General features: G+C 71.3%; 76 protein-coding genes and 6 pseudogenes (1 of these 82 running past the window's edge). 22 read left to right on the top strand and 60 right to left on the bottom strand.

The genetic code is table 11. The features are described from left to right. Nucleotides 1-200: 200 nt before the first annotated feature. The 3 genes from LMU33_RS26610 to thyX form a co-directional block, all read right to left on the bottom strand. Nucleotides 201-1,886, bottom strand: a complete 1,686-nt coding sequence (locus LMU33_RS26610) for a ribonuclease J (RefSeq protein ID WP_228623125.1) — start codon at nt 1,884-1,886, stop codon at nt 201-203. Nucleotides 1,887-2,052: 166 nt separating this feature from the next. Next, nucleotides 2,053-2,952, bottom strand: a complete 900-nt coding sequence (dapA, locus tag LMU33_RS26605; protein WP_228623124.1) for a 4-hydroxy-tetrahydrodipicolinate synthase — start codon at nt 2,950-2,952, stop codon at nt 2,053-2,055. A gap of 238 nt (nt 2,953-3,190) precedes the next feature. Further along, nucleotides 3,191-3,940, bottom strand: coding sequence for an FAD-dependent thymidylate synthase (thyX, locus tag LMU33_RS26600; RefSeq protein ID WP_228623123.1), 750 nt, complete (start codon nt 3,938-3,940; stop codon nt 3,191-3,193). A 166-nt stretch (nt 3,941-4,106) separates the two neighbouring features. Here thyX and LMU33_RS26595 point away from each other — a divergent pair, with 166 nt between their 5' ends. Both LMU33_RS26595 and LMU33_RS26590 read left to right on the top strand, forming a co-directional pair. Continuing rightward, entirely contained in the window at nt 4,107-4,343 is a 237-nt protein-coding gene (locus tag LMU33_RS26595; protein WP_228623122.1) for a hypothetical protein, read from the top strand. Between the two features lie 90 nt (nt 4,344-4,433). Beyond that, on the top strand, nt 4,434-4,994 hold the full coding sequence (locus tag LMU33_RS26590; RefSeq protein WP_228623121.1) for an SCO5741 family PH domain-containing membrane protein: 561 nt from the start codon (nt 4,434-4,436) through the stop codon (nt 4,992-4,994). Nucleotides 4,995-5,135: 141 nt separating this feature from the next. Here LMU33_RS26590 and LMU33_RS26585 read toward each other — a convergent pair whose 3' ends face one another. The 6 genes from LMU33_RS26585 to LMU33_RS26560 form a co-directional block, all read right to left on the bottom strand. Further along, nucleotides 5,136-5,588, bottom strand: a complete 453-nt coding sequence (locus tag LMU33_RS26585) for a tetratricopeptide repeat protein (RefSeq protein ID WP_228623120.1) — start codon at nt 5,586-5,588, stop codon at nt 5,136-5,138. Nucleotides 5,589-5,601: 13 nt separating this feature from the next. Then, the gene (dapB, locus tag LMU33_RS26580) at nt 5,602-6,354 is read right to left on the bottom strand and encodes a 4-hydroxy-tetrahydrodipicolinate reductase (RefSeq protein ID WP_228623119.1); all 753 of its coding nucleotides are present in this window, start codon (nt 6,352-6,354) and stop codon (nt 5,602-5,604) included. Nucleotides 6,355-6,387: 33 nt separating this feature from the next. Continuing rightward, nucleotides 6,388-7,767: a M16 family metallopeptidase gene (locus LMU33_RS26575; RefSeq protein ID WP_228623118.1), complete on the bottom strand. Its 1,380-nt coding sequence runs from the start codon at nt 7,765-7,767 to the stop codon at nt 6,388-6,390. Beyond that, on the bottom strand, nt 7,764-9,983 hold the full coding sequence (locus LMU33_RS26570) for a polyribonucleotide nucleotidyltransferase (protein WP_228623117.1): 2,220 nt from the start codon (nt 9,981-9,983) through the stop codon (nt 7,764-7,766). Before LMU33_RS26570 ends, LMU33_RS26575 begins: the two co-directional genes overlap by 4 nt. Nucleotides 9,984-10,318: 335 nt before the next feature. Further along, nucleotides 10,319-10,606, bottom strand: a complete 288-nt coding sequence (rpsO, locus tag LMU33_RS26565) for a 30S ribosomal protein S15 (RefSeq protein ID WP_228623116.1) — start codon at nt 10,604-10,606, stop codon at nt 10,319-10,321. Nucleotides 10,607-10,787: 181 nt separating this feature from the next. Continuing rightward, nucleotides 10,788-11,015: a hypothetical protein gene (locus LMU33_RS26560; RefSeq protein ID WP_228623115.1), complete on the bottom strand. Its 228-nt coding sequence runs from the start codon at nt 11,013-11,015 to the stop codon at nt 10,788-10,790. A 221-nt stretch (nt 11,016-11,236) separates the two neighbouring features. Between LMU33_RS26560 and LMU33_RS26555 the strand changes: the two genes are divergently transcribed. Further along, nucleotides 11,237-11,566, top strand: coding sequence for a DUF397 domain-containing protein (locus LMU33_RS26555; RefSeq protein ID WP_228623114.1), 330 nt, complete (start codon nt 11,237-11,239; stop codon nt 11,564-11,566). Between the two features lie 46 nt (nt 11,567-11,612). Here LMU33_RS26555 and LMU33_RS26550 read toward each other — a convergent pair whose 3' ends face one another. Both LMU33_RS26550 and eccD read right to left on the bottom strand, forming a co-directional pair. After that, nucleotides 11,613-13,109, bottom strand: a complete 1,497-nt coding sequence (locus tag LMU33_RS26550; protein WP_228623113.1) for an outer membrane protein assembly factor BamB family protein — start codon at nt 13,107-13,109, stop codon at nt 11,613-11,615. Nucleotides 13,110-13,173: 64 nt separating this feature from the next. Next, nucleotides 13,174-14,667: a type VII secretion integral membrane protein EccD gene (gene eccD / locus LMU33_RS26545; protein WP_228623112.1), complete on the bottom strand. Its 1,494-nt coding sequence runs from the start codon at nt 14,665-14,667 to the stop codon at nt 13,174-13,176. A gap of 305 nt (nt 14,668-14,972) precedes the next feature. On the opposite strand from eccD, the gene eccCa reads away from it, so the two are divergent. Beyond that, a complete protein-coding gene (gene eccCa, locus LMU33_RS26540) occupies nt 14,973-18,938 on the top strand; it encodes a type VII secretion protein EccCa (RefSeq protein WP_228623111.1) in 3,966 nt (1,321 codons plus the stop codon). 582 nt (nt 18,939-19,520) lie between these two features. Here eccCa and LMU33_RS26535 read toward each other — a convergent pair. From LMU33_RS26535 to eccB, 7 genes are all read right to left on the bottom strand, one after another. Beyond that, nucleotides 19,521-19,826, bottom strand: coding sequence for a WXG100 family type VII secretion target (locus LMU33_RS26535; RefSeq protein WP_228623110.1), 306 nt, complete (start codon nt 19,824-19,826; stop codon nt 19,521-19,523). Between the two features lie 24 nt (nt 19,827-19,850). Further along, nucleotides 19,851-20,189, bottom strand: a complete 339-nt coding sequence (locus LMU33_RS26530; RefSeq protein ID WP_228623109.1) for a WXG100 family type VII secretion target — start codon at nt 20,187-20,189, stop codon at nt 19,851-19,853. A 78-nt stretch (nt 20,190-20,267) separates the two neighbouring features. After that, nucleotides 20,268-21,479, bottom strand: a complete 1,212-nt coding sequence (locus tag LMU33_RS26525) for a S8 family serine peptidase (RefSeq protein ID WP_372478055.1) — start codon at nt 21,477-21,479, stop codon at nt 20,268-20,270. 30 nt (nt 21,480-21,509) lie between these two features. Further along, a complete protein-coding gene (locus LMU33_RS26520) occupies nt 21,510-23,183 on the bottom strand; it encodes a relaxase family protein (RefSeq protein ID WP_228623108.1) in 1,674 nt (557 codons plus the stop codon). Then, nucleotides 23,183-23,623, bottom strand: coding sequence for a DUF2563 family protein (locus tag LMU33_RS26515; RefSeq protein ID WP_228623107.1), 441 nt, complete (start codon nt 23,621-23,623; stop codon nt 23,183-23,185). The genes LMU33_RS26520 and LMU33_RS26515 overlap by 1 nt, the downstream gene beginning before the upstream one ends. 141 nt (nt 23,624-23,764) lie before the next feature. Then, nucleotides 23,765-25,036, bottom strand: a complete 1,272-nt coding sequence (mycP, locus tag LMU33_RS26510; RefSeq protein ID WP_372478054.1) for a type VII secretion-associated serine protease mycosin — start codon at nt 25,034-25,036, stop codon at nt 23,765-23,767. A gap of 9 nt (nt 25,037-25,045) precedes the next feature. Further along, a complete protein-coding gene (gene eccB, locus LMU33_RS26505) occupies nt 25,046-26,578 on the bottom strand; it encodes a type VII secretion protein EccB (protein ID WP_228623106.1) in 1,533 nt (510 codons plus the stop codon). Between the two features lie 340 nt (nt 26,579-26,918). On the opposite strand from eccB, the gene eccE reads away from it, so the two are divergent. From eccE to LMU33_RS26490, 3 genes are all read left to right on the top strand, one after another. Then, a complete protein-coding gene (gene eccE / locus LMU33_RS26500; RefSeq protein WP_228623105.1) occupies nt 26,919-28,112 on the top strand; it encodes a type VII secretion protein EccE in 1,194 nt (397 codons plus the stop codon). A gap of 14 nt (nt 28,113-28,126) precedes the next feature. Further along, on the top strand, nt 28,127-28,888 hold the full coding sequence (locus tag LMU33_RS26495; RefSeq protein WP_372478058.1) for a hypothetical protein: 762 nt from the start codon (nt 28,127-28,129) through the stop codon (nt 28,886-28,888). Between the two features lie 345 nt (nt 28,889-29,233). Further along, complete coding sequence (locus LMU33_RS26490; RefSeq protein ID WP_228623104.1) at nt 29,234-32,536, top strand: SCO5717 family growth-regulating ATPase; 3,303 nt, start codon at nt 29,234-29,236, stop codon at nt 32,534-32,536. 63 nt (nt 32,537-32,599) lie between these two features. Here the strand turns inward: LMU33_RS26490 and LMU33_RS26485 are convergent, their stop codons facing one another. From LMU33_RS26485 to rimP, 9 genes are all read right to left on the bottom strand, one after another. After that, nucleotides 32,600-33,547 (bottom strand): bifunctional riboflavin kinase/FAD synthetase, encoded by a 948-nt coding sequence (locus LMU33_RS26485; RefSeq protein WP_228623103.1) that lies wholly within the window; start codon nt 33,545-33,547, stop codon nt 32,600-32,602. Between the two features lie 177 nt (nt 33,548-33,724). Next, nucleotides 33,725-37,894, bottom strand: a complete 4,170-nt coding sequence (locus LMU33_RS26480; protein WP_228623102.1) for a S1 family serine peptidase — start codon at nt 37,892-37,894, stop codon at nt 33,725-33,727. A gap of 315 nt (nt 37,895-38,209) precedes the next feature. After that, the gene (truB, locus tag LMU33_RS26475; protein WP_228623101.1) at nt 38,210-39,115 is read right to left on the bottom strand and encodes a tRNA pseudouridine(55) synthase TruB; all 906 of its coding nucleotides are present in this window, start codon (nt 39,113-39,115) and stop codon (nt 38,210-38,212) included. Beyond that, on the bottom strand, nt 39,112-39,573 hold the full coding sequence (gene rbfA, locus LMU33_RS26470; protein ID WP_228623100.1) for a 30S ribosome-binding factor RbfA: 462 nt from the start codon (nt 39,571-39,573) through the stop codon (nt 39,112-39,114). Before rbfA ends, truB begins: the two co-directional genes overlap by 4 nt. Before the next feature lie 51 nt (nt 39,574-39,624). After that, entirely contained in the window at nt 39,625-39,918 is a 294-nt protein-coding gene (locus LMU33_RS26465) for a DUF503 domain-containing protein (RefSeq protein WP_228623099.1), read from the bottom strand. A gap of 197 nt (nt 39,919-40,115) precedes the next feature. Beyond that, nucleotides 40,116-43,187 (bottom strand): translation initiation factor IF-2, encoded by a 3,072-nt coding sequence (infB, locus tag LMU33_RS41745; protein WP_228623098.1) that lies wholly within the window; start codon nt 43,185-43,187, stop codon nt 40,116-40,118. Nucleotides 43,188-43,331: 144 nt separating this feature from the next. Then, nucleotides 43,332-43,628 carry a YlxR family protein gene (locus LMU33_RS26455; RefSeq protein WP_228623097.1) on the bottom strand — a complete coding sequence of 99 codons (297 nt, stop codon included), beginning with the start codon at nt 43,626-43,628 and terminating at the stop codon, nt 43,332-43,334. A 141-nt stretch (nt 43,629-43,769) separates the two neighbouring features. Then, the gene (gene nusA, locus LMU33_RS26450; RefSeq protein ID WP_228623096.1) at nt 43,770-44,756 is read right to left on the bottom strand and encodes a transcription termination factor NusA; all 987 of its coding nucleotides are present in this window, start codon (nt 44,754-44,756) and stop codon (nt 43,770-43,772) included. A gap of 2 nt (nt 44,757-44,758) precedes the next feature. Beyond that, entirely contained in the window at nt 44,759-45,277 is a 519-nt protein-coding gene (gene rimP, locus LMU33_RS26445) for a ribosome maturation factor RimP (RefSeq protein ID WP_228623095.1), read from the bottom strand. A 322-nt stretch (nt 45,278-45,599) separates the two neighbouring features. On the opposite strand from rimP, the gene LMU33_RS26440 reads away from it, so the two are divergent. From LMU33_RS26440 to LMU33_RS26425, 4 genes are all read left to right on the top strand, one after another. Next, nucleotides 45,600-46,109, top strand: coding sequence for a hypothetical protein (locus LMU33_RS26440; protein WP_228623094.1), 510 nt, complete (start codon nt 45,600-45,602; stop codon nt 46,107-46,109). Then, nucleotides 46,106-46,606: a ferritin-like domain-containing protein gene (locus tag LMU33_RS26435; protein ID WP_228623093.1), complete on the top strand. Its 501-nt coding sequence runs from the start codon at nt 46,106-46,108 to the stop codon at nt 46,604-46,606. The genes LMU33_RS26440 and LMU33_RS26435 overlap by 4 nt, the downstream gene beginning before the upstream one ends. A 53-nt stretch (nt 46,607-46,659) precedes the next feature. After that, a complete protein-coding gene (locus LMU33_RS26430) occupies nt 46,660-47,559 on the top strand; it encodes an aminoglycoside phosphotransferase family protein (RefSeq protein ID WP_228623092.1) in 900 nt (299 codons plus the stop codon). 87 nt (nt 47,560-47,646) lie between these two features. Then, on the top strand, nt 47,647-48,360 hold the full coding sequence (locus tag LMU33_RS26425) for a hypothetical protein (protein WP_228623091.1): 714 nt from the start codon (nt 47,647-47,649) through the stop codon (nt 48,358-48,360). A gap of 27 nt (nt 48,361-48,387) precedes the next feature. Here the strand turns inward: LMU33_RS26425 and LMU33_RS26420 are convergent, their stop codons facing one another. The 5 genes and pseudogenes from LMU33_RS26420 to LMU33_RS42320 all read right to left on the bottom strand — a co-directional run bounded on the left by LMU33_RS26420 (nt 48,388) and on the right by LMU33_RS42320 (nt 52,430). Next, the gene (locus LMU33_RS26420; protein WP_228623090.1) at nt 48,388-50,091 is read right to left on the bottom strand and encodes a proline--tRNA ligase; all 1,704 of its coding nucleotides are present in this window, start codon (nt 50,089-50,091) and stop codon (nt 48,388-48,390) included. A gap of 74 nt (nt 50,092-50,165) precedes the next feature. After that, nucleotides 50,166-50,696 (bottom strand): GNAT family N-acetyltransferase, encoded by a 531-nt coding sequence (locus LMU33_RS26415; protein WP_228623089.1) that lies wholly within the window; start codon nt 50,694-50,696, stop codon nt 50,166-50,168. Nucleotides 50,697-50,717: 21 nt separating this feature from the next. Continuing rightward, a complete protein-coding gene (locus tag LMU33_RS26410; protein WP_228623128.1) occupies nt 50,718-51,566 on the bottom strand; it encodes a GNAT family N-acetyltransferase in 849 nt (282 codons plus the stop codon). A 231-nt stretch (nt 51,567-51,797) separates the two neighbouring features. Continuing rightward, nucleotides 51,798-51,959 (bottom strand): annotated as a pseudogene (locus LMU33_RS41245) (barstar family protein); the annotation flags it as partial. A 210-nt stretch (nt 51,960-52,169) separates the two neighbouring features. Further along, a complete protein-coding gene (locus tag LMU33_RS42320) occupies nt 52,170-52,430 on the bottom strand; it encodes a DUF8616 domain-containing protein (protein ID WP_504967699.1) in 261 nt (86 codons plus the stop codon). Here LMU33_RS42320 and LMU33_RS26400 point away from each other — a divergent pair. Then, nucleotides 52,419-52,715, top strand: a complete 297-nt coding sequence (locus LMU33_RS26400; protein ID WP_228623088.1) for an ATP-binding protein — start codon at nt 52,419-52,421, stop codon at nt 52,713-52,715. The two genes, LMU33_RS42320 and LMU33_RS26400, sit on opposite strands and share 12 nt — an antisense overlap. A gap of 24 nt (nt 52,716-52,739) precedes the next feature. Here LMU33_RS26400 and ispG read toward each other — a convergent pair whose 3' ends face one another. From ispG to dxr, 3 genes are all read right to left on the bottom strand, one after another. After that, nucleotides 52,740-53,897: a flavodoxin-dependent (E)-4-hydroxy-3-methylbut-2-enyl-diphosphate synthase gene (gene ispG, locus LMU33_RS26395; RefSeq protein WP_228623087.1), complete on the bottom strand. Its 1,158-nt coding sequence runs from the start codon at nt 53,895-53,897 to the stop codon at nt 52,740-52,742. Between the two features lie 170 nt (nt 53,898-54,067). Further along, entirely contained in the window at nt 54,068-55,372 is a 1,305-nt protein-coding gene (locus LMU33_RS26390) for a M50 family metallopeptidase (RefSeq protein WP_228623086.1), read from the bottom strand. After that, on the bottom strand, nt 55,369-56,640 hold the full coding sequence (dxr, locus tag LMU33_RS26385) for a 1-deoxy-D-xylulose-5-phosphate reductoisomerase (protein ID WP_228623085.1): 1,272 nt from the start codon (nt 56,638-56,640) through the stop codon (nt 55,369-55,371). The genes LMU33_RS26390 and dxr overlap by 4 nt, the downstream gene beginning before the upstream one ends. A gap of 235 nt (nt 56,641-56,875) precedes the next feature. On the opposite strand from dxr, the gene LMU33_RS26380 reads away from it, so the two are divergent. After that, entirely contained in the window at nt 56,876-57,340 is a 465-nt protein-coding gene (locus tag LMU33_RS26380; protein WP_228623084.1) for a hypothetical protein, read from the top strand. Nucleotides 57,341-57,378: 38 nt separating this feature from the next. Here LMU33_RS26380 and LMU33_RS26375 read toward each other — a convergent pair whose 3' ends face one another. Further along, complete coding sequence (locus tag LMU33_RS26375; RefSeq protein ID WP_228623083.1) at nt 57,379-59,316, bottom strand: acyl-CoA dehydrogenase family protein; 1,938 nt, start codon at nt 59,314-59,316, stop codon at nt 57,379-57,381. Between the two features lie 322 nt (nt 59,317-59,638). Here LMU33_RS26375 and LMU33_RS26370 point away from each other — a divergent pair, with 322 nt between their 5' ends. Continuing rightward, the gene (locus LMU33_RS26370; RefSeq protein ID WP_228623082.1) at nt 59,639-60,616 is read left to right on the top strand and encodes a LacI family DNA-binding transcriptional regulator; all 978 of its coding nucleotides are present in this window, start codon (nt 59,639-59,641) and stop codon (nt 60,614-60,616) included. Between the two features lie 81 nt (nt 60,617-60,697). Further along, nucleotides 60,698-61,554: pseudogene (locus LMU33_RS26365) on the top strand (TIM-barrel domain-containing protein); the annotation flags it as partial. Here the strand turns inward: LMU33_RS26365 and LMU33_RS26360 are convergent. Next, nucleotides 61,547-61,807: pseudogene (locus tag LMU33_RS26360) on the bottom strand (GH12 family glycosyl hydrolase domain-containing protein); the annotation flags it as partial. The pseudogenes LMU33_RS26365 and LMU33_RS26360 overlap by 8 nt on opposite strands. 2 nt (nt 61,808-61,809) lie before the next feature. On the opposite strand from LMU33_RS26360, the pseudogene LMU33_RS26355 reads away from it, so the two are divergent. Next, a pseudogene (locus LMU33_RS26355) lies at nt 61,810-62,151 on the top strand (carbohydrate-binding protein); the annotation flags it as partial. A gap of 121 nt (nt 62,152-62,272) precedes the next feature. Here LMU33_RS26355 and LMU33_RS26350 read toward each other — a convergent pair. The 4 genes from LMU33_RS26350 to LMU33_RS26335 all read right to left on the bottom strand — a co-directional run bounded on the left by LMU33_RS26350 (nt 62,273) and on the right by LMU33_RS26335 (nt 69,395). After that, nucleotides 62,273-63,640: a S53 family peptidase gene (locus tag LMU33_RS26350; protein ID WP_228623081.1), complete on the bottom strand. Its 1,368-nt coding sequence runs from the start codon at nt 63,638-63,640 to the stop codon at nt 62,273-62,275. A gap of 201 nt (nt 63,641-63,841) precedes the next feature. Next, nucleotides 63,842-65,287: an aldehyde dehydrogenase family protein gene (locus LMU33_RS26345; protein WP_228623080.1), complete on the bottom strand. Its 1,446-nt coding sequence runs from the start codon at nt 65,285-65,287 to the stop codon at nt 63,842-63,844. Nucleotides 65,288-65,446: 159 nt separating this feature from the next. Continuing rightward, entirely contained in the window at nt 65,447-67,111 is a 1,665-nt protein-coding gene (locus LMU33_RS26340; RefSeq protein ID WP_228623079.1) for a PucR family transcriptional regulator, read from the bottom strand. A gap of 157 nt (nt 67,112-67,268) precedes the next feature. Next, nucleotides 67,269-69,395, bottom strand: coding sequence for a type IV secretory system conjugative DNA transfer family protein (locus LMU33_RS26335; RefSeq protein ID WP_228623078.1), 2,127 nt, complete (start codon nt 69,393-69,395; stop codon nt 67,269-67,271). A gap of 300 nt (nt 69,396-69,695) precedes the next feature. Here LMU33_RS26335 and gabT point away from each other — a divergent pair, with 300 nt between their 5' ends. Beyond that, nucleotides 69,696-71,030 carry a 4-aminobutyrate--2-oxoglutarate transaminase gene (gene gabT, locus LMU33_RS26330; RefSeq protein ID WP_228623077.1) on the top strand — a complete coding sequence of 445 codons (1,335 nt, stop codon included), beginning with the start codon at nt 69,696-69,698 and terminating at the stop codon, nt 71,028-71,030. A gap of 415 nt (nt 71,031-71,445) precedes the next feature. Then, nucleotides 71,446-72,195 carry a phosphatase PAP2 family protein gene (locus LMU33_RS26325; protein ID WP_372478057.1) on the top strand — a complete coding sequence of 250 codons (750 nt, stop codon included), beginning with the start codon at nt 71,446-71,448 and terminating at the stop codon, nt 72,193-72,195. Nucleotides 72,196-72,208: 13 nt separating this feature from the next. Here LMU33_RS26325 and LMU33_RS26320 read toward each other — a convergent pair whose 3' ends face one another. From LMU33_RS26320 to LMU33_RS26285, 8 genes are all read right to left on the bottom strand, one after another. Then, nucleotides 72,209-72,667, bottom strand: coding sequence for a hypothetical protein (locus LMU33_RS26320; protein WP_228623075.1), 459 nt, complete (start codon nt 72,665-72,667; stop codon nt 72,209-72,211). Nucleotides 72,668-72,814: 147 nt separating this feature from the next. Beyond that, entirely contained in the window at nt 72,815-73,090 is a 276-nt protein-coding gene (locus tag LMU33_RS26315) for a hypothetical protein (RefSeq protein ID WP_228623074.1), read from the bottom strand. A gap of 157 nt (nt 73,091-73,247) precedes the next feature. Continuing rightward, nucleotides 73,248-74,678: an NAD(P)/FAD-dependent oxidoreductase gene (locus LMU33_RS26310; protein WP_228623073.1), complete on the bottom strand. Its 1,431-nt coding sequence runs from the start codon at nt 74,676-74,678 to the stop codon at nt 73,248-73,250. A 51-nt stretch (nt 74,679-74,729) separates the two neighbouring features. Continuing rightward, nucleotides 74,730-75,530 (bottom strand): ABC transporter permease, encoded by an 801-nt coding sequence (locus LMU33_RS26305; RefSeq protein ID WP_228623072.1) that lies wholly within the window; start codon nt 75,528-75,530, stop codon nt 74,730-74,732. Beyond that, nucleotides 75,531-76,466, bottom strand: coding sequence for an ABC transporter permease (locus LMU33_RS26300; protein WP_228623071.1), 936 nt, complete (start codon nt 76,464-76,466; stop codon nt 75,531-75,533). Continuing rightward, nucleotides 76,466-77,617 carry an ABC transporter ATP-binding protein gene (locus LMU33_RS26295; RefSeq protein WP_249814259.1) on the bottom strand — a complete coding sequence of 384 codons (1,152 nt, stop codon included), beginning with the start codon at nt 77,615-77,617 and terminating at the stop codon, nt 76,466-76,468. The genes LMU33_RS26300 and LMU33_RS26295 overlap by 1 nt, the downstream gene beginning before the upstream one ends. A 5-nt stretch (nt 77,618-77,622) precedes the next feature. Further along, nucleotides 77,623-78,870, bottom strand: a complete 1,248-nt coding sequence (locus tag LMU33_RS26290) for an ABC transporter substrate-binding protein (protein ID WP_228623069.1) — start codon at nt 78,868-78,870, stop codon at nt 77,623-77,625. An 87-nt stretch (nt 78,871-78,957) separates the two neighbouring features. After that, a complete protein-coding gene (locus LMU33_RS26285; protein ID WP_228623068.1) occupies nt 78,958-80,493 on the bottom strand; it encodes a gamma-aminobutyraldehyde dehydrogenase in 1,536 nt (511 codons plus the stop codon). A 209-nt stretch (nt 80,494-80,702) separates the two neighbouring features. On the opposite strand from LMU33_RS26285, the gene ybiA reads away from it, so the two are divergent. Next, nucleotides 80,703-81,266 (top strand): riboflavin biosynthesis intermediates N-glycosidase, encoded by a 564-nt coding sequence (gene ybiA / locus LMU33_RS26280; protein ID WP_228623067.1) that lies wholly within the window; start codon nt 80,703-80,705, stop codon nt 81,264-81,266. Nucleotides 81,267-81,420: 154 nt separating this feature from the next. On the opposite strand, the gene LMU33_RS26275 is transcribed toward ybiA, so the two are convergent. Then, entirely contained in the window at nt 81,421-81,870 is a 450-nt protein-coding gene (locus tag LMU33_RS26275; RefSeq protein WP_228623066.1) for a DUF4190 domain-containing protein, read from the bottom strand. 109 nt (nt 81,871-81,979) lie between these two features. Further along, a complete protein-coding gene (locus LMU33_RS26270; protein WP_228623065.1) occupies nt 81,980-82,729 on the bottom strand; it encodes a DUF4190 domain-containing protein in 750 nt (249 codons plus the stop codon). Nucleotides 82,730-83,075: 346 nt separating this feature from the next. Here LMU33_RS26270 and LMU33_RS26265 point away from each other — a divergent pair, with 346 nt between their 5' ends. Both LMU33_RS26265 and LMU33_RS26260 read left to right on the top strand, forming a co-directional pair. Continuing rightward, nucleotides 83,076-84,143, top strand: coding sequence for an adenosine deaminase (locus LMU33_RS26265; RefSeq protein ID WP_228623064.1), 1,068 nt, complete (start codon nt 83,076-83,078; stop codon nt 84,141-84,143). A 35-nt stretch (nt 84,144-84,178) separates the two neighbouring features. Further along, a complete protein-coding gene (locus LMU33_RS26260) occupies nt 84,179-84,880 on the top strand; it encodes a glycerophosphodiester phosphodiesterase (protein WP_228623063.1) in 702 nt (233 codons plus the stop codon). On the opposite strand, the pseudogene LMU33_RS26255 reads toward LMU33_RS26260, so the two are convergent. The 4 genes and pseudogenes from LMU33_RS26255 to LMU33_RS26240 form a co-directional block, all read right to left on the bottom strand. Continuing rightward, a pseudogene (locus LMU33_RS26255) lies at nt 84,877-85,491 on the bottom strand (sigma-70 family RNA polymerase sigma factor); the annotation flags it as partial. The gene LMU33_RS26260 and the pseudogene LMU33_RS26255 sit on opposite strands and share 4 nt — an antisense overlap. A 1-nt stretch (nt 85,492) precedes the next feature. Then, a pseudogene (locus LMU33_RS26250) lies at nt 85,493-85,846 on the bottom strand (alginate lyase family protein); the annotation flags it as partial. A gap of 83 nt (nt 85,847-85,929) precedes the next feature. Then, entirely contained in the window at nt 85,930-86,442 is a 513-nt protein-coding gene (locus tag LMU33_RS26245; RefSeq protein ID WP_228623062.1) for a hypothetical protein, read from the bottom strand. A gap of 64 nt (nt 86,443-86,506) precedes the next feature. Further along, a complete protein-coding gene (locus LMU33_RS26240; RefSeq protein WP_228623061.1) occupies nt 86,507-92,338 on the bottom strand; it encodes a WD40 domain-containing protein in 5,832 nt (1,943 codons plus the stop codon). Between the two features lie 101 nt (nt 92,339-92,439). On the opposite strand from LMU33_RS26240, the gene LMU33_RS26235 reads away from it, so the two are divergent. Next, complete coding sequence (locus LMU33_RS26235) at nt 92,440-93,723, top strand: ArsB/NhaD family transporter (protein WP_228623060.1); 1,284 nt, start codon at nt 92,440-92,442, stop codon at nt 93,721-93,723. On the opposite strand, the gene LMU33_RS26230 is transcribed toward LMU33_RS26235, so the two are convergent. From LMU33_RS26230 to LMU33_RS26210, 5 genes are all read right to left on the bottom strand, one after another. Beyond that, the gene (locus tag LMU33_RS26230) at nt 93,720-93,941 is read right to left on the bottom strand and encodes a DUF397 domain-containing protein (protein WP_228623059.1); all 222 of its coding nucleotides are present in this window, start codon (nt 93,939-93,941) and stop codon (nt 93,720-93,722) included. The two genes, LMU33_RS26235 and LMU33_RS26230, sit on opposite strands and share 4 nt — an antisense overlap. After that, on the bottom strand, nt 93,913-94,752 hold the full coding sequence (locus LMU33_RS26225; RefSeq protein WP_228623058.1) for a helix-turn-helix domain-containing protein: 840 nt from the start codon (nt 94,750-94,752) through the stop codon (nt 93,913-93,915). Before LMU33_RS26225 ends, LMU33_RS26230 begins: the two co-directional genes overlap by 29 nt. A gap of 150 nt (nt 94,753-94,902) precedes the next feature. Next, a complete protein-coding gene (locus tag LMU33_RS26220) occupies nt 94,903-95,859 on the bottom strand; it encodes an inositol monophosphatase family protein (RefSeq protein WP_228623057.1) in 957 nt (318 codons plus the stop codon). Next, nucleotides 95,843-96,499: a hypothetical protein gene (locus tag LMU33_RS26215; protein ID WP_228623056.1), complete on the bottom strand. Its 657-nt coding sequence runs from the start codon at nt 96,497-96,499 to the stop codon at nt 95,843-95,845. The genes LMU33_RS26220 and LMU33_RS26215 overlap by 17 nt, the downstream gene beginning before the upstream one ends. Nucleotides 96,500-96,570: 71 nt before the next feature. Then, a protein-coding gene (locus tag LMU33_RS26210; RefSeq protein WP_228623055.1) for a hypothetical protein crosses the window boundary here: on the bottom strand, nt 96,571-96,996 show its 3' end. The gene runs 531 nt beyond the window's last position; only the last 426 of its 957 coding nucleotides appear in the window; its start codon lies off the right edge, out of view — the gene reads right to left on this strand; it ends in the stop codon at nt 96,571-96,573.

Genomic DNA, 96,996 nt, shown 5'->3' with positions numbered 1-96,996 from the left:
TCCCGCGTTTTCTCGCGGTTTCCTTTCCGGCGGTTCCGACTTTATCAGAAGTTCTGAGTCGGTTTTCCCACCCCCTCCGGGCACCGTGTCCAGCGCGTGAAGTGCTGGGGTTCCCGGTCGGGCGGAGCCGTAAACGTACTGGAGCGGGGCGCCTCGATGCAAATCGAGGCGCCCCGCTCGGGTGATGCTCCGACGGACCGTCAGACCTCCACGACCACAGGCAGGATCATCGGCCTGCGGCGATAGGTGTCCGAGACCCACTTGCCGAGAGTGCGCCGGATGAGTTGCTGGAGCTGGTGCGGCTCCACGACGCCGTCCTGGGCGGACCGCTCCAGCACTTCCGTGATCTTCGGGATGACGTCGGCGAAGGCCGCGTCCTCGATGCCGGAGCCGCGCGCCTGGACGTGCGGGCCGCCGGTGATCTTGCCGGTGGACGAGTCCACGACCACGAAGACCGAGATGATGCCCTCGTCACCGAGGATCTTGCGGTCCTTGAGGGCCGGCTCGCCGACGTCGCCGACGGAGAGGCCGTCGACGTAGACGTAACCCGCCTGGACCTTGCCGGAGATCTTGGCCTTGCCCTCGACCAGGTCGACCACGACACCGTCCTCGGCGATGACGATCCGGTCGTGCGGGACGCCCGTCAGCGCGCCCAGCTCGGCGTTGGCGCGCAGGTGGCGCCACTCCCCGTGGACCGGCATGAGGTTCTTCGGGCGGCAGATGTTGTAGAAGTACAGCAGCTCGCCCGCGGACGCGTGGCCGGAAACATGCACCTTGGCATTGCCCTTGTGGACGACGTTGGCGCCCCAGCGGGTCAGGCCGTTGATCACCCGGTAGACGGCGTTCTCGTTTCCGGGGATGAGCGAGGACGCCAGGATGACGGTGTCGCCGTCGACGATCCGGATCTGGTGATCCCTGTTCGCCATCCTCGACAGCGCCGCCATCGGTTCGCCCTGGGAGCCCGTGCAGACCAGGACCACCTCGTGGTCGGGCAGGTCGTCCAGCGTCTTCACGTCCACGACCAGCCCCGGAGGCACCTTCAAGTACCCCAGGTCCCTGGCGATGCCCATGTTGCGGACCATGGAGCGGCCGACGAAGGCGACCCGGCGGCCGTACTCGTGGGCCGCGTCCAGGATCTGCTGGATGCGGTGGACGTGGCTGGCGAAGCTGGCGACGATGATCCGCTTGCGGGCGCCGGCGAAGACCTGCCGCAGCACGTTGGAGATGTCCCGCTCGTGCGGCGTGAAGCCCGGGACCTCGGCGTTCGTGGAGTCGGTGAGCAGGAGGTCGATGCCCTCCTCGCTCAGCCGGGCGAAGGCGTGCAGGTCGGTGAGGCGGTTGTCCAGCGGGAGCTGGTCCATCTTGAAGTCGCCGGTGTGCACCGCCATGCCGGCGGGGGTGCGGATGGCGACGGCCAGCGCGTCCGGGATGGAGTGGTTGACGGCGATGAACTCGCAGTCGAAGGGGCCGATGCGCTCGCGCTGCCCCTCTGCCACCTCGAGGGTGTACGGGCGGATCCGGTGCTCCTGGAGCTTGGCCTCGATCAGGGCGAGGGTCAGCTTGGAGCCGATCAGCGGGATGTCCGGCTTCTCGCGGAGCAGGAACGGGACACCGCCGATGTGGTCCTCGTGGCCGTGCGTGAGGACGATGCCCTCGATGTCGTCGAGACGGTCCCGGATGGACGAGAAGTCCGGCAGGATCAGGTCGATTCCGGGCTGCTCCTCCTCGGGAAAGAGCACTCCGCAGTCGACGATCAGCAGGCGGCCGCCGTACTCGAAGACGGTCATGTTTCGGCCGATCTCGCCGAGACCGCCGAGCGGGGTGACGCGCAGGCCGCCCCCGGGAAGGGGCGGGGGCGGGCCGAGTTCGGGATGCGGATGACTCAAAAGACTCTCCTCACCACACGCGCCACGTACCGGTCGGGCACGTGGCGCGTGAGACGTTCGTGCAGAAGCAGTTGTCGTTGTGGGGTGCGGGCACCGGTGGCCCGCCTCTTCTGTTGTTCTTCAGTTGCTCTTCAGTTGTGAAGCCCGTGTGCTGCCAAGTCTGTTGTCAGAGCTGTACCCCGCCGGCGGCAAGATCGATCTTGAGCTGGGCGATCTCCTCGGGCGAGCACTCGACCATGGGCGAGCGCAGCGGGCCTGCGGGCAGTCCCTGGAGGGCGAGCGCGGCCTTGGTGGTCATGACGCCCTGGGTGCGGAACATGCCGGTGTAGACCGGGAGCAGCTTCTGGTGGATCTCGGTGGCCTTGACGACGTCACCGGAGACGTACGCGTCGACCAGGGCGCGCAGGTCGGGGGTGACCAGGTGGCCGACGACCGAGACGAAGCCGACCGCCCCCACGGAGAGCAGCGGGAGGTTCAGCATGTCGTCGCCGGAGTACCAGGCCAGGCCGGACTGGGCGATGGCCCAGCTGGCGCGGCCGAGGTCGCCCTTGGCGTCCTTGTTGGCGACGATACGCGGGTGCTCGGCGAGCCGGACGAGGGTCTCGCTGTTGATCGGGACGCCGCTGCGGCCGGGGATGTCGTAGAGCATGACCGGCAGGCCGGTGGTGTCGGCGACGGCCGTGAAGTGCCGGTACAGGCCCTCCTGCGGGGGCTTGTTGTAGTACGGCGTGACGACGAGGAGGCCGTGGGCGCCGATGCGCTCGGCCTCGCGGGCCAGCTCGATGCTGTGGTGGGTGTCGTTCGTGCCGACGCCGGCGACGACGTGGGCGCGGTCGCCGACGGCCTCCAGGACGGCTCGTACGAGGTCCGATTTCTCCGCGTCACTGGTGGTGGGGGACTCGCCGGTGGTGCCATTGATGATCAGGCCGTCGTTGCCTGCGTCCACCAGGTGGGCGGCGAGCCGCTGCGCGCCGTCGAGGTCGAGTGCGCCGTCCGCCGTGAAGGGCGTGACCATGGCGGTGAGGACCCGCCCGAAGGGGGTCTGCGGAGTCGAGGTCGGAGCCATGGGTAACACGCTACTCGGTGCTCCCTGTGCGGTCTGCCCTCGGGGGGTCGGGAAAGTCAGGACAAATGCGGAGCCCGGCACTGCCTGCTCGGGGGTTCAAGCAGTGCCGGGTCCGTTTGATCAGGCTAGATGAACTTCTCCAAATGCCGCAATACGGACACTTCGCGAGGCTGATCCGTACATCCGTTCCTGATGGGGGAACAGGGCTTCGTAGGCCTTTTTACGCGACCGCGCGCTTTTACGGCGCCACGCGCCCGTTCGCGTTGAAGGCGGCGTGCGTCAGCGGCATGAGCTTGGCCCACTCCGCCTCCATCTTCTCGCCGACCATCTCGATCTCCCGCTGCGGGAAGGACGGCACCTTGGCCAGCTCGTGCTGGGTGCGCAGGCCCAGGAAGTGCATCAGGGAGCGGGCGTTGCAGGTGGCGTACATCGAGGAGTAGAGGCCCACGGGGAGGGCCGCGCGGGCGACCTCGCGGGCGATGCCCTCGGCGAGCATCTTCTGGTAGGCCGCGTACGCCTGCTCGTACGACTCCCGCAGCGTGCTGGTGACCGCCTCGTGCTGGGTCGGGGTGCCCTCGACGAAGACGTACTTGCCGGGGCGGCCCTCCTGCACGAGCTTGCGGTCGGCGCCGGGGACGTAGAAGACCGGCTCGAGCTCCCGGTAGCGGCCGGACTCCTCGTTGTAGGACCAGCCGACGCGGTGCCTCATGAACTCGCGGAAGACGAAGATCGGGGCGCTGACGAAGAACGTCATCGAGTTGTGCTCGAACGGGCTGCCGTGCCGGTCGCGCATCAGGAAGTTGATCAGCCCCTTGGAGCGCTCGGGGTCCTTCTTCAGCTCGTCCAGGGACTGCTCGCCGGCGGTGGAGACCCGCGCGGCGAAGAGGACGTCGGCGTCCGAAGCACTGGACTTCACCAGCTCGACGGTGACGTCACTGCGGAACGTGAGCGACTCGGGGGTGGTCACGGGGGTTGGGGTCCTTCCCATCACAGCTGTGGTTCGCGCCCACCTTACGGGGAACCCGCCCGGGCCACGGCGCTGCCCGTCCTCAAAATCCCGCCACGGATTTTTTCCGACATGGGCACCTTTTGCGTCACTCGAGCGTCTGTACCGGTGAAGCCCACTCGTTCGACCTGAAAGGAGACGTACCGCGATGTTCCGTCGGCGCGAGCCCGTACCCTTCGCCTTCCTGGCCGAGGCGGACAGGTTCCGCAGCAATGTCACTCCCCCGCCCCGTCCGCGGGCCTCCTTCGGGGAGAGAGCCGGGCACTGGCTGCTGGGGCTCACCCTCGTCGCCGGGCTGGCGGGAGCCCTGATCCTCGGTATGCCGGCGATGTCCACGCCGTCGAGCACGCCGACGCAGCAGTCCCAGGCCTCGCAGGGGCACTGACTCTTCCGGCCGCCCAGGGTGGTGGGCGCGAACACCGGCCGATAACCTCACCGGGCACAGCCCACGCACGCATGCGAATGAGGACCAGCCGTGCCCCTGTCCTTCCTGACGGCCGACCGCACGTTCGAGGCCGCATCCGAGAGCGCGCTGCCGTACGACGACCGGGAGCGCTGGCGGCGCCCCTACCGTCCCGGCCCCTGGCGTGTGGGTCTGGCGGCGCTGGTGCTGCTGCTCGCCTCCTTCGTGCTGTTCTCCGCGGTGCTCATCGCCGTGACCGGCTCGGTGTCCTCCGCCGGCGCGATCCTCGCCGCGGGGCTCGTGGTCATCGCCGGTGCCCTGCGGCTGCTGCGCATGGGCGTGTGGGTGAGCGGGCGCGGGCTGCGCCACGTCGGCTTCCTGGTGACGCGTACGGTGCCGTGGGCGCGGGTGCTCTCGGTGCGGACGGTGCAGCGGCCGGTGCGCTGGCTGGGGCTGCCCCGGACGGTGCAGGGGCAGGCGCTGGCGCTCGTGCGCGGGGACCGGTCGGCCGAGGACACGCCCCCGCTGCTGACCACGCACACCCTGGACTTCCTGGGCCGCCCGGCCGCGTTCGACCGGGCGGCGGACACGGTGGAGGCGTGGGCGGCGGAGTACGGGGGCGGGCGCGGCTGACCCGAACGGCGCCCTGTGCCGGTGCGGGCCGGGGTGAGGTCGGGCGCTGCTCGCTGCGAGCTGCTGCCTGCGCCACCCGTGCCGCCCCGGCGGCACGACTGCCCGCGGGCTACGACGGCGAGAGCGCCCCGTAGTGGCGCATCAGGCCTCGACCGGTTTGCCGTCGTGCAGGGCGATGGCCCGCTGCATCGCCTTGCGGGCGCGGGGGGTGTCGCGGGCGTCGTGGTAGGCGACGGCGAGCCGGAACCAGCAGCGCCAATCGTCGGGGGACGTCTCGGTCTCGGCCTTGCGCTTGGCGAAGACCTCGTCGGCCGAGTCGCGGTCGATCCGGCCGCTGGGCAGGCGTTTCAGCTCGTCGACCGGCAGGCCGCCCTCGGCGTCGAGCTCGGCGGCCAGGGCGTTGGCCCTGCGGACGAACTGGGTGTTCTTCCACAGGAACCACAGGCCGATGACCGGCAGGATCAGCACCGCGACCCCGAAGGTGACGGTGATGGCCGTACCGGACTGGATGAACATGACGCCGCGGCTGCCGACCAGGACGAAGTAGAAGACCAGGACGGCGGCCGTGACGAGGTAGGTGATCTTCGCGCGCATCGGAGGGTCTGTCTCAGCTCAGGTCCAGGAAGTGCTCCAGGCCGAAGGTGAGGCCGGGAGTGGTCACCACGCGGCGGGCGCCGAGCAGGATGCCCGGCATGAAGCTGCTGTGGTGCAGGGAGTCGTGACGGATGGTGAGGGTCTCGCCCTCGCCGCCGAGCAGCACCTCCTGGTGGGCCAGGAGGCCGCGCAGGCGGACGGCGTGGACCGGGATGCCGTCGACACTGGCGCCCCGCGCGCCGTCCAGGGCCGTCACCGTGGCGTCCGGCGCCGGGGCCGTACCGGCCGCCCGGCGGGCCTCGGCGATGAGCTGGGCCGTGCGCGTGGCCGTACCGCTCGGCGCGTCCACCTTCTTCGGGTGGTGCAGCTCGACGACCTCGACCGACTCGAAGTACGGCGCGGCGATCTGCGCGAACTTCATCGTCAGGACGGCGCCGATGGAGAAGTTCGGCGCGATGAGCACGCCGGTCTCCGGGGACTCCGCAAGCCAGCCCGTCAGCTGCGCGAGGCGCTCCTCGGTCCAGCCGGTCGTGCCGACGACCGCGTGGATGCCGTGGTGCACGCAGAAGTCGAGGTTGTCCATGACGGAGTCGGGGGTGGTCAGCTCCACGGCGACCTGGGCGCCGGTCTCCGCCAGGGTCTGGAGCTTGTCGCCCCGGCCGAGGGCGGCGACCAGCTCCATGTCCTCGGCGGCCTCGACCGCCCTGACCGCCTCGGAGCCGATCCGGCCCCTGGCACCGAGGACCGCCACGCGCAGCTTGCTCATCTCTTGCTTCCTTAGGGAGTGACCGGGAGGTGACTAGGCGACGGCGTCGTGCAGCCGCGCGGCCTGCTTGTCCTTGAGCGGGCCGATGACCGACAGCGACGGGCGCTGTCCCAGGATGTCGCGGGCGACCGAGCGGACCTCGTCCGGGGTGACCGCTGCTATCCGGTCCAGCATGTCGTCGACGGACATCTGCTCGCCCCAGCACAGCTCGCTCTTGCCGATGCGGTTCATCAGCGCCCCGGTGTCCTCCAGGCCGAGGACGGTGGAGCCCTGCAACTGGCCGATGGCGCGGGCGATCTCGTCTTCGGTCAGGCCGTTGACCGCGACGTGGTCGAGTTCGTCGCGGCAGAGCTTCAGCACGTCGTGCACCTGGCTCGGCCGGCAGCCGGCGTACACGCCGAACAGGCCGCAGTCGGCGAAGCCAGAGGTGTACGAGTACACGCTGTAGGCCAGACCGCGCTTCTCCCGGACCTCCTGGAAGAGGCGGGAGGACATGCCGCCGCCGAGGGCGGTGTTGAGCACGCCCATGGCCCAGCGGCGGTCGTCGGCGCGGGCGAGGCCGGGCATGCCGAGGACGACGTGCGCCTGCTCGGTCTTGCGGCCGAGCAGCTCGACCTTGCCGGAGGTGCGGATCGTACGGCTGCCGTCGCGCGGGCCGACCGGCCGTGCGTCCGGGTTCTTGAAGGCGCCCGCCTTCTCGAAGGCCGCGCGGACCTGTCGTACGACCTTGTTGTGGTCGATGTTGCCGGCGCAGGCGACCACCAGGTGGGTGGGGTCGTAGTGCTTCTTGTAGAAGCGGCGGATGCGGTCGGCGGTGAGGGCGTTGACCGTGTCGACCGAGCCGAGGACCGGGCGGCCGAGGGCGTTGTCGCCGAACATGGTGTGCGCGAACAGGTCGTGCACACAGTCGCCCGGGTCGTCCTCGGTCATGGCGATCTCTTCGAGGATCGCGCCGCGTTCGACGTCGACGTCCTCCTCGAGGATGAGCGAGCCGGTCAGCATGTCGCAGACCACATCGATGGCGAGCGGCAGGTCGGTGTCGAGCACGCGCGCGTAGTAGCACGTGTACTCCTTGGCCGTGAACGCGTTCATCTCGCCGCCGACGGCGTCGAGGGCGGAGGAGATGTCCAGCGCGCTGCGCTTCTGCGTGCCCTTGAAGAGCAGGTGCTCCAGGTAGTGCGTGGCGCCGTTCAGGGCCGCCGTCTCGTCGCGGGAGCCGACGTGCGCCCAGATGCCGAAGGTCGCGGAGCGGACCGAGGGCAGGGTCTCGGTGACGATGCGCAGGCCGCCCGGGAGGGTGGTCTTGCGGACCGTGCCGATGCCGTTGTGGCCCTTGATGAGGGTTTGGGTACGGGCGACGGCCCGCGCCTCCGAAGAGGGGCGGGCCGTCACCTTGGAGCTACGGGACGTCACTGCTCGGCGTCGTCCTTGTCCTGCTCGTTGCCTTCCTCGCCCTCGATCACGGGAACGAGGGAGAGCTTGCCGCGGGAGTCGATCTCGGCGATCTCGACCTGGACCTTCTGGCCCACGCCGAGGACGTCCTCGACGTTCTCCACGCGCTTGCCGCCGGCCAGCTTGCGGATCTGCGAGATGTGCAGCAGACCGTCCTTGCCGGGCAGCAGGGAGACGAACGCACCGAAGGTGGTCGTCTTCACGACCGTACCGAGGTAGCGCTCGCCGACCTCGGGCATCGTCGGGTTGGCGATGCCGTTGATCGTGGCGCGGGCGGCCTCGGCGGAGGGGCCGTCGGCGGCACCGATGTAGATCGTGCCGTCGTCCTCGATGGTGATCTCGGCGCCCGTGTCCTCCTGGATCTGGTTGATCATCTTGCCCTTGGGGCCGATGACCTCGCCGATCTTGTCGACCGGGATCTTGACGGTGATGATCCGCGGGGCGTGCGGGCTCATCTCGTCGGGCCGGTCGATGGCCTCCATCATCACGTCGAGGATGTGCAGGCGGGCGTCGCGGGCCTGCTTGAGGGCCGCGGCCAGGACGGAGGCCGGGATGCCGTCCAGCTTGGTGTCGAGCTGGAGGGCGGTCACGAACTCCTTCGTGCCGGCGACCTTGAAGTCCATGTCGCCGAAGGCGTCCTCCGCACCGAGGATGTCGGTGAGGGTGACGTAGTGCGTCTCGCCGTCGATCTCCTGGGAGATCAGACCCATGGCGATACCGGCGACCGGGGCCTTGAGCGGCACACCGGCGTTCAGCAGCGACATGGTGGAGGCGCAGACCGAACCCATGGACGTCGAGCCGTTGGAGCCGAGGGCCTCGGACACCTGGCGGATCGCGTACGGGAACTCCTCGCGCGTGGGCAGCACCGGCACCAGCGCACGCTCGGCGAGGGCGCCGTGGCCGATCTCGCGGCGCTTGGGGGAGCCGACGCGGCCGGTCTCGCCGGTGGAGTACGGCGGGAAGTTGTAGTTGTGCATGTAGCGCTTGCGGGTCACCGGGGAGAGGGTGTCCAGCTGCTGCTCCATGCGGAGCATGTTGAGGGTGGTGACGCCCAGGATCTGGGTCTCGCCACGCTCGAACAGCGCGGAACCGTGCACCCGCGGGATGGCCTCGACCTCGGCGGCCAGCGTGCGGATGTCGGTGACACCGCGGCCGTCGATGCGCTTCTTCTCCTTGATGACGCGCTCACGGACCAGGGACTTGGTCAGCGAGCGGTACGCGGCGGAGATCTCCTTCTCGCGGCCCTCGAACTCCGGCAGGAGCTTCTCGGCGGCGAGCCCCTTGACGCGGTCCAGCTCGGCCTCGCGCTCCTGCTTGCCGGCGATGGTGAGCGCCTGGGCGAGCTCGGGCTTGACCGCGGCGGTCAGGGCCTCCAGGACGTCGTCCTGGTAGTCCAGGAAGATCGGGAACTCGCCGACCGGCTTGGCGGCCTTGGCGGCGAGGTCCGACTGGGCGCGGCACAGGACCTTGATGAAGGGCTTGGCGGCCTCCAGGCCGGCGGCGACGACCTCCTCGGTCGGCGCCTCGGCGCCGCCCTCGACGAGCTTGATGGTGCCGTCGGTCGCCTCGGCCTCGACCATCATGATCGCGACGTCGCCGTCCTCCAGGACGCGGCCCGCGACCACCATGTCGAAGACGGCGTCCTCGAGTTCGGTGTGCGTCGGGAACGCGACCCACTGGCCGCGGATCAGCGCGACGCGGACGCCGCCGATCGGGCCGGAGAAGGGCAGACCGGCCAGCTGCGTGGACGCGGACGCGGCGTTGATCGCCACGACGTCGTACAGGTGGTCGGGGTTGAGCGCCATGACCGTGCAGACGACCTGGATCTCGTTGCGCAGGCCCTTCCTGAAGGACGGGCGCAGCGGGCGGTCGATCAGCCGACAGGTGAGGATCGCGTCCTCGGAGGGACGGCCCTCACGGCGGAAGAAGGAACCGGGGATCTTCCCGGCCGCGTACATGCGCTCCTCGACGTCCACCGTCAGCGGGAAGAAGTCGAGTTGGTCCTTGGGGTTCTTGGAGGCGGTGGTGGCCGACAGCACCATGGTGTCGTCGTCCAGGTACGCCACGGCGGAGCCGGCGGCCTGCTTGGCCAGACGGCCCGTCTCGAAGCGGATCGTGCGGGTGCCGAAGGCGCCATTGTCGATGACGGCCTCGGCGTAGTGGGTCTCGTTCTCCACTAGCGTTTTCTCCGTTACATATCGTCTTTCGTCCCTTGGCTGCCCGTGTGGCAGGGGGACGGTGGTGGAGAAGCGCGCCGTCTGGTGCGGGCCGGTCTTCGATCGAAGCACCCGGGGCTCGCTTCCCCCCGGGGGCCACTACCGAGGACCGGCGGCGGCGAGGTGCGCTTCTCGTCGTTCGTTGTCGTGCTGTGTCGTGCGTACTGCGTTGTGCTACCACACTACAAAGCGTGAGTGACACTCCGCACGTTTCCGCCCGTGCGAGGAAGACCTCCCACGTACGACGAAGGGAGCGGTCCCCGGGTCCTGCCGGGAACCGCTCCCTTCACGGCGTCTTACTTGGCGCCGGCCGCACCGCGGCGGATGCCGAGGCGGTCGACCAGCGTACGGAAGCGCTGGATGTCCTTCTTCGCCAGGTACTGCAGCAGGCGACGGCGCTGGCCGACGAGGATCAGCAGGCCACGACGGGAGTGGTGGTCGTGCTTGTGGGTCTTGAGGTGCTCCGTCAGGTCGGAGATCCGACGGGAGAGCAGGGCGACCTGGACCTCGGGGGAGCCGGTGTCACCCTCCTTGGTACCGAACTCGGCGATGATCTGCTTCTTCACTGCGGCGTCGAGCGACACGCGTACTCCTCATAGTCTGTTGAGTGCCACCGAGTGCCCCCGGTCTACGTCTCGGGGGAGCTTCCGTTACTCGGGAGGCGGGATCCGCTGGGCGCGGCCTCCAGAGCCTTTTCGAAGGGCTCCGGGGGTGCGTACACAAACGGCCGTCACTCAGGGTACCAGCACGGTTCGGCCGTCCGTGTCACCGGTCGCGTCGGGCGTTCCAGACCAGGACGGCCACGATCACGACGACCAGGACGGCGACCGTTGTCCACACGAAGCCGCCGCCGGATCCGTGGCTCCCGTAGTGGTGGTGGCCGCCGTGATAGCTGCTGTGATAGCTGCCGTGGTAGCCGCCGCCCCGGCCGCGGCCCAGGGCACGTACGCCGGCGGACGAGAGGGACCACGGGGCGGTGACAGGCATGCTCATGGCCGGGACTTTAGGTGAGCATTGCATGGCATGAGCACGACCGTTGCCTGCCCGTGACGAAACCTCCGCTCCCTGGGCACAAGACGGCGGCCCGTCCACCCCACGTGCCGGACCGGCCACTCCTCCAGGCGTTGACCAGGCGGTTTCACCGTACGCGTGCGTGGCCTCCCAGTAGGGTGACAACGCAACGCTGTCCGTAAGCCGAAGGGGGCCGCTTCACCATGGCCGAGACACAGGGCACGAGCGCCGGGACCCCGGCGCCGGAATCGCGGGAAGACGTCAAGGCACGCAAGGAGCGGGAGCGGGACGAGCTGTACGCGCTCGACATCTCCGGCGCGGAGTGGCACAGCGCTCCGGGCACGGAGGAGCACGAGGAGCGGGTCGAGATCGCGTACCTGCCCGGCGGGGCGGTGGCGATGCGCTCCTCCCTCGACCACGGCACCGTGCTGCGCTACACCGAGGCGGAGTGGCGGGCGTTCGTACTGGGTGCGCGGGACGGGGAGTTCGATCTGGAGCCGTCGGAGCGTAACGGGGGGCTCGCGGGGCAGTAGCGGAACGCGAGAAAGGGCGGCACGCACGCGTGCCGCCCTTCGTCTTTCAGTGCTTCAGCCCGGCGGTGCCCACTCCGATCACCGAGAGCACCGGGTCCTTCGGATGGACGTCGTCGCGTGCCAGCACGCGGCGGGCGAAGAAGGCGCGCCCCTGTTCGTAGAGGATGTCCGAATCCTCCGGGTTGCCGAGTTCGGCCTCGTCGTCCGCGGGGAGGTGGAACAGGAGGTACGGGGTCTCCTTGTCGGTCCGGAGGTTCCAGTCCAGCACGGTGGCCGGCTGGACGTCGTCGTCGGTGCTGCGGAAAATGATCAGGTCGTCACCGTTCATGCGGACGGGGACGACCTGCTGGAAGCGCCGGCCCACGAACCTCTTGACGGCGGTGCCCGTCTTGAGGTCGAAGGCCGTGATCTGGTTCTCGGGCTTCCTGGTGAGGTCTACGGTGTCCTTGCTCATGACGAAGACCCGGTCGCGGCCGACCACCATGCCGTAGCACTTGTCGACGGCGTCGAAGAAGCCCTCGACGTTGCCGCCGCACGTGGGGGCGTAGCCGTTCATCGAGATGGTGGCCAGCCGCTCGCCGTTCTTCGGATCCAGGGTGATCAGGTCCGTGACCCGGTAGTCCCCCGCCTCGACGGCGATCACGGGCGGGTCGGCCGACGGCAGGTAGATGTTCAGCAGACCGTTGCTGACGGAGTAGCGCCACAGAACCTTGCCGGTGCGCGGCTCGAGCTTCTCCACCCGGTAGGTGGGGGCGCTGGAGTCGCCGCACTTGACGAGGGCCAGCAGGGCCCCGCCACCGGCATAGGCCGAGTCGCGGCACTGTGACGTGCCGAGCGTTTTCCACAGCCGCTTTCCGCTGTCCATGTCGTACGCCACCGACCCCTCGCCCCAGGCGATGGCCACGACGCCCCGGGTCAGGGAGATGTTGGTGGTGATGATGGAGGCGGCGTCGGCCGCCGGCATCTTCTCCTGCCAGAGCTTCTTGCCGGTGCCGAGGTCGACCATGACCACCTCGTCACAGACACCGGCCTGGGGGTTGTCCGTGCGCCCGGGCTCGACGACGACGGCGGTCCGGCCGTCGGCGGTGACGTCGCGGCTGACGGCGCAGACGTGGCCGCCGAGTTGGAGGGTCCATGCCTTGGCGTCCCAGTCGGGGTCGGGCTCGATCTTGTAGCCCTCGATGCGGTCGGCGAGGGTCCGCGCGACGATCGTGTCCGTGGCCCAGGTGGCGGGCGCGAACCGCTGCTGCTTCCCGGTGAGGCCGCCTTCGTTGTGCTGGACGACGACCTGGCCCTCCGGTGAGACGGGGGCCTTCTCCACGGTCTCGCGTATGGCGTCCGGGGCCTGCCGGACCGCCTTGGCGTCAGTCCGCCCCTTCGTCCGGTCGGCCGAGTGGTACCAGAACAGACCCGCGCCGAGGCACACGACGGCGGCCACCACCGCGGCGACCGCGCCGAGTACGCGTCTGCGGGGTCTGTTCCGCGGCTGGTCGGCCGTCGGCGCGGACTGGGTGTACATGGACGGGGGTGGGCCGAAGCTCACGCTGCTGAATCCTTTTCTTCGCCGCCGCTGACAGGGGCCGGGAGGCCGACGAGGCCGGCCCGGGTCACTTGCTGGTCATCGCGCGGGCCGTCGCGTACACGTCGAACACGGCGAGCGCAAGGGGCACCAGCGTCAGGAGCACGAAGCCTTCGATGATCTCCAGGAAGCGGCCCCAGAAGGGGCCGAGGCCCCGGCGCGGGACGACGAGGCCCAGGGCTGCCACGAGGGCCGCCCCGGCCGCGATGGCCGCGGCGAGCCAGGTCGCACGGATGTCGAGGCCGGAGCGGTCTCCGGTGAGTGCCTCGCGCAGCACGGAGTGCGGCGGGTTGAGTGCCAGGCCCAGACCGAGCAGGACGAGTGAGCCGAGTCCGGCCGCCAGGAGCGGGGCGACCTGGCCGGTGTAGCGGAAGAGCTGGGCGCGCATGAGCAGCGCCACGGCCGTTGCGCAGGCGAGCAGTTGGGCCCAGACGTCGTCGGAGAATCCGAGCACCGCGCAGGAGGCGAGCGCGGTGAGCGCACAGCCGCCGACGAGACCGACCAGGATCTCGTGGCCACGGCGGGCCTGGGCCTCGATCCGCCTCATGTCTACCGGTTCCTGCACGGCCGTCTCCGTGCCGTAGACGCTGCTCTGCGCGGAGTTCGGCGGGTCGAAGCCGATGGGCAGCCGGGCGAAGCGCATGGACAGTCCCGGCAGGAAGGCCAGGCCGGCCACCGCGACCGGCGCGCACAGGGCGGCGATCTCCTTCGGCGTCCAGTGCACGAGGATCGCCGTGAAGACGGTGATCAGGCCGAGCGCGGACGCGACGACGAACGCGACGAACGGGGCGTCCCCGCCCGGTGTGCACAGCGTCAGGATGACCGAGGCGAGCAGGACCGCTGCGCAGGCGAGCAGGAACTGCAGTTTGCCGATGCCCTGGCCGTGGGCGAGGGAGAGGAGTCCCGATCCGGCCACGCCGACGTTGGGCAGAGCGCCGAGACCCAGGGCTGTCGCCGAGCCCCGGTCGTCGTAGACCCGGCCCCGTACGGCGGCGAAGACCACGAGGAGCACCCCGGCGACGCCCGCGAGTATCCCGGGCAGGCTGTGCATGTCGTGCCGGGGATCGGCGTTCCAGGCGACGAAGGCGAGCAGGGTTGACAGGACGCCCGCGCCCGCGAGTCCCGCGGCGCGTGTGAGGTCGCCGCTCCACAGGGTGCGGTGCCGGGTCACCGCCGAGGCGACCGCCTCGGAGACGTCGTCGAAGACGGCGGGCGGCAACGACTCGGAGAAGGGGCGCAGCGTGAGCAGTTCACCGTCGAGAATCCGTTGTGCGGCAAAGGAGCGTGCGCTGTCGAGAACGGTGCCGTCCCGGCGTACGAGGTGGTAGCCGACCGGCGCGCCCTCGGCGGGGCGCTGCCGGGAGAGCCGGAGGATCTCCGGGTAGATGTCGGCGACCGGGATGTCGTCGGGCAGCGCCACGTCGATCCGGCTGTCGGGCGCGACGATCGTGACCCGGCAGAAACCGAGCCCCGACCCCGCCCCCGAGCCGGGCACCGCTGTGCCCGTGGCTGTCGTGCTCACCTTGTGCTCCCCCTCAGTGATGGTTCTGCGCCCGTGATGTGAGAATCCTGCGTCCGTCCCCGGCCGGGACCGCCGGAGGGTGACGCGAAGGGCGCCACCGGGCTCCGCCAGGGCCGGCGTGCGGTGACGCCTCGCACGGAATACCCCGGTTCGCGGGGTGTGTTCGCGTGTGCTCGAGCGAACACCCGGCACCCTACCGCGCACCGGTCACTCGTGGAGTCAGTAGGATCACGCGGCGGCCTGCGTCCGTCCATCAACGGGGGGCGGACCTCATTCTTGGGGCCCGGCAAAGGAATTGGGGAGCAGTGAGTCACATCGTCGTGAAGCGCCCGCCTCGGGCGCTGCCGTCCGAAGTGCCCACAGAAGAGGTCGTTCTCCAGCCTCCCCCGGAATTGCCCCGGGGGCCGCAGGAGAGCGTCCTCATGCAGTTGCTGCCGACGCTCGGCATGGGCGGCTCGGTGGTCTTCTTCTTCACGAACGGACAGCCGTTCATGAAGATCATGGGCATGGTGATGATCGCCTCCACGGTCGCCATGTCCATCGCAATGGTGGTCCGCTTCCGGCGTGGTTCCCAGGGTCAACTCGCCGACGTGCGGCGCGACTACATGCGGTATTTGTCACAGACCCGGCGCGCGGCGGTGGACACCGCGAAGACACAGCGCGACGCGCAGTACTACCTGCACCCCTCACCGGAACAGTTGTGGGCGCTGGTCGCCGAGGGCAGCCGGGTGTGGGAACGCAGGCCGGGCGACGAGGACTTCGCCCAGGTGCGCATCGGCCTGGGGGCCCAGGAGCTGGCCACGCCGCTCGTCGCCCCCGAGACCGGCCCGGCCGGCCGGCTGGAACCGCTCACGGCGGGTGCCGTGCAGCGTTTCCTCGACGTCCACGGCGCCCTGAACGACCTGCCGATGGCCGTGTCGCTGCGCGCCTTCTACCACGTCACGGTCAGCGGTGACGCCGAATCCGTGCGCGCCTGTGTCCGTGCCCTGACCGGCTCGCTGGCCGCGCTGCACTCTCCGGAGGATCTGGTCCTCGCGGTGGCGGCCGGACCCGACACGCTCCCGCAGTGGGAGTGGGCCAAGTGGCTGCCGCACGCTCAGGCGGCCGGTGCCGTGGACGGCGCGGGCGTCCGCCGCCTGATCGGCCCTGACGCCCGCGATCTGGAGACCCTGCTGGCCGCTCGCCTCTCCGGCCGCCCGCGATTCCACCCGGGTGCCGCGCCCCTCCTGGACGAGCCCCACATCGTCGTCGTCCTCGACGGTGTCTCCCTGCCGCCGGACTCCGTGCTGGCCAACCTCGAAGGGCTGCAGGGCGTCACCGTCATCGAGGTGGTGCCCGGTGAACCCACCGCCGCACGCGGCGACCTCGCGGTCGTCGTACGGCCCACCGCCCTGCGTCTGGAGTCGGCGGGCGGCGAGGTCTACGAGGGCACGCCGGACGCCCTGTCCTACGAGTCCGCCGAGGCCCTCGCCCGGCAGCTGGCCCCGCTGCGCCTCGCCTCCGGCGGTGACGACGACGAACCCCTGCTCGCCAACCTGGAGTTCACCGACCTGCTGAACCTCGGGGACGCGGCGTCCGTCGACCCCCAGCGCACCTGGCGGCCGCGTGGACTGGCCGAGCGGTTGCGGGTGCCGATCGGTGTCGGCGTGGACGGCCGTCCCGTGATGCTGGACCTCAAGGAGGCCGCGCAGGAGGGCATGGGCCCCCACGGCCTGTGCGTGGGGGCCACCGGCTCCGGCAAGTCGGAACTGCTGCGCACGCTCGTGCTCGGGCTCGCGGTGACCCATTCCTCCGAGACGCTGAACTTCGTCCTCGCCGACTTCAAGGGCGGTGCGACGTTCGCCGGCATGGCGCAGATGCCGCACGTGGCGGCGGTCATCACCAACCTGGCCGACGACCTCACCCTGGTCGACCGCATGGGCGACTCGATCCGCGGCGAGCTGAACCGCCGCCAGGAGATGCTGCGCGACGCGGGCAACTACGCCAACATCCATGACTACGAGAAGGCCCGCGCGGCCGGCGCCCCGCTCCAGCCGATCCCGTCCCTCGTCCTGGTCATCGACGAGTTCAGCGAGCTGCTGACCGCGAAGCCGGACTTCATCGAGATGTTCGTGCAGATCGGCCGTATCGGCCGTTCGCTGGGCGTGCACCTGCTGCTGGCCTCGCAGCGTCTGGAGGAGGGCCGCCTGCGTGGCCTGGAGACGTACCTGTCCTACCGGATCGGCCTGCGCACCTTCTCCGCGGCCGAGTCCCGTGCGGCACTCGGCGTCCCCGACGCCTATGAACTCCCCAACGTCCCGGGCTCCGGCTTCCTGAAGTTCGGCACCGACGAGATGGTGCGCTTCAAGGCGGCGTACGTCTCCGGCGTGTACCGCTCCGGGAACAGGCAGGCCGCCTCGGACGGGGGGTCGCTGCCCGTCGACCGGCGCCCGGTGCTGTTCACGGCCGCGGAGGTGCCCGTGCAGTACGCGCCGGTGCCGCAGCAGCGTACGGAGTCGACGTCACAGGTCGACGACGCCCTCGCGGACACGGTGCTCGACGTGATCGTGCGCCGGCTGGAGGCGCAGGGGCCCGCGGCGCACCGGGTGTGGCTGCCGCCGCTGGACAGCCCTCCTTCGCTGGACGGGCTGCTGCCCAAGCTCACGGCCGTGCCGGAACGGGGACTCACGCAGCCGGGCTACGAGGGCGCAGGACGCCTCGTCATCCCTGCGGGCCTGGTCGACAAGCCGTACGAACAGCGCCGTGAGCCCCTGTGGCTCGACTTCTCCGGGGCCGCGGGCCACCTGCAGATCCTCGGCGGCCCGCAGTCCGGCAAGTCCACCCTGCTGAGGTCGCTGATCTGCTCCTTCGCGCTGACACACACGCCGTACGAGGTGCAGTTCTACGGCCTGGACTTCGGTGGCGGCTCCATGGTGTCGGTGAGCGGCCTGCCGCACGTCGGCGGTGTCGCCTCCCGGCTGGACCCGGAGCGGGTACGGCGTACGGTGTCGGAGGTGTACGGCGTACTGCGGCGCCGGGAGGAGTACTTCCGGTCGTCGGGCATCGCCTCGATCGCGGACTTCCGCGCCCGGCGGGCACGCGGCGACATCTCGGTCACCGACCAGCCGTGGGGCGACGTGTTCCTGGTGATCGACGGCTGGGGCAACTTCCGTTCGGACTACGAGAGCCTGGAACCGGCCATCCTCGAGATCGCGTCACGCGGCCTCGGCTACGGCATCCATCTGATCCTCACGGCATCACGTTCGATGGAGGTCCGGGCAAACCTCAAGGACCACGTGATGAACCGCCTCGAACTGCGGCTCGGCGACACCATGGACTCCGAGATCGACCGCAAGGTGGCGGCGAACGTTCCGGCAGGAGTGCCGGGGCGCGGTGTGTCGCCGCAGAAGCTGCACTTCATGGCGGCGGTGCCGAGAATAGACGGCCTGACGTCCGACACGGACCTCGCCGACGCGACGGCGGCCCTGGCGGCCGAGGTCTCCCGGCACTGGCAGGCGCCCGGGGCACCGCAGGTGCGGCTCCTCCCCCGGGAGTTCCCCGCGGAGCAGCTGCCTCCGGGCGACCGCCTCCCTCAGCACGGCATCGCCTTCGCCCTCGACGAGGACAACCTCGAACCCGTCTTCGTCGACTTCGAACAGGACCCCTTCTTCCTGGTCTTCGGCGAGAGCGAGTCGGGCAAGTCGAACCTGCTGCGGCTGCTCATCGCACAGCTGACGCAGCGCTATTCGGGCGACGAGGCGAAGTTCTTCGTGGTCGACAACCGGCGCTCCCTGCTGGACGTCACCCCTGCCTCGCACCTGGCCGAGTACATCCCCATGTCCAACGCCATGGACCACCACATGGTGGCGCTCGCCGACCTGATGAAGCGGCGCACGCCCACCGCCGACGTCACGGCCCAGCAGCTGCGGGAGCGGAGCTGGTGGCGCGGTCCGACGGTGTACGTGGTCGTGGATGACTACGACCTGGTGTCGACATCCAGCGGCAACCCGTTGGGCGGTCTCGCCGAGCTCCTGCCGTTCGCCCGTGATGTCGGCGTGCGGTTCATCATCGCGCGGTCGACGGCCGGGGCGGGGCGGGCCTCTTTCGAGCCGTTCATGCAGCGGATGACGGAGCTGGGCGCGCAAGGCGTGGTGCTGGCCGGCGACCCCGGCGAAGGAGACCTGCTCGGCGGCGTGCGGCCGCGGCCGATGCCGGCGGGGCGGGGCGTCTTCGTCTCGCGCAGGCGGGGCAAGATGCTGGTGCAGACGGGGTTGGTCAGCGGCGATTACTGAGTGAGGTGCAGGCGCTCAGCGGCCGCAGCGGCTGACGGGGCGGGAGCCGGACGCGTGTGTCCGGCTCCCGCCCCTGCCGCATCGCCGCTGCCCCGTGGAACGGGGCAGCGGCAAAGGCCGGCGCCTCAGGGCCGGCCACCACGGGTGGCTGCCACTCGCCGCGGGGGGCTGCCACTCGCCGCGGGGGGTTGCCGACCAGGGCGACGTCCCGTACCTCGTCGAGGACATGTACCTCACGCTCGGCAGGGACGAAGCGCATGCGGGTCTTCGTGGTCCGCTCCACCTCATTGGCGGGCGGCACCCTTGGTACGAGGTTCGATGTCCTTCTCGATCGCCCGGGCGCGGCCCGATTCTGGGCCGGAGAGGACACGAGATCCTTCTGGCCGCCGCCCCACCCCGAAAGTCCCGCGGACCCTGCCTGGTCGGCCGCGAACTGGTTCAGCTGCTCAGCTGCATACCGGCCGGGTGTGCAGCCCCGCTGCCGACCCCCTGTGCCCTCGATCCGCGTGCGTCGCCAACGTGCAAAACGGGGGTGGGCACCTCCCGCGCGTGCCCACCCCCGCTTTTCCTACTGCGCGTACCTCACTCGAAGTAGCTGGCGCCCTTGAGGTCGCCACCGCGGTAGTCACCGCCGGCGGCGTGCACGCGGTGCGTGATGGAGAGCAGCGCCTGGTGGATACCGGTGGCGTGCTCGTCCCACTTCCTCGACTTGCGCTGGAAGGCGTCGTACGCCTCACCGCTCCAGCCTTCGGCCACGTCGAGAACGCCCTTCTTCAGAGCGGTGAGGTCCTCCTCGAGCTGCTTGGCCACGTTGCCGAGCTCAGTTGCGAGCGCGTCCAGGGCGCCGTACTTGACGGACAGGTCCTGGTAGTGCGGAGTGCCGGTCATGTCTTCCTCTTCCCTTCAGGCCCGTCAGTACAGGTTCAGCGCCGAGGTGCCCGCGCCGGCGTCCACTTCGATCTTCGAGATGGTCGAGTGGAGTTCGTCCTCGAGCTTGGTCTTGTCGCTCTTGTTGAGGCGGACGCCCTCGAGGAAGTCCTCGAGCATGCGCCCGATGGCAGCCATGTGCTGGTTGATCTCGTGCTGCTTCCCCTTGAACGCGTTGGCACCGTGGCCCGTCCAGTTGGCCTCGATCATGTCGATCGTGCCCTGGAGCCTGCCGAGCTGCTTCTTGACGGACTCGTACCGGTCGATGACGTTCGTCTGGAGCTTTTGTGCGTGATCGTCTTGAAACTTGCGGCCATCAGCCATTTCGGCACTCCCCTTCATGAGAGCTGTACTTCGTCTTGACTGGGCGTCACCGGGTGGTGGCGCCCTTCCTGTGAGCCGTCAGGCACGTCGTCGTGACCGGATGACGGCGAAGGCTGCGCAGCCGATCACCACGAGCGCGGCGACCGCACCGACGGCCACCCAGGGCAGGGCACCGCCGGACGACTTCGAGGTTTCTCCGGTCGCCGAAGTCTGGCCGCCCGAGGAGGACTTGGCGGGCGGTGAGGAGGTGGAGGGCGAAGCCCCGTTGTTGCCGGCCGAGTTCTCCTTGGCGAGCGGATCGACGTTCGCAGGGCCTGGGTTGTAGTTCGGGTTCTCCAGCACCATGCGGGGGCGGATCAGGCCGTAGCCGAGGTAGTTGCTGGGTGTGTCCTTGGGCCAGTCGCGGCCGGCGGTGTCGATGAGCGAGCGGAGCACCTGGTCGGCGGTCCAGTTGGGGTGGGCGGACCAGATCAGGGCGGCGGAGGCGGAGGCTACGGCGGTGGCCATGCTGGTTCCGTTCCCGTGGACGCAGTAAGAACGGAAGGTCGCGTCACACCATGCGGGCACGTCGACTCCGGGAGCGGCGAGATCGACGTAGCGCCCGTGGGTCGAGAACTTACCGACCGTACCGGTCTTGTCGGAGGCGGAGACGCCGACGACATAGGGATACGAGGCCGGGTATCCGGCGTTGTTCTTCGTTTTGGCGTCGTTCCCTTCCGCGGCGAACATCAACTTGCCCTTGGAAGCGGCATACTTGATCGCCGCCTCTTCGTCGTCGTAGCTGATGTCGCTCCCGAAGGACATGTTGATGATCTTCGCGTCACTGTCGGCGATGGCCTTGATCACCGCTCCCACGCGAGGAGCCTTGTTCTCCTCGGACAGCGAGAGCCCGCGAAGGGCGGCACGATAGGGCACGACTTTGGCGCCTGGGGCCAGGCCTTTCAACCCTCCGCCAGCACCCGTACCAGCGATGATTTCGGCCATCGTCGTGCCGTGGCCATCGAAGTCCTTCGTTGCCCCGTACGCGACGGATTTCGGTACTTCGTCGGCCAGCACCTGCCCTCTGAGGGATGGGGTCGACGGATTGACGCCCGTGTCGACGACGGCGACCTTGACCCCCTTGCCGGTGCTCACCTTCCACATCTCGTCGGCCTTCATCGCCGACAGGTACCACTGCTGCGGCTGGACGTCGGCGGCTGCCGCAGCGGGGGCCAGGCCCACCGGCAGAGCCATCAGTGCGCCGAGTGCTGCGCATACGGCGGTCACTCGTCTCGTGCTCGCGGACAACATGCCTCTCGTACGTCCTCGCTTCATCTGTCTTTACTCGGTCTCCGGCGACTGCTGCCGACGCGACGGCTTCCTGTCGCCGTCCCGTGCGGAACCTCGCTTGGCCGCGGAGGCGCGGTTCGGAACGTTCTCGCCGGGGGCGCGAACGCCATTCCTGGCCGCCGATGCCTTGCCGTCGGACGTCCCGACCACACTGCCAGGGGGCGAGACAGGCCTACGCGACGCCTGTCCGTCGCCGCTTTCCTGCTCCGGCATCCTGAACACCCCACGCTGCCCAGGCCGCTCATTGACACGAGGCTTCCGGGAAGCAGTCTCGCCACCGACGACCGTGCCACGCGGCACCTTGGAGCCGTTCACGGTCTGCGCAGGTGGCGTGGTCGGCCTCCCGCCGACGACACCGCTGGTGCGCGCTGCTCCGGTCGGACCCGTACCGCCCATGCGCTCGGCGGGCACGCCGATGCTCCTCGGCGTACCACCGACGACACTACGGCCGACCGGGCCCTTGCCTACAGGCGTCCTGCTCACGGGCGCCTCGCCCAAGGGCGTCCTGCCGACCGGTGACACAGGCCCACGCGCTCCCGCCTGGCCCGCGGGCTCTTCCAGGGGGCCGATGCGGCCGCGTCCTGTTCCACCACCGACTCGGGATGAACCACCGGCAGGAGAGGCCATACGCGGCGACGCCACGACCGGGCCTCGGGACCCGCCCATTCCGCCGCGGCCCATAGGCAAGCCCACAGTCGGGGGCATGGGAACGGTGGGGACGGGAGGAACCGGTCCGCCTCCGCTGGGTGCAGGTGCAGTCGGCGGTGTGACAGGGGTCGTCGACCTCGTAGTATCCGGCGGCAGCGTGTTCACGCTGTCGATGTCCGTACCCACGGGCTGAGACGGACCGGTGTGCCGATCCGGAACCGCGACGACGTCGTGCAGTTTCTTCCCGGAGTCGGGAGTCTCTGCCGTGCCAGGCCCGGCCGGTGCGGAGAACGAGTGATGGCTCGTCGTTCCGACAACGCCAGCGGCTCCATGAGCGTGTGAGACAGGCACCTGGCCTCCGCCGTCCCGCTGCCCGCCGGCCGCCTGCGGCACACCCATCTCCGGCATCTTGCCGAACGTAGGCACCGACCCCGACTTCAACGACTCCCCGGTCACCGTGTAGTACGACGCCAACCGGTTCATCTGGTTGATCGCCTCTTGGCGGTGCTTCTCGACCGTGAGGGCCGCCTGGTACTCCTTGTTGCCGTCGACCTGGGTAACCAGCGGGAAGTCGTGGACGCTCTTGGGCATGAGCCGGGTGTCGCGGGGCGGCATGGACTTGCGTACGGAGGCGAGTCCGGTGCTGGCCGCGGTGATGTGCGAGCCCACGTTCTCCACGTGGTCCGCGAAGGTGTAAACGCTGGCGACAAAGCCGGAGGCCCACGTGTGGAACGCGGTGGCCGCCTCGCCGTGCCAGTCGATCCGGCCTATGTGTGCGCTCAGTTCGTCGGCGGCGGCGTTGATCGCGTCGCGGGCGTCCCAGAGGGCCTTGCCCGCGTCCTCCAGATGCTCTGGTTTCGCGAGGTCCACCATGTCCTTCATTTCGTTCAGCTGGTGCTTCTCGAAATTGGTACGCCCGTGGTGGGGGACGCATTGTGCGTCCACGTCGTGGATCTCCGCCTGGGCCAGCTCGCGTTCCAGTTGGTAGCGGTCCGGCTGGTTGTGGTTGTCGCCCATCAGTACCCCGCCTTGGACTGGTGCTGGTCGGTGCGCTTCTGCTGGGTGCCCGCCTGCGTCTTGGCGTCCTGCTCGTCGATCTGCTCGTTGACCTGGGTCCGGATCTCGTGGAAGCGGCGCCGGAGATCGTCCTCCAGCTTGTCGTAGCCGATGTCCGCGCCGTGCACGGCGATCTGCATGGCCTCGATCTGCAGCTTCAGCGTCTGGGAGAGTGACGTGATCTGCTCGTGGACGGTCTGGTAATGGCTGTGGAGATCAGTGGCCTCGGCGAACTGGCCCGTGCCGCAGAACGAGGTAAGGGAGAGCGTGTGCATCCCCACCTTCTTCGGATCACCCGGCGAACGCTCGAACGTGTCGAGCAGGGCATCCACCCGCGACTTGAAGGTCTGCAGGGCCTCCAGACCGCGCCTCAGATCGCTTCCGCCCCCGTCAGGCAGCACGTTGCGCCTCCCCCATTCCTGTCCCCTGCCCGAGGCAAGCGCACGCCTCGAGCATTCGTTTTCGCAATGCAGTCACTCTAGTCAACGGATCTGACACCCCCAACTGACTTGTGTGACAACTCTGCTACTGCCAAGCGGTCTTCACGCATCTTTCACGGCTGCGACCTCGCCCGGTCCGCTGGTCCCCGCCTTCCTGCGCGCGTCGCGGATCGCCACCGCCGCCCCGCCGAGGGCGGCCACCAGTACGGCCGCGCCCACGGAGACATACGTCGCCAGACGGGCGTTGCGTTCGTCCGCCGTTTCACCGAGTTCCAGTCGGGCCGGGGTCGGAGCCTCGGCCCGGCTGAGGCCCTCGAGCGGCTCGGGCCGCTCGATGGGACGGTCGTCCTCCGTCAGGGCGCGGACGGGGTCGACGACACCCCAGCCGACCAGGCGGTCGTGGCCGGCGACGGAGCGTTCTGCCGTCTGTTCGATCTGGGCCACGATCTCGCGGGGTGTCCAGTCGGGGTGCTTGGCCTTGATGAGGGCGGCCACGCCGGCCACGTACGGCGCGGAGAAGCTCGTGCCGTTGTCGGAACAGTGGCCGCCCTTGGGGACCGTCGAGATCATGTCGACGCCGGGGGCGGCAACGCCCACGAAGTCGCCGGACTGGGAGAAGGGCGCGCGCTCGTTGTTGCGGTCCGACGCGGCGACCGCCAGGACGCCGGGGTAGGAAGCGGGGTAGGTGGGCTTGACGTTGCCGTCGAGGCCGTCGTTGCCTGCCGAGGCGACCACGACGATCTTGTGGTTCAGGGCCTCGTTGATCGCGTTGTGCAGGTCGTCGCCCGGTGCCACGGCGTTCGTGGTGTCCTGGGAGATGTTGATGACCTGTGCCTTGACCTGGATCGCGTGCTGGATCGCCTGGGCGAGGGACTTGGACGTGCCGTGGCCCTCGGCGTCGTTCTGCTTGATCGGGACGATGGTGGCCTCGGGGGCGAGGCCGACGAAGCCGGTGCTCTTCATGGGCCGGGCGGCGATGATGCCGGCCACGCGCGTGCCGTGGCCCACCGTGTCGGTCGTGGGCTTGGACTTGGCGCCGTCGACCGGCTTGCCCTTGCTGTCCTTGGGGGGCAGGAGGTTCGTGCCCAGGGACCCGTCAACCGCCCGGCTGAGCTGCGGGTTGGCCGTGTCGACACCCGTGTCGATGACGGCCACCCTCACCCCCTTGCCCTTGGACTGGCTCCACAGTTCGTCGAGGTTGACGCGCTGAAGGGCCCAGGGTGTGCCGGGGTACTTCTTGTTCGGGAAGGTGCACTGGTCGCTGAAGGAGTCGGCAGCGGCAGGCGGCGCGAGTGCGACGGTGGCGGTGCACAGCGCGGCGGCCGCGGTCGCCGCGGTACGGAGCAGACGCGAGGACGACGGAGCGTACGACACCAGGCCCTCCTACGAACCCTGCGGCTGGCTCGCCGCCGTGGTCGACAGACGCGGTCCCGTCGGCAGGAACAGGGACCAGGCCGCCGGTACGGGAGCGGGGTCCACATCGGAGTATCCGAGGCGGATCTGGGCGAGTTGGGCCTCCTGCCGCAGTTCCTTGCGCTGCTTCGCCGTCATGCCGAACTCGGTGCCGTCCGTGTCGCTGTCGGCGTTGGACTGCATCGCGTAGCGCAGGCCGGTGTCGGTGACGAGGAACAGCCCGCCGACCTTGGTGTTCGTGCCCTGGTACTGGCGGTAGAGCTGGCCCGAGCCGGGGGTCACGTACGCACTCGACGACCCGGTGGGGAGCGCGGCCGGGAAGTCCGTGCCCGCCCAGGTGCTCAGGGTGGTCCGCGTACCGTCGTCCTTGTCGACGTCGCGCAGGACGTTGCAGATGGTGTTGCGGCTGCCACCTGACAGGCCCGGGTCGTTGACGACCTCGGGGGTGAGGCTCGGCCACTTGTGGTCGGCCGCGAAGGCGGTCGCGTCGGGCTCGAACGCACCCGCGCTGACGTCGAGGGCCTTTCCGGCCTGGCCGAGACGGACCAGTTCCTTGCTGTTGAGGAGCAGCTTCGCGGTGAAGTCCGAGACGGGCAGGACCTTTCCCTGCTCGACGACGTAGTACTGCTCGTGGTCGCCGTTGGGAGCCCGGAGAACCATGCCGACCCGGTTCGCCTTGTCCGGCAGGCCGCCCTGGACACCGGCGGGCGCGCTCACGTTTCCCTCGACCTTCGGGAACTCGACCGGATCACCGGTGTGAAGGGTTGCGAGCCATTCCCGCGACACCCGCTCGGGCTGCCGGCCCGCGCCCACCAGGGTACGCAGCAGCAACTCGTCGTTCTTGTCGACCTCGTACGCGGTGCCTTGGGCGTCCACGATGTAGCGCTTCCCGTTCGGGTCGGCCACGTACAGGAGCTCGCCGCCGCTGAGCTTCTCGTGGCTCCCTTCGGTCTTGCTCATGTCCCGGGCGGCGAGGACGAACGCCGCCTTCTGGATGGCCGTGCCGCCCGCGCTCGGGCGCTCGCAGACGGCCCAGCGCTTCTTGGCACCCGCCCCCTCGCTGGAGGGCAGGCGGTCGGGGGCGTACGGGATGCCGATGGTGACGCCGTGCGGGATCTTGCCGTTGTCCAGGATCGACTCGTCGACGGTGACCACTTCGCCCTTGCCGTCGGCAAGGAGGAGTTTCGCCGACGCCATGTTGAGCACCGGGTGCAGCTCGGTCTTGCCGTTCGTGGTGAGGACGACGTACCGCGTGGTGGACTTGCTGGCGATGATCACCTTTTCGCCGGGAGTGTCCCAGCCCTGTGGTGCGGTCGGCCGGAACATGCCCCAGGCGCCGAACGCGGCCATGACGACCACTCCGACGATGGTGCTGGGCACGATCGCCCGCAAGGGCTTGGGAGCTCCCTCCTCCGAGCCGTCCGAGGAAGGCTGGACGAACGCCGCGAGCATGCGCTGCTTCGCAAAGGTGTAGGCGTTGAGTTGATCCCGCCGAGATGCCATCTGCCCTGTTTCTCCCCGTGTGCCGCCCGGATGACGGCCGGAGACCACTGTCTCCGTTCCTCCGTTGTCGGACCGACCCCCTACTATGCCTGGTATCTGATCGGCTCCGTGGAGCGGGTAGGGTACCCGGGCTCTCAAAGGCCGTACTCGGGGGCGGAATTCCAACGAACTGTGAGGAAAACGGGGGGATGAATTGAGGGCTTCGGGGACGCGGTCCCGTACTCGCCGACAGGAGCGGACACCCGGCCCTGCGGCGGCCGGTCCGGAACCGGCGGGGCAGCTGCCGAGGCCGCGCCGGGAAGGGCAGGTCCCGGACGCGGCGCGTTCGGCTGTCCGTCCGATGCAGTCCGGTTCATTCCGCCTGCAACGGCTTGTACTGCCGGAACTCGCTGTGGCGGCGGTCGTCGTCGGCTGGGTCATCGGCCCCATGGCCCTGGTGCCCGCCGCGGTCGTCGCGCTGTTGCTGATCGTGCTGGCGTTCGCTCGGCGCCGGGGGCGGTCGTTGCCCGAATGGCTCGCCACCGCACGGGCACTGAAGGCGCGCCAGCGGCGGGCCGCGAGTACGTCGATACCGCCGGGCACCGAACCGGCGCTGGTGCCCGCACTCGAGTGCGAGCCCGCCCTGCGCACGTACTCCCACGGCCCGCGTGACCGGCGCCCGGTCGGCATCGTCGGGGACGGCACCTTCGTCACGGCCGTGCTCCAGGTCGAGGCCGACGCGACCGCGCTGCGGGCCGAGCGGAGTCGGCAGCCGCTGCCGGTCGCCCTGGTGCGCGACGCGCTGGAAGTGGACGACATCCGGCTGGAGTCGGCCCAGATAGTGCTGCACACCCAGCCGGCCCCCGCGCTGCACCTGCCCCAGCAGTCCGTCGCCGTGTCCAACTACCTTCCGCTGCAGGAACAGACGGGCGCCCCGGCGGTGCGCATCACCTGGATCGCGCTGAAGCTCGACCCCGAGGCGTGCGCGGAGGCCGTGGCAGCGCGCGGGGGCGGCCTGCTCGGGGCGCAGAAATGTGTCGTACGGGCGGCGGACCACCTCGCGAGCCGGCTGACGGGCGCCGGGTTCCGGGCGCGCGTGCTCGACGAGGAGGAGCTGGTCGCCGCGCTCGCCACCTCGGCCTGCGCCAACCCGCTGGTCACCGCCGAGGCGGGGCGCAGCGAGACCCGGGAGCGGCGCACGGAGGAGTCCGGGCGCAGCTGGCGCTGCGACAACCGGCGGCACACGACGTACTGGGTCAGGCGCTGGCCCCAACTGGGCGGCGGCCGGGGTGAGTCGCTGCCGCACTTCGTCGCCCGGGTCACGGCGATACCGGCCCTCGCGACCACGTTCAGCCTCACTCTTACGCACGGCGAGCGACAGGAAGTGGCCCTGTCCGCGCATCTGCGGGTAACCGGGCGCAGCGACGACGAACTCGTGGCGGCGCGACGCGCGCTGGAGGGCGCCGCCCGGCAGGCAGGGGCCGGTCTGGCCCGCCTCGACCGGGAACAGCTGCCCGGCATGCTCGCCACACTGCCTCTCGGAGGTGCGCGGTGACGACGATTCCGACGATGTCCTCGATGCCGGGCGCGGACGCACCGGCGGCGTCCGGTCCGCGCCGGGCGGGCGAGCTGCTGCGGCACGGACTGGGCCTGATCGGGCCCCGGCACGGGCGGCACGGACTGCCCGCACAGCAACTGGACGCGCTCGCCCTGCCCATCGGGGACGACGGCGTGGTGGCCGGCGTCGACGCCGAGGGCCAGCCGGCCGTGCTGGGCATCAACCGGCCGACTCCGTACGACGTCGTGCTGATCGGTGGCCTGTGGACCGCGCAGGTACTGGCGCTGCGCTCGGCGGCCACCGGCGCCCGGGTCGCGGTGGAGACCGGCCGGCCGCAAGCCTGGATGCAGATGGTGCACGCGATGGGCGGCGGGCAGAACGGACTGTCCGTGTTCGACGTCGGCCGGGTGCCGCCACAGGGCGCCTCCGCCGGTACGCCGGTGCTGGTGGTGCGGGACTGCGGTATGCGGCCGCCCCGCGGGCGCGTCGTGTCCGGGCCCTGGCAATCGGTGGTGACCCTGCTGCCGTATCTCAGCCCCGTCGCACCGCGGCTGCTGCGCCAGGCGCGGCTCGCCGGCATCCAGCGGGTCTCGCCGGACGAGGCCGCCGAACTCGGACGCACCATGGGGCTGACGCGTACCGAGGTGGAGACGCTGCCGACGCTGCCCGACGGCGTCACCCTGTGGTGCACGGATCGTGACCGGCAGTACGTGATGACCCAACCCACTGACGCCGAGATCGGATTGTTGGGCACACCTCGCCGAATGGACTGAACTGCCCTTCCTGTCTGTTTTGTTCGCGGTGGCCGCGTCCCCTGTGCGTCCGTTGTCCACCGATTCCTCCCCAATCCATCCGGCAAGCACCGTGGTAGACGGGGCCGTTCGGGGTGCGCGGGGACCCGGTGGATGTGTGCTCGGAGGCGGGCGGGCCTGCCGGGGGACGCCTCGTGGTGATTAGGCTGGGAGCGGGCGCGATGGCACGACCCGTGACCGGGCGATCGGTGTCCCAGGGGAGGACGGTCGGCTCGGACTGCCCCGAATGACCACGGACGACTCGGAACGACACGACATGGTCGCCCCGGCACGGCATGAGGGTGTTCGACCACACCAGGAGGAACTGTGAACAGCGATCGGGACGGGATCCGCGGGGGCTGGGACACACCCGACGACGACCAGACCGACGCGGAGTCCGCCATCGAGATGACGGGCGAGTTCACCATCGACTACGCGCCGCCCGCCTGGTACACGCAGAACGCGCAGAACGCGCAGAGCTCGTCCGGTGCGCCTTCGTCGGCTCCGGCGCCCCCGCCACCCCCGCCGGTGCACGGCGCGCCCTACACCCCGCCTCCGCCCGCCCAGGGCGCCCCTTACGCCCCGCCTTCGCCGGACCAGGGCGCTCCGTACGCCCCGCCTTCGCCGGACCAGGGCGCTCCGTACGCCCCGCCTTCGCCGGACCAGGGAGCCCCCTACGCCGCGCCGATGCCGCCCGCGCCGCCCGCCGGGAACCCCGTCCCGATGCCGCAGTTGCCCGAGGGTTTCGAGGCGCAGCAGCCGCAGGCCGCCCAGCCGGCTCAGCAGCCACAGCCACCCGCCCCGGCGCCCGCGGTCGAGCCGGAGACGAGCAATGGGGACCTGGAGAGCGGGGCCACCATGCGGTTCTCCGCCGTGGCCCTGAAGCGCGAGATGGCGGAGATCGCCGAGCGCGCGGCCGCGGTGCGGGACGGCGCCGGTGAGGAGGGCTCCGCGGAGGGGACCGCTCCGGCGACGAGTTCCGCCGGTGGTGAGGGCGAGGCGTCGGCGTCGGAAGGCTCCGCCGAAGGCGCGGACGAGCGGTCGGTAGTGGCATCTGCGGACGCGGTCTCCGCGGAGGCCGATTCCGGTTCCGGTTCCGATTCCGGGCATGACGTCGGTTCCGGGGAGGGCTCGGCTGTTTCCGGGGCCGATGTGGATGAGGACGAAGGCGACGGTGACGGCAGGGCACGGGCCGAGGTCGAGGACGAGGACACGGCCGAGGGCGACGCCGGTGCCGAGGCAGAGGAGACGGACCGCGCCCCGGACGGGTCCGCCGACAACGCCGCCTCCGACGACGCCGAGGCCGGCCACGCCGAGTCCGACGGCGCTGTAACCCCGGATGCAGTCGCGCAGGATGCCGACGCCAGCGCCGCCGAGGCCGGTGTGCAGGACAGCGTGCCTCAGCCCGGCGCAGCGGCGGACGGCGCCCAGCCGGACGGCACCACGCAGACCGGCGCAGCCCAGGCCGCCGTACCGCCCGCTCCCCCGGTGCCCCAGGACGCCCAGCCCGGCTGGGCGCCTCCGCCCGCGCCGCAGAGCGGGGTGCCCCCGTTGCCGCCTTCCTACCAGCCCGCGGCGCCCGCTCCGGCGGCCCAGTGGCCCGCGCAGCAGCAGCCCGGCCCGATGCCCGCCCAGCCGCAGCCGTCGGCCGCGCAGGGCCCCGGTGGCGGACCCGGCCAGCAGCCGCCGTTCCAGCCGCAGGCCCCGCAGCCCGCGCCCGCCGCCTGGAACCAGGCGAGCCAGCCGAACCAGGCGAGCCAGCCGAACCAGCCTGGCGCACCCTTCGCACCGCAGCCCGGTCAGCCGGGTCAGCCGAACCCGGCGGGCCCCGACGCGTCCGGCGGTTACGGCTTCCCGCCGCAGCAGCCTCCCGCGCCCCAGCCCAACCCCAACAACCCCAACGCCGCCGGTGGTTACGGCTTCCCCCACCCCGGCACCCCCAACGCCCAGCCCCAGCCCCAGCCCCAGCCCCAGCCGGGCGGTTACGGCTTCCCGCCGCAGCCCCCCGCGCCCCAGCCGAACCCCAACAACCCCAGCGCTTCCGGTGGTTACGGCTTCCCGCAGCACCCGCAGCACCCGCAGGGGCCGGACGGCGCGCCGGCGGCCGAGGGCTGGCAGGCCCCGGCCCCGCAGGCGCCGCCGCAGGCCGCGCAGGCCCCGGCCCCGCAGGCGCCGCCGCAGGCCGCGCAGGCCCCGGTCGATCCGCGGTCCGGTGCCGCGTGGCCGCAGCCCGTCCGGCACGACCACCGGCAGCCGACCAACCCCGGTGCCGCGCCGCTCGGTTACACGGCCGCCGTGGAGCTGTCCTCGGACCGGCTGTTGAACAACAAGAAGCAGAAGGCGAAGAGCGGACGGCCCGCGGCCGCGGGCGGCCGGTTCAAGCTCGGGGGCAAGAAGGAGGAGGCCGAGCGGCAGCGCAAGCTGGAGTTGATCCGTACGCCGGTGCTCTCCTGCTACCGGATCGCGGTCATCAGCCTCAAGGGCGGCGTCGGCAAGACGACCACGACCACCGCGCTGGGCTCCACCCTCGCCACCGAGCGGCAGGACAAGATCCTCGCCATCGACGCGAACCCGGACGCCGGTACGCTCGGGCGGCGCGTGCGCCGGGAGACGGGTGCCACCATCCGTGACCTCGTGCAGGCGATCCCGCACCTGAACTCGTACATGGACATCCGGCGGTTCACCTCGCAGGCGCCCTCCGGTCTGGAGATCATCGCCAACGACGTGGACCCGGCGGTCTCGACCACGTTCAACGACGAGGACTACCGGCGCGCGATCGACGTCCTCGGCCGGCAGTACCCGGTCATCCTGACCGACTCGGGCACAGGTCTGCTGTACAGCGCCATGCGCGGGGTGCTCGACCTCGCCGACCAGCTGATCATCATCTCCACGCCGTCCGTGGACGGTGCGAGCAGCGCCAGTACGACGCTGGACTGGCTGTCCGCGCACGGGTACGCCGACCTGGTCTCCCGCTCGCTCACCGTGATCTCCGGTGTCCGTGAGACCGGCAAGATGATCAAGGTCGAGGACATCGTGGCGCACTTCGAGACGCGGACGCGCGCGGTCGTGGTCGTGCCCTTCGACGAGCATCTGGCCGCCGGTGCCGAGGTCGACCTCGACATGATGCGGCCCAGGACGCGCGAGGCGTACTTCAATCTCGCCGCACTGGTCGCCGAGGACTTCGTACGCCACCAGCAGGCGCACGGCCTGTGGACCAGCGACGGCAACCCGCCGCCGGTGGCCGCCCCACCGATGCCGGGCCAGCCCATGCCGGGCCAGCCCTACCCGCAGGCACCGGGTCAGGACCTGTACACCGGGCCTCCGCAGCCGTACCCGCCCCAGCAGGGCCAGCAGCCGTACCCGCAGGCACCGGGTCAGCAGCCCTACCCGCAAGCCGCACCGGGCCAGCAGCCGTACCCGCAGGCCGCACCGGCCCAGCAGCCGTACCCGCAGGCCGCACCGGCCCAGCAGCCCCACCCGCAGCCACCGGGCCAGCAGCCCTACCCGCCGCAGCAGCAGGGCCAGCCGTACGGCTACCCCCAGCCGCCGCAGGGGCAGCAGCAGCCGCAGCCCGGCTACCCGCAGCAGCAGCCTCCGCAGGCCCCGCCGCCGCAGCAACCGCAGCAGTAAGCGAAAGGGCGGCCGGTGCTCATCGCACCGGCCGCCCTTCGGGGTCGTAGAACCGCCGAAGGCCTACTCCTCCGCCGCCACGATCTCCCGGCACCGCTTCACATCCGCGGCGATCTGCTCCAGCAGGGCCTCCAGCGTGTCGAACTTGGCCTGGCCGCGCACGTAGGCGAGGAAGTCGACGGCGACGTGCAGGCCGTACAGGTCGAGGCCGACGCGGTCGATGGCGTACGCCTCCACCGTGCGCTCGGTGCCGTCGAACTGCGGGTTCGTGCCGACGGAGATCGCGGCCGGCATGGCCTCGCCCTCGACGTGCAGATAACCGGCGTACACGCCGTCGGCGGGGATGGCGGTGTGCGGGAGCGTCTCGACGTTGGCCGTCGGGAAGCCCATTTCACGGCCCCGCTGGGCGCCGCGGACGACCACGCCCTCGACACGGTGCGGGCGGCCCAGGATCTCGCGGGCGCCCTCCACGTCGCCCTCGGCGACCAGGCGGCGGGTCAGGGTCGAGGAGAACGGCAGGCCGCCGCCCGCCTCACCGGTGACGTACAGGTCGACGACCTCGACCTCGAAGTCGTAGGTCTTGCCCTGCTCGGCGAGGAAGTCCACGTTGCCGGCGGCCTTGTGGCCGAAGCGGAAGTTCGGGCCCTCCACGACCGCCTTCGCGTGCAGCTTGTCCACCAGGACCTTCACCACGAAGTCGGCGGGCGAGAGCTTCGAGAACTCGGTGGTGAAGGGGAGGATCAGGACCGCGTCCACGCCCAGGTCCGCCATCAGCTCGGCGCGGCGGTGGTGCGGGGCGAGCAGCGGCGGGTGGCTGCCCGGGCGGACGACCTCGCTGGGGTGCGGGTCGAAGGTGACCACGACGGCCGGAACGCCCAGCTGGCGGGCGCGGTCGACGGCGTGCTTGATGATCAGCTGGTGGCCGCGGTGGACGCCGTCGTAGGAACCGATGGTGACGACGCTGCGCCCCCAGTCCTGGGGGATGTCCTCCAAGCCACGCCAGCGCTGCACTGTGACCGCTCCTCGAACCCGTGTCCATATCGACGCCTAAGACTTGCGCAGATCTAAGGGTGCCATGCCGGGTGCCCCGGACCCGCATCGGTATCGGGGCTGTGACCGGGCGCACGTTCCGGGCCGGCTTCCCGGCCGTCCCTTTTCGCCTCCGCTCGGGCCCTACGTCCGTGCCGCTCACGCCGGTACGCGGACGCCGGCGAGGTTCTCCAGCATGCGGCGGGTGCTGGGACCCACGACGGCGGCCCATTCGTCCGGGGTGGCGGCCAGCCAGCCGGCCATGCGCGCGGCGAAGCCGGGCACGTGCCGGCCCAGGTCGACCAGGCCGCGGTCGAAGCGTGCGGCGCCCTCGGGAGTGCGGACGAGGAGCAGCCCGGTGCGGTGGACGAGCCCACGGATCTCCTCGTCGCGACGGTCGCGGTCGCCGTCGCCCTCGCCGCAGCCGTCGCTGTCGCTGTCGCCGTTGCCGTTGCCGGGTTCGGCCGCCGCGTGCAGGACGGCGTCCAGCACGGACGGTTCCTGTTCCCGCGCGAGCAGCACCTCCAGCAGCTCCCGGCGCAGCGGGCGGGAGGCGGGGGTGCCGGCGGCGGCGAGGACGGTGGCGAGGGCGGCGCGGAGCTGTTCCGGGGCGTCCTCGAGCAGGCCCGTGACCAGGGGCAGCAGGACCGGGCGGACGGTGGGGCCCTGGGCCAGGCGGCGGTCGACGTGGGCGGCGAGGCGGCCGGCGGTCTGCGGGCGCAGCCGTACCGCCTCCCGGATCAGGTCTGCCACCTGGCGGGCCAGGGCCGGCGTGGTGACGTCGGTGAGGGTGCCCAGGGCCTCCTCCGCGTGCGGGCCGCGCAGCCGGGCGCGGAAGGCCTCCAGGACCGGTTCGGGGTGGGTGGTCAGGGCGGGGGCCAGGGCGCTCGGCGGGAGTTGCGGGTCGCCGTCGGCGAAGTGCCGCAGGGCCGCAGGGAGATGCCGGTCGCGGGTGTGCGGGTCGTGGACGAGCAGGGCGAGGGCGTCGCCGTGCAGGGTGCAGTCGGCGGGGCGGGCGAGCAGGGCGAGGGCGGCGTAGCGCAGCAGCTCGCGGTCGGCCTCCGAACGGACGTGCGATGCCACGCGCAGGCCGAAGGTCACGGCCGCGACCCGGCGGGCGGGGCGCTCGTCGTGCGCCCAGCGGTCGACCGCCCGGCAGACGGCCGACGGCTCGTCCTCGGCGAGGGTCGCGAGCAGTTCGTCGGCACGCCGGTGCGCGGCGGCCACCAGGATCTCGGTGAGATCGTCCAGCGCGCCGTGCCGGTGGGTGTGCAGCAGCGCCTGCGCGGCGGTCGCCACAGTGGCGTGCGGGGTTGCCGGCAGCGGCCGTTCGTCGTCGAACCAGCAGGTCAGCCTCGGCTGTACGACGGCGGGCGCGGCCGTGAGCAGCCGGGCGACGGCGTCGAGGTAACGCTCGCCGGCCTCCGGGGGCGCCTGGTCGGCCAGCACGAGCCGGCGCAGCAGCTCGAGCCGCTCGCTGTCGCGGACCGGCAGCTCGGTCCAGAAGCCGGGGCCGAACTCGGCCGGCACGGGCCGCTGTGCACGGCGCCAGGCGACGATCCGGTCGGCCAGCACCCGCAGCACCTGGGTGTACGGCGTCGCGTCCGGGACCTGCAGCAGGGTGCGGGCCAGCAGCCGGGCGGCCCACCAGGAGCCGGGGTCGCGGTCCAGGGCGTCCGTCAAGTCCCTCAGACGGGACGCCAGTTGGCGCTCGCCGTGCTGCCGGGCGAGGAGCAGCAGGGCCTGGACGACGGGGCCGACGCGATGGCGCGGCACCGGCACGGGAGCGGTCTCGCCGTCGCCACGGGGGCGGTGGACCAGGGCACGCAGGGCCTCGTCGAGGTCGAGGTGCATGCCCTGGATCCAGTCGGCCAGCTCCTCGTGCGCGAAGCGGTAGCCCCGGCCGGCCGGGACGAGCAGACCCTCGGTCAGTACGGCGGACGCCCAGCCGCTGCCGCCGCCGAGCCGGTCCGGGGCGGGCCCCCAGGGGAACACCGCCTCGAACGACGCCCGGTCCAGCTCGCCCTGCCCGGGCCCGAGGCTCCGCCGGGCGGCCTCGTGGACCTGCCCGGCCACGCGAGCGGCGAGCCGGCGTACGGCGGTGCCGCGCAGCCCGCTCTCCGCGGCCAGCCGGACCGCGATCCGCAGGCACATCAGGTCCAGGTGGGCGGCGAACACCTCGTGCCGGTCGACCGGCCCCGCGATCTCCGCATCCGGGGTGGCGGCCCGGACCTCGGACAGCAGCCGGAGGGTGAGCGGATGCCGGGCGTCGCCCTCGGCGAGGGCACCGTCGGGGATCGCGTAACGCACGCGGGCCAGACGGGCCTCCTCCGCCGTGAGGTCGGGAAGGTGCAGGCAGGGCGGCAGGGGTGCCGTGGGCCCGGTGGGCGCGGTGCCGGGCGGGGTGCCCTGTGCGTCGGGAATCCCCGGCCCCGCACAGCCCGTCGGCGCTACGGGACCGTCGGGGGCGCCTGGGGCCTCGCATCCGGCTGAAGCAGCGCAGGCCGCAGGACCGGCCGAAGCCCCGGAAGCGGCAAGACCGCCCGGAACCGTGGAGCCGATCCGAGCCTCGGCTCCGGCGGAACCCGCCGAAACCTCGGATGCGGCGGAACCCGTCGAACCCGCACAAGCAGCGAACCCGGCCGAGGCCCCGGAACCAGCGGAACCCGCCGAAGCCGCACAAGCAGCGGACCCCGCCGAAACCCCGAAACCAGCCAACCCGGCCGAAACCCCGGAACCAGCGGAACCCGCCGAACCCGCACAAGCAGCGGACCCCGCCGGATCCCCGGAACCGGCGGAACGAGCTGAAGTCGCCGGAGTCGCCGGAGTCGCCGGAGTCGGCGGAGTCGGCGGAGTCGCCGGAGTCGGCGGAGTGGTGGTGGCCGCGAGGGGCGTCGGTGTGTGCAGCAGGTCGGCCGGGAAGTGGGCTCCCGCTCGCTCCCAGTACTCCTCCCGGCAGGCGACCGCCAGGCGCGCCCCGGTGCTGCGCAGCCAGGCCGCCGTCCCCCTGGTCCAGTCGGGGAGGCGGTGGGCGAGCACGGGGGGCATCTCCTCGGGGCCGTCCAGGAGGAGCAGGAGCGGACGGCCGGCCCGGGCGGCGAGGTGGGCCAGGTGCTCGGGAGTGAGGTCGCCGAGGGATTCGGGGCGCACGGAGCGGGCGGCGGCGACGATCCTGGCGGCCCGTTCCAGGGCGCGGCGGGCCGCATCGGCCACCGAGTCGTCGGCATCCTCCAGGTCGGCGCCGCGCAGCCACAGCGTCGGTGCGGGCCGCTCGCCGTGGGCCCGGCGGGCGGCGAGGGCCGCGAGTGCCGTCGTACGGCCGCTGCCGGGGGCGCCGACGAGCCCGAGCACGGCCCGGTCGCCGTCCATGAAGGCGGCCAACTCCTGTGCGACACCGTGGCGTTCGACCGGTTCCACGGCACCGGCGAGAAAGCGCTGCGGTCCGTCCTGGCCGACCGAGGTGGCGGTCAGCTGCAGCATGCCGGCCAGGTTGAGGTCGGCGCCGTAGGCGGGCACGGTGGCCGCGTTGCGGGCGAGCAGCTCGCCGAGGGGGCCGTCGCCGGGCCGCAGCGGGACCGCGAAGCCGATGTCGCGCTGCGCGGAGTGCAGGGCGGTACCGAGGACGCCGATCACCGCGCCGGTCTGGGCGTCGAGCACCGGTCCCCCGGCCGCCCCGCCGCCCAGCCGCAGCGCGTCCCGGCCGGCGGTGCCGATCGCCAACTCCAGCGCGTCCTGGAGGAGGTGGAAGCGGTCGGTGGCGGTGTACGTCACCTCGGTGGCGGCCAGCACCCGCGCCTGACGCCAGCAGCCCGCGGGGATCCGTACATACGTTCCGGCATCGATCCGCTCCCGCACGGACAGCGGCAGCGGGTCCAGCCCCAGGCCCTCGGTGCGGACCAGGGCCAGGTCGCGCTCGGGCAGTGCGGTGACGGCGTCCGCGGCGACCACACAGGTCCGGTCGCCGCCCGCGACCTGCAGCACGAGCCGGGGCAGGCCGTCGACCGTCTCGTGGCTGGTGAGCAGGGTGCCCTGGTGATCGGCGAGGAAGCCGACGCCTCGGAGACGGCCGGCGAGGTCGCGGATCTGGACGAGGGCGGGGTCGGGGCGGGGGCCGTCGTGGTGCGTGCCCGGGGTGGCTGTGGGGTTGGAGAGGCCTACGATGCTGCCGGTGCCAGTGGTGCCGATGGTGCCCGTGGTGTAGGTGGTGGCGCCGGCGCACCTGTCGTCCTTACGGTTCCGGTGTCCCCGGCGGAAGCCGTCCGCCGCCTCCCCCGTACCGTCCGCCACCGGCCGGCGACCGCTTCCGGTGCGCGGACCCCGTCCCGTCATGGCCGTACCTCCCCGCCTTGCCCTTGTGCCCTGTTCAAGACGGTAGGCGGGTGATGATCGGCGGGACAGTTCGTGTGGCGAACGCGCCCCCTTCCGCTCCCCCGGTTCACTCCGAGCGCCTGCCCGGTCGGGTGAATGGGCGGGTGCGGCTGGATAACCCTAGGGATGGGGGAACCGAGGGGGGACCGTGGAGCGGCGGCAGGGGGCCCACCCCGTGGCCGGCCGCCGCTCCACGGGCAGCGCCCATGGCATCCGTCGCAAGCGCCCATGGCATCCGTCTCGGCATTCGTGTCGGCCGGAGACGGTCCAGACGTCTCAGCCGAAGACGGCCAGGCTCTTGGCCTTGCCCTTGTGCTGTTCGACCAGTGCGAGGAAGCGGCCCTCGAGGTCGAAGACGGCGACGGGACCGGTGCCCGCGTACTCGTCGGGCATCTCCAGCCGGACGCCGTTCAGCAGCAGCCGGGCGCGCCGGGCGTCCACCTGCCAGCGCGGGAACGCGGCCGCGGCGGCGTCCGCGATCGGCATCACGGCCAGCTCCTTCTGGAGCTGGTCCAGCGTCCTCGCCGCATCGATCTTGTACGGCCCGACGCGCGTCCGGCGCAGCGCGGTGAGGTGGCCGCCGACGCCGAGGTCGGCGCCCAGGTCCCGGGCGAGGGCGCGGATGTAGGTGCCGGAGGAGCAGGCGACGGAGACGACCAGGTCGAGGACCTGGGTGCCGTCGTCGGTCACGGCGTCCCGGACGTCGTACACCGAGAAGGAGGAGACGGTCACCGGACGGGCGGGGATCTCGAAGTCCTCGCCCTCGCGGGCCCGCTTGTACGACCGAACGCCGTCGATCTTGATGGCGCTGACCTTGGACGGGACCTGCATGATGTCGCCGGTCAGCTTGGCGATGCCGGCGTCGATGGCGTCCCGGGTCACCTTGGAGGCGTCGGTGGACGAGGTGACCTCGCCCTCGGCGTCGTCGGTGACGGTGTTCTGGCCCAGGCGGATGGTGCCCAGGTACTCCTTCTCGGTGAGGGCGAGGTGCCCGAGGAGCTTGGTGGCGCGCTCGACACCGAGGACCAGGACGCCGGTCGCCATCGGGTCGAGGGTGCCGGCGTGGCCGACCCGGCGGGTCCTGGCGATGCCGCGCATCTTGGCGACCACGTCGTGCGAAGTGAAGCCCGACGGCTTGTCGACGATGACGAGGCCGTCGGGCGTGGTGTGCTTCTGGGTCATTCCGCGGCGTCGCCGTCCGTCTCGGTCGTGTCGTCCTCGGCCGGCTTGCGGTACGGGTCCGCGCCGCCCGCGTAGCTGGCGCCCGCGGAGGCCTCGCGGACCTTCTCGTCGGACTGCCGTGCCTTGTCGAGGAGGTCCTCGATGGTCCGGGCGGTGTCCGGCAGGGCGTCCGCGACGAAGGTCAGGGTCGGCGTGAACTTCACACCGGCCGCGCGTCCGACCTCGGAGCGCAGGATGCCCTTGGCGCTCTCCAGGCCCGCCGCGGCGGCCTTCCGCTCCTCGTCGTCGCCGTAGACCGTGTAGAAGACGGTCGCCTCCCGCAGGTCACCCGTGACCCGGGTGTCCGTGATGGTGACGTGCGAGCCGAGCCGCGGGTCCTTGATCCCGCGCTGCAGCTTCTGGGCCACCACCTCCCGGATGAGGTCCGCCAGCCTTTTCGCCCGCGCGTTGTCGGCCACTGGTCCGTCTCCCGTTCTTTCTTCTGCTTGCGTTGGTGTTGGGTCTGGTCGTCAGTCGTCTTCGCCGTGGAAGCGCCGTCGTACGGACAGCAGCTCCACCTCGGGGCGGGCGGCGACCAGCCGTTCGCACCGGTCCAGTACGTCGGTGAGGTGCGCCGCGTCGCCGGAGACCATGGCGAGGCCGATGACCGCTCGCCGGTGGAGGTCCATGTGGTCCACCTCGGCCGCGCTCACCGCGTACTTGCGCTGGAGTTCGGCGACGATCGGGCGGACGACGGAGCGCTTCTCCTTCAGCGAGTGGACGTCGCCGAGGAGGAGGTCGAAGGACAGAGTCCCCACGTACATGTTGTGTGCCGGGTCTACCCGCCGGTACGGGATCGATGGCCCCGGGGCCGTGTGGTCGGGGACATCAAGAACGGTACCGCGTACCCGCCGGTGGCTCGACAGGGTTTCCCGGCACCGTCGGCCGGGGGCGGAGCCCCCGGAACGGCGTGCTGGCCGACGGGACCGCAGTCCCGCCGGCCAGCACGAGCCGTCGGCCGTTACACCCGCGGCTTCTCCCGCATCTCGTACGTCGCGATGACGTCGTCGACCTTGATGTCGTTGAAGTTTCCGAGGTTGATACCACCCTCGTAGCCTTCGCGGATCTCGGTGACGTCGTCCTTGAAGCGACGCAGACCCTCGATGTTGAGGTTCTCTGCGATGACCTTGCCGTCGCGGACCAGGCGCGCCTTGGTGTTGCGCTTGACCTCGCCGGAGCGGATGAGGACACCGGCGATGTTGCCCAGCTTGGACGACTTGAAGACCTCGCGGATCTCCGCCGTGCCCAGCTCGACCTCTTCGAACTCCGGCTTGAGCATGCCCTTGAGGGCCGCCTCGATCTCCTCGATCGCCTGGTAGATGACCGAGTAGTACCGGACGTCCACACCCTCGCGCTCGGCCATCTGCGCCGCGCGGCCTGCCGCGCGGACGTTGAAGCCGATCACGATGGCGTCGGAGCCCATCGCCAGGTCGATGTCGGACTCCGTGACCGCACCGACGCCGCGGTGCAGGACGCGGATGTCGACCTCTTCGCCGACGTCCAGCTGGAGCAGGGAGGACTCAAGGGCCTCGACGGAACCAGAAGCGTCACCCTTGATGATCAGGTTCAGCTGCTGGACCTCGCCGGCCTTGAGCACCTTGTCCAGGTCCTCCAGGGAGACACGGCGCGTGCGCTTGGCGAAGGCCGCGTTGCGCTCACGGGCGGCGCGCTTCTCGGCGATCTGACGGGCCGTACGGTCCTCGTCGACCACCAGGAAGTTGTCACCCGCACCCGGGACGTTGGTCAGGCCCAGGACCTGGACCGGCGTCGACGGGCCGGCCTCGGCGACGTTGTTGCCGTTGTCGTCGAGCATGGCGCGGACGCGGCCGTAGGCGTCGCCCACGACCATCGTGTCGCCGACCCGCAGCGTGCCTCGCTGGACGAGGACCGTCGCCACGGCACCACGGCCGCGGTCGAGGCGGGACTCGATCGAGATGCCCTGCGCGTCCTGGGCCGGGTTGGCCCGGAGGTCGAGCGAGGCGTCGGCCGTGAGGATCACGGCCTCCAGCAGCGAGTCGATGTGCAGACCCTGCTTGGCGGAGATGTCGACGAACATGGTGTCGCCGCCGTACTCCTCGGCCACCAGGCCGTACTCGGTCAGCTGACCGCGCACCTTGGTCGGGTCGGCACCCTCGACGTCGATCTTGTTGACCGCGACCACGATCGGCACGTCGGCCGCCTTGGCGTGGTTGAGCGCCTCGACCGTCTGCGGCATGACGCCGTCGTTGGCCGCGACGACCAGGATCGCGATGTCGGTCGACTTCGCACCACGGGCACGCATGGCGGTGAACGCCTCGTGACCCGGGGTGTCGATGAAGGTGATCTTGCGCTCTTCGTCGTTGACCTCGGTCGCGACCTGGTAGGCACCGATGTGCTGGGTGATGCCGCCGGCCTCGCCCGCGATGACGTTCGTCTTGCGGATGGCGTCGAGCAGGCGGGTCTTGCCGTGGTCGACGTGACCCATGACGGTGACGACCGGCGGACGGACCACCAGGTCCTCCTCGTCGCCCTCGTCCTCGCCGAACTCGATGTCGAAGGACTCGAGCAGCTCGCGGTCCTCCTCCTCCGGGCTGACGATCTGAACCGTGTAGTTCATCTCGTCGGCGAGGAGCTGCAGCGTCTCGTCGGAGACGGACTGCGTGGCGGTGACCATCTCGCCGAGGTTCATCATGACCGCGACGAGCGACGCCGGGTTGGCGTTGATCTTCTCCGCGAAGTCGGTGAGCGACGCGCCGCGGGAGAGACGGATGGTCTCGCCGTTGCCGCGCGGCAGCATCACGCCGCCGACGCTCGGGGCCTGCATGGCCTCGTACTCCTGGCGCCTCTGCCGCTTCGACTTGCGGCCACGACGCGCGGGACCACCGGGACGACCGAAGGCACCCTGCGTGCCACCACGGCCACCGGGACCGCCGGGACGGCCGCCGAAGCCGGGACGGCCACCGCCGCCACCGCCCGGAGCACCGCCGGGACGACCGGCGAAGCCACCGCCACCGCCGCCGCCGCCGGGACGACCGGCGAAGCCACCGCCACCGCCGCCGCCACCGGGACGACCGGCGAAGCCGCCGCCGGGACGACCGCCGCCGCCACCGGGACGACCGCCGGCACCGGGACCGCGGCCGCCGGGGCCACCGCCGCCCGGACGCGGGCCGGCAGCGGGACGCTGCGGCATCATGCCGGGGTTCGGGCGCGGACCGGACGGGCCGGGACGCGGACCGCCCTGCGGGCGCGGCATGCCGGCGGGCGACGGACGGGAACCGCCCGCAGCCTGCGGACGAGGACCGCCACCCTGCTGGCCGGGAGCCTGCGGACGGGGACCGGCGCCGGGGGCACCCGGACCGCCCGGACGCGGGCCGCCCTGCGGGCGCGGGGCCTGCGGACGGGCCATGCCGGTGGAGCCACCGGAGGTGAAGGGGTTGTTACCCGGACGCGGACCGGCCGGACGGGCACCCGGACGCGGGGCCTGACCACCGGAACGCGGGGCACCCTGGCCCGGACGGGCCTGACCCTGACCGGGACCGCCCGGACGGGCACCGCCCGGCTTCGGGGCACCCGGACGGGCGCCGGGACGCGGACCCTGCGCGGCCGGGGCCTGCGGGGCCTGGGCGGCCGGCGGAGCGGTGAACTCCGGGGCGGCCGGAGCCGGACGCGGCGCGGGCTTGGGACCCGGAACCGGACGCGGACCCGGGGCCGCCGCGGGCGCCGCGGGGGCGGCAGGAGCCGCCGGGGCGGCCGGCTGCTGGGCAGCGGGCGCCGTCGCAGGCTTGGGGGCGGCCGGCCTCGGGGCAGCCGGACGGGCCGCCTGCGCCGGAGAGGGCGCGGCGGGCCTGGGGGCAGCCTTGCGCGGGGCGGGCTTACCGGCGGACTTGCCGCTGCCACCGCCCTGGAAGGCGTCGGTCAGCTTGCGTACTACGGGCGCTTCGATGGTCGAAGACGCCGAACGGACGAATTCACCGAGCTCCTGGAGCTTGGCCATGACGACCTTGCTCTCAACTCCGAACTCCTTGGCGAGTTCGTAAACCCGGACCTTAGCCACTTCGCTCCTTTGAGGTCCGGGTGAAGCCGGACCGTCGCTAGTTCATGGGCGTACTCATCGCGTACTCATCGAGTGCTCATCGCAATCTCGACCTGCTTTCGACTCGCGAGGTACCAGGCCGCACGGTGTTCCGTACGGCACGTCTTACGGTGTTGCCTGCTCGGCAACTGTTGTCTGCTCGACGTATCGGCGCAACGCCTTTGTGTCGAGCGGCCCCGGGGCGCGCAGTGCCCGCGGGAACGCCCGGCGGCGTACCGCCTGGTCGAAACAGACCAGTGCGGGGTGTACATAGGCACCCCGGCCGGGCAGCGTACCGCGAGGATCGGGGGCGCATGCGTCCTCGATCCTCACGATCCGCAGCAGATCGTTCTTGGCCGCCCGCTCCCGGCACCCCACACAGGTGCGTTCAGGGCATGCTCCGGCGTGCGTCCGGCCAGACACAGTTAAGTCTACCTCCCCGTACCGACCTCACCCCTTTGGGGCAAAGATCGAACGGCTGTTGTCGTAAACCAAGCGACCTGCGGCTTGGATCTATTCCCGCCGCCGCCCGGCTCCTCGGCGTCACAAGGTGTTATCCGAGTGTTACTCGGCCGCCTGTTCGGTGTCGGGCCGGATGTCGATCCGCCAGCCGGTGAGCCGGGCGGCGAGGCGGGCGTTCTGCCCCTCCTTGCCGATCGCGAGCGACAGCTGGTAGTCCGGCACGGTCACCCGGGCGGAGCGGGCGGCCAGGTCCACGACCTCCACCTTGCTCACCCGAGCGGGTGACAGTGCGTTCGCCACCATCTCGGCCGGGTCGTCCGACCAGTCGACGATGTCGATCTTCTCGCCGTTCAGCTCGCCCATCACATTGCGCACCCGGCCGCCCATGGGGCCGATGCAGGCGCCCTTGGCGTTCAGGCCCGAACGGGTGGACCGTACGGCGATCTTGGTGCGGTGACCGGCCTCACGGGCGATCGCGGCGATCTCGACCGAGCCGTCGGCGATCTCCGGCACCTCCAGGGCGAAGAGCTTCTTCACCAGATTGGGGTGCGTACGGGAGAGGGTGACCGACGGTCCGCGCACGCCCTTGGCCACCCGGACGACGTACGACCGAAGGCGCATGCCGTGCGGGTAGGTCTCGCCGGGGACCTGCTCCTGCACCGGCAGGATGGCCTCCAGCTTGCCGATGTCGACCAGCACGTTCTTCGGGTCGCGGCCCTGCTGGACCACGCCGGTGACGATGTCGCCCTCGCGGCCCGCGTACTCGCCGAGGGTCGCGTCGTCCTCGGCGTCGCGCAGCCGCTGCAGGATGACCTGCTTGGCGGTGGTGGCGGCGATCCGGCCGAAGCCCGACGGGGTGTCGTCGAACTCGCGGGCCTCCTGCCCCTCTTCCAGGTCCTCGGGGTCCTCCTTCGCCCACACGGTCACATGCCCGGTCTCCCGGTTGAGCTCCACGCGCGCGTGTCGGCGGCTTCCCTCGGTGCGGTGGTAGGCGATGAGGAGGGCCGACTCGATCGCTTCGACCAGCAGGTCGAAGGAAATCTCCTTCTCCCGAACCAAGCCCCGCAGGGCGCTCATGTCGATGTCCACGGCTACGCCTCCTCCTCTTCCTTCATGTCCTTCTCGGCCTTCTCGTCCTTGCGGTTGAACTCGACCTGCACGCGCGCCCTGGCGATCTCCGGGAAGCCGAGCCGGCGGGTGGTGGCCTTGCGGCCCTTCACCCCGGGCACCTCGAGGTCGAGGCCCTCGTCGTCGACCTTCAGAATCCTGGCGACCAGCTCGCCGCCCTCGGTCAGCTGGAACTTCACGAGCCGGTCGGTGGCGCGCACGAAGTGCCGGTGCTCGGTGAGGAGGCGCTCCGCGCCGGGGGTTCCGACCTCCAGGTCGTACGCCGCGTCGCCCATCGCGTTGGTCTCGTCGAGCTTCGCCGAGAGCGCACGGCTCACATCGGCGATGGCGTCCAGATCAGCTCCGGTGTCGGAGTCGACGACCACGCGCAGCACCCGCTTGCGTCCGACGGAGTCGACGGCGATCTCTTCGAGATCCAGCCCCTGGGACGTGACGAGCGGTTCCAGCAGCTCTCGCAGCCTCTCGCTCTGGGTGGTGCTCATCCGGGTGACTCCTCGGCCGCGTGTGCTGTTGTGGGATGGGTCGCGTGTCTGGTCAAAGGGTATCCGGTCGCAGGGGGTGTTGCCGTCCCCTCCGGGGGTGGGGCGGGGCGCCTGTGAGCTCGGAGGGCCGGGTCTTCGGGCGGGTGCGGTCGTGGGGGCCGTTCGCGCCCACGCGGCGGAGCCGCACATGGATACAGTCCCGCGCCCCTTGGGCGGGTCCCCTGAGCCGGTGACATGGGGCGAGGGTGTGCGCGGGTACCGTGATCACCGGCGGGCTGCCCTCCCGCCCGTGTGTTCGTACGAGCCCCCGAGGACGTCAGCCGTGCCGTACCCGCCACCCTTGCGTGCCCCCTCGGGGCCGCGCAGAAGATCCCTGCTCGCCTCGGCCGCCGGCGCCGCCCTGCTGGTGGGCTGCACCGCCGGTCCGGACTCCGGCGGCAGCAGCGCCTCGTCGGCGGAGGAGCGGGCACGCGCGCGTGCGGCGCGGGACAGCCAGGCGCTGCTGGAGCGGTACGACGCCGTCCTCGCCGCGCACCCGGGGCTGGCGCAGCGGCTGGGCCCGCTGCGGGCCCAGGTCGCCGCCCACACCGCTGCCTTCGCAGGGTCCGCGACGCCTGCGCCCTCGAAGTCGCCGTCCGTGTCGCACTCTTCGACCCCCGTGCCGGCCACCGAGAAGGACGCCCTCGCCGCCCTGGCCGCCGCCGAGCGCACGCTCGCCGACCGGCGCGCCCGGAGCCTGCTGGACGTGCCGGGCGAGCTGGCGCGGCTGCTGGCGTCGGTGGCGGCGGCCGGGGCCACGCACGCGTACCTGCTGACGAAGGGGGCGAAGTGAGCGACGGGACGAGGCCGGCCGAGCTGACCGCACTGCAGGCGGCGCTGGCGGCGGAGCACGCGGCGGTGTACGGCTACGGTGTCGTCGGCGGCCGGATCGGCGCGGCGCGGCGGAGCGAGGCACGGGCGGCGTACGACGCCCACCGGGCGCGCCGGGACGCGCTGATCCGCGAGGTCCGCGACCTGGGCGGGGAGCCGGTCGCCGCGAACGCCGGGTACGCGCTGCCGTTCCCGGTGCCGGATTCGCCCGCCGCCGTGCGGCTCGCCGCACGGCTGGAGGAGCGGGTGGCGGGCGTCTACGCGGACCTGGTGCGGGCCGCGACGGGCGCGCGGCGCGGCGCGGCCGCCGCCGCGCTGCGGGAGGCCGCGGTGCGCGCGGCGCGCTGGAGCGGGGAGAGCGTAGCCTTCCCTGGGCTCGCCGAGCGGTCCTCCGGCGAAGGGACCGGTGCGGCCGGTACGACACCGTCGGCCCCCGCCTCGGCCTCGGTCTCCCCGTGACCGCATGAGGCGCCCGTACGACAGGACCCGGACAGGAAGGGAACGACTCACGCATGGCTTTCGAACCGCCGCCGCGCCTGGTACGGGCGCTCGGTGAGACGGCACCGGCCGGGGACGACTGGCTCGCCCAGCTGCCCGTGTCCGCCGAACGGGCCGTTGCCAGGCGCGAGTTGACCGTGGAGCGGGTTCAGGTACCGGGTGGGCGCAGCAGCCTGGTGGTGCTGGTGCGGCGGGCCGACGGCAGTCCGGCCGTGCTGAAGCTGGCCCCGCCGAGGGCCCGTCCGGAGAGCGAGCGGGCGGCGCTGGCGCACTGGGGCGGGCTGGGCGCCGTACAACTGCTGGAGGCGGACGCGGAGGACGGTGCGCTGCTGCTGGAGCGGCTGCACCCGGATGTGTCCGTGCGGTCGCTGCCGGAGGCGAAGGCGCTGCTGGAGGCGGCGGGCACGCTGCGACGGCTGTGGGTCGAGCCGCCGGCCGGTCATGCCTTCGAGTCCGTCGCCGAGCGCACGGGGCGCCAGGCGGCGGCGATGCGGGCGGGCGCGGAGGCCGACGCCGAGGTGGCGCCGCTGGTCGACGCGGCGCTCGCGGCCCGCGAGGAGTTGCTGGCCGCGCCGCCCGAACACCGTTTGCTGCACGGTACGTTCCGGCAGAGCAAGGTGCTGGCCGGGGAGCGGATGCCGTGGCTCGCGGTGGGCCCTGATCCGGTGGTCGGCGAGTGCGCCTTCGATCTGGCGCGGCTGGTGCGGGACCGGGTGGAGGACCTGATCGCGGCACCGGCGGGCGCGGCGACGACACGACGGCGCATCAAGCGGCTCGCCGAGTCGCTGGAGGTGGACCAGGAGCGCTTGCGGGGGTGGACGTTGTTCCGGGCGGTGGAGTCGGGGGTACGGGCCCGGCGCGTCGGCCGCGAGAAGGACGCGGAACTGCTGCTGGAGTTCGCGAGCTGGCTCTAGGCATGAGTAGGCGTACTCATGCACATGGGTAGGCGGACCCGTGCCGGCTGGGCCGGGTGCCGGGCAGAGTCGCCGCATGCGGCCAACATGGCGCAGGGGGATGCTCACGGCGCCGGCCGGGCTGCTGGTGGCGGGCTGCTCCGCCGCGCAGCCGGATGCCGGCGAACGCCACACCGTCCGGCGATCTCGTCGGCGGCGCGGCACCAGCGGGCAGCGGCGGAACTGGCCGTTCGTGAGCGGGCGAAGGCCTTCGCCGCGCTTCCCTCACTGGAACCCGTCCTGCTGCGGTTCAGCGACTTCTGCTTCGGCCGGCGCCAGCCCGATCTCTTCGACCAGTCCGAGGACCCCGACGTGGTGCACTGCCGGATGGACGCCATCGCCTACTACGGCGCGCCCCGCGGGGTGACGCCGACGCTTCGGGACATCGGCCGGGCGCACCTCGGCGACTGGGGCGGCCCGACGGGCGGGGACCCGGACACCGGCGGGGTCGGCGGGCTCCGGTACGCCCTGGAGTACCAGCGGGACAAGGGCCGGCAGGCCGACGGGCTGCGCCTGTCCGAGCCGGAGCTCAACGATCCGTCGTTCACCGTCGAGTGGGACGACCCGTGGGACCCGGCGTGGCGCGTCCAGGACCCCACGCCGTGTCCCTCGCCCGCCCCGGACGGGCGGTGCGGTCTGGAGCCCGGCGGCACCACCCTCGCCGAGGCACGCGCCCGCTACGGCACCGTCTCCTCCGTCACCTTCAGAAGCCGGGAGTACTGGACGCTCTCCCGGCAGGAGTGGCGGCGCTCGCACACGTGACCGCCGCCCTCACCGTCCGTCAGGCCGTCAGGCCGTCAGGCGGGCGATCGCGTCCTCGGCCGGCAGTTCCTCGCGCTCGCCGGTCCTGCGGTCCTTCAGCTCCAGGACGCCCTCGCCGGAGCGGCGGCCGGCGACCAGGATCTGCGGGACGCCGATCAGCTCGGCATCGGTGAACTTCACGCCCGGGGAGACGCCGGCCCGGTCGTCGACCAGGACGCGGACGCCCGCGGCGGCCAGCTTCTCGGCGACGTCGAGGGCAAGCTCGGTCTGCAGGGCCTTGCCGGCGGCGACCACGTGCACGTCGGCCGGGGCGACCTCCTTGGGCCACACCAGGCCCTTGTCGTCGGCGCTCTGCTCGGCGATGGCCGCGACGGCGCGGGAGACGCCGATGCCGTAGGAGCCCATGGTGACGCGGACCGGCTTGCCGTTCTGGCCGAGGACGTCGAGCTTGAGGGCGTCGGTGTACTTGCGGCCCAGCTGGAAGATGTGGCCGATCTCGATGGCACGGTCCAGCTTCAGGCCGGTACCGCACTTCGGGCAGGGGTCGCCCTCCTGCACCACGACGACGTCCACGTACTCGTCGACCTCGAAGTCACGGCCGGCGACGACGTTCTTCGCGTGCGTGTTGTCCTTGTTGGCGCCGGTGATCCAGGCGGTGCCGGGGGCCACGCGCGGGTCGGCGATGTACTTGACCTTCTCGCCCAGGCCCTGCGGGCCGACGTAGCCGCGCACCAGGTCGGGGCGGCCCGCGAAGTCCCCCTCGGTGACCATCTCGACGACCGCCGGGGCGAAGTGCGCCTCGACCTTGCCCAGGTCGACCTCACGGTCGCCGGGCACGCCGACGGCGACGATCTCGCCGTCCACCTTCACCAGCAGGTTCTTCAGCGTGGCGGAGGCCGGGACGCCGAGGGAGGCGGCCAGGGTCTCGATGGTCGGGGTGTCGGGGGTCGGGATCTCCTCCAGGGCCGGGACGGCCGAGCCGTCCACCGGCTGGAGCGCGTACGTGATCGCCTCCGTGTTGGCGGCGAAGTCGCAGTTCGGGCAGTCGGCGAAGGTGTCCTCGCCGGCCTCGGCCGGGGCCAGGAACTCCTCCGACTTCGAGCCGCCCATCGCGCCGGCGGTGGCCGCGCAGATGCGGTAGTCGAGGCCGAGGCGCTCGAAGATGCGCTGGTAGGCCTCACGGTGCAGGGCGTACGACTGCGCGAGCCCCTCGTCCGCCAGGTCGAAGGAGTACGAGTCCTTCATCAGGAACTCGCGGCCGCGCAGGATGCCGGCGCGGGGGCGGGCCTCGTCGCGGAACTTGGTCTGGATCTGGTACAGGATCACCGGCAGGTCCTTGTAGGACGTGCACTGGTCCTTGACCAGGAGGGTGAAGATCTCCTCGTGGGTCGGGCCGAGGAGGTAGTCGCCGCCCTTGCGGTCCTTGAGGCGGAACAGCTCCTGGCCGTACTCGTCCCAGCGGCCGGTTGCCTCGTACGGCTCGCGGGGCAGCAGGGCGGGGAGGGTGACCTCCTGGGCGCCGATGGCGTCCATCTCCTCGCGGACGATCCGCTCGACGTTGGAGAGGACCTTCTTGCCGAGGGGCAGCCAGCTCCAGATACCGGCGGCCGTGCGGCGGACGTAGCCGGCGCGGACGAGGAGCTTGTGGCTGAGGACCTCGGCGTCCGCCGGGTCGTCGCGCAGCGTCTTCGCCATCAACTGGGACATGCGCTGGACCGGTGCGTTCGCCATGATTCTCGTACTCCTGCCGGGAAAACGGTGATGGCAAGGAGGTTAGCCGGGCTTGCTGCGGGGGCGGAAATCGGTTAGTGCCTGCGGAGGGGCAGGTGGGCGCCCATCACCGCGTACGGCTTCGGCGCGCTCGGGAAGTGGACCTGGCGGGCGAGGTCGACGTACCCGAGGGAGAAGTACAGGCCACGGGCGGGGCTGTCGGTGTCGATCGCGGAGAGGATCGAGCGCGGTTCGCCGGCGGTGTCGGTGATCGTGGTGATGAGCCGCCGCCCGATGCCCCGGTTCTGGTGGTGGGGGTGGACGTGCAGCTCCGTGATCACGAAGGAGTCGTCCAGCCAGAAGTCGTTGCCGTTGGCGCGCAGATACGGCTCCACCACGGTGGACCACCAGTGGGTGCGGGAGTTGGGCATGCCGTACACGAAGCCCACGAGGTGATCGCCCACCGTGGCACCGAGGGCCCGCGCGCCCGGGAACTGCATGTGCCGCTGGACGATCTGCCGGCGTACGGCGACCTCGTCGGGGCCCAGACCGAAGGCTACGGCCTGGACGGCCAGGGCCTCGTCGACGCGGGCAGCGAGGTCCAGGGAGCCGATCACGAGGTCCATGCCCGGGAGCGTACAGGGGGCTCAGAACAGGACGCTCATGAAAGCGCCCACCTCCTGGAAGCCCACCCTGTGGTACGTCCGCCTCGCCGCCGTGTTGAAGTCGTTCACGTACAGGCTGACGACGGGCGCCACGTCCGCCAGGGCATAGCGCAGGACGGCCGCCATCCCCGGTGCCGCCAGGCCCCTTCCCCGGTGCTCGGGAGCCACCCAGACGCCCTGGATCTGGCAGGCCTGGCTGGTCGCCGCGCCGATCTCCGCCTTGAAGACGACCTTGCCGTGCTCGTCGAGGCGGGCGAAGGAGCGGCCGGAGCCGACGAGTTCGGCGACGCGGGCCTGGTAGAGCAGGCCGCCGTCGCCGGCCATCGGCGATACGCCGACCTCTTCGGTGAACATCGCCACGCAGGCCGGCATGATCGTCTCCATCTCGTCCTTGCGGACGCGGCGGACGTAGGGGTCCGGGGCGATGTCGGCGGGCATGCGGTCGGTGACCATCAGGGGCTGGTGGGGGCGGACCTCGCGGGCGGGTCCCCAGTGCGGTTCCAGCAGGCGCCACAGAGCTGCGGTGGAATCGGCGGGACCGACGATGGAGGAGCAGCGGCGGCCGGCCCTTCTCGCCCGGTCCGCGAAGGCGCGGACGGCGCGCGGGGTGGCACAGACCGGGACCAGATTGGCGCCCGCGTAGCACAGGGACGTGAGCATGCCGTCCTCATACCAGCCCCACATCTCGCCGCCGAGGCGCCACGGGTCGAGACCGGCGACCTGGACCCGTGAGGTCACGAAGGCGTTCGCGACCGGCTCGCGGCCGAGTATGGCGAGCGCGGCGTCAAGGTCGCTCGGTTCGAGCACCCGAGAGGTGGTCTGGGTCAACACGTGCGGGGCCTCACCCTGGGGTTCTGCTGGTCCCGGCACTTTACCTCGTGCGATTGTGCGGCGCCTCGGGGCGAGGAAGGGGGGCCCACCTGCGAAGGAGCTCCCGGCGCAGCTCTTCCTGGACCTCTTTCCGGCCTCGGGCGGGCACAGCAGTACGACGTCGAAGGTGATCTTCTCCTGTCCCGGCAGCTCGGGTCCTCCCGCCCAGAACGTCACGGCGTCGTTCAGGGCCCGCCAGAGGATCCCGCGTTTGCGAGCGGCCTTGAGCCAGTGAAGATCACGCAGGCGGTCCCGCAGGGCGTGCCCGTTCCAGCCGAAGCGGTCGGGCAGGCGCAGCGCCTCGTAGAACTGGGTGAACACCCCGTCGGCGTCGCACATCTCCTGGCCCTGCATCCGGGCCGAGTGGATCAGGCCGGTACGCGGGAGGGCAAGGGGCAGGCTCACTTCGACGGAGATGTTGAGCAGCGCTTCGTGCTGGACTGAAGGAGTGCGGTAGCTCCGCCCGGCACGCGGAAAGCTCCACCCATGACATCGATGGTCAATTCCATCATGTCGAGGATGGGGCCGACCACATCGTCTACCGGGTACTTTCCCGCACACGATTCAGGCCGAGGCACGAATCCGCCCCAGGATTGTGAATACCCTGGATCCATTTCCTGGTAAAAGCCGATCAACTTCGTCTTGGCCTGCGACGACGGGAAGGAAGGTCCGCCAGTATCCACCGTTGTCGATCTGCGGAATCTGCCCCGGGCCCAGCAGCGGATTGGTGCCTGCCCTGTCCGTGGGTGCCCTTACGGTGACGCCCATTTCGTTGGCTATCTGCTGGGCGATACCTGAGCTGTCCGCCCCGGAATGGCACACCATGAGTCGAAGCGGCCCACCGTTCTGATCACCGCCGGACTCGTAGCGAATGCGGTCCGGCGCGGGCACGTACCCGGGCGGGACCTCCGCCTGCGGCTCACCGAGTCGTCCGGCACCCTGCGCCTGGAGGTCTGCGGCACTTGTACCGAGCGGCTGCCCGGGCTGCGGGTACCGGCCGACGAGTCCGGGCGGGGGCTGCTGCTGGTCGCGGCGCTCGCCGACAAGTGGGGCGGCACGCCGCCAATCCGTCTGGGCGGAGGTATGGCTGAGTCCCGCCACCAGCGGTAACGGGACTCACGAAAGCCGAAAAGATCAGCCGGCCACCGACACCGACGGCTCACCCGAGGCCACGCCGTCCTGTTCCATCTGCTCGGCCAGCTTCATGGCCTCCTCGATGAGGGTCTCCACGATCTTGGACTCGGGGACGGTCTTGATGACCTCGCCCTTGACGAAGATCTGGCCCTTGCCGTTGCCGGAGGCGACGCCGAGGTCGGCCTCGCGGGCCTCGCCCGGACCGTTGACCACGCAGCCCATGACGGCGACGCGGAGGGGGACCTCCATGCCGGTCAGGCCGGCTGTGACTTCCTCGGCGAGCTTGTAGACGTCCACCTGGGCGCGGCCGCAGGACGGGCAGGAGACGATCTCCAGGCCGCGCTGGCGCAGGCCGAGCGACTGGAGGATCTGGAGGCCGACCTTGACCTCCTCGACGGGGGGAGCCGAGAGGGACACGCGGATGGTGTCGCCGATGCCCTGGGAGAGGAGCGCGCCGAAGGCCACCGCCGACTTGATCGTGCCCTGGAACGCCGGGCCCGCCTCCGTCACCCCGAGGTGGAGCGGGTAGTCGCAGCTCTCGGCGAGCTGCCGGTAGGCCTCGATCATCACGACCGGGTCGTTGTGCTTGACGGAGATCTTGATGTCCCGGAAGTCGTGCTCCTCGAAGAGGGACGCCTCCCACAGCGCCGACTCGACCAGGGCCTCCGGCGTCGCCTTGCCGTACTTCTGGAGCAGGCGCCGGTCCAGGGAACCGGCGTTGACCCCGATCCGGATCGGCGTGCCGTGGTCCTTGGCGGCCTTGGCGATCTCCTTGACCTTGTCGTCGAACTGCTTGATGTTGCCGGGGTTCACCCGGACCGCCGCGCAGCCCGCCTCGATCGCCGCGAAGACGTACTTCGGCTGGAAGTGGATGTCCGCGATCACCGGGATCTGGGACTTGCGGGCGATGGTCGCGAGGGCGTCCGCGTCGTCCTGGGTGGGGCACGCCACGCGGACGATCTGGCAGCCGGACGCCGTCAGCTCGGCGATCTGCTGGAGGGTGGCGCCGACGTCGGACGTACGGGTCGTGGTCATCGACTGGACCGAAACGGGCGCGTCTCCGCCGACCGCCACGCTTCCGACCTGGATCTGCCGGCTCTTCCGGCGCTCGGCGAGCTTGGTCGGAACGGACGGCATGCCGAGAGAAATCGCAGTCATCTGCTGTGCAACCCCAAGTCGTGGATCAAGGTCCGGTCCCGTCTACGGTCGGGCTCCAGGCTTCGAGATTACGGCACCGGCCTTGGCGCCAGCACATCCCACCCGGCAAACCCACTCGATGGAGGGCGGCCCGGAGGACAGGCTTCCGGGCTGCCTCGAACGTCGTGCGGCTAGGAGATTTTCACCGGGTTAACGACATCCGCCACCAGGACCAGGATCGTAAAGCAGACGAAGATCCCCGCCACCACATACGCCACCGGCATCAGCTTCGCCACGTCGAACGGGCCCGGGTCCGGGCGGCGCAGCACCCGTGCCACGTTCCTGCGCAGCGCCTCCCACAGCGCGCCCGCGATGTGTCCGCCGTCGAGCGGGAGCAGCGGGAGCATGTTGAACAGGAACAGCGAGAGGTTGAAGCCGGCGAGCAGCATCACGAACATCGCCACCTGCTGGGAGGCGGGGATGTCGAGGGTGGCGATGTCGCCGGTGATGCGGGCGGCGCCGACGATGCCCACCGGGGAGTCCGGCTGGCGCGGGGCGTTGCCGAAGGCCGCGTCCCACAGGGCCGGGATCTTGGCGGGCAGTGCGGCCAGGGAGTCGACGGCGTCGCCGACCCGGTCGGTCATCCAGGTCACGGACTGGCCGAAGTCCTGGTGGACGACGCCGGTGGCGGCGCTGAAGCCGAGGAAGCCGGCCTTGACGTACTGGCCCTGGACGTACTGGCCGCTGGAGTCCTTCTTGGCGACCAGGTTGGTGGCGATCTTGGCGTGCAGGGTGACCTGCCTGCCGTCGCGCTGGACGACGATCGGGACGGTCTTGCCGGCGCTGTCCCTGATCAGGTCCGACAGGGTGTTCCAGTCCTTGGTCGGTTTGCCGTCGAAGGAGACGATCTTGTCGCGCTTCTTCATGCCGGCGGCCTGGGCCGGGGACGCCATGTCGGACTTCTTGCAGCTGTCGCGGTTCTCGCTCTGCGCGATGACGCAGGGCGAGACGGAGGCGACGGTGGTGGTCTGCTGCTGGATGCCGAAGCCCATGAGGACCGTGAAGAACAGGGCGATCGCGAGGATCAGGTTCATGAACGGGCCCGCGAACATGACGATGACGCGCTTCCACGGCTTGCGCGTGTAGAACATGCGCGTCTCGTCGCCGGGCTGGAGCTCCTCGAAGGCCGCCGAGCGGGCGTCCTCGATCATGCCGCGCCACGGGGAGGTGGAGCGGGCGGAGACGCGGCCCTGGTCGTCGGGCGGGAACATGCCGATCATGCGGATGTAGCCGCCGAGCGGGACCGCCTTGATGCCGTACTCGGTCTCGCCCTTCTTGCGCGACCAGACGGTCGGGCCGAAGCCGACCATGTACTGCGGGACGCGGATGCCGAAGAGCTTGGCCGTGGACAGGTGCCCCAGCTCGTGCCACGCGATCGAGACGAGCAGGCCCACCGCGAAGACCAGTATGCCGAGGATGAACATCAAGGTCGTCATGCACGCGCCTCCGCGGTCGCCGTCGTGGCTGTGAGTTCGCGGGCCCGGGCGCGGGCCCAGGTCTCCGCTTCGAGGACGTCCGACACGGTGAGTGAAGTTCCCGTGGCCGGGGTGCCGTGTTCCTCGACCACCCGGGTGACGGTCTCCATGATGCCGTTGAAGGGCAGCACGCCGGTGCGGAAGGCCTCGACGCACTCCTCGTTGGCCGCATTGAACACCGCCGGCGCGGTCCCCGCGAGCCGCCCCACGTGCCGGGCGAGGTTCACCGAGGGGAAGGCCTCGTTGTCCAGGGGGAAGAACTCCCAGGTGGAAGCCTTGCTCCAGTCGAAGGCGGGCGCCGCGTCGGGAACGCGTTCGGGCCAGCCCAGACCGATGGCGATGGGCCCGCGCATGTCGGGGGGCGTCGCCTGGGCGATCGTGGATCCGTCGGTGAACTCGACCATCGAGTGGACATACGACTGGGGATGCACGACCACCTCAATGCGGTCGAAGGGAATGTCGTAGAGCAGGTGTGCCTCGATGACCTCCAGGCCCTTGTTGACCAGGGTCGCGGAGTTGATCGTGATCACCGGGCCCATCGCCCAGGTGGGGTGGGCGAGGGCGTCCTCGACGGTGACGTGCGCCAGGTCGGCCTTCGTACGGCCCCGGAAGGGCCCTCCGGACGCCGTGACCACCAGCTTGCGCACATCGGCCCTCGTCCCGCAGGCCAGCGCCTGGAAGAGCGCGGCGTGCTCGGAGTCGACCGGGATGATCTGGCCCGGCTTGGCCAGCGTCTTGACCAGCGGCCCGCCGACGATCAGGGACTCCTTGTTGGCGAGCGCCAGGGTGTGGCCGGCCTCCAGGGCGGCGAGGGTGGGCGCGAGGCCGATGGAGCCGGTGATGCCGTTCAGCACGGTGTGGCAGTCGGAGCCGGCGACCTGGGTCGCCGCGTCCGGTCCGGCGAGGATCTCGGGCAGCGGCTCGCCGGGGCCGTACTCGGCGGCGAGCGCCTCGCGCAGGGCGGGTACGGCGTCCTCGCGGGCGACCGCGACGGTCCGCACGCGCAGGCGGCGCGCCTGCTCGGCGAGGAGGGCGATGCGGCCGCCGTTCGCGGACAGGGCGGTGACCCGGAACCGGTCGGGGTGGCGCAGCACGAGGTCGATGGCCTGGGTGCCGATGGATCCGGTGGAGCCGAGGATCACCACGTCCTTGGGGCTGTCGCCCGCGAGGGGATCGTAGACGAGGTGCGGATCGGCGAGGGGTGCCGGATGGGCGGGGCTGTCGGTCATCCCCCCATTGTTGCCGCAACCGGTGACCGGCAGGACAGGGCGTCCCCCGGGCGGGTGCGTGAACGTCTTTCGTCGCCGGATGGAGGGTTTTCCCGTTGTCAAGGCGTGGTGAAGATCATATTTCTGAAATCGCGCGCTTTCGGCCGCCGGTGATGGCATCCTTCCCGTGGCGCCCTTCGCGAAGGGCGCGCACAACTGGGGGAACAACAGGGGGAGGAACATCACCTTGAACCGCATGCGTACGACCGCGGCCGCGCTGGCCACCGCCGGCGTGCTGGCAGCCACTCAGCTCGCTTTCGCCGGGGGCGCGGCCGCCGCCACCCGGGCTCCGCAGAGCACCGGCTGCCCGATCAACATCGTGTACCCGAGCCGCTTCTACGTCGACTCGCACGGCTGGGTCACCAACGGGGGCCTGTACTTCGGCATCAAGAGCAAGACGGCCACGAGCTTCAAGAAGGTCACGTTCAGCGTCACGAACGTCAAGAACCTCCGCTTCGGCAAGGCCAAGCCCACCGGCGGCAGGATCACCCACAACTCGACCACCTCGGTGTCCGTCTACGCGGGGACGTTCAAGGGCAGGGCGAGCCTGGGCATGAGGATCCCCACACACCTGCTCAACACCCGTAGCTACCAGCTGAAGTTCACCCTGCACGGCTCGGGCTGGAACTGCGCCGTGAACCAGGGCACCTGGGGCAACTGACCCGCCCCGGGCACCCGGTCGACAGGCGGGAGGGCGGCTCAGTCCCCGAAGGGGCGGCGCTCGCTCTCCCGCGTGGAGGCGCCGGGGGTCGCGTCGGCGATCCACGGGCCGTCCCCGGACGGATCGACGACGCCTTCCTCGAGCCACGTGTAGGCCCCGCCGAGCACGCCCTTGACCACCTTGCGGTCGAGGGCGTCGGTGTTGGTCCACAGCCGGTCGAAGAGTTCCTCGATCCGGATGCGGGCCTGCCGGCAGAAGGCGTCGGCCAGCTGGTAGGCCTCGCGGCCGTGGTCGTCCCGGCTGCGCAGCAGCTCGGCCCGGACGCAGGCCGCGCTCATCGCGAACAGCTCGGCGCCGATGTCCACGATGCGCCCGAGGAAGCCCTGCTTGGTCTCCATCCGGCCCTGCCAGCGGGACATGGCGTAGAAGGTGGAGCGGGCCAGTTTGCGGGCGGTGCGCTCGACGTAGCGCAGATGCCCGGACAGGTCGACTCCGTTCTTGAACTGGCCGTACGCGGTGGGCAGTTGTCCGGGCCCGGCGACCAGCTTGGGCAGCCACTTGGCGTAGAACACGCCTGCGTTCGCGCCCGCCTTCGCCTTGTCGGACAGGGACTTGTCGGGGTCGATGAGGTCACCGGCGACCGAGAGGTGGGCGTCGACGGCCTCGCGGGCGATCAGCAGGTGCATGATCTCCGTGGAGCCCTCGAAGATGCGGTTGATGCGCAGGTCGCGCAGGATCTGCTCGGCCGGAACCGCGCGCTCGCCGCGGGCCCTGAGGGACTCGGCCGTCTCGTAGCCGCGTCCGCCGCGGATCTGGACCAGTTCGTCGGCCATCTTCCAGGCCATCTCGGAGCCGTAGAGCTTGGCGAGTGCGGCTTCGATGCGGATGTCGTTGCGGTCCTCGTCGGCCATCTGCGAGGACAGGTCCAGGACGGCCTCCAGGGCGAAGGTGGTGGCCGCGATGAAGCTGATCTTGGAGCCGACGGCCTCGTGCAGCGCGACCGGCTTGCCCCACTGCTCGCGCTCCGCCGACCACTCGCGGGCGATCTTCAGGCACCATTTCCCGGCGCCCGCGCACATCGCCGGCAGCGACAGCCGCCCGGTGTTCAGGGTGGTGAGCGCGATCTTCAGGCCGGCGCCCTCCGGGCCGATCCGGTTGGCGGCCGGGACCCGCACCTGGTGGAAGCGGGTGACGCCGTTCTCGATGCCACGCAGGCCCATGAAGACGTTGCGGTTCTCGACGGTGACGCCCTCCGCGGTCGCCTCCACCACGAACGCGGTGATGCCGCCCTTGTGCCCCTCGGACTTCGGTACCCGCGCCATGACGACGAGCAGGTCGGCGACCACCCCGTTGGTGGTCCACAGCTTCACCCCGTCGAGGACGTAGGTGTCGCCGTCGGGTACGGCCGTGGTGGCGAGGCGGGCCGGGTCGGAGCCGACGTCCGGCTCGGTGAGCAGGAAGGCGGAGATGTCGGTGCGGGCGCAGCGGGGCAGGAAGGTGTCCTTCTGCTCCTGGGTGCCGAAGAGCTTCAGCGGCTGGGGTACGCCGATCGACTGGTGGGCGGAGAGCAGCGCGCCGACGGCGGGGCTGGCGGAGCCGACCAGGGCGAGGGCCTTGTTGTAGTAGAGCTGGGTGAGGCCGAGACCGTCGTACTTGGGGTCGATCTTCATGCCGAAGGCGCCGAGTTCCTTCAGGCCGGTCACGACCTCGTCGGGGATGCGGGCCTCGCGCTCGATGCGGGCGGAGTCGATCGTGGACTCGCAGAACGCGCGCAGCTTGCCGAGGAACTCCTCGCCACGCCGGACGCTGTCGGGGTCCGGGAGCGGGTGGGGGTGGATGAGGTCGAGCCGGAAGCGCCCGAGGAACAGTTCCTTGGCGAAGCTGGGCTTGTGCCAGTCCTGCTGCCGGGCGGCCTCCGCCACCCGACGTGCCTCGCGCTCGGTGACATTGGTGCGTGACTTGGTGGGGGCGGACATTGAGGCTCACCTCGCCGCGAAGAGGGATGAATTGGACCGTTCGTTACCGACCAGTGCTACTGGATCGTTGGTACCCGAAACGGGCCGACCCCACCACCCCTCGCGCGTCCATCCGGCCGAAAGCCCGGCCGGATACTCCACGCGCGGGTGTGTACTGGTTTCCCGGCGCGCGCCTCGTACCACCTCCCGGGAAAAGCAGTCGAAGCGCTTCGACAGCTTCTGGACTCCCAGCCCTGGCTGAGGCTGGCGTCAATCTCATCCTCACTCGCCCCCGTAAGCAACGCGCGGTCGGTCGAAGCGCTTCACAAGGCTTGGAGCACGGATGGTCACCCTTGCCGAGGTCGCCCAGCACGCCGGAGTCTCGGCGAGCACGGTGAGCCATGTCCTCAGCGGCAAGCGGTCCATCTCCGCGACCACCCGGCAGCGGGTCGAGCAGAGCATCCGGGAACTGGGCTACCACCCCAATGCCGGCGCCCGCGCCCTGGCCGGCAAGCGGTCGAACATCATCGCGCTGATGATCCCGCTGCGCACCGACATGTACGTGCCGGTGATGATGGAGATCGCCATCGCGGCGGCCGCCACGGCCCGCACCCACGGCTACGACGTCCTCCTCCTCACCGGGGAGGAGGGGCCCGACGCGATGATCCTGATGGACGTCGAGCTGGAGGACCAGCGGCTGCCGCTGCTCAGGCAGACCGACCGGCCCTCGGTGCTCATCGGCCTGCCCGCCGACACGGACGGTCTGACCTGCGTGGACCTGGACTGGAGTGCGACGGGCGCGCTGTGCGTGGAGCATCTGGCGGCGCTCGGGCACCGTGACGTCGCTGTCATCGGCGAGGCCCCGGCCGTCTACGAGCGCCACACCGGATTCGCCGAGCGCACCCTCGACGGACTGCGTTCCCGGGCCCGCGAGACGGGCGTGCGGGTGCTGCACCGCCCGTGCGACGGCGGATACGACGCGATGGCGGTGACCCTGGCCCGGATCCTCGACGAGCGCCCGGCGACGACCGGGTTCGTGGTGCAGAACGAGTCGGCGGTGGAGCCGCTGCTCGCGCTGCTGCGCCAGCAGGGACGGGCCGTGCCGGAGGACGTGTCCGTGGTCGCGGTCTGCCCGGACCAGGTCGCCGTGCAGGCCTCGGTCCGGCTGACCTCGGTCGCCATCCCGGCGCAGGAGATGGGCCGGTACGCGGTCGAGCACCTGGTGGCCAAGCTGGACGGGCGGGGCGGCGACGAGGTCGTGCTGATCGTGCCCGAGCTGACGGTACGGGCGAGTTCGGGACCGGCGCCGGCCGCGTCCTGACGTACCTTCCCGTGGCTCCGGTGCGTCCGGGGCACGGCTCCGCCTGCCTTGACCCTGTCCGCACTGTTTCAGGATCACGCCGTGAACCAGCATGCCGTCGCGCAGCCCAAGGTCAGCCTCGCCCGGTCCTCCCCCACCGTCGGCACCTTCCGCGAGCGGGACGGCGCGCTGGAGTGGAGCGGCCGTCAGGAGACGGTGCGGATCGAGCCGTGGGATCCGGACGCGGTCCGGGTGCGCGCCCGGCTCGGCGGCCCGGTGCTGGAGGGGCTCCCGGGCGCGCTCCTCGACTCCCCGCCCGCACAAGGACGCCGGGGTCGAGATCGGTGGCGGCGCGGCGCGGCTGACGGTCGGCGCACTGACCGCCGAGGTGAGCGCCGAGGGCCTGGTCCGCTTTCTGCGCACCGAGGACCGTACGGAGCTGCTCGCCGAGGAGCGGGCCCACTTCTGGTGGCCGGGGTCGCGGCTGTACACGGCGGTCGGCAACGGCCACCACCGCCTTGAGCAGCGGTTCGCCGCCTGCGAGGGCGAGAAGCTGTACGTCCTGGGCCAGCACCAGCACGGGCGCCTGGACCAAAAGGGCCTGGTGCTGGACCTCGTGCAGCGCAACGCCGAGGTGAGCGTGCCGGTGCTGGTGTCCAGCCGGGGCTACACCCTGCTGTGGAACAACCCGGCGATCGGCCGGGGGGAACTGGCGGGCAACGGCACCCGCTGGGTAGCGGACTCGGCCCGGCAGATCGACTACTGGATCACGGCGGGCACGCCGGCCGACGGGCAGCGCGCCTACAGCGCGGTGACCGGGCGCTCCCCGATGCTGCCGGAGTGGGCGGCCGGCTTCTGGCAGTGCAAGCTGCGCTACCGCACGCAGAGCGAACTCCTGGACGTGGCACGGGAGTACAAGCGCCGGGGCCTGCCCCTATCGGCGATCGTGTGCGACTCCTTGATCCACTTCAGGATCGGCAGGATGTTCACCGTGCCCGAGCCGGCGTTGGAGCTGCGGACGAAGGAGAAGACGTCGTTGGAGCCGTTGTTGCCCTTGTAGACGGTCCAGGTGGAGTCGCCGAGGGTGAGGGTGCCCTGGGAGGTGCCGAGCGGGCCGACGGCGCCGGTCTTGTTGACCGCCCAGACGCCCCAGTTGGTGCCGGAGTCGGCCCAGATGCACGGGCTGCCGGCGCCGGCGCCCCAGATGTCGTTGCTTCGACGAGCAGTCCGGCATCGCGATCGTGGACCGGACGAGGACGGCGGGCGACGCGGTGACACCGGCGCACGGCGGCACGGCCGAACTCGTCCACCGCTCCTGCGACTTCGGTACGGGGGTGGGCGAGGTGACGGCGCAGGTGGCGGGCGAGGGCGTGCTGGAGGTGTCCCTGGACGGCGGCCCGGTGCTGGCCAACCTGGCACCGTCCACCCCCACCGCAGGCGCCTACGCCTACACCACCCTGGGCGCCGCCATCGCCGCCATCGCCGCCGCCGGCGTGCACGACGTCCGCCTCAGGCTGCGCGGCCCGCTGCGGCTCGCGCACGTCGGCTTCTCCGGTCGAGGGTCCGGATCGGCCGACGACGGGACGGGGCCCGGCACCGAAAGGCAGCGGTGCCGGGCCCCTTCTGCAGGCTGACGTGCGGTGACGTGCGACCGCGGGCGTCAGGGTGTCGGACTCGTCAGCCGCGGCTCGCCTTGGCGAGGGCCGGCACGAAGCGCAGGGCGTCCAGGGTGCCCACGCCGGTGGCCATGTCGTAGCCGTTGACGGCCTTGTAGCCCTTCACGCCCTGGTAGCTGTTGTCGGTGCCGTCGTTGACGTCGACGACGCCCGGGTTCTTCTGCTTCAGCAGGGTGTAGAGGGCCGCGTTGATGTTGCCCACGCGGTGGCCGCCCGCCTGGTCGGCGAGGGCGACGATGCCCGAGAACAGGGGGCTGGCCTCGCTGGTGCCGCCGGAGACGTCCCAGCCGGTGGCCGTCGGGTCGTAGCTGGAGTACACCCAGGCACCGCCGTTGACCGCGGCGGCCATCGAGATGTCCGGGGTGCCGCGGCGGGTGCCGACGACGTTCTTGACCCCGTCCTGGTAGGCCGGCCGGTTGAACACGTGGGACTGGCCGCCGCCGCCCGCGCCGTAGTCGTTGTAGACGCTGTCCGGCTTGACGCGCTCGCCCTTGTCGTTCAGGTGGAGCTGGGTGCCGCCGATGGAGGTGACCAGCGGGTCGGACGACGGCCAGGAGTTGACGCGCTTGTTGTAGTACGTCTTGCCGTCCAGCTTCATGTCGGTGGCGCCGCCGTCACCGGAGGAGGCGAGCACGGTCACGTGCTTGCGCTGCGCGGCCTCGAAGGCGTACCGGAGCTTCTTGATGCTGGAGAAGTCGCCCTTGTCGAAGCCCGGGAAGGTGTTCTCGGTGGCGCCGAAGCTCTGGGTGATGACGTCGCCGACACCGTGGTCGATCAGGTACTTCTCGGCGGACATCATCTCCGGCAGGCCGGTGGTGCCCTCGGTCTCCGAGACCGCCGTCTCCACCAGCACGATCTTCGCACCCGGCGCGACGGCGTGGGCCATCTCGACGTCCAGCGTGGTCTCGCCGGCCCAGCCGGTCATGTCCGAGTTCTTCGGGTCGAACTTGGGGACATGGCCCCACTTGACGACGTCGACCTTGGTGCTGGGCAGCCCGAACTGCTTGCTGTAGACGTCCAGGTCGTGCTGGACGGTCGGGGACCCGAAGGAGTCGACGATCACGATCGTACGGCCCTTGCCCGTGATGCCCTTCTTGTACAGCGGGTTCAGGTCGTACGCCGTTCTGTACTGGAGCGGGTTGTAGCAGTTGATGTGCCATTTGGCCTGGCACTGGGCGATGGGGAGGGGGCTGGCCACGTCGTGGACGAGGGTCTGCCCCGCGACGGCCGGCTGCGCGAAGGTGTGCGGCACGCCGGCGGGCGCGGCGGTGGTGGCGCCTGCCGAGGAGATGGTCGCCAGTCCTGCGGCGACGAGTGCGGCAGTGGCGGCGGAGGCCGCGAGGCCGCGCCCGGTACGGGCTATGTGCATGTGTTCCCCTGAGTGGTCCGAAGTCGGACTTGATCGGTCGCCCTAGCAGACACACAGACGGCCGACTGAGTCATGCACAGATCAATATTATTGACCGGCCGATGCCGAATCCTTTACCCGGCCAGAGCTTTCGGGAACACGAACGGCCGGTGCCCCCGCACAGTGGGCACCGGCCGTTCCGTCCGACCTGTCCGTGGCAGGTCAGAGCGCGAGACCGGTCAGGACCAGCACGCGCTCGTAGGTGTAGTCCTCCATCGCGAACCGCACGCCTTCGCGGCCCACACCGGACTGCTTGGCGCCGCCGTACGGCATCTGGTCGGCGCGGTAGGACGGGACGTCGCCGATCACCACGCCGCCGACCTCGAGGGCGCGGTGGGCGCGGAAGGCGACCTGCAGGTCGTGGGTGAACACGCCCGCCTGGAGGCCGTACTTCGAGTTGTTGACCGCGGCGAAGGCCTCCGCCTCGCCGTCCACCTTCTGCACGGTGAGGACCGGTCCGAAGACCTCCTCGCAGGCGAGGGTGACGTCCGCCGGTACGTCGGTGAGGACGGTCGGCGCGTAGGAGGCGCCGTCGCGGTCGCCGCCGGTGAGCAGCGTGGCGCCGGCCTCGACCGCCTCCTTCACCCAGGACTCCACGCGCTTGGCCGCGTCCTCGCTGACCAGCGGGCCCACGTCCGTCTTGGCGTCGGACGGGTCACCGGTGACCTGGGCCTCGACGGCGGCGACGATGCGCGGCAGCAGGCGGTCGTGGACGGAGGCGTCGGCGATCACGCGCTGCACGGAGATGCAGGACTGGCCGGCCTGGTAGTTGGAGAAGGTCGCGATGCGGGTCGCGGCCCAGTCCAGGTCTGCGTCGGAGGCGTAGTCGCCGAGGACGACCGCGGCTCCGTTGCCGCCCAGCTCCAGCGTGCAGTGCTTGCGCGGCACCGAGTCCATGATCGCGTAGCCGACCTTGTCGGAACCGGTGAAGGAGATCACCGGCAGGCGCTCGTCCTGGACCAGGGCGGGCATGCGGTCGTTCGGGACCGGCAGGACCGACCAGGAACCGGCCGGCAGGTCGGTCTCGGCCAGCAGCTCGCCGAGGATCAGGCCGGAGAGCGGGGTGGCCGGGGCCGGCTTGAGGATGATCGGCGCGCCGACGGCGATCGCGGGGGCGACCTTGTGCGCGCACAGGTTCAGCGGGAAGTTGAACGGCGCGATGCCGAGCACGACACCCTTCGGGAAGCGGCGGGTGAGCGCCAGCCGGCCCTGGCCGCCGGCGTCGGTGTCCAGCCGCTGGGCCTCGCCGCCGTTGAACCGCCGGGCCTCCTCGGCGGCGAACCGGAACACGGAGACGGCACGGCCGACTTCGCCCCGGGCCCACTTGACGGGCTTGCCGTTCTCGGCGGAGATCAGCTGGGCGATCTCCTCGGTGCGCTCGACCAGCCGCTTGCTGACGTGGTCGAGGGCGGCGGCGCGCACGTGCGCCGGGGTGGCGGCGAACTCGTCGCGCACGGCGTACGCGGCGGCCACGGCCTCCTCTACCTGGGCGTCGGTCGGCACGCCGACCTTGCCGACGAGGCGCCCGTCCCACGGGGAGGTGACGTCGAAGCTGTCCTCGCCGGTGACCTGGCGGCCGGCGAGCCAGAAGGCGTGGGTGGAAGTCATGTGTCGGTTCCCGGCCCTTCCGCGTTGGAGGTGTGCTTGGCTTTCGTGGTCCACGGTAGGGCGGGGCCGACCGGGGGTCGCTTGTCCGAGTCGTAGCAGTGGGCAGCCCCGGCACTACTGTTTGGACTACTTGGAGTACTCGGCGCCGGTCTGTTCGGACTACTCGGCGCTGGTCGCCTTCAGCGCCAGCCACAGCTCCATCCGGACGTCGGGATCGTCCAGGGACCGCCCGAGGATCTCCTCGACCCGCCGCATCCGGTACCGCAGCGTGTGCCGGTGCACGCCCAGGTCCGCCGCAGCCGCGTCCCACTGCCCGTGCCGCGACAGCCACGCCCGCAGCGAGGCGACCAGATCCCCCCGCCCCGTCGCGTCGTGCTCGTGCAGCGCCCGCAGCAACCCGTCCGCGAACGCCTTCACCGCGTCGTCGGCCAGCAGCGGCAGCACGGACCCCGCGGCCAGCTGCTCGTGCTCCACCAGCACCCGCCCCCGCCGCCGCGCCACCGACAGCGCCTGCTCGGCCTGCTTGTAGGCCGCCGCGGCGGCGATCGGCCCGGCCGGCGCGGACAGCCCTACGACCAGTTCCTCCTCGTCGCCCCCGGTCTGCTCCGGCACGGCCCGCGCCGCCTCCAGCGCCGCCGCGTGACCCGTGCAGGCGGCCACCGCCGCGCCGCCGTCGGCGCCGAGCACCACCAGCCGCTCCCCCTCGGGCACGACCAGCACGGCCTCCCCGGAGCGCGCGGCAGCGGACTCCAGGGCCTCCGCCAGCCCGCCCAGCGGATCACCGCTCGTGGCACCGGCGGCAGGCACGGCGCCACCGGTACCCGGCCCGCGCACGTGGCCGTGGCCGTGGGCGTCCGCGTGCGCCCGAGCGGCGGATCCGGACGCCGCCTCGGCGACGATCATCCGGAACGGCGCGTCCAGCAGCCCGCCGTAGAGGTCCCCGGCGACGGCCCGGGCGTGGTCGGGCTCCCCGGCCAGGAGCATGCGCAGCACGGCCGCGCCTACGCGCTGTTCGGCCGCGTGCAGGGAGCGGGAGCGTTCGGTGGTGAGGGTGAGCAGGGCGATGGCGGAGTGCACGGCGTAGCGCTCGGCGGTGCCGAGGGCGGCGGCGGTGCCGACGGCGAGCGCGGCGCGCGGCCGCCGCCCGGTCCCCAGGGAGTGCAGCTCGACCCGGTCCTCGTGCTCGGGCCCGCCGACGACGGACGACGCCGGCGCGGGACGCTCCCGCAGCCGCTCGACCTCGGCGGTCAGCCGGGCGGCACGCCGGCCGGCCCACTCGGGCGCGGCGGCGACGACGGCGCCGGAGGCGTCGTACAGCGCGGCCCACCCGTCGACCTGCCCGGCGAGCGCGCCGAGCAGCCCCTCGGGCCCGGAGCTCAGCGCCTGCTTGGTCAGCTCCCGCTGCGCGGCGAACCCCGCGGTGACGGCACGGTACTGATCGGCGGCGATGGCGGCGGACACGGCCTTGCTGATGGCGAGGAAGGGGGTGCGGCGGGGCACCTCCAGCAGGGGCAGCCCCTCCTGCCGGCAGGCGTCGACGAGAGCCGCCGGGATGTCCTCGTAATTGACCCCCACGGCGAACCCGAGCCCGACGACACCGGCCCCTGCGAGCCGCTTCACGTACCGCCGCATGGCCTCGGGGTCCTCGGCGTCCAGCTTGAGCGCGGTGATCAGCAGCAGCTCACCGCCCTCCATGTACGGCACGGGGTCGGCCAGCTCACTGACGTGGGCCCAGCGGACGGGCACGTCGAGGCGGTCCTCGCCCGCGCGCACGGTCAGCTTCAGCGCGGAGTGGTGGACGAGCGAGGCGAGGGTCGGGGGCATGAGGCCTTCAGTCGACGGCGGATCGAGCGTTCGGATGAGTGGATCTCATGGTCGGACCGTGGTCGTCCGGATCCTTCGTATCCTTCGTATCCTTTGGCCGAACCGTATGAACGGCCTACACCGATTCTGCCTCACCGTACGATCCCCCGCCGCCTCCTCACCCCCTCAGATCCACCAGCAACGGCGGCGCGTGCTCCCCCCGCACACTCGTCAACGACAACACCGCATGCCCCGCCGGCACCCCATGAGCCAACTCGGACGCAGACCAGCGCTCACGCTCCACCTGACGGACGGTGACGGCGCGGGCGGTGGGCGCCTGTCCTGTGATGACCCGTCGCAGGATGTGCACGGCCTTGCCGGCCGGGGTCTCGGCGATGATCTGGCGATCGGTGACGTCCCGGGTCTCGATCCACTCCTTGCCCCACACTTCGGCGAAGTCCTGCCCGTCCCAGGGGGTGACCCCGGCCAGTGCCATCCGGCAGCCGGTCGCGCCGAGCAGCGGACTGCGCAGCGGCCTGGGTACGTCGTCCAGGGTGCGCAGGGTGAGCACCGCACCGGCACCGGCCGAGCGAAGGCGCTGGACGCCACGGACCGCCTCCGGGGTGATGACACCGGAGGCGTCGTCGAGGATCAGGCAGGCGAACAGCGACCGGTCCTCCCGTACGGTCACGGCCGCCGTGAACTGGGCCAGCACCAGCCGGGCCAGGATCCGGGAAGCGTCGGCGTGCCCGCGCTGTGGCAGGTCGATGCGGACGCGCACCGGATGGTCGAGGGCCTTGAGTGAGAACGGCCGGGCCTGGTCGGAGGTGTTGAAAAAGCCGGCGAAGACAGGCCTGTCGAGCAGCGCGATCCGGTCGGCGAGCACGGTGCCGATGTCGCCCGGGTGGGCCATCTGCCGTTCGCGGGCGTCGAGTTCCCGCAGGAGCCCCTCCTGTCCGGTGTCCGTCAACGCCTTGCGCAGCGCGGCCAGCGGGCCGGGGGCGCCGTCGAGGAGCTGGCGCAGCTCGGGCACGGACGGAAAGCGGTCGTGGACGGCACGGAAGGGACCGAGCAGCTGGGCGAGAACAGTGGTCGAGCGGCGGCTGTCGCTGCCCGGGTGAGCATCGGCGAGGTCGCCTGCGAGGGCCTCGGCGAGTATGGCAGCCGCCTCGTCGGGGTCGGTGGTGCCGCCGTAGAGGTCGAGGTCGTAGACGGACTCCGGGTGCCCGATGCGTACGACGACGTCGTAGGCCTCGGCCGGGCCGAGTCCGGTGCCCGCCGCGCCGACGACCACGACGGAGGCGCGCCCGGCGAGGGCGTGCAGGCACAGGGACTCGGCGAGCGGCCGTACCACCGCGCGGGTCTTGCCCGAGCCGGACGGGCCTACGACGAGCAGCGAGGTACCGAGCAGGCCGGGGTCGAGGCCGAGGCCCGCGCCCCGGTAGTGGTAGGGGTTGCGGGGGTCGTCGACGGCGGTGCCGAGCCGGACCTGGCCGGTGAGCAGGTCGTGGCGGGCGTGCCGCGCGGGCAGGTCGCGTTCGCCGGAGGGGTGCAGGCAGGCGGCGGAGCCGTCCTTGACCACGGCGCCGGTGAAGGTGGCCAGCGTGTGCCGTCCCGCCCGCACCCCCTGCCAAGCCCGGCTGATGCGCGCATGATCGACGTCCCGCATGAGCCCGGCCTTCGCCTCGGCGGCAAGCCGATCGGCGGCCTCGTGGGCACCGGCGCGGCGCAGGTGGGGCCATTCGGCCGGGTCCTGCTCGGGCGTGGGCGGGCGCTCGACCACCGGCAGGGCCGGCCGCCAGGCCGGCGGGCCGTAGCGGCGCCAGACCTCGCCCCAGCGGCCGAGACGGCCGACGATGAGCAGAATGGCAAGACCGATGACGGTGTAGTAGCCGTACCAGAGGAAGGCGCGCGACACATTGCTGTCGCTGTTGCGCCAGGAGTCGGGGACGAGCAGTTCGAGTGGCAGCACCCACCAGCTGCCGAGATAGCCGTTCCACAGCAAGGACCAGACCAGCCAGCCGACGAGAAAGGCGATGAAAGCACCGCTGATCAGCTGTCGGGCCGGGATCTGCTCGGGCTCCTGCTCGGGCCGGGGCCGGTGTCCGAGGCGCCACACGCCGGGCGCCGCCTCGGGGCGGGTTGTGCGCAGCCAGTTCAGGAAGGCGGAGCCGTCCGGTTGCGGCGGCACACTGGGAGGTGCCGCCGGCATGGGTGGCACGGCGCTCCCCTCGCGTGGTACCGCAGGGCGAGGTACAGGATTCGCATGCGTGCCGCGTGCGTCGCGCGTGCCGTCGCCGTCCATCGACCTTGCCCCCTGACCAGCCGTTCCGTCCACCGTCAGCGAGCAATCTAACGCCCCGGCAGGGGGAGTTCACCGCTTACGCGGCCGAGAGCGCCCGCCGACTGGGCGTACCCCGGCCGGACGGCTATGTCCATGACGGACAACCGGGGTGACCGACAACGCCCACATGGAGCATGCCCACCCCCCACCCTCGGCCCTAGCCTGCGAAGAAAGATAGGTATGCGGCCGAAAACGCACTGCCCGGAATCGTCCGGGACGCCAGACAAGACCGCCCGGTACGCAAGATCATCAGGAGCCCCCATGACCGCACTTCCGCAGGAGCGCCGCGTCGTCACCGCCATCCCCGGCCCGAAGTCGCAGGAGCTGCAGGCCCGCCGTACCGCCGCGGTCGCGCAGGGCGTGGGCTCCGTGCTGCCGGTCTTCACCGCGCGCGCCGGTGGCGGGATCATCGAGGACGTCGACGGCAACCGGCTCATCGACTTCGGGTCCGGTATCGCCGTGACCTCCGTCGGCGCCTCCGCCGAGGCCGTCGTACGGCGGGCGAGCGCCCAGCTCGCCGACTTCACCCACACCTGTTTCATGGTCACCCCGTACGAGGGGTACGTGGAGGTGGCGGAGGCCCTGGCCGAGCTGACCCCCGGTGACCACGCCAAGAAGTCCGCGCTGTTCAACTCCGGCGCCGAGGCCGTCGAGAACGCCGTCAAGATCGCGCGTGCCTACACCAAGCGGCAGGCCGTCGTGGTGTTCGACCACGGGTACCACGGGCGGACCAACCTGACCATGGCGCTCACCGCCAAGAACATGCCGTACAAGCACGGGTTCGGGCCGTTCGCTCCCGAGGTGTACCGGGTGCCGGTCGCCTACGCCTACCGCTGGCCGACCGGGGCCGACAACTGCGGTCCCGAGGCCGCCGCGCAGGCCATCGACCAGATCACCAAGCAGGTCGGCCCGGACAACGTGGCCGCGATCATCATCGAGCCCGTGCTCGGCGAGGGTGGCTTCATCGAGCCGGCCAAGGGCTTCCTCCCGGCGATCCGGCAGTTCGCCTCCGACAACGGGATCGTCTTCGTCGCCGACGAGATCCAGAGCGGTTTCTGCCGGACCGGGCAGTGGTTCGCCTGCGAGGACGAGGGGATCGTCCCCGACCTGATCACGACCGCCAAGGGCATCGCCGGTGGGCTTCCGCTCGCCGCCGTCACCGGGCGTGCGGAGATCATGGACGCCGCGCACGCCGGCGGGCTGGGCGGTACGTACGGCGGCAACCCCGTCGCCTGTGCGGGTGCCCTCGGTGCCATCGAGACCATGAAGGAGCTCGACCTCAACGGCAAGGCCAAGCGCATCGAGGAGATCATGAAGGGTCGCCTCGCCGCCATGGCCGAGAAGTTCGACGTCATCGGTGACGTGCGCGGGCGCGGCGCGATGATCGCGATCGAGCTCGTGAAGGACCGTGCCACCAAGGAGCCGAACCCGGAGGCCACGGCCGCGCTCGCCAAGGCCTGCCACGCCGAGGGCCTGCTGGTCCTGACCTGCGGCACCTACGGCAACGTGCTGCGCTTCCTGCCCCCGCTGGTGATCGGCGAGGACCTGCTGAACGAGGGCCTCGACATCATCGAGCAGGCCTTCGCGCGCATCTGAGCGACTGGTCCGCACCTCTGAACGGGTGCCTGCGGCAGGCCGTGTGAAGAACGTGTGGGGGGTGGATGACGGGAGCCGATTCCGTCTGCCCAAGCGGCCCGGCCTGCCGTAGGTTCTACCCAGATGAGAGATACACCCCGCCCACAGGGGACTGTGGGCGATTTCAGGCCGGGGCCTCCCCAGCTTCGACCTGGTCGTGCCCTCGCGCACACAACAACCGGCGCCTGACGGCTCCGGGATCTCCTCACCGATCGGACGGTCGCCGCCCCAAACCCCCCGGGGCGCGCGACGTTCCGATCCGGACGGCCGCCTCGGAACTACCCCCCCTGTTCCGGGGCGGCCGACCTCCTTCTCCTTGCCTTGCACCAGGCGGTCCCGGTCCGGATCGAGCCGGTTTCCCGGACATGGCCCGACGATGCGTTCCGGGCCGAACGGACCTGCGAAGCTGGGCACCGTGTCGACCTCAGCCCGCCTCTTTGCGCTCCTCGGTCTCCCGGCCGGCCTCTTCGCCGCGATCACCTGGCAGGTCGTGACCCACGGCCCGCTGCTGCGCCTGGACTCCCGCCTCAGCCGGGACCTGGTCCATCGGGACGGATTCGGCGCGTACCTCTCCGACCTCGGCAACATCCAGGTCGCCGTCCCGGTGCTCGCCGCGGCCGTGCTCTACGTCCTCTGGCGGGGACGGTCCACCGGTACGGAACGGTGGTGGCTGCCACCCGCCGCCGCGGCCGTACTCATGGCGCTGGTCCCGGCGATCGTCGTACCCCTCAAGGACTGGACCGCACGGCCGGGGACCCCCGTGGTGCCTCCGGCTGTCGGCTATTTCCCCTCCGGGCACACGGCCACGGCGGCCGTCGCCTACGGCTCCGCGACACTGCTCCTGCTGCCCTGGCTGCGCTCAACGGCCGCCCGCCGGAGCCTGGTCGCCGGGTGCGCGGTCCTGGTGCTCGGAGTGTCGTACGGGCTCGTCCGGCACGGCTGGCACTGGCCGATGGACGTGGTGGCCAGCTGGTGCCTGTGCACCGTGCTGCTGACCGCCCTTTCCCTGGTGCCGGGGGTCTCGAAGAAGCCTGGCGTCTTGAAGAAGGCGGAGGCCTTGACGGGGCCGGGTGTCCTGACGAAGCCGGGTGTCCTGACGGAGGAAGGGACGCGCGGCTCCGGCTGAGTCCCATGCGGCGCTACCGGTCCCCGTCCCCTCCCCCGGCCAGCCGCGCCGCCGCCTCGTGCATCGCCAGCTCCAGCAGCGCCGGGTCGGTCAGCGTGCCGGAGCCGTCCGGCGGCACCAGCCAGCGCACGCCACGGGTCGCCCGGCCCGGATACGGCACGACGATCCAGGTGCCGGGCCCGGCGGTGCGGATGCCGGTGCCGATCCAGCGGGCCGCGGTGCCCGGCGGCACGAAGAACCCGACCCGGTTGTCGCCGAAGTCGACCAGCACCGGGCCGGGTCGGTCGAGTACGCGGATGAGCACGTCCAGCGTCGGATAGCCGAGGTCACCCGGCAGGATCAGTACGTCCCAGGCCCTGCCGGCCGGCAGCAGCGCGACCCCGAGGGGATTGCGCTCCCATTCCCAGCGGCAGGCTTCGGGGTCCGGTGCGGCGGATGCCAGCCATTCGACGGCCGTCTTCGCCCCAGTCATCGTCAAGGCCTCCCTGTCTCTCGCCCGACCGTCCGGAGCGGTCGCGTCAGGAGGAGAGAGGGAGGCCTTCCCGAGGGCATTACGCGGGTTCCACGCCCCCATCGAGGTGACCTGGGTCACATTTCGCTAGCGGGCCGGGGGTGACCGTCAGTAGTAGTACCAGTACCAGTCGTCGTCGCAGTGATGGTGACGGTGGTGGTGGTCCCAGTCGTAGCTCCAGTAGTCCCCGTCGTGATGGTCGTGGCGGGGAGTCATGGTCACCGCGGACGTCTGGTGCATCGGCGCCGCCGTGGCGGCCGCCACCGGCAGCATGACGGCTCCGGCAACGACGACGGCGGAGGCCACCGCCGTCGCCAGGCCGCCCAGGCGGCGCTTGGGACGGGCGTCGTCGTGCTTGCGGTCGAAGCGGTTGATGAGGGTCATGGTCTTCTCCTGCTGTTCCGGTGTGGAAGTCGGTGCCTCCCGGTGAGGCCCGTGCTTCAAGTACGCCGGAACGCGGCGGCGGAGTCATGCTCCGGAAACTCGGGGCTTGACCCAGCCACAGGGGCCGGGTACAAGCCCCGCAGGCCGACGAAAGGCCTCAGCTGTCGAAGCCCAGCCCCAGCCGGTCCATGGTGCGCAGCCACAGGTTGCGCCGCCCGCCGTGCGCGTCCGCGCGGGCCAGGGACCACTTGGTGAGGGCGATCCCGGTCCAGGCGAACGGCTCGGGCGGGAACGGCAGCGGCTTCTTGCGGACCATCTCCAGCTCCGTCCGCTCGGTGCGCTCCCCGTCCAGCAGGTCGAGCATCACGTCCGCGCCGAAGCGGGTCGCTCCGACACCCAGGCCGGTGTACCCGGCCGCGTACGCGACCTTCCCCTGGTGTGCCGTGCCGAAGAACGCCGAGAAGCGCGAGCAGGTGTCGATCGCGCCGCCCCAGGCATGCGTGAAGCGGACGCCCTCCAACTGCGGGAAGCAGGTGAAGAAGTGGCCGGCGAGCTTGGCGTAGGTCTCCGGCCGGTCGTCGTACTCGGCGCGCACCCGGCCGCCGTAGTGGTGGATCGCGTCGTAGCCGCCCCACAGGATGCGGTTGTCGGCGGAGAGGCGGAAGTAGTGGAACTGGTTGGCCGAGTCGCCGAGTCCCTGTCTGTTCTTCCAGCCGACCGACTCCAGTTGCGCGTCACTCAGCGGCTCGGTCATCAGCGCGTAGTCGTAGACCGGGACGGTGTAGGAGCGCACGCGGCGCAGCAGGCTGGGGAAGATGTTGGTGCCGAGCGCGACCCTGCGGGCGCGGACCGCGCCGTACGGCGTGCGTACGGCCATCCCGGCGCCGTACGGCTTCAACGTCAGCGCGGGCGTGTGCTCGTACACCCGCACCCCGAGCTGCAGACACGCCTTCTTCAGGCCCCACGCCAGCTTCGCCGGGTGCAGCATGGCCACGCCCCGGCGGTCCCACAGACCGGCCTCGAAGGTGGGCGAGTTCACCTGCTCGCGCACGGCGTCGGCGTCCAGGAACTCGATGCCGTCCGCGAGGCCCTGCTCCGCCAACTCCTTGTGCCAGTCGCGCAGTTCCCAGGCCTGGTAGGTCTCGGTGGCGACGTCGATCTCGCCGGTGCGCTCGAAGTCGCAGTCGATGCCGTGCCGGGCGATCGCGGCCTCGATCTCGTCCAGGTTGCGCCGGCCCAGTTCCTCGAGCTTCTGGATCTCGTCGGGCCAGCGGGTGAGGCCGTTGGGCAGGCCATGGGTGAGGGAGGCGGCGCAGAAGCCGCCGTTGCGGCCGGAGGCGGCCCAGCCCACCTCGCGGCCTTCCAGCAGGACCACGTCCCGCTGCGGATCGCGCTCTTTCGCGTTGAGCGCGGTCCACAGTCCGCTGTAGCCGCCGCCGACGACCAGCAGGTCGCAGGTGTCGGTGCCGGTGAGGGCGGGCTCGGGGTGGGGTTTGCCGGGGTCTTCCAGCCAGTACGGCACCGGCTGGGCTTCGGAGAGAGAAGCGATCCAGTTGTCTTTGCCACGACTCATGGCGCTTGGGGCCATGATTTCAACTCCCTACAGTGGACTTTCCCGACGGGGAATTCCTGAAAAGGCTTATGCCCTTTGTTTGTTGCGGCTGTTGCCGACGAGCATCGAGAACAGGGTGATGAGGACGGCGACGAGGAACATGGCCGTACCGATCACATTGATCTGGACCGGTGTTCCGCGCTGCGCCGAACCCCACACGAACATCGGGAAGGTGACGGTCGAGCCGGCGTTGAAGTTCGTGATGATGAAGTCGTCGAAGGACAGCGCGAACGACAGCAGCGCGCCCGCCGCGATGCCCGGTGCCGCGATGGGCAGGGTGACCCGCAGGAAGGTCTGCACGGGACCGGCGTACAGGTCCCGGGCGGCCTCCTCCAGGCGCGGGTCCATCGACATCACGCGCGCCTTGACCGCGGTGACGACGAAGCTGAGGCAGAACATGATGTGGGCGATGAGGATCGTCCAGAAGCCGAGCTGCGCGCCCATGTTGAGGAACAGGGTGAGCAGCGAGGCGGCCATGACGACCTCGGGCATCGCCATCGGCAGGAAGATCAGCGAGTTGACGGAGCCGCGGGCGCGGAAGCGGTAGCGGACCAGCGCGAAGGCGATCATCGTGCCGAGGATCGTGGCGCCGACCGTCGCCCACACCGCGATCTGGAGGCTGATGGACAGCGAGCCGCACATGTCGGCGACCCCACACGGCTGCTTCCAGGCGTCCAGGGAGAACTGCTGCCACTCGTAGTTGAAGCGCCCCTTCGGCTTGTTGAAGGAGAACACCGTCACGATGACGTTGGGCAGCAGCAGGTACGCGAGGGTCAGGGTTCCCGCGATGACGACGAGATGGCGCTTGAGCCAGTTGACGAAGGGCATTTAGACCAGGTCCTCCGTCCCGGACCGGCGGATGTAGATCGTGACCATGGCCAGGATCGCGGCCATGAGGATGAAGGAGAGCGCCGCGGCGGTCGGGTAGTCCAGGATCCGCAGGAACTGCGTCTGGATGACGTTTCCGATCATGCGGGTGTCGGTGGAGCCGAGCAGTTCGGAGTTGACGTAGTCACCGGCCGCCGGGATGAAGGTCAGCAGCGTGCCGGAGACCACGCCCGGCATCGACAGCGGGAAAGTCACCTTGCGGAAGGTGGTCCACGGCCTGGCGTACAGGTCGCCGGCCGCCTCGTGCAGCCGCCCGTCGATCCGCTCCAGCGAGGTGTACAGCGGCAGGATCATGAACGGCAGGAAGTTGTACGTCAGTCCGCACACCACCGCCAGCGGTGTGGCGAGGACGCGGTCGCCGGCCGTCCAGCCGAGCCAGTTGGTGACGTCCAGGACGTGCAGCGAGTTCAGGACGTGCACCACCGGGCCGTTGTCGGCGAGGATCGTCTTCCAGGCCAGGGTGCGGATCAGGAAGCTGGTGAAGAACGGCGCGATCACCAGGACCATGATCAGGTTCCGCCAGCGGCCCGCGCGGAACGCGATCAGATAGGCCAGCGGGTAGCCGAGCAGGAGGCACAGGACCGTGGCGCCGGCCGCGTAGAAGACGGACCGCAGGAACTGCGGCCAGTACTCGCTGAACGCATCCCAGTAGGTGGCGAAGTGCCAGGTGACCTTGTAGCCCTGCTCCAGGGAGCCCTGCTGCACGGAGGTGGAGGCCTGGTAGATCATCGGCAGGGCGAAGAAGACGATCAGCCAGAGGATGCCGGGCAGCAGCAGCCAGTACGGGGTGAACCGGCCGCGCTTGCGCGGGGGCTTCTGCTCCGGTGCGGTGGGCGCGAGCGGCGGGGGCGCCTCGGCTTCGGTGAGCGTCGTCATCAGGCGGCCGCCTCTTCCTCGGTGCCCGCGTCGATGTCCTGGGCCGCGTCCAGGCCGAAGGTGTGCGCCGGGCTCCAGTGCAGTACGACGTCCGCGCCGGGCACGAGCCGGCCGTCGCGCTCGACGTTCTGGACGTACACCGCGAGCTCGTCGCAGACCGGGCTGTCTATCACGTACTGGGTGGAGACACCGATGAAGCTGGCGTCGGCGATCCTGCCGGTGAGGCGGTTGCGGCCCTCGGGGATGTCCCCCGCGTCGTCGGCGTGCGTGAGGGAGATCTTCTCGGGGCGGATACCGACCAGCACCTTGCCGCCGGCCGTCGTCGGGGCCGCACATCGCGCCTTCGGCAGCACCAGCTTGCCGCCGCCCGCCTTGAGCACGATGTCGTCGCCGTTCTTCGTGTCGACCTCGGCCTCGATGAGGTTGGAGGTGCCGAGGAAGTTTGCGACGAAGGTCGTGTTCGGGTTCTCGTACAGGTCGGTGGGCGAGCCCAGCTGCTCGACGCGGCCCGCGTTCATCACGGCGACCGTGTCGGCCATGGTCATGGCCTCCTCCTGGTCGTGCGTGACATGGACGAAGGTGATGCCGACCTCGGTCTGGATGCGCTTGAGCTCCAGCTGCATCTGGCGGCGCAGCTTGAGGTCGAGGGCGCCGAGCGGCTCGTCGAGCAGCAGCACCTTGGGGTGGTTGATGAGGGCGCGGGCGACGGCGACGCGCTGCTGCTGGCCACCGGAGAGCTGGTGCGGCTTCTTGCGCGCCTGCTCGCCGAGCTGGACCAGCTCCAGCATCTCCTCGACCTGTTTCTTCACGCTCTTCATGCCGCGCCGGCGCAGCCCGAAGGCGACGTTCTCGAAGATGTCGAGGTGCGGGAAGAGGGCGTAGGACTGGAAGACGGTGTTCACCGGCCGCTTGTAGGGCGGCAGGTTGGTCACTTCCTGGTCGCCGAGGTGGACGGTGCCCGTCGTGGGCTCCTCCAGGCCGGCGATCATGCGCAGGGTGGTGGTCTTGCCGCAGCCGGAGGCGCCGAGCAGGGCGAAGAAGGAGCCCTGCGGCACGGTCAGGTCCAGCGGCTGTACGGCGGTGAACCCGTTGTCGTACGTCTTGCTGATACCGGAGAGGCGGACGTCGCCGCTGTTGTCTGGTGTCGTCATCGTCGTCACGCCCCTGTGAGCTTCGAGAACTTCTGCTGGTAGGCGGTCTCTTCCTTCTGCGTCAGCGAGCGGAAGGCGTGGGACCGGGCCTGCATGGCCTTGTCGGGGAGGATCAGCGGGTTGTCCGCCGCGCTCTTGTCGATCTTGGCAAGATACGGCTTCACCCCCGCGACCGGGCTCACGTAGTTGATGTACGCGGCGAGTTCGGCGGCCGGCTCGGGCTCGTAGAAGAAGTCGATGAGCCGCTCGGCGTTCGTCTTGTGGCGCGCCCTGTTGGGGATCAGCATGTTGTCGGTCGAGGTCATGTAGCCGCTGTCGGGGATGACGTAGCCGACGTCCGGGCTGTCGGCCTGGAGCTGGACGATGTCACCGGCCCAGGCGATACAGGCGGCGAAGTCGCCCTTGCTGAGGTCGGACGTGTAGTCATTGCCGGTGAAGCGGCGGATCTGGCCCTTGTCGACGGCCTTCTGCAGGCGGGCGATCACCGCGTCGAAGTCGTCGTCGGTGAACTTCGCCGGGTCCTTGCCCATGTCGAGCATGGTCATGCCGATGCTGTCGCGCATCTCGGTCAGGAAGCCGACGCGGCCCTTGAGCTTGGGGTTGTCGAGCAGGTCGGAGACCGACTTCACCTCGATGCCGTCGAGTGCCTTCTTGTTGTAGGCGATGACGGTGGAGATGCCCTGCCAGGGGTACGAGTAGGCCCGGCCCGGGTCCCAGTCGGGGGCGCGGAACTGGTCCGACAGGTTGGCGAAGGCGTGCGGCAGGTTGGACGGGTCCAGTTTCTGGACGTACCCGAGGCGGATCATGCGGGCGGCCAGCCAGTCGGTGAGCACGACGAGGTCACGGCCGGTGTCCTGGCCCGCGGCGAGCTGCGGCTGGATCTTGCCGAAGAACTCGTCGTTGTCGTTGATGTCCTCGGTGTACTTCACCTGGATGCCGGTCCGCCTGGCGAAGGCGTCGAGCGTGGGGTGCCGCTTGGTCTTGTCGTCCACGTCGATGTACTCGGGCCAGTTGGAGAAGTTGACGACCCTCTCCTTGGCCGAGTGGTCGTCGGCGGACACACCCCCTTGCGTCTTGGTCGCCGCGGGGATCCCGCAGGCGCTCAGCGCCCCGAGTCCGCCGACCGCGAGCGCGCCGCCCGCGGAGGCGCGCAGCAGCGAACGGCGGGTCATCGCGGCGCGGCCGCTGCGCAGACTGCGCCGTATGGCGGCGACTTCGACCGGGGTGAGGCGGTCGGGCTCGTACTGCTCCATGCGCATGGTGCCCTTTCGGGAGGGTTGAGTGGTCGGCCTGGTCGAGGGCCGGAGCGTCACACCCGGCGGCAGCCGGACAAACGGCTGCTACCGGTCCCCGAAGATCGTGCGGTGCCAGCCCTTGCGGGCGACCGCCGTGTTGTCGAACATTACGTGCTTGACCTGCGTGTACTCCTCGAAGGAGTACGCCGACATGTCCTTGCCGAAGCCGGACGCCTTGTAGCCGCCGTGCGGCATCTCGCTGATGATCGGGATGTGGTCGTTGATCCACACGCAGCCCGCCTTGATCTCGCGGGTGGCTCGGTTCGCGCGGTAGACGTTGCCGCTCCACGCGGAGGCGGCGAGGCCGTACGGGGTGTCGTTGGCCAACCGGATGCCGTCGTCATCGCTGTCGAAGGGCAGGACGACCAGTACCGGACCGAAGATCTCGGACTGGACGATCTCGCTGTCCTGGGCGGCGTCGGCGATCAGGGTCGGCCGGTAGTAGGCGCCCTTCGCCAGATCGCCCTCGGGTGCCTCGCCGCCGGTGACCACGCGCGCGTAGGCACGGGCGCGGTCCACGAAGGCGGCGACCCGGTCCCGCTGGACGTGCGAGATGAGCGGCCCGAGGTCGGTGCCGGGGGCGAAGGGGTCACCGAGCCGCACGGTCTCCATCAGGGCGGCGGTCCGCTCCACGAAGGCCTCGTACAGCGGCCGCTGCACGTACGCGCGCGTGGCGGCCGTGCAGTCCTGCCCGGTGTTGATGAGCGCACCGGCGACGGCGCCGTGGACGGCGGCCTCCAGATCGGCGTCGTCGAAGACGACGAAGGGCGCCTTGCCGCCGAGCTCCAGGTGCAGCCGCTTGACCGTGGCGGTGGCGACCTCGGCGACGCGCTTGCCGACGGCCGTGGACCCGGTGAAGGAGGTCATGGCGACATCCGGGTGGCCGACCAGGTGCTCGCCCGCCTCCTTCCCGGCCCCGGTCACGATGTTGATCACACCGTCGGGGATGCCTGCGTCGGTGGCGGCCTGGGCGAAGAGCAGCGAGGTGAGCGGGGTCAGCTCGGCCGGCTTCAGCACGATCGTGTTGCCGGCGGCGATCGCCGGGAGGATCTTCCAGGCGGCCATCTGGAGGGGGTAGTTCCAGGGCGCGATCGACCCGACGACACCGATCGGCTCGCGCCGGACGTACGACGTGTGGTCGCCGGAGTACTCACCGGCGGACTGCCCCGCCAGGTGCCGGGCGGCACCCGCGAAGAAGGCGGTGTTGTCGATGGTCCCCGGCACGTCGAACTCGCGGGTCAGCTTCAGCGGCTTGCCGCACTGCAGGGACTCGGCGCGGGCGAAGTCCTCCGCGCGGTCGGCGAGCACGGCCGCGAACCGGTGCAGGGCGTCGGAGCGCTCGCCCGGGGTGGCCGAGGCCCAGCCCGGGAAGGCCGCGCGGGCGGCGGCGACGGCCGCGTCGACGTCGTCGGTGCCGGCCAGCTCGTAGCGGTACACCTCCTCGCCGGTGGCGGGGTCGACCACGGCGTGGGTACGGCCCGAGGTGCCCTTCGTCGGTCGGCCGCCGATGAACTGCGCGCCCTCGGCGAATCGCTCCTGTGCGGGGAATCGTTCCGGGGTGGCGGTGCCCGGGTTGTGCATGTCGCTCTCCTCCGCCGTGCGCCCCGTCCCGGGGGGTGGGTGGCGTAGCTCCAGCTCGATTTGAGTGCCGATCCTGACAGAGCAATAGGACTCCAACAAGTGATTCCGTTGTTGCCTTTTGGTTACGCGACGGAATCTGTCGACCAGGTGTCGAGTCGGGGCGGAAAAGGGCGGACGGAGTGTCAGTGGTGCGTGCCAGACTCGCGTGCATGGGGAAGATCGACGGGGTGGAAGCCCTGATCAGGGAGGTCCGGGCGGGCGGCCGGATCAGGTACCTCCACTTCTGGGGGCACCGGCCGCGGCCGGACGGCAGGATCGGCGCGAGCTGTCTGAGCCAGTGGTGGCCGTCGCCGTTCACGGTGGACGGAGTGGAGTACGCGACGGCCGAGCACTGGATGATGGCCGGCAAGGCACGGCTGTTCGGGGACGCGGAGGCGGAGCGCAGGGTGCTGGCCGCAGGGCATCCCTCCCAGGCCAAGAAGGCCGGCCGGCTGGTCCGGGGTTTCGACGAGGCGGTGTGGGAGCGGGAGCGGTTCCGGATCGTGGTCGAGGGCAGCGTGCACAAGTTCGCGTCGGACGACGATCTGCGCGCGTTCCTGCTGGGCACGGGCGACCGGGTGCTGGTGGAGGCGAGCCCGGTGGACCGCATATGGGGCATCGGGCTGGCGGCGGACGACGAGGCGGCCTCGGATCCGGAGCGCTGGCGGGGGCCGAACCTGCTGGGGTTTGCGCTGATGGAGGCACGTGAGCGGTTGGCGGGTGCCGGGGCGTGATGGGGGCCAGGGCGTGAAGGGGGCCGGGACCCTGCGGCGGGCCGGGGCCTGAGGGGCCCGGCCTGAAGGCCGGCCCCCCGGCGTCGGCTCCCGGTCGGTCGCGGCGCCCGCGCAGTCGCAGGGTCCCGGGCCGTCGCAGGGTCCCGGGCCGTCGTCAGAACGTGCCGGCGCTGAACATGCTGGCGAAGAACAAGAAGACCAGCAGCGGCAGGAGCACCGTGGCGATGATGCCGCAGACGAGACCGGCGGTCGCCGCGCCCCTGTTGGTGGCCTCGCCCCGATTGGCCTTACCCCGGCCGATGGCACCGAAGATGATGGCCAGGATGCCCAGGATCATCCCGAGGATTTCCATGGCGATGGTGAGGCTGCAGACCACGCCGATGATGCCCAGCACCAGTCCCGTGGTGCCCATGCCGTTGCTCGGCTGCATCGGCATCCCGTACCCGGGCATCTGCGGATATGCCGCGGGCGGCGCGGCCGGGTAGGACGGCCCCGGCTGAGAGTAGCCGTAGCCGGGCCCCGGCTGCTGCGGGTATCCGTATCCCGGCGGCTGCTGCGGAGCCGGCTGACCGAAACCACCGGCTTCTGGGTTGATGTTGGACATGAAGTGCTTTCCCCTCCGTTGACGATCAAGGCATCGTAATGGCGCACACAGGAGGAGGGGGTGGGTTCAGGCCGACGGACGGGTGCCGTGAGGCCACGGCCCGGCGGACTCAGCGGTCCGCGGCCACCGTCACCGAGACGCCACGGGCGGAGTCGTCGTCGTACGGGCCGGAGTGCGTGCGCCCGTCATGGATGGCGGCGGTGATACCGATCGCGAGCAGGACGATCACGACGATGCCGAGCACGATGCCGATGATGCCCATGATCAGCCCCGCCTGGGCCTGACCGTGATTGGTGGCCTCGCCGCGATCGGCCCGCCGGCGGCCCTTGATGCCGAAGACCACCGCGAGGATGCCCAGGACCACCGAGACGACGCCGTACATGCAGAACAGGCACAGGGAGAGGATGCCGAGCACCATCGCCGCGGTGCCCATGCCGTTCTGCGGGGCCATCGGCATGCTGGGCCAGCCGTAGCCCGCGGGATAGCCGGGGTAGCCGTAGCCGCCGGAAGCGGGCGGTACGGGTATGCCGGGCCCCGAGGGCCCGATCGGCGGAGGCGGTACCGCCTCGCCGCCCGCCGGGGCCGTACCCGGCACGCCGAATCCGGAGGCGGCCGGCGGTGGGAAGCCGGGAGGAGACGCGAGCGGGGCGAAGCCGGGGGCAGACGCGGGCGGGGCGAAGCCGTCGGTCGGCAGGGAGGTCATGGTCGCCTGGTCGTGCACGGACGGCGGCTGCACGGGAGGCTGATCCTGCGGCTGGGGCTGCTTCTTCTCCAGCGAAGTGCGGTGCTCGGGCGGCGCCCACGGGTTGTGGTCGCCCCCCGGGACTCCACTCGGCTGCGCTCCGTCGCTCACTGGCATGTCCCCCTCGGTCGTTCGTCCCGCCATGCTACGGCGTCGCCGCCGCGCGACCGCGGCCCGGTCCCAGCGGAGCCACGCAGGGCCCCGGCGGCGGATCCGGCGGATCCCGGGCGTGCACATCCGCGGGCAGACCTCCGCCGCGTGACCGGTCCGCCGAGAGGGCGCCACCGCGCCGATCGCACCGCGCCCCACACCCTCGGACCAGGCGCCGGGGCCGGCCGCACCGCCCCTCCGCCGAGCAGCCCGCACCCCCCGTCCGCCTACGATGTCGTCCGTACCGACGATCAGCCGATCACCCGCGCCGCGCCCGCACCGGGCCGCCGGCGCCCTGCTCGGGGAGGACCCCATGACCGACAGCTCCGTACCCGCCGCCGGCACGGCCGACCGCGATCTGCGGACCTTCATCGCCGGGCTGCCCAAGGCCGAACTGCACGTCCACCACGTCGGCTCCGCCTCCCCGCGCATCGTCTCCGAGCTGGCCGCACGGCACCCCGACTCCAAGGTGCCGACGGACCCCGAGGCGCTCGCCGACTACTTCACGTTCACGGACTTCGCGCACTTCATCGACGTGTATCTGTCGGTCGTCGATCTCATCCGCACCCCGGAGGACGTCCGGCTGCTGACCTACGAGGTCGCCCGCGACCTGGCCCGGCAGCAGGTGCGCTACGCCGAGCTGACCGTCACCCCCTTCTCCTCCGCCCGGCGCGGCATCGACGAACTGGGCTTCATGGCGGCGATCGAGGACGCCCGCAAGGCGGCCGAGGCCGAGTTCGGGACCGTCCTTCGCTGGTGCTTCGACATCCCGGGAGAGGCGGGGCTGGAGTCCGCCGAGGAGACCGCGCGGCTGGCCACCGACGACCGGATCCGCCCGGAGGGCCTGGTGTCGTTCGGGCTCGGCGGCCCCGAGATCGGCGTGCCCAGGCCGCAGTTCAAGCCGTACTTCGACCGGGCCGTCGCCGCAGGCCTGCGCTCGGTCCCGCACGCCGGCGAGACGACCGGCCCGGAGACGGTGTGGGACGCGCTGACCCATCTGCGCGCCGAGCGCATCGGGCACGGCACCAGCTCCGTGCAGGACCCGAAGCTGCTCGCCCACCTCGCCGAACGGCGCATCCCGCTGGAGGTCTGCCCGACCTCGAACATCGCCACCCGCGCGGTCCGCACCCTGGACGAGCACCCGATCAAGGAGTTCGTGCGGGCCGGGGTGCTGGTGACGATCAACTCCGACGACCCTCCGATGTTCGGCACCGACCTCAACAACGAGTACGCGGTGGCCGCCCGGCTGCTCGACCTGGACGAGCGGGGTCTCGCCGGCCTCGCGAAGAACGCCGTGGAGGCCTCCTTCCTGGACGCCGACGGCAAGGCCCGGATCGCGGCGGAGATCGACACGTACACCAGTACCTGGCTCGCCTCCTGACGCGGCTCGCAAGGGGGCACCCCACAATGGGGGTCATGCAGACCGTGACCGCCGTGGCCCATCGCGGCGACCCCTACCGTGTCCGTGAGAACACCATCGACTCGTTGCGTTCCGCGCTCGGCCGGGGCGCGGACGCGGTCGAGATCGACGTACGGCTCACCCGCGACGGCGTCCCCGTGCTGCTGCACGACGACACGCTGCAGCGGCTGTGGGAAGTCGGCCGGCCGCTCGCCGCGCTGTCCGCCGAGGAACTGCGCGGGCTCACGGCGGGCGGTGTGCCGACGCTGGCGGAGACGCTGGCCGCGACCGGCGACAGCCGGGTGATGGTGGACCTGTGCGGGCGGGTCGAGCGGCGGACGGTGGACCGGGTCATGGACGTGGTCCGGCAGAGCGGGGCCCGGGAGCGCGTCTACTACTGCGCGGGCGCCGAGGCGATGCTCGCCGTGCGCGCCGCCGACCCGGCCGCCGAGATCGCGCTGACCTGGACGAGCCTCGCCCCGCCCCGGCCCGCGCTGCTGGACGTGGTCCGCCCGCGCTGGCTCAACTACCGCTTCTCCCTGGTGAGCCGGGAGCTGGCGGCCCGCGTCCACCACGACGGTTACCTGCTGTCCGTCTGGACCCCGGACACCCGCCGCTCGATGGGCCGCCTGCTGGAGCTGGGCGTCGACTCGATCACCACGAACCGGGTCGACGTCCTGCACGGCCTGCGCAACGGCGCGGGCCTCGGCGGCCGTTAGACACCGGCAGCCTTCGAGCACGGCGACGAGGTCATGGCCGCGCGGGAGCACTGCACCCGTGAGCGTTGCGGCACCGTCGCCGTGTCGGGCGGGGTGGCGCGGGTGAGGTACTGCGGGACGGGGGTGTCGTCGCGTCCGGTGTCGCGGACCAGGCCGTACCGCCGCGCGCCCTGCGCGGGGCCGGTCGTGACGTCCCTCCCGGCCGCGGCCCAGGTGGTCGGGAAGACACCGAGGCCGTAGTCGGCGCCGCGTTCGTTCTGGGTGAGGGTGACGCTGCCGTCGAGGTAGAAGTACTCGTTCTGCCACATCTGCTGGGTGCCGGCCGGCAGGACGTCGTAGCCGACGGCCGGGTCGCCCATGCCGGTGGCGGCGGGGTCGGTGCCGAGGGGGTCGTCCATGCGGCGGCCGCCGCCCGAGGCCACGTGGAACAGCCTGCCCTTCAGACCGGTCCAGGCCGGCATGACCAGGCCGCCGGCCCGGCACTGCGGCGAGATCTGCCGGCGGACCAGCACATAGCCCTTGCCTCGCAGGGTCACGCTCTCCCCGCGGTGGTTCATGACGGCGTGGGCGCCGCCGGTGCTGGTGATGCCGGTCTCGGGCCGGTGGGGCAGGGTAGTTCTGCCCGGAACCCGTGCCGCGGTAGACGGTGGCCTGCGGGCGGGCCTGCCAGGTGCTCTGCGAGTGCGGGTTGGCGGTGAGCCGCCGCCAGCCGGCCGGCCAGGGGTCCCGGCCCGCGGCGACCCGCACCTTGGCCCGGTGCAGGTCGCCGGCGTTGTGCAGCATGCCGGGGTGGGCGAACGCCCGCTTCTTCGCCGACGTGCTCTGAGCCGCGTCGGCCCCGGCACCGGACAACGCGGCGATCCCACCGCCGAGGGCTCCGGCCGCCGCGAGCCCGCCACCGAGGGTGAACAGGCCCCGGCGGGTGAGGCGGTGCTTGTTGACGCGCTTGTGGGTGGGGGTGGGCATGGGGGGGGTGGCTCCGTGCGTGAGGAGGCGGGACGTGCAGGAGACGGAGCGCGGGCCCGGCGGACAACAGTTTTTGCGGCTGATCACGGCGCTGTCGATGCAGCCGTGAGCGCCTCCAGCCGCTTGATCTTCTTCCGTACGACGTACAGCGGGACGACCCCGAACACCCCGAAGGACATGTCGATCAGCGACCACCAGAAGGGGATGCCCCGGATCGGCCCGCAGACCAGGGCGAGCGGGATGATGCCGGCGCAGGCGATCATCGCGAACTCGACCACCCAGATGTTGCGGACGGGGTCGCGGTACGGCCCGTAGAAGGCGACCGCGATGACGAGGTGGGCGAAGGCGAGCCAGTCGGTGCCGTAGAGCAGGAACGGGTAGTCGGCGTCGGCCGTGTCGAGCCCGTCACGGACCCGGGAGATCCAGGCCATGAGCCCGGGCAGCTGGCCCGGCACGGACAGCGCGCGCAACGCGCTCTCGGTCCAGCGCAGTTCGTGCACCAGGGGGAAGGCGGTGGCCCCGCTCAGGACGAGGCACACCACGAAGAGGACCAACCAGACGCGAATGCCCTTGAGGAGGGCGGCTCTGTCGCTCATGGCAGGAGCGTACGCCCGCTTTTGAACGTGTTCAAAAGCGCCCCCTCCCTCCGTTTGCCCGGCGTCACCCCAGCGGGTCGTCCAGCGGCACCTGCCACACCCCCGGCACATGGCCGTCCAGTTCCCCCGGTTCGAAGCGGCACATGCCGACCGCGTGCCAGAACTCGCCCGTCACGTCTCCCTCGTACTTGTAGCCACCGGACGCGGACAGCGCCGCCCAGCCGCCGGGCATGCCGACCAGGGTGACCCGCAGGGTGGCCGGGCCGTCGGCCGGCACGTTCCACAGCCGTACCGTGCCGTCCTCGCCGCCGCTGGCCAGCAGGGAGCCGTCGGGGCTGAAGGCCACCGCGAGGATCCGGCCGGTGTGGCCCGTCAGGACAGCCGTCTCCTCGCCGGTGTCCGGGTTCCACAGGCGGACGGTCCGGTCGTCGCCCGCCGTCGCCAGCAAGGGCCTCGACGGATGCACCGCCGCCGTCCAGAGCTTGCCGGTGTGGCCGGTCAGCCGGTGGTCGGCCTCGCCGTCCTTCCAGATCACCGCCGTGCCGTCCCAGGAGGCGCTGGCCAGCCAGGAGCCGTTGGGGGCGAAGGCCACGGCGTACACCCGGTCGGCGTGGCCGTCGAGTTCGGCGGTGAGGCGGCGGCCGTCCATGTCCCAGATCCGCACCTTGCGGTCGTCGCACCCGGTGGCCAGGACCGCGCCGTCGGACCGGAAGGCGATCGCGCGAACGCGTCCGTAGTGCTCGGTGATCGTGGCGACGTGCGCCCCGGTTGCCCGGTACCACAGCCGGACCGTGTCGTCGTCGTTGGCGGTGGCGAGGAGTTCGCCGTCGGCGCTGAACGCCTCCGCCCACACATGGTCGGTCTCCACGTCGAGTTCGCGCTGGTACTCGCCGGTGGCCGCGTTCCACAGGTACAGGTCGCCGTCGCTGCTCGCGGTGGCCAGCAGGGGGCCGGCGGGGCCGAACACCGCCGAGACCAGGCGGTCGCTCTGGCCGGTCAGTTCGCGCAGCCGCCGGCCGGAGGCGGACTGCCACACCCGGATCACGCCGTCGTTGCCGCCGGCCGCCAGCAGCGCGCCGTCGGCGCTGAAGGACAGGGTGGCGATCCGCCGCCCGTGGCCGCGCAGGATGCGCCGGCCCTGGCCGGTGGCCGGATCCCACAGCCGTACGACACCGTCGTTGCCGCCGGTCACCAGCAGCGCGCCGGCTCCTTGAGAGGGCGTGTCGCCGTGCGGGCGGAACTTGCACACCCACACCGAGCCGCGGTGCTCGGCGGGCTGCCGGTTCAGCGGCGCCGCGACCGGGTCGGCCTCCGGCTCGATCCGCCACAGCCGGACCACCCCGGCGCTGTCCCCGGCGGCGAGCAGGCTCCCGTCGGGGTCGAACAGCACCTGGTACACGGCCCCGCGGCAGCCGCCGAGCAGCCCGGCGGAGCGCCCGCCGGCCAGGTCCCACAGCCGTACCTCCCCTTCGGTGTCACCGCTGACCAGCAGGGTGCCGCCGGGGTGGAAGTCCAGGGTGTAGACGCGGCCGGAGTGCCCGGTGAACTCGTGCCGCCGGGTCCCGGTGGCGAGGTCCCACACCCGTACGGTGCCGCCGTGGCGCTCGTCGCCCTGGTCGGTGGTGGCCAGCACGGTGCCGTCCGGGCCGAACCGTGCCCGGTACACCGCGCCGCGATGGCCGGCCAGTTCGCCGGTCTGCCGCCCGCTGCCCAGGTCCCACAGCCGTACGGCGCCGGAGGCGTCCCCGGTGACCAGGGTGGTGCCGCCAGGCCCGAACGACACGGTGTAGACGGGCGCGGAGTGGCCGGGCAGCCGGTGCAGCGCGGTGCCCGAGGCGGTGTCCCAGACGGTGACCACGCCATCGGCGTCGCCGGTGGCCAGCAGGGCGCCCTCGGCGTCGAGGACGACCGGCCAGACGCCGTCGGCGTGGATCTCCAGCCGGTGCGGACAGAGGCCGGAGACCGGGTCCCACAGGCGTACGGTGCCGTCGGCGCTGCCGGTGGCCAGGACGCGGCCGCGGAACTTGACGGCGTAGACCCGGCCGGTGTGGCCCTGGAGGGTGCGCAGGGGGATGCCGGTGGCGGCCTCGCAGACCAGGACCCCGCCGTCCTCGCTGCCGACGGCGAGCAGTTCGCCGTCGGGGCTGTAGGAGATGGGTTCGGGCAGCCGGCTGGTGCGCATGTCGAAGCCGTACGGCACACCGACCGCGGAGGGCCGGAAGCCGGAGTCGACGGCCATGCCGGGCGCGATCGCGGCGGTGGCCAGCTCGGGGCTGCGGTCCAGGGGGCCGGTGGTCGCCGAGATCAGCGCCGCCCGCCGCCACCGGCCGCCCGCCACCCGGGCGCCGGTCAGGTCGGTGCCGATCAGCCGGGCCCGGCCGAGGTCGGCGCCGCGCAGGTCGGCGCCGGTCAGATCGGCGCCGTCGAGCCGGGCCCCGGTCAGCCGGGCGCCGCGCAGGACGGCGCCGGAGAGGTTGGCGCGGACCAGCCGGGCGTCGGTGAGGTCGGCGCGGGTGAGGTCCACCCCGGAGAAGTCGCGGTGGGACAGGTCCTCCCCGGCCAGGGCGGCGCCGCGCAGATCGGTGTGGGCGGGCACGCGGAGCCGGCCGAGGATCTTCACGGCATTGGCGCGGGTGGCGTCCACGGAGGCGTCCGAGGCGGTGCCGGACAGCTCCCGCTCGGCCCAGGCCTGGCAGATCCGGTGGTCGGCGAGGTCGCACAGGAACTCGACCGCGAGCTGGCTGAGCTGTCGCCGGGCCAGCAGGCCGCTGTCGCCGTCGGTGATCCTGCGGGCGCACTCCCGGGCGACCAGCCACTCCACCACCGAGCCGTGGATGAACCGGAACACGCCGTCGTCGCTGCGCACCAGCAGGCTGCCGGAGCCGATGGCGTGGGCGGTCTGCGGCACCGACAGCCGGGCGTCCGCGAGCCCGGTCAGGGTCTCGGCGACATCGGTCAGCTCGTCGAGGCGCAGCGAGTCCTGCCCGCTCTCCCACAGCCGTAGCGCGAGCGCGGTGACCGCGTCCCACAGCTGCTCCAGGGACAGCCCGGGCGCCCGGCCGGGGCTGCCGCTGCCGCGCTGCGCCTCGAAGCCCAGCCAGGCGGTGAGCACCTCCTCGTACAGTCCGGCGGGGCTGAGGGCGCGCCCGGCGCCCGCGACCGCGCGCAGCCGGTCGTCGTCGAGGTCGGCGACGAAACCGAGCAGCCGGGGGTTGCGGCACAGGGCGAGCAGGTCGGGGATGGCGTCCAGCAGCCGGATCCGGTGGTCGGCGGCGCGTTCGTCGCCCTCGTAGCGGTTGACCAGATAGGCGCGGATCTGCTGCGCGCTGAACTCCTGCACGGCCAGCACCCGGCGGTGCGGGAGCAGCCCGACGCGTTCGCCGAGCGCGGTGAGCACCTGGCCCTGGGAGCGGAAGTGCTGGGTACGGCTGCTGACCAGGATCTTGGCGCTGTCCACGGCGGAGTCCAGCAGCACCTGGAGGCGTTCGGCGGCGCGGTCGTACGTCACCTGGTTGACGAGTTCGTCGAAGCCGTCGAAGAGCAGCACGATCCGCCCCTGCTGGAGCATGTACCTGAAGGCCCGCAGATCGATGTTGTCGACGCCGTGGGCGGCGAGGTGCGCGGCGACGAGACCCTCGAAGGAATAGGCCCGGTCGAGGGCGTGCAGTTCGATCAACAGCGGGACGAGGTGCGGCAGTTCACCGGGGATCCGGCGGGCCAGCTCGCGCAGCGCGAAGGTCTTGCCGTGCCCGAAGTCGCCGAGGAGCAGCAGGAAGCGCCCCTGGTCGGAGTCGAGCAGCCGCAGCATCTCATCGACCAGCCCGTCGCGGTCCTCGGCGTCGAGGCGCTCCACCTCCCGGTACCGCTGCGGCAGGTACATGCCCGGGGGATAGCGGGGGTCGGTGCGCAGCCGCTCGCTCTGCCCCGCGACATAGCCGCGCAGGTCCAGCAGCCCCTGGAACTCGGTGAAGCTGCGCACGCGGACGCCGCGCCGCCGGGCCGCGTCGCGCAGCTCGCGTGCGGGCGGCGGCCCGTCGTGGACGAGTTCGGCCTCCGCCTCGGCGTCGGCGGCGTGCACGAGGACCACGAACCGGTCGACGTCCTGCGCGGTCGGGGTGCCGATGTGGACCGCCACCCGCTGCTGCCGTACGAAGCCCGACTGGCTCCAGGTGACGAGCAGTTGCGGCACCGGCCCGTCCACCGGGCGGATCTGGGCGCCCTCGTGCCGGGTGCGGCAGACCTCGGCGACCCGGGCGAGCAGGATCTCGGCAGGGGTCTGTACGGCTCGCGGCTCGGGTTCGGGGGCGGGCGCGGGAGTGCGGTCGCGGTCGTCGGCGGGCGTGGCCTGCGGCCCGAAGGCACGGTCGGCCCGCCGCCACTGGACCGCCCGCCGCCGCGGCTCCCCCGGCCCCTCCCACACGGCCAGCCCCTCCCGGCCGACCCGCACCAGCTGGTGCGCGCCGGGCCGCCCACCGCCGATCACCGGCACCTCGCCGGAGCCGGTGGCCAGCGCGGGCAGCGCGGCACCGGGGTCGGCCGGACCGTGCAGCAGCAGATGAAGCCGGGGCGCGGTCAGCCGGCTCAGCACATCGGTGTCGCGGAGCGGCCCGGCACCGTCCAGGGCGGCCGTACCGGCACGCCGCACGCCGGGGGCGGCCACGCGGGCGGCACCGGGCGAGTGCCGTACGACCCCGATCCTCAGCCACTCCTCGGTCTCGTGCGGCCGCAGCGCCTGCGCGAACCAGGCGGCCTGCTCGCGCCCGATCAGCCCGTACTGGTCCTCGCGCCGATGGCTGTAGGCCATGGAGGAGTTGAGCCCCGCGACCACGGTGTGCAGCTCCGGCACGGGGAAGAGGGTCCACGGCTGATCGCTGTCGAAGACGACGTCGAGCCCCTGGTACAGCTCCTGGAACAGCCGGACGAAGTGCCGCCACTTGGGCCAGTACGGCGGCCGGGGCGGCATCTCGTCGGCCTCGCAGGTGCTGAAGTAGGCGTGGCATGCGGCCTGGTTGACGTCCTGGCCGCCGGGGACGAGGGCGACCCGGTGCGGTTCGAGCCCGAGCAGGGCCCGCAGCCCGGTGAGGAAGGCGAGGGCCTGCTCGAACTCGCGCCGGCTGCCGGAAGCGGTGAGATCCCCGGTCACGACCAGCAGATCGGGCGAGGGCGCCCCCGAGTCCGCCAGCTCCACCAGGTCGCCCCAGATCGCCGCCTGCAACTCGGCGGGCTCCTGCCCCCGGCCGAAGGCGGGCCCGGCCAGCTGGAGCACGGTGACCGCGTCCCGCTCCCGCTCCGCCCCGGACAAGCGCGGGTACGACGGCGGCGCGGCGGGTCTGCGGCGCCCCGCCCACCCGGGCCCGCCGAGCGGCCGCCCGGGACTCGGTGCCGCCGGGACGGCGGGCACGGGACGGCCGTTCGCACCACCCGGATAGCCGGGCGGCAGGCTGGGCCGGGCCCGCCCGTCCAGGGCCTGCCGGACCCGCGCGAGCAGCAGCTCCCGGGCCGCCGCCGGATCGGCGACCGGCACCAGGTCCACATAGGTGATGGTGGCCAGCAGCCCCTCCACCGGGATGTCCTCGACCCGTACGGTGAGCAGCCGCCGCTCCGGCGCGTCCGGGTCGGCCCGCAGCGCGGCCTGCCACTCCATCCGACCGTAGCGCGAGCGCTCGTAGTTCCGGGACAGTACGGCGATGACGGCGGCGGACTCGCTCACGCCCCGGTCCATGAAGTCGACGAAGTTCGTGCCCGGCACGAAGTCCCAGGCCTGCAGGACCGTCCGGTACCCGGCCTCCTCCAGGGTCCAGGCGATCCAGGACGCCCAGCGTTCGTCCGCCGGCGAGTAACTGATGAAGAAGTCCAATGGCCCGGTGTCCCCCGGGGTGTTCTGACGAGCCACCATGTATTGATGATGCCGTGAAAAGAGAGGCGGAGACCGGTCGTTTCGAGGCGTTCGCCGGCACCCTGGTCACAGCGACGCACAAACGTGCGACCCTTCCAACCGTGCGTGCCTTACTGCTGCGTCTGCATGTCCTCGACCGGGTGGCGGTCGGTCTGCTGGCGGCCGGACTGCTGTGCGTGGCCACGGGATTGCTGCCGACGGGTTCCGCGTCCGAGGCGATGATCCGCATCGCCCCGCTGCTGGCCTTCCTGGGCACGGTGATCGTGCTGGCCGAACTCACCAGCAGGGCCGAGGTGTTCGACGTGATCGCGGCGCGGGTGGCGCGGGCCGGGCGGGGCAGCTATCCGCTGCTGTTCCTGCTGTGCGTGCTGTTCGCGTCGGTCACGACGATCGCCCTGAACCTGGACACGACGGCCGTCCTGCTGACTCCGGTGATGCTGGCGCTCGCCTCCCGGGTGGGCATCGCACCGGTGCCGCTGGCGATGACGACGGTGTGGCTGGCCAACACGGCGAGTCTTCTCCTGCCGGTGTCCAACCTGACGAACCTGCTGGCCGCCAACCGGGTCGCGCTGTCCCCGCTGGGCCTGGCGGGACGGATGTGGGCACCGCAACTCGCGGCACTGGCCGTGACGATGGCTTGTTTGTGGCTGTTCTTCTGGCGGCGGGGCAGGCGTGGGGGGCCGGTGGTCGACGGATCCGGCTTGATGGCGGACATGGCGCTGTCGGGGCCGGGTGCGGCGCGCGCGGCGGACGTGCGGGCGGACACCGCCGACCGCTATGTGCCGCCCGCCGTGCACCGCCCCGCCGACCCGGTGCTGTTCCGCGCCTGCGCGCTCGCCTGCGCCGGCTTTCTGCTGGCCATCCTGGTGGCCGACGTACCGCTGTGGATGGCGTCCGGGACGACGGCGCTGGTCGCCGTGGCCGCGTTCACGGTCCGCGACCGGTCGGCGATCCGCCTCTCGCTCGTCCCCTGGCGGCTGCTGGTGATGGTCCCCGGCATGTTCCTCGTGGTGGAGACGGTCAACGCGCACGGGCTGCACCACCTGCTGGCCTCGGCGGTCGGCACCGACGGCGGCCCGCTCGGCCTGTTCCGCGCGGCGGCGGTCGGCGGCGGCCTGTCCAACGCCCTCAACAACCTCCCGGTGTACCTGGCCGGGGAGGCGGCCGTCCCCGTGGGCAACCACGACCAGCTCCTCGCCCTGCTGATCGGCACCAACGCCGGCCCCGTGATCACACCGTGGGCGTCCCTGGCCACGCTGCTGTGGTACGAGCGCTGCCATGCGTACGGCGTACGGGTGCCGGTCACCCGGTTGATGGGCACCGGCACGGTACTGGCCGCGTGCGCGGTGGCGGCGGCGGTGGCCGCGCTGACTCTGACGCGCTAGCCGCTCGTCTTCACGGCACCGAGGAACGCCGACCAGGCGGGTGCCGAGAAGACGACGGCGGGGCCGGTGGGGTTCTTGCTGTCGCGGACGGGGACGTGGGTGGGGGCGGCGGTGTCGTTTACTTCGAGGCAGCTGTCGCTGCTTCCGCCGCTGTAACTGGACTTACGCCAGCCGGACAACGCCGAGGCGTCAGGGATGGTGGGCTCGCTGCGCTTCATGTTCGTAATCCTCCGCGACGGACCCGAGCAGGTCCAGGGACTCACGGTGCGACATGGCGTCGCCCAGCACATGATCGTAGAGCTCCTGGCACTCCCGTACCACGGACGGTAGTTCCAGGATCCGGCCGCTGTTCACTCCCTCGGCATACGCAATGGGCGGCAACTCGTCGAACCACATGAGGGAAAGGAAGCCTGCCTGCAATGGGTGTGCGCCCACACTGAAAGGGAGCACGTGTACACGAATGCGGCGGGCCTCCCCCAACTGAATGATGTGCCGTAGCTGTTCGCACATGACGTCCGGACCGCCGATGACCTGTCGAAGCACCGCCTCGCTGAGGAGCGCATAGAACTCGGGCGAGTCGAAGTTCTCGAGAATGCGGCCCCGCTCAAGTCGCGTGACCAGGAGCTTGTCACGCTCCTCGTCGTTCTTGCGTGGGTAGCCGGAGTTGAGCACCGCGTACGCGTACTGCTGCGTCTGAAGTACGCCCGGCACCAGGCTCGGCGCGTACTCCTTGATGATCGCCGCCTGGCTCTCGAACTCCAGCGCCTCCGCGAAGTGCTCCGCCACCCTCCTGCCGTCCAGCGTCGGCAGGAACCGCTCGAAGAACCCATCCGTGCCCAGCTCGCGGTCCAGCCGCCGCGCGTCCTCCACGTCGGGTCGCCGGCGCCCCGCCTCGATGTGCGCGATGTGCGTGCGGGACATCACGACACGTTGGCCCAGCTCCTCCTGCGTGAGCCCCGCCGCCTCCCTCCGCCGCCTGAGTTCCTCCCCGTACCGCACGCGCGAGATCGGGTTGTCCTCGATGGCCACCTTTCAACTCCCCCTCGTGCTGACTGCGTCGTCACGCTCGGTCATCTTCCGAAGGTACTCGCGCCCGCGTCACTCTGTGCACGGATCGCCACTGATAGTGAAAGGGCGTTGTGATGCACGACGAGGAAGACGGCTACGTCAGGGTGTTTCTCACGCTGAGGGTCTCCCGGGACGGTGGCCGGACGTGGGGACCCAGGGTGACGTACCGGCCGCCGAAGAACGCCGCGCCGTTGGACCTGTCGGGGCGGTTTCCGCCGTGTGAGTGTCCTCGGTGCCGGGAGAGAAAGGGCTGACGAGGTCCAGCAGGTGCGGCAGGAGTTCCGGGCGCCCGGCGACGAAGGAGCGCCCGGTGTCGGGGCCGCCGAAGCCGCCGCCGAACTCCGCGCCGTCGAGGTGCCGCAGGGCGATGCCGGCCTCGCGGGCCAGCAGCGCTCCGGCGGGGAGGTCGATCGCCTCCGCGCGGTAGCCGACGAAGCCGTCGATGTCCCCCCGGGCCAGCATCGCCCAGGCCACCAGGGGCGCCCAGAGCTGGAGCAGGCGCCGGGAGCGGAGTTCGAGGGTGTGCCGGAGGGAGCAGGCCAGGGGGTCGTCGCGGGAGACGGAGTGGCCCTGGGTCCACGCCAGCAGCGGCCCGGCAGCGGGAAGCGGGCGGCCGTTCGCGGCGACGGCGAACCGCCCGCCCGGACCGTGGGCGCCGCCACCCCGCAGCGCGGACCAGGTCCGGCCCGTCATCGGATCGTGGACGACCCCGACCACCGGTGTGTCATCGACGCACAGCGCGATGCCGACGACGTACACGGCCAGCCCGATCACCACGTTGTTGCTGCCGTCGAGCGGGTCCACCAGCCAGGTACGGCCCCCGCCGTCCCCCACCAGTTCACCGGACTCCTCCGCGAGGATCCGGTCGTGCGGGAAGCGCTCCCGGATCCGGCCGACCACCAGTCGCTCGGCGGCCACGTCCAAGTCCGTGACCACATCGCCGAGTTGGCCCTTGGGCCGGGCGGCGAAGCCGTCGGGAAAGCGGGACCGCAGCAGCGCCCCGGCCTCCTCGGCGGCGGCCACGGCCGTACTGCGCTCGGAGGACCAGGGGTCAGGGTTCGGGCTCATGGATCCTCCTGAGGGCGGCCCGAGCGATCCGGGCGGTCTGGGTCGCGTCGCAGGTCCGGCGGACCATGCGGTGCCCCGGGGCGGACGGCGGGCCCAGGGAGAGGTCCACCCGGCCGGGCAGGGTCCGGCCCAGGACCAGCGTGGCGGTGGGGCGGCCGTCCGGCACCACGCTGGTGTGGAATTCACCCGCCGGGAGGGCATAGCTCTGGCCCCGCGAGCTGGTCTGCCGCACGCCGGGCCGACAGCGCACCAGCCGCTCGGTGGGCCGCAGTTCGTCCACGCCCGAGGGATCGCTGTGCACTTCGAAGACCCGATGCGTGGGCTCCCCGGTGTCGTCATCGATCACCACCCGCCGGTTGTCGAGTTGCCCGTACAGCACTGTGCTGGTCAACTGCCAGCTGTGACAGTGCACTTGGGGCACGGACCGGTCGGGCTGCGCCTCCGGTGTGCCGAAGACGTGGACGCAGACGCCGTCGCTGCCGTCGCGCAGGATGGGCAGGCAGACGAACCCGAGTGGGTGGCGCACCGCGTGCAGGGTGCGGCGGCCGGAGACGATCCGGTCGAGTTCCGATACGGCGTGTCCCATCAGCTCGGCGGTGGCGTGCCGCCGGGCGGCCCGTTCCAGGGCCGGATAGTCCATGTTCCTTCCCCCTTGGTCCCCTCGGGTCCCTCTCGGCCCCTCTGCCCCCTTGGCCGGAACACGGCGCTCGCTCACCTGCGGTACGGGTTCTCCGCACGCAGCGCCTTGGCGATGATGTCGCCGACGTCACGGTCGGTGAAGCTCGGCGGAAGCGGCAGGCCGAGCCGGTCGAGCAGACGTCTGACCTCGTCGACGGTCGGTTCGTCGGCGAGCGGGACGGCCTCGCGCAGATCCAGCTTGACCGCCTGCTCGCGGCTCTGGTGCAGCTCGGTGACGTAGTAGTCGTAGAGCGGCCGGTCGCGCTCCACGTAGAGACTGACCCGGCTGGGGTCGTCCTGGGTGATGATCAGGCAGGTGTCCGAGAGGTCGAACCGCAGCGCCGGTGCGACGGAGGACAGATGGACGTCGATCTCCAGGGTGTCGAGCCGCTGCCGGTGCCAGCCGGCGGCGACGACGGTGGCGTACGCCTCCTTGCGGGTGCGTTCGACGGTCCACTC

The organism is Streptomyces barringtoniae, from assembly GCF_020819595.1.
Taxonomy (GTDB): Bacteria; Actinomycetota; Actinomycetes; order Streptomycetales; family Streptomycetaceae; genus Streptomyces; species Streptomyces barringtoniae.
This window is presented reverse-complemented; position numbering and strand designations above follow the sequence as displayed.

Excerpts from the sequence above, each read along its gene's own strand:
- dapA (WP_228623124.1), bottom strand. The coding sequence starts at position 2,952 with ATGGCTCCGACCTCGACTCCGCAGACCCCCTTCGGGCGGGTCCTCACC.
- thyX (WP_228623123.1), bottom strand. The coding sequence starts at position 3,940 with ATGGGAAGGACCCCAACCCCCGTGACCACCCCCGAGTCGCTCACGTTC.
- LMU33_RS26595 (WP_228623122.1), top strand. The coding sequence starts at position 4,107 with ATGTTCCGTCGGCGCGAGCCCGTACCCTTCGCCTTCCTGGCCGAGGCG.
- LMU33_RS26585 (WP_228623120.1), bottom strand. The coding sequence starts at position 5,588 with ATGCGCGCGAAGATCACCTACCTCGTCACGGCCGCCGTCCTGGTCTTC.
- dapB (WP_228623119.1), bottom strand. The coding sequence starts at position 6,354 with ATGAGCAAGCTGCGCGTGGCGGTCCTCGGTGCCAGGGGCCGGATCGGC.
- LMU33_RS26560 (WP_228623115.1), bottom strand. The coding sequence starts at position 11,015 with ATGAGCATGCCTGTCACCGCCCCGTGGTCCCTCTCGTCCGCCGGCGTA.
- LMU33_RS26555 (WP_228623114.1), top strand. The coding sequence starts at position 11,237 with ATGGCCGAGACACAGGGCACGAGCGCCGGGACCCCGGCGCCGGAATCG.
- LMU33_RS26535 (WP_228623110.1), bottom strand. The coding sequence starts at position 19,826 with ATGACCGGCACTCCGCACTACCAGGACCTGTCCGTCAAGTACGGCGCC.
- LMU33_RS26530 (WP_228623109.1), bottom strand. The coding sequence starts at position 20,189 with ATGGCTGATGGCCGCAAGTTTCAAGACGATCACGCACAAAAGCTCCAG.
- LMU33_RS26525 (WP_372478055.1), bottom strand. The coding sequence starts at position 21,479 with ATGTTGTCCGCGAGCACGAGACGAGTGACCGCCGTATGCGCAGCACTC.
- LMU33_RS26520 (WP_228623108.1), bottom strand. The coding sequence starts at position 23,183 with ATGGGCGACAACCACAACCAGCCGGACCGCTACCAACTGGAACGCGAG.
- eccB (WP_228623106.1), bottom strand. The coding sequence starts at position 26,578 with ATGGCATCTCGGCGGGATCAACTCAACGCCTACACCTTTGCGAAGCAG.
- eccE (WP_228623105.1), top strand. The coding sequence starts at position 26,919 with ATGCAGTCCGGTTCATTCCGCCTGCAACGGCTTGTACTGCCGGAACTC.
- LMU33_RS26495 (WP_372478058.1), top strand. The coding sequence starts at position 28,127 with ATGTCCTCGATGCCGGGCGCGGACGCACCGGCGGCGTCCGGTCCGCGC.
- LMU33_RS26480 (WP_228623102.1), bottom strand. The coding sequence starts at position 37,894 with ATGACGGGACGGGGTCCGCGCACCGGAAGCGGTCGCCGGCCGGTGGCG.
- truB (WP_228623101.1), bottom strand. The coding sequence starts at position 39,115 with ATGACCCAGAAGCACACCACGCCCGACGGCCTCGTCATCGTCGACAAG.
- LMU33_RS26465 (WP_228623099.1), bottom strand. The coding sequence starts at position 39,918 with ATGTACGTGGGGACTCTGTCCTTCGACCTCCTCCTCGGCGACGTCCAC.
- rimP (WP_228623095.1), bottom strand. The coding sequence starts at position 45,277 with ATGAGCACCACCCAGAGCGAGAGGCTGCGAGAGCTGCTGGAACCGCTC.
- LMU33_RS26430 (WP_228623092.1), top strand. The coding sequence starts at position 46,660 with ATGGCTTTCGAACCGCCGCCGCGCCTGGTACGGGCGCTCGGTGAGACG.
- LMU33_RS26425 (WP_228623091.1), top strand. The coding sequence starts at position 47,647 with ATGGCGCAGGGGGATGCTCACGGCGCCGGCCGGGCTGCTGGTGGCGGG.
- LMU33_RS26420 (WP_228623090.1), bottom strand. The coding sequence starts at position 50,091 with ATGGCGAACGCACCGGTCCAGCGCATGTCCCAGTTGATGGCGAAGACG.
- LMU33_RS26415 (WP_228623089.1), bottom strand. The coding sequence starts at position 50,696 with ATGGACCTCGTGATCGGCTCCCTGGACCTCGCTGCCCGCGTCGACGAG.
- LMU33_RS26400 (WP_228623088.1), top strand. The coding sequence starts at position 52,419 with ATGGCACACCATGAGTCGAAGCGGCCCACCGTTCTGATCACCGCCGGA.
- LMU33_RS42320 (WP_504967699.1), bottom strand. The coding sequence starts at position 52,430 with ATGGTGTGCCATTCCGGGGCGGACAGCTCAGGTATCGCCCAGCAGATA.
- ispG (WP_228623087.1), bottom strand. The coding sequence starts at position 53,897 with ATGACTGCGATTTCTCTCGGCATGCCGTCCGTTCCGACCAAGCTCGCC.
- LMU33_RS26390 (WP_228623086.1), bottom strand. The coding sequence starts at position 55,372 with ATGACGACCTTGATGTTCATCCTCGGCATACTGGTCTTCGCGGTGGGC.
- dxr (WP_228623085.1), bottom strand. The coding sequence starts at position 56,640 with ATGACCGACAGCCCCGCCCATCCGGCACCCCTCGCCGATCCGCACCTC.
- LMU33_RS26380 (WP_228623084.1), top strand. The coding sequence starts at position 56,876 with ATGCGTACGACCGCGGCCGCGCTGGCCACCGCCGGCGTGCTGGCAGCC.
- LMU33_RS26375 (WP_228623083.1), bottom strand. The coding sequence starts at position 59,316 with ATGTCCGCCCCCACCAAGTCACGCACCAATGTCACCGAGCGCGAGGCA.
- LMU33_RS26370 (WP_228623082.1), top strand. The coding sequence starts at position 59,639 with ATGGTCACCCTTGCCGAGGTCGCCCAGCACGCCGGAGTCTCGGCGAGC.
- LMU33_RS26350 (WP_228623081.1), bottom strand. The coding sequence starts at position 63,640 with ATGCACATAGCCCGTACCGGGCGCGGCCTCGCGGCCTCCGCCGCCACT.
- LMU33_RS26345 (WP_228623080.1), bottom strand. The coding sequence starts at position 65,287 with ATGACTTCCACCCACGCCTTCTGGCTCGCCGGCCGCCAGGTCACCGGC.
- LMU33_RS26340 (WP_228623079.1), bottom strand. The coding sequence starts at position 67,111 with ATGCCCCCGACCCTCGCCTCGCTCGTCCACCACTCCGCGCTGAAGCTG.
- LMU33_RS26335 (WP_228623078.1), bottom strand. The coding sequence starts at position 69,395 with ATGGACGGCGACGGCACGCGCGACGCACGCGGCACGCATGCGAATCCT.
- gabT (WP_228623077.1), top strand. The coding sequence starts at position 69,696 with ATGACCGCACTTCCGCAGGAGCGCCGCGTCGTCACCGCCATCCCCGGC.
- LMU33_RS26325 (WP_372478057.1), top strand. The coding sequence starts at position 71,446 with ATGCGTTCCGGGCCGAACGGACCTGCGAAGCTGGGCACCGTGTCGACC.
- LMU33_RS26320 (WP_228623075.1), bottom strand. The coding sequence starts at position 72,667 with ATGACTGGGGCGAAGACGGCCGTCGAATGGCTGGCATCCGCCGCACCG.
- LMU33_RS26315 (WP_228623074.1), bottom strand. The coding sequence starts at position 73,090 with ATGACCCTCATCAACCGCTTCGACCGCAAGCACGACGACGCCCGTCCC.
- LMU33_RS26310 (WP_228623073.1), bottom strand. The coding sequence starts at position 74,678 with ATGGCCCCAAGCGCCATGAGTCGTGGCAAAGACAACTGGATCGCTTCT.
- LMU33_RS26305 (WP_228623072.1), bottom strand. The coding sequence starts at position 75,530 with ATGCCCTTCGTCAACTGGCTCAAGCGCCATCTCGTCGTCATCGCGGGA.
- LMU33_RS26300 (WP_228623071.1), bottom strand. The coding sequence starts at position 76,466 with ATGACGACGCTCACCGAAGCCGAGGCGCCCCCGCCGCTCGCGCCCACC.
- LMU33_RS26295 (WP_249814259.1), bottom strand. The coding sequence starts at position 77,617 with ATGACGACACCAGACAACAGCGGCGACGTCCGCCTCTCCGGTATCAGC.
- LMU33_RS26290 (WP_228623069.1), bottom strand. The coding sequence starts at position 78,870 with ATGGAGCAGTACGAGCCCGACCGCCTCACCCCGGTCGAAGTCGCCGCC.
- LMU33_RS26285 (WP_228623068.1), bottom strand. The coding sequence starts at position 80,493 with ATGCACAACCCGGGCACCGCCACCCCGGAACGATTCCCCGCACAGGAG.
- ybiA (WP_228623067.1), top strand. The coding sequence starts at position 80,703 with ATGGGGAAGATCGACGGGGTGGAAGCCCTGATCAGGGAGGTCCGGGCG.
- LMU33_RS26275 (WP_228623066.1), bottom strand. The coding sequence starts at position 81,870 with ATGTCCAACATCAACCCAGAAGCCGGTGGTTTCGGTCAGCCGGCTCCG.
- LMU33_RS26270 (WP_228623065.1), bottom strand. The coding sequence starts at position 82,729 with ATGCCAGTGAGCGACGGAGCGCAGCCGAGTGGAGTCCCGGGGGGCGAC.
- LMU33_RS26265 (WP_228623064.1), top strand. The coding sequence starts at position 83,076 with ATGACCGACAGCTCCGTACCCGCCGCCGGCACGGCCGACCGCGATCTG.
- LMU33_RS26260 (WP_228623063.1), top strand. The coding sequence starts at position 84,179 with ATGCAGACCGTGACCGCCGTGGCCCATCGCGGCGACCCCTACCGTGTC.
- LMU33_RS26245 (WP_228623062.1), bottom strand. The coding sequence starts at position 86,442 with ATGAGCGACAGAGCCGCCCTCCTCAAGGGCATTCGCGTCTGGTTGGTC.
- LMU33_RS26240 (WP_228623061.1), bottom strand. The coding sequence starts at position 92,338 with ATGGTGGCTCGTCAGAACACCCCGGGGGACACCGGGCCATTGGACTTC.
- LMU33_RS26230 (WP_228623059.1), bottom strand. The coding sequence starts at position 93,941 with ATGAAGCGCAGCGAGCCCACCATCCCTGACGCCTCGGCGTTGTCCGGC.
- LMU33_RS26220 (WP_228623057.1), bottom strand. The coding sequence starts at position 95,859 with ATGAGCCCGAACCCTGACCCCTGGTCCTCCGAGCGCAGTACGGCCGTG.
- LMU33_RS26215 (WP_228623056.1), bottom strand. The coding sequence starts at position 96,499 with ATGGACTATCCGGCCCTGGAACGGGCCGCCCGGCGGCACGCCACCGCC.